This window comes from Nocardia sp. NPDC055053, assembly GCF_053608285.1.
In genome coordinates, this window is the sequence record NZ_JBSGVD010000002.1 from 112,372 (window position 1) to 226,857 (window position 114,486).

105 protein-coding genes (1 of these 105 only partly in view) are annotated in these 114,486 nt (G+C 68.7%); 53 read left to right on the forward strand and 52 right to left on the reverse strand.

Translation table 11 applies throughout. The features are described from left to right. From ACWF82_RS02465 to ACWF82_RS02495, 7 genes are all read right to left on the reverse strand, one after another. Positions 1-153 carry the 5' end (the start) of an MCE family protein gene (locus ACWF82_RS02465; protein WP_452497190.1) on the reverse strand. Its footprint begins 951 nt before the window's first position, so only the first 153 of its 1,104 coding nucleotides appear in the window; it begins with the start codon at positions 151-153; its stop codon lies off the left edge, out of view. Continuing rightward, positions 150-1,199, reverse strand: coding sequence for an MCE family protein (locus ACWF82_RS02470; protein WP_452497192.1), 1,050 nt, complete (start codon positions 1,197-1,199; stop codon positions 150-152). The genes ACWF82_RS02465 and ACWF82_RS02470 overlap by 4 nt, the downstream gene beginning before the upstream one ends. Before the next feature lie 7 nt (positions 1,200-1,206). Then, complete coding sequence (locus ACWF82_RS02475; protein ID WP_452497194.1) at positions 1,207-2,244, reverse strand: MlaD family protein; 1,038 nt, start codon at positions 2,242-2,244, stop codon at positions 1,207-1,209. Then, positions 2,241-3,518: an MlaD family protein gene (locus ACWF82_RS02480; protein WP_452497196.1), complete on the reverse strand. Its 1,278-nt coding sequence runs from the start codon at positions 3,516-3,518 to the stop codon at positions 2,241-2,243. Before ACWF82_RS02480 ends, ACWF82_RS02475 begins: the two co-directional genes overlap by 4 nt. A gap of 5 nt (positions 3,519-3,523) precedes the next feature. Further along, positions 3,524-4,378, reverse strand: coding sequence for an ABC transporter permease (locus ACWF82_RS02485; RefSeq protein ID WP_452497198.1), 855 nt, complete (start codon positions 4,376-4,378; stop codon positions 3,524-3,526). Then, a complete protein-coding gene (locus tag ACWF82_RS02490; RefSeq protein WP_452497200.1) occupies positions 4,378-5,241 on the reverse strand; it encodes an MlaE family ABC transporter permease in 864 nt (287 codons plus the stop codon). Before ACWF82_RS02490 ends, ACWF82_RS02485 begins: the two co-directional genes overlap by 1 nt. Positions 5,242-5,438: 197 nt before the next feature. Then, positions 5,439-6,017, reverse strand: coding sequence for a hypothetical protein (locus ACWF82_RS02495; RefSeq protein ID WP_452497202.1), 579 nt, complete (start codon positions 6,015-6,017; stop codon positions 5,439-5,441). Positions 6,018-6,301: 284 nt separating this feature from the next. Here ACWF82_RS02495 and ACWF82_RS02500 point away from each other — a divergent pair, with 284 nt between their 5' ends. From ACWF82_RS02500 to ACWF82_RS02520, 5 genes are all read left to right on the forward strand, one after another. Then, positions 6,302-7,858, forward strand: coding sequence for an AMP-binding protein (locus ACWF82_RS02500; protein WP_452497204.1), 1,557 nt, complete (start codon positions 6,302-6,304; stop codon positions 7,856-7,858). 39 nt (positions 7,859-7,897) lie between these two features. After that, complete coding sequence (locus ACWF82_RS02505) at positions 7,898-9,094, forward strand: amidohydrolase family protein (RefSeq protein ID WP_452497206.1); 1,197 nt, start codon at positions 7,898-7,900, stop codon at positions 9,092-9,094. Then, the gene (locus ACWF82_RS02510; RefSeq protein ID WP_452497208.1) at positions 9,091-10,518 is read left to right on the forward strand and encodes a FadD3 family acyl-CoA ligase; all 1,428 of its coding nucleotides are present in this window, start codon (positions 9,091-9,093) and stop codon (positions 10,516-10,518) included. Before ACWF82_RS02505 ends, ACWF82_RS02510 begins: the two co-directional genes overlap by 4 nt. 124 nt (positions 10,519-10,642) lie before the next feature. Further along, positions 10,643-11,899 carry an amidohydrolase family protein gene (locus ACWF82_RS02515; RefSeq protein WP_452497210.1) on the forward strand — a complete coding sequence of 419 codons (1,257 nt, stop codon included), beginning with the start codon at positions 10,643-10,645 and terminating at the stop codon, positions 11,897-11,899. An 8-nt stretch (positions 11,900-11,907) separates the two neighbouring features. Then, positions 11,908-12,210, forward strand: a complete 303-nt coding sequence (locus tag ACWF82_RS02520) for a hypothetical protein (protein WP_452497212.1) — start codon at positions 11,908-11,910, stop codon at positions 12,208-12,210. 54 nt (positions 12,211-12,264) lie between these two features. Here the strand turns inward: ACWF82_RS02520 and ACWF82_RS02525 are convergent, their stop codons facing one another. Genes ACWF82_RS02525 through ACWF82_RS02540 form a run of 4 tightly spaced genes read right to left on the reverse strand, consistent with a single transcriptional unit; the run spans position 12,265 to position 17,285 of the window. Further along, a complete protein-coding gene (locus ACWF82_RS02525) occupies positions 12,265-13,425 on the reverse strand; it encodes a thiolase C-terminal domain-containing protein (protein ID WP_452497214.1) in 1,161 nt (386 codons plus the stop codon). After that, a complete protein-coding gene (locus ACWF82_RS02530) occupies positions 13,422-14,594 on the reverse strand; it encodes an OB-fold domain-containing protein (RefSeq protein WP_452497216.1) in 1,173 nt (390 codons plus the stop codon). The genes ACWF82_RS02525 and ACWF82_RS02530 overlap by 4 nt, the downstream gene beginning before the upstream one ends. Positions 14,595-14,613: 19 nt before the next feature. Further along, on the reverse strand, positions 14,614-15,822 hold the full coding sequence (locus tag ACWF82_RS02535) for a CaiB/BaiF CoA transferase family protein (RefSeq protein WP_452497218.1): 1,209 nt from the start codon (positions 15,820-15,822) through the stop codon (positions 14,614-14,616). Then, positions 15,819-17,285 carry an aldehyde dehydrogenase family protein gene (locus ACWF82_RS02540; protein WP_452497220.1) on the reverse strand — a complete coding sequence of 489 codons (1,467 nt, stop codon included), beginning with the start codon at positions 17,283-17,285 and terminating at the stop codon, positions 15,819-15,821. Before ACWF82_RS02540 ends, ACWF82_RS02535 begins: the two co-directional genes overlap by 4 nt. Positions 17,286-17,493: 208 nt before the next feature. Between ACWF82_RS02540 and ACWF82_RS02545 the strand changes: the two genes are divergently transcribed. The 9 genes from ACWF82_RS02545 to ACWF82_RS02585 all read left to right on the forward strand — a co-directional run bounded on the left by ACWF82_RS02545 (position 17,494) and on the right by ACWF82_RS02585 (position 25,715). Next, positions 17,494-18,201: an SDR family NAD(P)-dependent oxidoreductase gene (locus ACWF82_RS02545; protein ID WP_452497222.1), complete on the forward strand. Its 708-nt coding sequence runs from the start codon at positions 17,494-17,496 to the stop codon at positions 18,199-18,201. 31 nt (positions 18,202-18,232) lie between these two features. Beyond that, on the forward strand, positions 18,233-19,093 hold the full coding sequence (locus ACWF82_RS02550; protein WP_452497224.1) for a mycofactocin-coupled SDR family oxidoreductase: 861 nt from the start codon (positions 18,233-18,235) through the stop codon (positions 19,091-19,093). A gap of 14 nt (positions 19,094-19,107) precedes the next feature. After that, positions 19,108-19,305, forward strand: a complete 198-nt coding sequence (locus tag ACWF82_RS02555) for a ferredoxin (RefSeq protein WP_379034294.1) — start codon at positions 19,108-19,110, stop codon at positions 19,303-19,305. Then, positions 19,302-20,648 carry a cytochrome P450 gene (locus tag ACWF82_RS02560; RefSeq protein WP_452497227.1) on the forward strand — a complete coding sequence of 449 codons (1,347 nt, stop codon included), beginning with the start codon at positions 19,302-19,304 and terminating at the stop codon, positions 20,646-20,648. Before ACWF82_RS02555 ends, ACWF82_RS02560 begins: the two co-directional genes overlap by 4 nt. A 40-nt stretch (positions 20,649-20,688) precedes the next feature. Next, positions 20,689-22,380: a thiolase C-terminal domain-containing protein gene (locus tag ACWF82_RS02565; protein ID WP_452497229.1), complete on the forward strand. Its 1,692-nt coding sequence runs from the start codon at positions 20,689-20,691 to the stop codon at positions 22,378-22,380. Between the two features lie 23 nt (positions 22,381-22,403). After that, positions 22,404-23,360 (forward strand): alpha/beta hydrolase, encoded by a 957-nt coding sequence (locus ACWF82_RS02570; protein ID WP_452497231.1) that lies wholly within the window; start codon positions 22,404-22,406, stop codon positions 23,358-23,360. Positions 23,361-23,365: 5 nt separating this feature from the next. After that, positions 23,366-23,899: a DoxX family protein gene (locus ACWF82_RS02575; protein WP_452497233.1), complete on the forward strand. Its 534-nt coding sequence runs from the start codon at positions 23,366-23,368 to the stop codon at positions 23,897-23,899. Continuing rightward, the gene (locus ACWF82_RS02580; RefSeq protein ID WP_452497235.1) at positions 23,899-24,744 is read left to right on the forward strand and encodes an NAD(P)-dependent oxidoreductase; all 846 of its coding nucleotides are present in this window, start codon (positions 23,899-23,901) and stop codon (positions 24,742-24,744) included. The genes ACWF82_RS02575 and ACWF82_RS02580 overlap by 1 nt, the downstream gene beginning before the upstream one ends. 161 nt (positions 24,745-24,905) lie before the next feature. Next, positions 24,906-25,715 carry an NAD(P)-dependent oxidoreductase gene (locus ACWF82_RS02585; RefSeq protein WP_452497237.1) on the forward strand — a complete coding sequence of 270 codons (810 nt, stop codon included), beginning with the start codon at positions 24,906-24,908 and terminating at the stop codon, positions 25,713-25,715. Between the two features lie 83 nt (positions 25,716-25,798). On the opposite strand, the gene ACWF82_RS02590 is transcribed toward ACWF82_RS02585, so the two are convergent. Both ACWF82_RS02590 and ACWF82_RS02595 read right to left on the reverse strand, forming a co-directional pair. Beyond that, positions 25,799-25,987 (reverse strand): ferredoxin, encoded by a 189-nt coding sequence (locus ACWF82_RS02590; protein WP_452497239.1) that lies wholly within the window; start codon positions 25,985-25,987, stop codon positions 25,799-25,801. Beyond that, the gene (locus ACWF82_RS02595) at positions 25,987-27,276 is read right to left on the reverse strand and encodes a cytochrome P450 (RefSeq protein ID WP_452497241.1); all 1,290 of its coding nucleotides are present in this window, start codon (positions 27,274-27,276) and stop codon (positions 25,987-25,989) included. The genes ACWF82_RS02590 and ACWF82_RS02595 overlap by 1 nt, the downstream gene beginning before the upstream one ends. Before the next feature lie 144 nt (positions 27,277-27,420). Between ACWF82_RS02595 and ACWF82_RS02600 the strand changes: the two genes are divergently transcribed. Next, positions 27,421-28,557, forward strand: coding sequence for an acyl-CoA dehydrogenase family protein (locus ACWF82_RS02600; protein WP_452497243.1), 1,137 nt, complete (start codon positions 27,421-27,423; stop codon positions 28,555-28,557). A gap of 31 nt (positions 28,558-28,588) precedes the next feature. After that, entirely contained in the window at positions 28,589-29,818 is a 1,230-nt protein-coding gene (locus ACWF82_RS02605) for an acyl-CoA dehydrogenase family protein (RefSeq protein ID WP_452497245.1), read from the forward strand. Between the two features lie 54 nt (positions 29,819-29,872). On the opposite strand, the gene ACWF82_RS02610 is transcribed toward ACWF82_RS02605, so the two are convergent. From ACWF82_RS02610 to ACWF82_RS02620, 3 genes are read right to left on the reverse strand one after another with little or no spacing between them, the layout of a single operon-like run. After that, the gene (locus tag ACWF82_RS02610) at positions 29,873-30,640 is read right to left on the reverse strand and encodes an enoyl-CoA hydratase/isomerase family protein (RefSeq protein ID WP_452497247.1); all 768 of its coding nucleotides are present in this window, start codon (positions 30,638-30,640) and stop codon (positions 29,873-29,875) included. Next, on the reverse strand, positions 30,640-31,911 hold the full coding sequence (locus tag ACWF82_RS02615; protein WP_452497249.1) for an acetyl-CoA hydrolase/transferase family protein: 1,272 nt from the start codon (positions 31,909-31,911) through the stop codon (positions 30,640-30,642). The genes ACWF82_RS02610 and ACWF82_RS02615 overlap by 1 nt, the downstream gene beginning before the upstream one ends. Continuing rightward, positions 31,908-33,131: a CaiB/BaiF CoA transferase family protein gene (locus ACWF82_RS02620; protein ID WP_452497251.1), complete on the reverse strand. Its 1,224-nt coding sequence runs from the start codon at positions 33,129-33,131 to the stop codon at positions 31,908-31,910. The genes ACWF82_RS02615 and ACWF82_RS02620 overlap by 4 nt, the downstream gene beginning before the upstream one ends. Positions 33,132-33,205: 74 nt before the next feature. Between ACWF82_RS02620 and ACWF82_RS02625 the strand changes: the two genes are divergently transcribed. From ACWF82_RS02625 to ACWF82_RS02645, 5 genes are all read left to right on the forward strand, one after another. After that, positions 33,206-34,726, forward strand: a complete 1,521-nt coding sequence (locus ACWF82_RS02625; RefSeq protein ID WP_452497253.1) for a class I adenylate-forming enzyme family protein — start codon at positions 33,206-33,208, stop codon at positions 34,724-34,726. Then, a complete protein-coding gene (locus ACWF82_RS02630) occupies positions 34,723-35,499 on the forward strand; it encodes an SDR family NAD(P)-dependent oxidoreductase (RefSeq protein WP_452497255.1) in 777 nt (258 codons plus the stop codon). The genes ACWF82_RS02625 and ACWF82_RS02630 overlap by 4 nt, the downstream gene beginning before the upstream one ends. 102 nt (positions 35,500-35,601) lie before the next feature. Next, on the forward strand, positions 35,602-36,585 hold the full coding sequence (gene acuI / locus ACWF82_RS02635; RefSeq protein ID WP_452497257.1) for an acrylyl-CoA reductase (NADPH): 984 nt from the start codon (positions 35,602-35,604) through the stop codon (positions 36,583-36,585). A gap of 12 nt (positions 36,586-36,597) precedes the next feature. After that, positions 36,598-37,791 (forward strand): FAS1-like dehydratase domain-containing protein, encoded by a 1,194-nt coding sequence (locus ACWF82_RS02640; protein WP_452497259.1) that lies wholly within the window; start codon positions 36,598-36,600, stop codon positions 37,789-37,791. 12 nt (positions 37,792-37,803) lie between these two features. Next, the gene (locus ACWF82_RS02645) at positions 37,804-39,495 is read left to right on the forward strand and encodes a class I adenylate-forming enzyme family protein (protein ID WP_452497261.1); all 1,692 of its coding nucleotides are present in this window, start codon (positions 37,804-37,806) and stop codon (positions 39,493-39,495) included. A gap of 48 nt (positions 39,496-39,543) precedes the next feature. On the opposite strand, the gene ACWF82_RS02650 is transcribed toward ACWF82_RS02645, so the two are convergent. The 6 genes from ACWF82_RS02650 to ACWF82_RS02675 form a co-directional block, all read right to left on the reverse strand. Further along, positions 39,544-40,542 carry an NAD(P)H-dependent flavin oxidoreductase gene (locus tag ACWF82_RS02650; protein WP_452497263.1) on the reverse strand — a complete coding sequence of 333 codons (999 nt, stop codon included), beginning with the start codon at positions 40,540-40,542 and terminating at the stop codon, positions 39,544-39,546. A 143-nt stretch (positions 40,543-40,685) separates the two neighbouring features. After that, positions 40,686-41,717, reverse strand: a complete 1,032-nt coding sequence (locus tag ACWF82_RS02655) for an acyl-CoA dehydrogenase family protein (protein ID WP_452497265.1) — start codon at positions 41,715-41,717, stop codon at positions 40,686-40,688. Further along, entirely contained in the window at positions 41,714-42,922 is a 1,209-nt protein-coding gene (locus ACWF82_RS02660) for an acyl-CoA dehydrogenase family protein (RefSeq protein ID WP_452497704.1), read from the reverse strand. Before ACWF82_RS02660 ends, ACWF82_RS02655 begins: the two co-directional genes overlap by 4 nt. A 155-nt stretch (positions 42,923-43,077) precedes the next feature. After that, the gene (locus ACWF82_RS02665) at positions 43,078-43,851 is read right to left on the reverse strand and encodes an enoyl-CoA hydratase/isomerase family protein (protein ID WP_452497267.1); all 774 of its coding nucleotides are present in this window, start codon (positions 43,849-43,851) and stop codon (positions 43,078-43,080) included. 4 nt (positions 43,852-43,855) lie between these two features. Further along, positions 43,856-44,956 carry an acyl-CoA dehydrogenase family protein gene (locus ACWF82_RS02670; protein ID WP_452497269.1) on the reverse strand — a complete coding sequence of 367 codons (1,101 nt, stop codon included), beginning with the start codon at positions 44,954-44,956 and terminating at the stop codon, positions 43,856-43,858. 29 nt (positions 44,957-44,985) lie between these two features. Next, the gene (locus ACWF82_RS02675; protein WP_452497271.1) at positions 44,986-46,155 is read right to left on the reverse strand and encodes an acyl-CoA dehydrogenase family protein; all 1,170 of its coding nucleotides are present in this window, start codon (positions 46,153-46,155) and stop codon (positions 44,986-44,988) included. Positions 46,156-46,279: 124 nt separating this feature from the next. On the opposite strand from ACWF82_RS02675, the gene ACWF82_RS02680 reads away from it, so the two are divergent. The 9 genes from ACWF82_RS02680 to ACWF82_RS02720 all read left to right on the forward strand — a co-directional run bounded on the left by ACWF82_RS02680 (position 46,280) and on the right by ACWF82_RS02720 (position 57,735). After that, on the forward strand, positions 46,280-47,086 hold the full coding sequence (locus ACWF82_RS02680; RefSeq protein WP_452497273.1) for a FadR/GntR family transcriptional regulator: 807 nt from the start codon (positions 46,280-46,282) through the stop codon (positions 47,084-47,086). A 311-nt stretch (positions 47,087-47,397) separates the two neighbouring features. Next, a complete protein-coding gene (locus ACWF82_RS02685; RefSeq protein ID WP_452497275.1) occupies positions 47,398-48,993 on the forward strand; it encodes an SMP-30/gluconolactonase/LRE family protein in 1,596 nt (531 codons plus the stop codon). Beyond that, positions 48,990-49,847 (forward strand): SDR family NAD(P)-dependent oxidoreductase, encoded by an 858-nt coding sequence (locus tag ACWF82_RS02690; RefSeq protein WP_452497277.1) that lies wholly within the window; start codon positions 48,990-48,992, stop codon positions 49,845-49,847. Before ACWF82_RS02685 ends, ACWF82_RS02690 begins: the two co-directional genes overlap by 4 nt. A 115-nt stretch (positions 49,848-49,962) precedes the next feature. Next, positions 49,963-50,427, forward strand: a complete 465-nt coding sequence (tnpA, locus tag ACWF82_RS02695; protein ID WP_452497279.1) for an IS200/IS605 family transposase — start codon at positions 49,963-49,965, stop codon at positions 50,425-50,427. A 51-nt stretch (positions 50,428-50,478) separates the two neighbouring features. Beyond that, entirely contained in the window at positions 50,479-51,840 is a 1,362-nt protein-coding gene (locus tag ACWF82_RS02700) for an aromatic ring-hydroxylating oxygenase subunit alpha (protein ID WP_452497281.1), read from the forward strand. 25 nt (positions 51,841-51,865) lie between these two features. Continuing rightward, on the forward strand, positions 51,866-53,689 hold the full coding sequence (locus ACWF82_RS02705; RefSeq protein ID WP_452497283.1) for a flavin-containing monooxygenase: 1,824 nt from the start codon (positions 51,866-51,868) through the stop codon (positions 53,687-53,689). After that, on the forward strand, positions 53,686-54,618 hold the full coding sequence (locus tag ACWF82_RS02710) for an SDR family NAD(P)-dependent oxidoreductase (RefSeq protein WP_452497285.1): 933 nt from the start codon (positions 53,686-53,688) through the stop codon (positions 54,616-54,618). Before ACWF82_RS02705 ends, ACWF82_RS02710 begins: the two co-directional genes overlap by 4 nt. Continuing rightward, a complete protein-coding gene (locus ACWF82_RS02715) occupies positions 54,599-56,305 on the forward strand; it encodes a thiamine pyrophosphate-binding protein (protein WP_452497287.1) in 1,707 nt (568 codons plus the stop codon). Before ACWF82_RS02710 ends, ACWF82_RS02715 begins: the two co-directional genes overlap by 20 nt. Before the next feature lie 2 nt (positions 56,306-56,307). Beyond that, positions 56,308-57,735: an aldehyde dehydrogenase family protein gene (locus ACWF82_RS02720; protein ID WP_452497289.1), complete on the forward strand. Its 1,428-nt coding sequence runs from the start codon at positions 56,308-56,310 to the stop codon at positions 57,733-57,735. Positions 57,736-57,786: 51 nt separating this feature from the next. On the opposite strand, the gene ACWF82_RS02725 is transcribed toward ACWF82_RS02720, so the two are convergent. The 11 genes from ACWF82_RS02725 to ACWF82_RS02775 are packed head-to-tail and all read right to left on the reverse strand — an operon-like array spanning position 57,787 to position 69,493. Beyond that, positions 57,787-58,938, reverse strand: a complete 1,152-nt coding sequence (locus ACWF82_RS02725) for an acyl-CoA dehydrogenase family protein (protein ID WP_452497291.1) — start codon at positions 58,936-58,938, stop codon at positions 57,787-57,789. Between the two features lie 15 nt (positions 58,939-58,953). Then, positions 58,954-60,096 (reverse strand): thiolase family protein, encoded by a 1,143-nt coding sequence (locus ACWF82_RS02730; RefSeq protein ID WP_452497293.1) that lies wholly within the window; start codon positions 60,094-60,096, stop codon positions 58,954-58,956. 2 nt (positions 60,097-60,098) lie between these two features. Continuing rightward, the gene (locus tag ACWF82_RS02735; protein ID WP_452497295.1) at positions 60,099-60,929 is read right to left on the reverse strand and encodes an enoyl-CoA hydratase/isomerase family protein; all 831 of its coding nucleotides are present in this window, start codon (positions 60,927-60,929) and stop codon (positions 60,099-60,101) included. Beyond that, positions 60,926-62,209, reverse strand: coding sequence for a CaiB/BaiF CoA transferase family protein (locus tag ACWF82_RS02740; RefSeq protein ID WP_452497297.1), 1,284 nt, complete (start codon positions 62,207-62,209; stop codon positions 60,926-60,928). The genes ACWF82_RS02735 and ACWF82_RS02740 overlap by 4 nt, the downstream gene beginning before the upstream one ends. Then, positions 62,209-62,973 (reverse strand): SDR family NAD(P)-dependent oxidoreductase, encoded by a 765-nt coding sequence (locus tag ACWF82_RS02745; RefSeq protein WP_452497299.1) that lies wholly within the window; start codon positions 62,971-62,973, stop codon positions 62,209-62,211. The genes ACWF82_RS02740 and ACWF82_RS02745 overlap by 1 nt, the downstream gene beginning before the upstream one ends. After that, the gene (locus ACWF82_RS02750) at positions 62,973-64,139 is read right to left on the reverse strand and encodes an acyl-CoA dehydrogenase family protein (protein WP_452497705.1); all 1,167 of its coding nucleotides are present in this window, start codon (positions 64,137-64,139) and stop codon (positions 62,973-62,975) included. Before ACWF82_RS02750 ends, ACWF82_RS02745 begins: the two co-directional genes overlap by 1 nt. Positions 64,140-64,168: 29 nt before the next feature. Further along, positions 64,169-64,528 carry a hypothetical protein gene (locus ACWF82_RS02755; protein WP_452497301.1) on the reverse strand — a complete coding sequence of 120 codons (360 nt, stop codon included), beginning with the start codon at positions 64,526-64,528 and terminating at the stop codon, positions 64,169-64,171. Further along, positions 64,525-65,286, reverse strand: a complete 762-nt coding sequence (locus ACWF82_RS02760) for an ABC transporter ATP-binding protein (RefSeq protein WP_452497303.1) — start codon at positions 65,284-65,286, stop codon at positions 64,525-64,527. Before ACWF82_RS02760 ends, ACWF82_RS02755 begins: the two co-directional genes overlap by 4 nt. After that, positions 65,283-65,996 carry an ABC transporter ATP-binding protein gene (locus ACWF82_RS02765; RefSeq protein WP_452497305.1) on the reverse strand — a complete coding sequence of 238 codons (714 nt, stop codon included), beginning with the start codon at positions 65,994-65,996 and terminating at the stop codon, positions 65,283-65,285. Before ACWF82_RS02765 ends, ACWF82_RS02760 begins: the two co-directional genes overlap by 4 nt. Then, a complete protein-coding gene (locus ACWF82_RS02770; protein ID WP_452497307.1) occupies positions 65,974-68,097 on the reverse strand; it encodes a branched-chain amino acid ABC transporter permease in 2,124 nt (707 codons plus the stop codon). The genes ACWF82_RS02765 and ACWF82_RS02770 overlap by 23 nt, the downstream gene beginning before the upstream one ends. Positions 68,098-68,113: 16 nt before the next feature. Beyond that, positions 68,114-69,493, reverse strand: a complete 1,380-nt coding sequence (locus ACWF82_RS02775) for an ABC transporter substrate-binding protein (RefSeq protein WP_452497309.1) — start codon at positions 69,491-69,493, stop codon at positions 68,114-68,116. Positions 69,494-69,727: 234 nt separating this feature from the next. On the opposite strand from ACWF82_RS02775, the gene ACWF82_RS02780 reads away from it, so the two are divergent. The 6 genes from ACWF82_RS02780 to ACWF82_RS02805 all read left to right on the forward strand — a co-directional run bounded on the left by ACWF82_RS02780 (position 69,728) and on the right by ACWF82_RS02805 (position 74,920). Next, a complete protein-coding gene (locus ACWF82_RS02780) occupies positions 69,728-70,993 on the forward strand; it encodes an aromatic ring-hydroxylating oxygenase subunit alpha (protein WP_452497311.1) in 1,266 nt (421 codons plus the stop codon). Continuing rightward, the gene (locus ACWF82_RS02785) at positions 70,980-71,327 is read left to right on the forward strand and encodes a hypothetical protein (RefSeq protein ID WP_452497313.1); all 348 of its coding nucleotides are present in this window, start codon (positions 70,980-70,982) and stop codon (positions 71,325-71,327) included. The genes ACWF82_RS02780 and ACWF82_RS02785 overlap by 14 nt, the downstream gene beginning before the upstream one ends. A 3-nt stretch (positions 71,328-71,330) precedes the next feature. Beyond that, positions 71,331-72,548: a metal-dependent hydrolase family protein gene (locus ACWF82_RS02790; RefSeq protein WP_452497315.1), complete on the forward strand. Its 1,218-nt coding sequence runs from the start codon at positions 71,331-71,333 to the stop codon at positions 72,546-72,548. Next, positions 72,535-72,951, forward strand: coding sequence for a nuclear transport factor 2 family protein (locus ACWF82_RS02795; protein WP_452497317.1), 417 nt, complete (start codon positions 72,535-72,537; stop codon positions 72,949-72,951). The genes ACWF82_RS02790 and ACWF82_RS02795 overlap by 14 nt, the downstream gene beginning before the upstream one ends. Continuing rightward, the gene (locus ACWF82_RS02800) at positions 72,948-74,072 is read left to right on the forward strand and encodes an acyl-CoA dehydrogenase family protein (RefSeq protein WP_452497319.1); all 1,125 of its coding nucleotides are present in this window, start codon (positions 72,948-72,950) and stop codon (positions 74,070-74,072) included. The genes ACWF82_RS02795 and ACWF82_RS02800 overlap by 4 nt, the downstream gene beginning before the upstream one ends. A gap of 68 nt (positions 74,073-74,140) precedes the next feature. After that, positions 74,141-74,920 carry an acyl-CoA dehydrogenase family protein gene (locus tag ACWF82_RS02805; RefSeq protein WP_452497707.1) on the forward strand — a complete coding sequence of 260 codons (780 nt, stop codon included), beginning with the start codon at positions 74,141-74,143 and terminating at the stop codon, positions 74,918-74,920. A 59-nt stretch (positions 74,921-74,979) separates the two neighbouring features. On the opposite strand, the gene ACWF82_RS02810 is transcribed toward ACWF82_RS02805, so the two are convergent. Continuing rightward, complete coding sequence (locus tag ACWF82_RS02810; protein ID WP_452497321.1) at positions 74,980-75,474, reverse strand: hypothetical protein; 495 nt, start codon at positions 75,472-75,474, stop codon at positions 74,980-74,982. Between the two features lie 14 nt (positions 75,475-75,488). Next, positions 75,489-76,274: an enoyl-CoA hydratase gene (locus ACWF82_RS02815; protein WP_452497323.1), complete on the reverse strand. Its 786-nt coding sequence runs from the start codon at positions 76,272-76,274 to the stop codon at positions 75,489-75,491. 171 nt (positions 76,275-76,445) lie between these two features. On the opposite strand from ACWF82_RS02815, the gene ACWF82_RS02820 reads away from it, so the two are divergent. After that, positions 76,446-77,099 carry a TetR/AcrR family transcriptional regulator gene (locus ACWF82_RS02820; protein ID WP_379034401.1) on the forward strand — a complete coding sequence of 218 codons (654 nt, stop codon included), beginning with the start codon at positions 76,446-76,448 and terminating at the stop codon, positions 77,097-77,099. A gap of 102 nt (positions 77,100-77,201) precedes the next feature. Here ACWF82_RS02820 and ACWF82_RS02825 read toward each other — a convergent pair whose 3' ends face one another. Continuing rightward, complete coding sequence (locus tag ACWF82_RS02825) at positions 77,202-78,347, reverse strand: thiolase family protein (protein ID WP_452497325.1); 1,146 nt, start codon at positions 78,345-78,347, stop codon at positions 77,202-77,204. 100 nt (positions 78,348-78,447) lie between these two features. Here ACWF82_RS02825 and ACWF82_RS02830 point away from each other — a divergent pair, with 100 nt between their 5' ends. After that, complete coding sequence (locus ACWF82_RS02830; RefSeq protein WP_452497327.1) at positions 78,448-79,212, forward strand: SDR family NAD(P)-dependent oxidoreductase; 765 nt, start codon at positions 78,448-78,450, stop codon at positions 79,210-79,212. Positions 79,213-79,266: 54 nt separating this feature from the next. Here ACWF82_RS02830 and ACWF82_RS02835 read toward each other — a convergent pair whose 3' ends face one another. The 4 genes from ACWF82_RS02835 to ACWF82_RS02850 are packed head-to-tail and all read right to left on the reverse strand — an operon-like array spanning position 79,267 to position 83,412. Beyond that, entirely contained in the window at positions 79,267-80,031 is a 765-nt protein-coding gene (locus ACWF82_RS02835; RefSeq protein WP_452497329.1) for an enoyl-CoA hydratase/isomerase family protein, read from the reverse strand. Position 80,032: 1 nt separating this feature from the next. Next, a complete protein-coding gene (locus tag ACWF82_RS02840; protein ID WP_452497331.1) occupies positions 80,033-81,121 on the reverse strand; it encodes an acyl-CoA dehydrogenase family protein in 1,089 nt (362 codons plus the stop codon). Next, the gene (locus tag ACWF82_RS02845; protein WP_452497333.1) at positions 81,108-82,004 is read right to left on the reverse strand and encodes an acyl-CoA dehydrogenase family protein; all 897 of its coding nucleotides are present in this window, start codon (positions 82,002-82,004) and stop codon (positions 81,108-81,110) included. The genes ACWF82_RS02840 and ACWF82_RS02845 overlap by 14 nt, the downstream gene beginning before the upstream one ends. After that, positions 81,982-83,412, reverse strand: coding sequence for a class I adenylate-forming enzyme family protein (locus tag ACWF82_RS02850; protein ID WP_452497335.1), 1,431 nt, complete (start codon positions 83,410-83,412; stop codon positions 81,982-81,984). The genes ACWF82_RS02845 and ACWF82_RS02850 overlap by 23 nt, the downstream gene beginning before the upstream one ends. Positions 83,413-83,468: 56 nt before the next feature. Here ACWF82_RS02850 and ACWF82_RS02855 point away from each other — a divergent pair, with 56 nt between their 5' ends. After that, complete coding sequence (locus tag ACWF82_RS02855; RefSeq protein WP_452497337.1) at positions 83,469-84,476, forward strand: 2Fe-2S iron-sulfur cluster-binding protein; 1,008 nt, start codon at positions 83,469-83,471, stop codon at positions 84,474-84,476. Between the two features lie 44 nt (positions 84,477-84,520). Here the strand turns inward: ACWF82_RS02855 and ACWF82_RS02860 are convergent, their stop codons facing one another. Then, entirely contained in the window at positions 84,521-85,480 is a 960-nt protein-coding gene (locus ACWF82_RS02860; protein WP_452497339.1) for an LLM class F420-dependent oxidoreductase, read from the reverse strand. Between the two features lie 77 nt (positions 85,481-85,557). Between ACWF82_RS02860 and ACWF82_RS02865 the strand changes: the two genes are divergently transcribed. Next, entirely contained in the window at positions 85,558-86,391 is an 834-nt protein-coding gene (locus ACWF82_RS02865; RefSeq protein ID WP_452497341.1) for an SDR family oxidoreductase, read from the forward strand. Positions 86,392-86,447: 56 nt separating this feature from the next. On the opposite strand, the gene ACWF82_RS02870 is transcribed toward ACWF82_RS02865, so the two are convergent. Further along, on the reverse strand, positions 86,448-87,905 hold the full coding sequence (locus ACWF82_RS02870; protein WP_452497343.1) for an aldehyde dehydrogenase family protein: 1,458 nt from the start codon (positions 87,903-87,905) through the stop codon (positions 86,448-86,450). Positions 87,906-88,170: 265 nt separating this feature from the next. Here ACWF82_RS02870 and ACWF82_RS02875 point away from each other — a divergent pair, with 265 nt between their 5' ends. Next, entirely contained in the window at positions 88,171-88,743 is a 573-nt protein-coding gene (locus tag ACWF82_RS02875; protein ID WP_452497345.1) for a hypothetical protein, read from the forward strand. 9 nt (positions 88,744-88,752) lie between these two features. On the opposite strand, the gene ACWF82_RS02880 is transcribed toward ACWF82_RS02875, so the two are convergent. Next, positions 88,753-91,218 (reverse strand): MMPL family transporter, encoded by a 2,466-nt coding sequence (locus tag ACWF82_RS02880; protein ID WP_452497347.1) that lies wholly within the window; start codon positions 91,216-91,218, stop codon positions 88,753-88,755. 71 nt (positions 91,219-91,289) lie between these two features. Here ACWF82_RS02880 and ACWF82_RS02885 point away from each other — a divergent pair, with 71 nt between their 5' ends. Next, positions 91,290-91,877, forward strand: a complete 588-nt coding sequence (locus ACWF82_RS02885; RefSeq protein ID WP_452497349.1) for a TetR/AcrR family transcriptional regulator — start codon at positions 91,290-91,292, stop codon at positions 91,875-91,877. Here the strand turns inward: ACWF82_RS02885 and ACWF82_RS02890 are convergent. Then, positions 91,863-92,525, reverse strand: coding sequence for a GntR family transcriptional regulator (locus ACWF82_RS02890; protein WP_452497351.1), 663 nt, complete (start codon positions 92,523-92,525; stop codon positions 91,863-91,865). The genes ACWF82_RS02885 and ACWF82_RS02890 overlap by 15 nt on opposite strands. Before the next feature lie 67 nt (positions 92,526-92,592). Between ACWF82_RS02890 and ACWF82_RS02895 the strand changes: the two genes are divergently transcribed. The 3 genes from ACWF82_RS02895 to ACWF82_RS02905 are packed head-to-tail and all read left to right on the forward strand — an operon-like array spanning position 92,593 to position 96,122. Then, a complete protein-coding gene (locus ACWF82_RS02895) occupies positions 92,593-93,960 on the forward strand; it encodes an LLM class flavin-dependent oxidoreductase (RefSeq protein ID WP_452497353.1) in 1,368 nt (455 codons plus the stop codon). 13 nt (positions 93,961-93,973) lie between these two features. Continuing rightward, positions 93,974-95,158: a CaiB/BaiF CoA transferase family protein gene (locus ACWF82_RS02900; protein WP_452497709.1), complete on the forward strand. Its 1,185-nt coding sequence runs from the start codon at positions 93,974-93,976 to the stop codon at positions 95,156-95,158. A 28-nt stretch (positions 95,159-95,186) separates the two neighbouring features. Then, complete coding sequence (locus tag ACWF82_RS02905; protein ID WP_452497355.1) at positions 95,187-96,122, forward strand: HpcH/HpaI aldolase/citrate lyase family protein; 936 nt, start codon at positions 95,187-95,189, stop codon at positions 96,120-96,122. 17 nt (positions 96,123-96,139) lie between these two features. On the opposite strand, the gene ACWF82_RS02910 is transcribed toward ACWF82_RS02905, so the two are convergent. After that, entirely contained in the window at positions 96,140-96,697 is a 558-nt protein-coding gene (locus ACWF82_RS02910; RefSeq protein ID WP_452497357.1) for a TetR/AcrR family transcriptional regulator, read from the reverse strand. Positions 96,698-96,954: 257 nt separating this feature from the next. Between ACWF82_RS02910 and ACWF82_RS02915 the strand changes: the two genes are divergently transcribed. Both ACWF82_RS02915 and ACWF82_RS02920 read left to right on the forward strand, forming a co-directional pair. Next, positions 96,955-98,250: a PucR family transcriptional regulator gene (locus tag ACWF82_RS02915; RefSeq protein ID WP_452497359.1), complete on the forward strand. Its 1,296-nt coding sequence runs from the start codon at positions 96,955-96,957 to the stop codon at positions 98,248-98,250. A gap of 124 nt (positions 98,251-98,374) precedes the next feature. Further along, the gene (locus ACWF82_RS02920; protein ID WP_452497361.1) at positions 98,375-98,698 is read left to right on the forward strand and encodes a hypothetical protein; all 324 of its coding nucleotides are present in this window, start codon (positions 98,375-98,377) and stop codon (positions 98,696-98,698) included. A gap of 5 nt (positions 98,699-98,703) precedes the next feature. Here the strand turns inward: ACWF82_RS02920 and ACWF82_RS02925 are convergent, their stop codons facing one another. After that, positions 98,704-99,474, reverse strand: a complete 771-nt coding sequence (locus tag ACWF82_RS02925; protein ID WP_452497363.1) for a Mut7-C RNAse domain-containing protein — start codon at positions 99,472-99,474, stop codon at positions 98,704-98,706. Between the two features lie 34 nt (positions 99,475-99,508). Next, positions 99,509-100,387 carry an NmrA family NAD(P)-binding protein gene (locus ACWF82_RS02930; RefSeq protein WP_452497365.1) on the reverse strand — a complete coding sequence of 293 codons (879 nt, stop codon included), beginning with the start codon at positions 100,385-100,387 and terminating at the stop codon, positions 99,509-99,511. A gap of 141 nt (positions 100,388-100,528) precedes the next feature. Between ACWF82_RS02930 and ACWF82_RS02935 the strand changes: the two genes are divergently transcribed. Together ACWF82_RS02935 and ACWF82_RS02940 are read left to right on the forward strand one after the other, a co-directional pair. Continuing rightward, positions 100,529-101,236: a TetR/AcrR family transcriptional regulator gene (locus ACWF82_RS02935; RefSeq protein ID WP_452497367.1), complete on the forward strand. Its 708-nt coding sequence runs from the start codon at positions 100,529-100,531 to the stop codon at positions 101,234-101,236. Positions 101,237-101,324: 88 nt separating this feature from the next. Beyond that, entirely contained in the window at positions 101,325-101,858 is a 534-nt protein-coding gene (locus ACWF82_RS02940) for an NUDIX hydrolase (protein ID WP_452497369.1), read from the forward strand. On the opposite strand, the gene ACWF82_RS02945 is transcribed toward ACWF82_RS02940, so the two are convergent. Beyond that, positions 101,845-102,927, reverse strand: a complete 1,083-nt coding sequence (locus ACWF82_RS02945; RefSeq protein ID WP_452497371.1) for a hypothetical protein — start codon at positions 102,925-102,927, stop codon at positions 101,845-101,847. The genes ACWF82_RS02940 and ACWF82_RS02945 overlap by 14 nt on opposite strands. A 512-nt stretch (positions 102,928-103,439) precedes the next feature. Between ACWF82_RS02945 and ACWF82_RS02950 the strand changes: the two genes are divergently transcribed. Together ACWF82_RS02950 and ACWF82_RS02955 are read left to right on the forward strand one after the other, a co-directional pair. Next, complete coding sequence (locus tag ACWF82_RS02950) at positions 103,440-103,655, forward strand: hypothetical protein (protein ID WP_452497373.1); 216 nt, start codon at positions 103,440-103,442, stop codon at positions 103,653-103,655. Between the two features lie 265 nt (positions 103,656-103,920). Further along, complete coding sequence (locus ACWF82_RS02955) at positions 103,921-104,310, forward strand: DNA-directed RNA polymerase subunit beta (protein ID WP_452497375.1); 390 nt, start codon at positions 103,921-103,923, stop codon at positions 104,308-104,310. Positions 104,311-104,660: 350 nt separating this feature from the next. Here ACWF82_RS02955 and ACWF82_RS02960 read toward each other — a convergent pair whose 3' ends face one another. Further along, positions 104,661-105,236: a hypothetical protein gene (locus ACWF82_RS02960; RefSeq protein ID WP_452497377.1), complete on the reverse strand. Its 576-nt coding sequence runs from the start codon at positions 105,234-105,236 to the stop codon at positions 104,661-104,663. A 102-nt stretch (positions 105,237-105,338) separates the two neighbouring features. Then, positions 105,339-105,749 (reverse strand): hypothetical protein, encoded by a 411-nt coding sequence (locus ACWF82_RS02965; RefSeq protein ID WP_452497379.1) that lies wholly within the window; start codon positions 105,747-105,749, stop codon positions 105,339-105,341. 641 nt (positions 105,750-106,390) lie between these two features. Between ACWF82_RS02965 and ACWF82_RS02970 the strand changes: the two genes are divergently transcribed. Beyond that, complete coding sequence (locus ACWF82_RS02970; protein WP_452497711.1) at positions 106,391-109,330, forward strand: dsDNA nuclease domain-containing protein; 2,940 nt, start codon at positions 106,391-106,393, stop codon at positions 109,328-109,330. A 1,820-nt stretch (positions 109,331-111,150) separates the two neighbouring features. Next, entirely contained in the window at positions 111,151-111,495 is a 345-nt protein-coding gene (locus ACWF82_RS02975) for a hypothetical protein (RefSeq protein ID WP_452497381.1), read from the forward strand. Positions 111,496-112,204: 709 nt separating this feature from the next. Here ACWF82_RS02975 and ACWF82_RS02980 read toward each other — a convergent pair. Next, a complete protein-coding gene (locus tag ACWF82_RS02980; protein ID WP_452497383.1) occupies positions 112,205-112,831 on the reverse strand; it encodes a hypothetical protein in 627 nt (208 codons plus the stop codon). 626 nt (positions 112,832-113,457) lie between these two features. Beyond that, the gene (locus tag ACWF82_RS02985) at positions 113,458-114,051 is read right to left on the reverse strand and encodes a tetratricopeptide repeat protein (protein ID WP_452497385.1); all 594 of its coding nucleotides are present in this window, start codon (positions 114,049-114,051) and stop codon (positions 113,458-113,460) included. Positions 114,052-114,486: the final 435 nt, after the last annotated feature.

Consider the following 114,486-nt stretch of genomic DNA (forward strand, 5'->3'; position numbering starts at 1 on the left):
GACGGCATTGCCCACATAGAGGCCGGCGGCGTTGTCGAACAGCGCGGTCACCGTGGTCCGGCGGTCGCCCTGGATCGGGCTGTCGGCGAATCCGGCCGCCGCGCCGATCAGCAGCACGACAGCGGCGCCGAGCAGTACACGTCCGGCTCTCATCGACAGTCCTCGAAGTAGGGGGGCAGATTGACCATCTGCGCGCGCCCGCCCAGCGCGCACATCCACGAATCGATGAGCGGTCCGGCCGGCGCGGTGAAGTCGACCTCGTTGCCGGTGCCGGAGGCATTGGCGAAGTTGCGGACCGGGATGGGCAGGATCTCGAGGGTGTTGCGCAGCAGCTCGTCGTTGCGGGCGAGGCTGCCGAGCAGGCCGTCGAGTCCGGCCAGCAGGCTGTCCACGGCGGGGCGGTCCTCGACCACCAGCGTGCGCACCTGATCGGCGAGGTCGCGGGTGGCGTTCATCAAGCCGGCCACCGCGTCGCGACGGGCCACGATCTCGGTGAGCAGGTCGCGGCCCTGGACCATCACCGCGGCCAGGTCGGCCTGCTGGCGGTTGATCACGGTGGTGAGGTCCGCGGTGCTGGTCAGCAGCGCGCTCATCTCCCCGCGCCGGTCACCGACGACGGCGGCCAGCGTGCGCAGGTTGGCCAGCATGGCGGGCAGGACCGACGGCACGCCGTCGAGCTGGGCGGCCAGCGCGGTCAGCGAGTCACCGATCCGGGCGGCGTCGATCTGGTCGAAGGTGACGGTCGCGTTGTCCAGGGCGGTCTGCAGATCGTAGGGAACCTCGGTGTGCGCCAAGGTGATCCGCCGATCCGGCAGCGTCCCCTCCCCCGCGGGCCGCAGTTCCACGTAGCGGGCGCCGAGCAGGGTGGTGAGCTTGACGGCCGCCCCGGTCGCCGCGCCCAGCGGCACCGCGGAATCGACGTCGAGCTCGACCACCACCCGGTCACCGGCCAGCCGGGTGCCGCCCACGGTGCCGACCGAGACGCCGGCGACGGTCACCGCGTCACCGCTGCTGATGCCCGCGGCCTGGGCGAACTCCGCCTCATAGCGGGTGGTGCCTGCGCCGAGCGCGTGCACACCGATCGCACCGGCGGTCGCCGCGACCAGCACCGCGACCGCGCACAGCCCGACCACCGCCTTGCGATGCTCCTCGATCGGCCGTCTTACCAGCCGGAACCATTGCCGGACAGTCTCTTTCATCGTCGCCTCACCTGCAGATCGGTGAATACTCGGGTTGCCCGCTCGGCGTGGCGAGACCGACCACCGTCGGTACCAGCGCCACGAGCGAGGGCAGCAGGGTGATGTTGAAATTGCACAGGTAGGTGCTCAGATACGAGCCCTCCTGACTGACCCGGGCCAGGCCCTTCATCAGCGCGGGCAGATTGAAGCCGAGGTAGGCGAAGTTCTCCTTGTTCGCCTCGAAATGCCGGGTGAAGCCGGGCTCGCGGTAGAGCATGGCGTTCAGATCCGGTTCCATCTCGTTGAGCAGCCCGGCCATCCGGCCGGTGACCAGTGATGCGGAATCCAGCGTGCCGAGCAGTTCGTCGCGGTGTTCGGCCAGGCCGCCGATGATCGCGCGCGACTGGCTGATCAGACCGCTCACCTCGCCGCTGCGCCGCGCCAGGTCGCCGACCACCCGGCTCAGGTTGGTGATCACCGCGCCGAGCACCTGGTCGGGCCCGGCCAGCGACTGCGCCAGCGACGACACCTGTTCGATCAGCAGCACCAGCGAGGTCTGATCGCCTTGCAGTGCGGTGATCAACGCGCCGGTGACGTTGTCGACCTGCGCGGGGTCGAGCCCGCCGAACAACGGCTCGAAACCGTTGAGCAGACCGGAGATGTCGAAGGACGGCTCGGTGTGTTCCAGCGGGATCTCCGCGCCGCCCGCCAGCGGCCTCGGATCGCCGAACTCGGCGAGGGCGAGACCGAGATAGCGCTGGCCGATGACGTTCTGGTAGGTGATCGAGGCCTTCGTGTCGCCGTAGAGCACCTGGTCCTCGGCCACCCGGAACCGCACCCGGGCCTGGACGCCCGACAATTCGATGCGGTCGACCCGCCCGACCCTGACACCGGCCATCCGCACGTCGTCACCGACGCGCAGGCCGCTGACATCGGCGAACATGGCCGAATATTGCTTCGTGTCGCCGTTGATGCCGCGGTCGAGGGTCACATAGGTCACCCAGATCAGCGCCATCGCGACCGTCACGAACAGGCTCACCCCGATGAGCGACTTGCGGTAACTCATCGCGGGACCCCCATCGGCAGCGGGCCGTCGGCCAGCAGCGGCGCCAGCAGCGCCTCGGCACCGTTGTGGGTGCCGCCCAGCGCCTGCTCGAGCAAAGCCTCGAGCTCCGGCGGGAGTTCACCGGCGAGCTCGGGCGCGGTCGGATAGGTCCGCGGGTCCATGACCTGGGGTACCTCCTCGATCGGCACCGAGGTGGGCGCGGTCGCGCAACTCGGGCCTGCCAGCTCCCCGTAGCGGGGGCAGTCGGCCCGGGTGTAGGGGGTGTGCGGGGTGAGGCGGAACTGGAATTTGCCACGGCCACGCGGACTGTCGGCGTTCCAGAACTCCGCGAACCACAGGTCCGAGAGCTTGCGGATGCTCAGCACGATCTGGGTGAACGACGGTGAGCCCGCCGCGAACACGTCGAGTACCGGACCCATCTCGTGCACGATTTCGGTGAGCTGGTCGGTGCGGCGGTCCAGGGTCGCGCCGACCGCGCCGAGGGTGGTCCCGCTCGCGGTGAGCAGGCCCGCCAGCTGGTCGTGCTGTTCGGCGAAGGTGCGCATCGGCAGCACGGCGTGGTGCAGCGCGTCGAGCAGTTCGGGTGCGGCGGCGGTCAGTCCGCGGACCGAATCGGCCAGCATGGTCAAGGTGGGCGGGCCGCCGTCGGGGGCGAGCAGCACGTCGAATTCCCTGGTGATGCGGTCGAGCCGGGCGCCCGCGCCGACCAGGTCGTCGCCGCGCCGGTCGGTGGCCTCGGCCACGGCGGCCAGCACGCCCACCGTGCCGGCGCCGCCGATCCGGGCGGTGGCGGCGATGATCTCGCGCAGCTTGGTCAGCGCGGTCTGCAGCTGCACCGTGGACAGGCCGGTGTCCTGGCGGATCTCGATGTGCGCGGTGAGCGCGGGGCCGGGACCGTTGTCGACCAGCTGGACCGAGGAGACGGCGAAGACGTTGCTCGGCACCACCCGTGCCGTCACGTTACGCGGAATGCCCTGGGCCGCAACCGGGTCGAGCAGCAGCCGGACCCGGTTGGTCGTTCCGCCGTTCGCCGGGGTCACCCCGTCGACGATGCCGACCAGCATCCCGCGGAATTTCACATCCGAGCGTGCGGGCAGGCCGTCGCCGAGCTGCTCGAGGACCGCGACCACCTCGACCTTCTCGTCGAAGCGCCCGGTCGACTTCATCAGCAGCACGCCGACCACCAGCGTGCTCGCCACGAGCACCGCGCATCCGCGCAGCAGCAGCATCCAGCCGGCCGGGCCGCGTCCGTCCTTCTCGAAGAGCACCGACACGCCGCTCACCCACCCAGCCGTGCGCTGGCGTCGATGCCCCAGATCGCCACCGTGAGCAGCAGATTGACGATGATCATCAACGAGATCGCCGCGCGCATCGCGCGGCCGGCGGCGATGCCGACCCCCTGCGGTCCGCCCGCGGCGTAATAGCCGTAGTAGCACTGCACGGTCGAGGTGATGATCACGAAGACGACGGCCTTCCCCAGGGAGTACACGATGTCGGGAACGTTGAGCACGAGCTGGAAATAGTGCTCGTAGGTACCCGCGGACAGCCCACCCGACATCCCGACGACGACCCGCACGGCCAGGTAGTTGGCGGCCAGGCAGACCAGATACAGCGGGACGATCGCCACCATCGACGCCAGCAGCCGGGTGCTCACCAGGTAGGGCACCGACCGGATGCCCATCGACTCCATCGCGTCGATCTCCTCGGCGATGCCCATCGCGCCCAGCTGGGCGGTGAACCGGCAGCCCGCCTGCGCCGCGAAGGCCAGCGAGGCCATGATCGGCGCCAGTTCCCTGGTCGATGCGGTGGAGGCGATCAGGCCGATGGTCGGTTCCATCCCGAGCAGGTGCAGGGCGTTGTAGCCCTCCAGCCCGACGATGGCCCCACCTGCGGCGCCGAGCACGATGATCACCCCGGCGGTCCCGCCACCCACCACGATCGAGCCGTTGCCCCAGGTGATGTCGGACAGGATGCGCAGGAACTCGGTGCGGTAGTGCCGCAGCATCACCGGGATGGAGAACAGCGCGCGCAGCAGGAAGGTCAACATGTGCCCGAGCCGCATGACCGCGATGCCCGCTCGCCGCGACAGCCGCGCGACGGCGCGGGTGCCCAGCGGGCGATACGGCGACGCCATCACAGGCCCTGCCGCGGGAACAGGACCATGAACAGCTGGGTGAACACGACGTTCACCAGCATCAGCAGCAGGATCGAGGAGACCACCGTCGAATTGACGGAGTTGGCGACACCGGCCGGACCGCCTTCGGTGTGCAGGCCCTTCTCGCAGGCCACCACCGCGACGATCATTCCGTAGACCACCGCCTTGACCAGCGTCAGCCACAGGTCGCCGACAGTGGCGAAGGAGGCGAAGGTGGCCACGAAGCTGCCCGGCGCGCCGTTCTGGGCGAAGACGTTGAACAGGTAGCCGGCCAGGAAGCCGACGAAGCACACCACACCGGTGAGCGAGACACCGACGAGCACCGCCGCCGCGACCCGAGGCACCACCAACCGCCGCACGACCGAGACGCCCATGACCTCCATCGCGTCGAGTTCGTCGCGGATCTTGCGGGAACCCAGGTCGGCGCAGATCGCCGAGCCCACCGCCGAGGCCATCAGCAGCGCGGCGACCATCGGCGCGCCCTGGCGGATCACCGCGAGCCCGCTGGCCGCCCCGGCCAGCGAGGTCGCGCCGACCTGGCCGGCGAGCAGACCGAACTGGATCGACAGCGTCACCCCGATCGGGAGTGAGACGAAGATGGTCGGCAGCACCGCCGCCGAGGACATGAACGCCGACTGGCGGACGAACTCACCGAAGGCGAAGCGCCCGGTGGCGATGTCGGTGCCGAGGTACTGCACGGCGCGCACACCGAGGATGAACTGCCCGCCGACGGTCGCCAGCGCGGCCACCGGGTGCCGCCGCAGATAGCCGCGCCACCAGGAAGAGATCTCCCGGGTCGCTGACCTCACCGGGGGGACCGCAGCTTCGCGGGGGATCGTCATAGATGATCTTTCGGGTAGCTCCCGGAAATGAACTTCTCCATAGTGAGCTACGTCTCGCGGTCACGTCAAGAGTCATACAACCGATTTGAGAGAATTGAATTCTCATAACCGTCCTCAGCGCACGTCGACGCGCCGCGAGCGCACGCCGAACGCGGACATGACTGTGCCGACGCCATCAGCACGGCGCCGGCGAGGGACTACCTCAGCGGGACGAGGTCGCGCATCTCCCCGCGGAACGACGGGGGCAGCAGCGTTCCGGAGCGGAAGGATTCCACCGGCGGCACTGTGGCACCGGACAATCCGGCCGCGGCCAGGGCACAGGACTTGAAGGCACGGGCGGCGACGCTCACCCGATGACAGGCCGCGCCGACCCGGGCTTCGAGCTCGTCGGGCAGGTCCTCACCCCAGATCGCGACCTCGGCCAGGCCGAGGTCGAGGCAGTCGAGCACGCCGGCGCGGACCTGAGGTTCGGTGCGGAACATGTCGACCGAGACTGCGACGGCGGTCGGCCACAGGTCGTGGCGCGGCGCCGAGAGAGATTGACGCAGATCCAGCACGGTGGCACCGAGAATCTGCAGCGGGCCGACATTCTCGGGGTCGGCGACCAGCGCGGTCACCTCCCAGCCCGCGGCAGCCCGGTCGAACAGCCAGCCGCCCGCGTGCCGGACGATGTCGGCGGCATCCGGCCCTACCACGGCCAGTCGATGCCGCAGCGGGTGCCGGTGCGCGTGCGCGCGCCACCGATTGACCGAATGAACGCCCTGACCAGCAGCCATATCTTCATCCCCGTTTTCGCGGTGGCACCGCACCCGCGGAACGTCGTTGCCGATCACACCGTAATTTGATTCTCCCGAGCGCGAGGAAGGTTCTCGACGAACGGCAATGTGTGATCTAAATCTCATTGACGCCAGGCCTCGATGCGCTGAGCCGAGATCTCCAGCGATGGCACGGTCGCCGAAGCGCCCTTGTTCGCACTTGCGTAAATATGCTTCTCTCTTATAGAGAATCATATGCTCGCCGTGCGGCATCCTGCCCGGCCCGCCGATGAAGGAGTCCGCCGATGCGCACGATCCCGCCCGACTTGGCCCGCCACTACCGCGAACAGGGCTGGTGGACCGATCAAACCCTCGGCGATCTGCTCGCCGACGGGCTCGGCGCCGCGCCAGGGACGCCGTTCCGGGTGCACTCGGCGATCCGGCCGTGGTCGGGCACCGTCGGCGAGGTCGAACACCTCGCCCGCAGGCTCGCGGCCGGACTGCACCGGCGCGGAGTCGGGCCGGGCGACATCGTCGCCTTCCAGCTGCCGAACTGGATGGAGGCCGCGGCCGTCTTCTGGGCCTCGGCGTTTCTCGGCGCGACCGTCGTCCCGGTGGTGCACTTCTACGGCAGGCGGGAACTGACCCACATCCTGGAGACGGTCCGGCCCGAGGTGTTCGTGACCACCGACCGGTTCGGCAGCACGGAGTTCGCGCCGGAGGTCTACCGCGCGGTGCCGATCACCGGCGTGGTCGGTCGCGACTTCGAGGACCTGCTCGACGACGCGCCACTGACCGGCGTACTGCCGGTGGCACCGGAGCGACCCGCGCTGATCGCGTTCACCTCCGGCACCACCCGCGCGCCGAAAGGTGTTGTGCACAGCCATCACTCGCTCGGGCACGAGACACGGCAGCTGGCCGGGATCTACCCGGCCGACCGCGGCGACCAGATCACCGCGGCGCCGGTCGGGCATTTCATCGGCATGGTCAACGCCTTCCTCATCCCGGTGCTGGACCGGGCGCCGATCAATCTGGTCGACGTGTGGGATCCGGCGCGGGTCCTCGCGCTGATGACCGGCGAGGGACTCGCCGTCGGCGGCGGGGTGCCGTACTACGTCACCAGCCTGCTCGACCACCCGGACTGGACCGACGCGCACCTGCCGTACCTGCGCTACGCCGGACTCGGCGGCGCCGCGGTGCCCGCCGCGCTGACCAGGCGCCTGGACGACACCGGCATCACCGTCTACCGCTCGTACGGCAGCACCGAGCACCCGTCGATCACCGGCTCGCGCCATACCGCGCCGACGGGCAAGCGGTTGTTCACCGACGGCGACGCCCTGCCTGGCGTGGAGATCCGCCTTGCCCCCGACGGCGAGATCCTCAGCCGCGGACCGGATCTGTGCCTGGGCTACACCGAACCCGACCTCACCGCCGCCGCGTTCGACGCCGACGGCTGGTACCACACCGGCGACATCGGCGTGCTCGACGAGGACGGCTATCTCACCATCACCGACCGCAAGTCGGACATGATCATCCGCGGCGGCGAGAACATCAGCGCGCTCGAGGTCGAAGAGGTCCTGCTCGCACTGCCCGGTGTCGCCGAGGCGGTCGCCGTCGCGGTGGCCGATCCCCGGCTCGGTGAGCGAACCGCCGCGGTCCTGCGGCTGCTGCCCGGGCACGCCGAGCCCACCCTCGACCAGTTGCGCGCGCACTTCGCCGCGGCCGGGATGGCCAAGCAGAAGTGGCCCGAACAGGTGCACGTCGTCGCCGATTTCCCGCGCACCGCCAGCGGCAAGGTGCAGAAGTTCGTGGTGCGCCGCGACCTGTCCGCGCAGCACGAGGACATTGCCCTTCAATCCTGAAGAGAATATGATTCTCACAAATCGGTAAGGAGGATCCACATGACGAAGATCGAGCTGCCCTATCAGCTCTTCGACGCGGACAACCATCTCTACGAGACCAAGGAAGCGCTCACCCGGCACCTGCCCAAGCAGTACGAGGGCGCCATCCAGTACGTCGAGATCAACGGCCGCACCAAGATCGCGGTGCTCGGCCAGATCAGCGAGTACATCCCGAACCCGACCTTCGACGTGGTCGCGCGGCCGGGCGCCATGGAGGAGTACTTCAAGAACGGCAATCCCGAGGGCAAGAGCCGCCGCGAGATCTTCGGCAAGTCGATGAAGGCGATCGACGCCTTCCGCAATCCCGAGGCGCGGCTGCAGGTCATGGACGATCTGCAACTGCAGCGCGCGCTGATGTTCCCGACGCTGGCCAGCCTGGTCGAGGAGCGCATGCGCCACCATCCCGAACTGATCCACGCGGTGATCGAGTCGCTGAACCGGTGGATGCTCGAGGACTGGGGCCAGGACGGCAGCTTCGTCCACTCCGGGCGCATCTTCACCGTGCCGGTGATCACCCTGCCGATCGTCGAGCGCGCCATCGCCGAACTCAACTGGGCCGTGGTCGAACACGGCGCCAAGGCCATCCTGGTGCGGCCGGCGCCGGTGCCCGGCTACAAGGGCATGCGCTCGTTCGCGATGCCGGAGTTCGATCCGTTCTGGAAGCGGGTCGCCGAACTCGACGTGCTCGTCACCATGCACTCCTCCGACAGCGGCTACTCCCGCTTCGACGCCGAGTGGGAGGGCAACAGCCTGGAGATGCTGCCGTTCCAGACCAACACCTTCGCGATGACCAATCAGTGGCGGCCGGTCACCGACGCGGTCGCCTCGTGGGTGTGTCACGGTGCGCTCAATCGCTTCCCCGACTTGAAGATCGCGGTCATCGAGAACGGTTCGGCCTGGCTCGAGCCGCTGCTGCAGCAGCTCTCCGACGTCTACAAGAAGGCGCCGGAGGGGTTCGGCTTCCGCGATCCGATCGAGGCCATCAAGCAGAGCCTCTACGTCAGCCCGTTCTGGGAGGAGGACCTGCAGCGGCTCTCCGATGTCATGGGCGTCGACCACGTGCTGTTCGGGTCGGACTGGCCGCATCCGGAGGGCCTGGCCGAGCCGGCGCGCTACATCCACGAGCTCAAGGACATGCCGCAGGCGAACCAGGCCAAGATCATGGGCGGCAATCTCGCACGGCTGCTGAAGGTATGAGCTGGGAAACCCTCCCGCAGCTGGTGACGAGCGCGGCCGACCGCTTCGGGGACGCCGAAGCGGTCGTCGACGGCGAATTGCGCCTGAGCTTCACCGAACTCGCGGCCCGGGTACGCCGGGCCGCGGGCGCACTCGCGGCCGCGGGCATCGGCAAGGGCGACCGGGTCGCGCTGTGGGCACCCAACTCCGTGGAGTGGATGATCGCGGCGTTCGGCGTCCTCACCGCGGGCGCTGTGCTGGTCCCGGTGAACACGCGGTTCAAGGCGGGTGAGGCGGCCGACGTCATCCGGCGCAGCGGGGCGAGGGCGGTCCTGGTGGAACAGGGCTTCCTCGGCACCGACTACACCGGTGTCACCGAGGTGCCGGTGTTCGACCTGAAGTCCGGGTTCCTGGAGTCGGGCGAGCCGTTCGACTGTGCCGTCGCGGCAACCGATGTCGCCGACATCATCTTCACCTCGGGGACCACCGGACGGCCCAAGGGCGTCACGATGAACCACCGGCAGACGCTGCGGCTCTACGCGGAGTGGTGCGATCTGGCCGACCTGCGCGAGGGCGACCGGTATCTGATCGTCAATCCGTTCTTCCACACCTTCGGCTACAAGGCGGGACTGGTGGCCTCGCTCATCCGCGGCGCGACCGTCCTGCCGGTGCCGGTCTTCGATGTCGAGACCGTGCTGGAACTGGTGGAACGCGAACGGGTCACGATGCTGCCCGGCCCGCCCACCCTGTATCACGCGCTGCTGGAAGCCAAGGGCACCCGCGATCTGTCCTCGCTGCGCGCGGCGGTGACCGGTGCCGCCGACATCCCGGTGGAGCTCATCCGCCGGATCGCCCAGGAACTGCCGTTCCGGTCCATCATGACCGGCTACGGCCTCACCGAAGCGGGCACGGCCACCGCATCCCGTTCCGGTGACACCTTCGAACAGATCGCGACCACGGTGGGGCGACCCTGCGCCGGGGTCGAGGTCAGGATCGCCGAGGACGGCGAGGTTCTGGTTCGCGGATATTCGGTCATGCTGGGCTATCTCGACGATCCCGACGCGACCGCCGCGGCCGTGGATCCGGACGGGTGGCTGCACACCGGCGATCTCGGTGAGCTCGACATCGACGGCCACCTCCGCATCGTCGGACGGAAGAAGGACATGTTCATCGTCGGCGGATTCAACGCCTATCCAGCGGAGATCGAAGGGTTCCTGCTGGAACATCCCGCGGTCACCCAGGCCGCGGTGGTCGGCGTCCCCGACGAGCGGCTCGGCCAGGTGGGCCGGGCGTACGTGGTGACCAAGGCCGAGGTCACCGAGGAGGAGATCATTGCCTGGAGCCGGGACCGGATGGCCGGCTACAAGGTGCCGCGGTCGGTGCGGTTCCTGAATACCTTGCCGCTCAACGCGACCGGGAAGGTGATGAAGGACCAGCTGTCATGACCGCAGTCCGCGGGACCCCCGCGCGGTATGATTTTCCCATTGCGAGAATTACATTCTCGATAGACGGGTCGCTTATTTTCGATCGGGCGATCCCGGCGCAGCACCTGACAGAGCGAGGAGTCCCGTGAAGACCGACGACCTGATACTCGTGAGCATCGACGACCACGTGGTCGAGCCACTCGACATGTTCGACCACCACGTCCCCCGCAAATGGGCCGATTACGCACCCCGGGTGGTCGCCGACGACAAGGGCATCGACCACTGGATCTACCGGGACCGGCCGACCGGCGTCGCCGGGCTCAATGCCGTGGTCACCTGGCCTGCCGAGGAGTGGGGCCGCGACCCGGCCGGGTACGCGGAGATGCGCCCCGCCGTCTACAACGTGCACGACCGGGTGCGCGATATGGACGCCAACGGCGTGCTCACCTCCATGTGCTTCCCCACCTTCACCGGTTTCAGCGCGGGACATCTGAGCCGCGGCGGCCAGGACGAGATCACCGTCGCGATGATCTCGGCCTACAACGACTGGCACCTCGAGGACTGGGCCGGCGCCTATCCCGGACGCTTCATCCCGATCGGCATCCTGCCCATGTGGGATCCGCAGCCGGCGGTCGCCGAGATCGAACGCCTCGCCGCCCGCGGCTGCCACTCGGTGACCATGCCCGAACTGCCGCACATCGACGGCCTGCCCAGCTATCACGACATCGACTACTGGGCGCCGGTGTTCCAGGCGCTGCAGGACAACGAGACGGTCATGAACCTGCACATCGGCCAGGGCTTCGGCGTGCTGCGCCTTGCCCCGGACGCGCCGATCGACAATCTCATGGTGCTGGCGCCGAGCATTTCGCTGATCGCGGCCCAGGATCTGCTGTGGGGACCGGCTTTCCGGCGGTTCCCGAGACTGAAGGTCGCGCTGTCGGAGGGTGGCGTCGGCTGGATCCCGTTCTTCCTCGACCGCTCGGACCGGCACTACACCAACCAGCGCTGGCTGCGCCGCGACTTCGGCGGCAAACTGCCCAGCGAGGTCTTCCGCGAGCACGTGCTCGCCTGCTACGTCACCGACCGGACCGCGCTGAAGTTCCGCCACGACATCGGCATCGACAACATCGCCTGGGAATGCGACTACCCGCACTCGGATTCGATCTGGCCCAACGCGCCGGAATTCGTGCTCGAGGAACTGCTGGCCGCGGGTGCCGACGACGACGACATCCACAAGATCACCTGGGAGAACGCCTGCAGGCACTTCAACTGGAATCCGTTCGGGCACATCCCGCGCGAGCGGGCCACCGTCGGCGCGCTGCGCGCCACCGCCACCGATGTGGACGTCTCCACCCGCTCGCGCGCCGACTACGCGGCCGCCTACACCCGCCTGCACGGCTGAGGACCGCCATGACCGCTCGACTGATGGTCTTCGCCACCCCGCACGACGGGATGGACGACGAATACAACCGCTGGTACACCGACGTACACATCCCGGAGATGCTCACCATCCCCGGCGTGGTGTCGTGCGAACGGCACCGGCTGGCCAGGGGCGGACCGGACGAGGCGCGCTATCTGTCGGTGTTCGTGCTCGACGGCGAACCCTCGACCGTGCTCGCCGAACTCGGCGCCCGCGCCGCGGACGGGCGGATGACCGTGTCGGCGGCGGCCGACTCCGCCCGCACCCGGCTCACGGTCTGGCACTCCCTCTGACACCACGAGAGCCCGGTCCCACTGCCGGGGACCGGGCTCTCGTGTGTCGTGCACTCAGCGGGCAGGGCCCTCGAGGATCGTCACCGCCGCGACCGCGGTCGGCCCACCCAGGTTGTGCGCCAACCCGATTCGCGCGCCCTCGACCTGGTTCACCGCGGTGCCGCGCAACTGCTCGAACAGCTCGACGCACTGGGCGATGCCGGTGGCGCCGGGCGGATGCCCCTTGGTCTTGAGGCCACCGCTGGGGTTGACCGGCATCGCCCCACCGACCGAGGTCGCGCCGGTCTCGACGAGCTTGTGCGCCTCGAACCGGTCGGCGAAGCCCAGATCCTCGTAGCTCATCAGCTCGATGCCGGTGAAGTAGTCGTGTACCTCGGCCACGTCGATGTCGGCGGGAGCGAGCCCCGCCATCGCGAAGGCACGGCGAGCCGCTCGCAGGGTGGCCGGGAACGTCGTCAGATCCGGCTTGTGCTGCACCATGATCGAGTCCAGGCCAAGCCCCACTCCACGCACCCACACCGGTGAATCGGTGTAGCGGTCGACGACGTCCTCGGCGACGAGCACCAGCGCCGCGGCGCCGTCGCTCTGCGGCGCGCAGTCGTACACCCCGAACGGGTCGGCCACGATCGGCGCCCGCAGCGCCTGCTCCATGGTGATCTCGAAAGGCAAGCGCACCTTGGGATTGCGCGCGCCGTGCCGGTGATTCTTCACCGCCACCATGGCCAGGTGCTCGCGGGTGGCCGGTGACTCGTGCAGGTAGCGGCTCACGTGCAGGGCGAAACCCGCGGGCGCGAACAGGCCGAGCTCGTAGTCCCAGGCGCGATTCCTGGTCATCGACTCCCACTCGCGGAGCATGTCCTTCTCCGCGGTCTCGCGCAGCTTGTCCGCGCCGATCACCAGCGCGACGTCCACCGCGCCGGAAGCGATGGCGTACAAGGCGTTACGCACCGCGTCGTTGCCGGTGGCGCACGAGTTCTCGACGTGGGTGACCGGCAGTTCGGGCAGGCCGAGCGCTTCGGCGAGGATCCCGGACGGGAACCCGTCGGTGGTCCGCAGCGCACCGAACCACGCGGCCTCGATGTCGTCGAGGTGCAGGCCCTTGTCGACGGAGGCGGCGCATTCGGCGAAGGCCATCGGCAGCAGATCGCTCAGTCCGAAGGCGAAGTGTTCGGCGAACGGGGTCATCCCCGCGCCGACGACGGCGACTCTTCTCATACCGATTCCTTTTCCGGCTCGAACGCGTATCCGTAGTCCGGGACGCCCGAACGTATCGCCACCCGGCGCAACACCATTCGGCCGCGCGCCCCGATCTCGGCGGTGCCCGCGTCGGCGCCGGTCACCTTCGCCAGCGCGCGCACCCCGATGTCGTCGAGTTCGACGACCACCAGCGTGTACGGGCTCTTCTGGCCGGGCACCGGCATGCGCACGGTGGTCGCGGCGTAGACGGTGCCGGTGCGCGGCAGCGGCACCAGGGTGTAGGTGGTGGCCAGGCTGCCGTCGGCGCCGAGCCGATAGCGCGGCGGGAAGTCCAGCTCGTCGGTGCCCTCGTGCCGGCCCGCCTCCCAGCGCACCTTGGCCTCGAAGGCGCGCTCGTAGGCGGCCAGCGAGAGCGGCAGGTCCGTCCCGGGTTCGACGATCCCGTCCAGCGGCGGCCGGGCGGGCGGCTCGAGCCGCCGCAGCGACAGCGGGCCCGGCACCACGGTGACCCCGGACAGGCTGGCCTGCTCCACCCCGACCAGCAGTCCGGCGGCGCCCCATTCCGCCATCGCGGCCAGCGCGAACAGCGCCGAGGACGCGCCGGTGGTCGGCAGCCGCGGCGGCGTCCCGCACAGCGCGGCCGCCTGCTTGTGCTCCACTCCCGCGACCGCGAACGGTGTATCGAGCCAGGCCGCCGACAGCGACGCCACCAGGCCGCGCTCGCGCAGCAACCGGGGATCGCCGTAGTCGTGGACACCGTCGGCATGGCGGGTCCGCACCGGCAGACTGCGCGCGACCCGGGCCGTGGTGCGCACCTGCACACCGTTACGGTCGGAGATCCACGCTGCGGCGGCACCAGCGGGCTCGAGATCGACACCGATCACCAGCGTGCGTGGCCGGGCCGAACTCAGCGCGTCCAGGGTGGCCGGAGCGCCACCGAGGCGCTCGGTCACCTCGAGCTCGGGATCGAGCCCGAGTCCGGCCAGCAGCACCGCGGTATTGCTGCTCTCCACCAGCGGCAGATCGCGGCTGACCAGCACCACCCGTTCCACCGGCTCGCCGCCGGCCAGGGCGGCCCTGCCCGCCTCCACCGCGAGGGTGACCGCGTCCTCGTCGTCCCCGGCGACTCGGTGATGCCGGTCCCCCCAGCAGGGCAGGTACGTCCCCATCGACGCAACATGCGGCATGTCGGCTCCTTCCGGACGACTAGGTGACCGCGCCCGCGGTCTTGAGCGTGATGATGCGGTCCCAGTCCAGCCCCAGTTCGAGCAGGATCTCCTCGGTCTGCGCGGCGAACTCCGGCCCCGGCCGCAGCCGCGGCGGCGCCACGTCGAACTGCACCGGGCTGGAGACCAGCTCGAGTTCGCCGGCGGGCAGCAGGTAGTCGTTCGCCCGGATCTGGGCATCGGCGAGCAGCTGGACCGAATCCTGTACCGGCGCCCAGGGTCCCGCCAGCGTGGCGAACCGCTCGGTCCACTCGGCGAGGGTGCGCGCGCCGATCACCTCGCGCAGGATCGCCACCGCCTCGGCGGTGTGCTCGGCGATCGCGGCGGCGTCGGCGAAGCGCGGGTCCTCGGCCAGCTCGGGCCGGTCGATGTGGCGGCACACGTCGGCCCAGAACTTGGCGGGCTGCAACATGACGAACGACAGGTAGCGGTCGTCGGAGGTGGCGTAGAGGCCCGAGAGCGGGTTGGTCGGCGCGCCGTGCACGCCCGGTCGCGGCGCGCGCATCGGCTGCCGCTGCGAGGCCGACAGCGCGATCGTGTGCCCGAGCGCCCACAGCCCGCTGCCGAGCAGCGACACGTCGACCACCGAGGTCTCGCCGGTGCGTTCGCGTTTCAGCAGAGCGGCGGCGATGCCGCCGGCCAGATTGGTGCCGGAGACGGTGTCACCGAAGGCCGGGCCGGGCGGCTGGATCAGCCCCTCGGTCCCCTCCGGCGTGATGGTCGCGGCGATGCCGGCACGGCACCAGAAGGCGGTCATGTCGTACCCGCCCCGGACCGACTCGGCACCGCGGGGACCGAGCGCGCTGCCCCTGGCGTAGACGATGCCGGGGTTGACCGCGCGGATGTCGTCGACGTCGATGCCGAATTTGGTCCGCGCGGACGGCAGGAAACTGGTGAGGAACACATCGGCGTTCTTCGCCAGCTCCAGGATCACCTCGCGGCCCTCCGGCACCGACATGTCGACGCCGATACTGCGCTTGCCCCGATTCGCGTGCTCCACATTGGGATTCGGATCGCCCTCGACGACGAAGGCGCCCACCCGGCGCAACCCGCGCTGCGGATCGCCGCCGCTGGCGTGCTCCACTTTCACCACGTCGGCGCCCCAGTCCGAGAGCACCGCCCCCGCCGACGGCACGAAACCGTACATCGCGACCTCGAGCACCTTGATGCCGGTCAACGGCCCGCTCATGCGAGGACTTCCGCGAGAGTCTTGTGCTCGAGGAACTCCTCGAGCCCGGCCACGCCCATCTCCCGCCCGATACCGGACTGTTTGTAGCCGCCGAACGGGGCGTCGGGGTGGAAGTAGTTGCCGCCGTTGATGCTGAAGGTGCCGGTGCGCACCCGCCGCGCCACCGCCTTGGCCCGTTCGGCGTCGGCGCTGAAGACCGCGCCGGACAGCCCGTAGATCGAGTTGTTGGCGATGCGGACCGCCTCGTCGTCGTCGGTGTACGGGATCAGCGCCAGCACCGGGCCGAACACCTCTTCCTGAGCGATCTCGCTGTCGGGGTCGACATTCGCCAGCAGCGTCGGGGCGTAGAAGAAGCCGGGATCCAGCTTCTTCCCGCCGGTCACCAGGGTGGCCCCCGCGGCGACCGCGCGCCTGACCATCGCGTGCACCTTGTCGCGCTGTCCGGCGCTGATCAGCGGTCCCATATAGGTCGTCGGTTCGTTCGGATCACCGTGGCGCACATGGGCGAAGTTGGCCGCGACCAGCTCGGCGACCCGGTCGTGATCGGCGGCGGGCACCAGCAGCCGGGTGGTGAGCGCGCAGCCCTGCCCGGCATGGGTGACGACGCTGAACGCCGCGAACACCGCCGCCTTGGTGTAGTCCGCGTCGTCGAGCAGGATCATCGCCGACTTGCCGCCCAGCTCGAGAAACACCTTCTTGAGGGTGGCGCTGGCGGCCGCCATGATCTCGCGCCCCACCGGCGTCGAGCCGGTGAAAGTGACCACGTCCACGTCCGGATGCGTGGTCATCCGCTTGCCCACCTCGATGTCGGAGGAGGCGAGGACATTCACCACGCCCGCGGGGATCTCGGTGTGCTCGGCGATGATCTCGCCCAGCGCCAGCGTGGCCAGCGGAGTGTCCGGCGCGCCCTTGAGCACCACCGTGCAGCCCGCGGCCAGCGCGGGTGCGAGCTTGGCGAGGGCGAGCTGATGCGGATAGTTGTAGGCGGCGATCGCGGCGACCACACCGGCGGCTTCCTTCTCGACCCACCGGTGATGCTGCTGGCCACGGATCTCGACATTGCCGAGGTCCTCGGTCCAGGCGTAGGTGTCGAGCAGTTCGGCGTAGTAGCGCACGATCTCGAACGGGGTCTCGAGCTGGTTGCCCGCTGTCAGCGCGCGCGTCGCGCCGACCTCGGCGATCGTCAGCGCGCGCAGCTCCTCGACATTGTCGCGCAACGCGCGGTAGAGCTGGCGCAGGCAGCGAGCGCGGAACCGGGGATTGGTCGCCCAGGTGGTCTCGTCGAAGGCGCGGCGCGCGGCGGCGACGGCGTCGTCCACGTCGGCCACCCCGGCTTCGGGGGCGTAGCCGTACACCTCACCGGTCGCGGGATCGAGCGAAGCGAGCGTCTGCCCGGTTTCGCGCAGCTGCCCATCGACGAGCAATCGACGTGTCACCGTGCCCGCCACTTCCTGCGTTGACATCCCGCCTCCTTGCTGGGACCGAGTCCCTATGGAAATCTCATTCTCTCAATCGAGAATGCTACATGCAACAAGCGGGACGGTAGCAGGGATCGGCGGGGCGAACCGTCCGATTCGCCGACATCGCACCCGGCTCCCCGAATTCGCCCGCCACCCTTGCTAATCCATTCTTGGCGAGAGTACGGTTCTCACATCCGGAAGGGAGATTCTTGTGAAAACAGCGGTGGTCACCGGCGGCGCGTCGGGCATCGGGCTCGGCATCGCCGAACGGTTGCGCGGCGACGGGTTCCACGTCGCCACCCTGGACCTGAATCCGGCAGTCGAGGACGACTTCGCCTTCCGCGCCGACGTCACCGATCCGGAACAGGTCGCGGCGGCACTCGACGCGGTCCGCGCGAAGTTCGGCCCCGTCGCGGTGCTGGTGAACTCGGCCGGGCTGGACGGTTTCAAGCGCTTCGGAAAGCTGTCGTTCGCGGAGTGGCAGCGGGTGATCGATGTGAACCTGCACGGCGTCTTCCACACCATCCAGGCCGTGCTGCCGGACATGATCGACGCCGGCTGGGGCCGCATCGTCAACATCTCCTCGTCGAGCACCCACTCGGGCCAGCCGTTCATGGCGCACTACGTCGCGGCCAAGTCGGCGGTCAACGGACTCACCAAAGCCCTTGCGCTGGAACTGGGTCCGTCGGGCATCACCGTCAACGCGGTGCCGCCGGGGTTCATCGACACCCCGATGCTGCGCAAGAACGAACAGGCACAGCGCCTCGGCGGCACGGTCGAGGACCACATCGGGCGCACGCCCGTCCGCCGGGTCGGTACACCGGCCGACATCGCCGCGGCGTGCGCCTTCCTGATCTCCGAGGAAGCGTCCTACATCACCGGGCAGATCTTCGGGGTCAACGGCGGTCGCAACACATGAGCATCGAACACCCCGAACGAGAGGAACTCCCATGGGACGCGTAGCAGGCAAAGTCGCCTTCGTCACCGGCGCGGCACGCGGTCAGGGCCGCAGTCACGCGGTCCGGCTGGCCGAAGAGGGCGCCGACATCATCGCCGTCGACATCTGTCGCGACATCGACAGCATCGGCTACGCGCTCTCGCGTCCCGAGGACCTCGAGGAGACCGCTCGCCTGGTGGAGAAGGCCGGGCGCCGGATCCTGACCAGGCAGGTCGACGTCCGTGACGCCGTCGCGCTGAAGACGGCCGTCGCCGACGGCATCGCCGAATTCGGCCACCTCGACATCGTGATCGCCCAGGCCGGCATCGCGGGCATGAAGGGCTCGCCGCAGTGGCAGGCCTGGTCCGATGTCATCGACACCAACCTGATCGGCGTCATCAACACCATCCAGGCCGCGCTGCCGCATCTGCAGGAAGGCGCCTCCATCATCGCGACCGGCTCGGTCGCGGCGCTGATGGACATCGCCAAGGTGGACCAGCCCGGCCGCGATCCGGGCGGGATCGCCTACGTCGTCGCCAAGCGCGGACTCTCGGAGTACGTGCACCATCTGGCCCTGCACATCGCGGCACAGCGCATCCGCGCCAACGTGATCCACCCGACCAACTGCGACACCCCGATGTTGCAGAGCGAGCCGATGTACCGCTCGTTCCGCCCCGATCTCGAGCACCCGACCCGCGCGGACGCCGAGCCGGCCTTCGGTGTCCAGCAGGCGATGCCGATCCCCTATGTCGAGACCCGCGACATCAGCGACGCCGTGCTGTTCCTTGCCTCGGACGAGTCGCGGTTCATCACCGGAACGCAGCTGCGCGTCGACGGCGGCGGCTACCTGAAGTGGTACGAGTACCACATCTGAGAGGAAGATTCATCGTGAAGGTCCAGGTCGATGCGCAGCGCTGCCAGGGGCACACGCTGTGCGCCATGATCGCCCCGCAGGCGTTCGAACTCAGTGATATCGACGGCCACTCCTCACCGGTCGACGAGCAGGTGCCCGCCGATCAGCAGGAGCAGGTGCGCGAAGCCGTGCACTCGTGCCCCGAGCGGGCGATCTCGCTGGCGGAACAGTGACCGACGACGACGCCCGCAAGCAACCCCGGTTCCACTTCGACCGGTACGCACCGCGATACCGCGACGAGTTCCAGGACATCACCGAGACGATGCAGCGCGAGTGCCCGCTCGCCTGGACCGACACCTACGACGGGCACTGGGTCGCGGCGGGCAACCGCGAGGTCTTCGAACTCGCACGCTGCCCGCACGTGTCCAACGACCACGATCCGCACGGCGTCCGCACGGGCTACCGCGGCATCTCCATCCCGCCCGCACCCCGGGCGCGGGGGATCCGCGGCGGCATCCTCGAGATGGACGAACCCGAGCACCGGGAACTGCGTTCGGCACTGAACCCGTACCTGTCCCCCGCCGCCGTGCGGCGCTGGGTGCCGTTCGTCGACGAGGTCGTGCGCGCCGCGCTCGATGAGCACATCGAGAGCGGCCGTATCGATTTCGTCGACGACCTGGCCAATGTGGTGCCCGCCGTGCTCACCCTCGGCATGCTCGGTGTGCCGCTGGCGAAGTGGACCATCTACAACGAACCGGTGCACGCGGCGGTCTACACCCCGCCGGATTCCCCGGACTATCCGCGCATCGCGGAGATGCACCGGACCATGGGCCTGGATCTGCTCACCAACCTGGCCGAGATCAGGGCGACGCCGCGACCCGGCCTGATCCACGCGGTCGCGACGGCGCGGGTCGACGGAGAACCGTTGCCGGACATGGAGATCCTCGGCATGCTCAGCCTGCTCATCGGCGGCGGGTTCGACACCACCACCGCGCTCACCGCGCACGCGCTGGAATGGCTCTCGGACAACCCCGGCGAGCGCGCGACGCTCAGCCGCGACCGCGAGGCGCTGCTCGACCCGGCCACCGAGGAATTCCTGCGCTACTACACCCCGGCACCGGGCGACGGGCGCACGCTCGCGGCCGACTGCGAAGTGGCGGGCGCCTCCTTCCGGGAAGGTGACCGGCTGTGGTTGTCGTGGGCGATGGCCAACCGCGACCCGGCCGTGTTCACCGACCCGGAGCAGGTCGTGCTCGACCGGAAGGGCAACCGGCACTACAGCTTCGGGCTCGGCATCCACCGGTGCATCGGCTCCAATGTGGCGCGCACGGTGTTCAAGCGGATGCTGGTCGCGGTCCTGGACCGGATGCCCGACTACCGGGCCGTCGCCGCGGAGACCGTGCACTACGACACCATCGCGGTGATCCAGGGCATGCGGCACCTGCCCGCCACCTTCACCCCGGGCGAGCGGCTCGGTCCCGGCCTGGCGGAGACGCTGGCGAAGCTGCAGACGGTCGTCGACGAACAGCGGCTCGCCGAGCCGATCACCCAGAATCGCGCAGGCGCGCAGATCTGATCACTGCTCGCGCGTGCTGCGCGCAGACAAGGAGACACTGGTGGCGGACAGCCCCGGGGGACACGGCACCGACAGGAGTCCGGACGCACCCGCGTCCGGACGGCCACTGCCTCAGCTCGGGCTCGACAACGAGTTCTTCTGGACCGCGGGCGCCGACGGTGTCCTGCGCGTTCAGGAGTGCCGTTCCTGCGCCGCCCTGCTGCACCCGCCGCAGCCGGTGTGCCGGTACTGCCGCGGTCACGAACTCGGAGTCCGTGAGCTGTCCGGCCGCGCGACGCTGATCGCGTTCACGGTGAACCACCGTTTCGCCGTCCCCGGCCTCGACCCGCCGTACGTGGTGGCCACCGTCGCGCCGGTCGAGGACACCCGCGTCCGGCTGACCACCAATATCGTGGCGGCCGAACCGGATTCGCTCGAACTCGGCATGCCGGTGGAGGTCACCTTCCAGCCCGACGGTGACGTGTGGCTGCCGCTGTTCCGCCCGGTCACCGGCGAACCGGCCGCGCTGCCGGTGGACGAGATCGCCCCCGGCGACTACGCCGCGCACATCCGGCCGATGGTGCGCGGCGACAAGTTCGAAGACCGGGTCGCGCTCACCGGCATCGGGATGTCGCAGATCGGCCGCAGGCTCATGGTGCCGCCGCTGGCGCTGACCGTGGCGGCCTGTGAACGCGCGGTCGCCGACGCCGGACTCACCTTCGACGATATCGACGGGCTGTCGTCCTATCCCGGTGGCGGCAACCTCGGCGGCTTCGGCGAGGGCGGGGTGACCGCACTGGAAGCCGCCCTCGGTATCCGGCCGACCTGGCACAACGGCGGTATCGAGACCTTCGGCCCCGGCGGTTCGGTGATCGCCGCGATGACCGCGGTGGCCGCCGGGCTGGCCCGGCACGTGCTGTGCTTCCGCACGGTGTGGGAGTCGACCTTCGCCGAGCACATGAAGTCGGGCCGGATCACCGCGAGCAGCGGCCGCACCACCAGCTGGCTGACCCCCTTCGGCGCCACCTCCGCCGCGCACACCCTCGCGCAGAAGGCGCAGCGGCACTTCCACGACTACGGCACCACCCGCGAGACGCTGGGCTGGATCGCGCTCAACCAGCGCGCCAATGCCGAACTCGACCCCACCGCGGTCTACCGCGACCCGATGACGATGGACGACTATCTCGCGGCCAGGCCTGTCACCAGCCCGTTCGGGCTCTACGACTGCGATGTGCCGTGCGACGGCGCGGTCGCGGTGGTCGTCTCCGCGGTCGACACCGTCGGTGATCTGGCGAGCACCCCGGTGTATGTCGAGGCGGTCGGCACCCAGATCGTCGAACGCATCGAATGGGATCAGAGCACCCTCACCCACGAACCACAGGTCCTCGGTCCGGCCGCGCACCTGTGGACGCGCACGGATCTGCGGCCCCGCGATGTCGACGTGGCCGAACTCTACGACGGTTTCACCTTCAATTGCCTGTCCTGGATCGAGGCGCTCGGGTTATGCGGAATCGGTGAAGCCGCGGACTTCCTCGACGGCGGCAAGAACATCGCCCGCGACGGGCTGATCCCGGTGAACACCCACGGCGGGCAGCTCTCCCACGGCCGCACCCACGGCATGGGCCTGCTCCACGAGGCGATCGCGCAGTTGCGTGGCGATGCCGGACCACGACAGGTGCCCGGCGCCCGGGTCGCGGTGGTGTCCAGCGGCGGGCTCACCCCCGGCGGTGCGATGCTGCTGCGCGCCGGGTGACGGTGCCAGGAAAGCGAGACCACGTGACCCTCACCCACTCCGAACTCAGTGCCGTCGGCGACGACGCGCCCGCGGCGGTCGTCACCGAGGTCGACGGCATCCCGGTGTCGGCGCTGTTCGCCGAGTCGCCCGCGCCACGCGCGGTGCTGCTCGCCCTGCACGGCGGATCGACGACCTCGGCCTACTTCGACTGCCCCGGTCATCCCGAACTGTCACTGCTGCGCGCCGCGCACCGGCTCGGCTACACCGTTCTGGCCCCTGACCGCCCCGGCTACGGCAGTTCCGCACCCTACGCCGACCGGCTGATTCCGGCAGCGGTCCGGGTGGACCTGATGTTCGAGGCCGTCGAAGCCTTCCTGCGCGACCGCCCACGCGGTGCCGGGGTGTTCCTCACCGCCCACTCGGCCGGCGCCGAACTGGCGATGCGCATGGCCGGCGATCCCCGGTTCACCGATCTGCTCGGGGTGGAGCTGGCGGGCACCGGCTACCGCTATCACCCCGAGGGCGCGGGCATCCTGCGCACCGTCGGTCCCGGCTCACCACGGCCGCCCGGCGTCGGCGATCTGATCTGGAATCCGCCGCGGCTCTATCCCGCCGATGCCCGCCGTGGCGCGACGATCGCGGTACCGGCCCCGCCTGCCGAGACCGAGGCCGTCGCCGACTGGGCGACCCAGGTCTTCCCCGCGCTGGCCGCCGGAATCCGCGTGCCGGTGCGGTTCTCGGCGGGTGACCACGAACGGGTCTGGTGCAACGATGTGGCCGCGCTGGCCGAGGTGGGCGCGCTGTTCACCGCCGCGCCGCGGGTCGTGCTCAACCGCCAGCCCAACACCGCGCACAACATCAGTGTGGGCAATACCGCCGCGGCCTACCACCTGGGCATGCTCGCCTTCGCCGAGGAATGCCTGGTCACCGCCGAAAACGGCGAGTTCACCGGTCCTACACCACAATTGGACGGCGGCACGGTGCCGCCGGAGAGGTGAATGCGATGGACTCGACCGATACCGCCCTGCTCCTGCTGCGATTCGTGGTGGGCGCCACCATGATCGCGCACGGGGTCAACCACTGGCTGGGCGGTGGCAAGATCGCCGGCACCGCGGGCTGGTTCACCGGGCTCGGCCTGCGCAACGGCGTGGTGCAGGCGTGGGCGAGCGTGGTCACCGAGATCGGCGCGGGCGTGCTGCTCGCGCTCGGGCTGGCCACGCCCCTGGGTGCGGGGGCGGTGGTCGGCGTGATGCTGGTGGCCGGGCTGCTCGCGCACCGCAAGAACGGTTTCTTCGTGTTCAAGGAGGGCTACGAGTACGTGCTCGTGCTCGCGGTGGCGGCGATCGCGCTCGGCCTCCTCGGGCCCGGCCGGGTCTCCCTCGATCATGCCTTCGACATCACCGTCACCGGCTGGGCGGGCGGACTGCTCGCACTCGGGCTCGGTGTCGGAGCGACCATCGGCCTGCTGGCGGCGTTCTACCGTCCGGCACCGGCCCCCGTCGCCGATCGGGAAGTCGACAGAGAGGAGGCGCGCTGATGCGCGTCGGGTTCATCGGATTGGGTAGCCAGGGTGGGCCGATGGCGCGGCGCATCATCGAGGCCGGCTACCCGACCACGCTGTGGGCGCGCCGATCCGCCGCACTCGAGCCCTATGCCGGCACCGCGGCGGATACCGCCGAATCCCCCGTCGCGCTGGGGGCGGCCGCCGATCTGGTGTGCGTGTGTGTGGTCGGTGACGCCGATGTCCGCGAGGTGGTCACCGGTGAGCACGGCGTGCTGACCGGGATGATCCCCGGCTCGGTGCTTGCCGTGCACTCCACCGTGCACCCCGACACCTGCCGCGAGATCGCGGATATCGCCGCGCGACAAGGTGTTTCGGTGATCGACGCACCGGTCAGCGGCGGTGGTCCCGCCGCCGTCGAGGGCAGATTGCTGGTGATGGTCGGCGGACCGGACGAAGCCGTGCGGACCGCTCGCCCGGTCTTCGCGACCTACGCGAACCCGATCGTGCACCTCGGCGACGTGGGCGCGGGACAGTTCGCCAAACTCCTCAACAACCTCCTGTTCACCGCGAATCTCGCGACCGCGCAGGGCACCCTGCGCCTCGGCGCCGACCTCGGCCTCGACACCGCCCGGCTCGGCGAGGTCATCACCCACGGCACCGCCGACAGCTTCGCGCTCGGCCGCGTCGTCGCTTCCGGCGGCTCCCTCGACGGCCTGGCCGTGCGGGCCGGCGATCTGCTGCGCAAGGATGTCGGGCTGCTCGCCGACCTCGCCGCCACCGCGGCCGCGACACCCGGGATCGAGCTCACCGCCGCCGACGCGGCCCTCACGGTGATGAACCGGGCGCGGCAAAGCACTGCCCCACTGACGAATTCGTAGGCATCGGCCTGGCCGACAACGGCTCGGCTGACACCTCGGACGCGCACCACGGCGCTTCCCGGCCCGGCCGTACTCCCTCGGCCACTTCGCCGGTCGGCCCGATCGCCGGCAGAGCGGTGCGCCGCCCCGTCAACCGATCGACGAAGAGAAGAGAGCACAGGATGCGCGTGGGTTTCGTGGGCGCGGGCCGGATGGGTCTGCCGATGGTCGACCGTCTGGTCGGCGCCGGGCACATCGTTCGAGCCCAGGCGCGCAATCCCGAGGCGCGGGCCGGGGTGGCCGCTGTCGGCGCCACGCCCGTCTCGTCCACCACCGGGACGGCGCGGGATGCCGAGGTGCTGATCGTCTGCGTTTTCAGCGACGACCAGGTCCGCGAGATCTGCCTGGACGGAACACTTCTCACCGACCTGCCCGCCGGCGCCCTCGTCGTCCTGCACACCACCGGCAGCCCGGACACCGCCACTGCCGTCGCGACCGCGGCGGCCGATCGGGGCATCGACGTGGTCGACGCCCCCGTCAGCGGCGGCCCACCCGACATCGCCGCGGGCACCCTGACCGTCTTCCTCGGCGGATCCGACACCGCCGCGCACCGGGCAACCGAGGTTCTCCGCGCCTACGCCGACCCGATCCTGCACGTCGGCGGCCCCGGCGACGGCCAGCGCGTGAAACTCGTCAACAACGTCCTCTTCGCGGCCCAGATCGGACTCGTCGCCGACGCCGTCCGCCTGGCCACCCACCTCGGTCTCGCCGAACCGGCTCTGCTGTCCGCCCTCCCCCACGCCAGCAGCACCGGTAACGCCCTCACCCGCATCGCCGCCCGCGGATCGGTCGACCGATTCCGCACCACCACAGGCGAATTCCTGCGCAAGGACATCGCCGTCGCCACCGAGGTCGCCACCTCCCTCGGCGCCGACCTCGGCCTCCTCGACGCCGCGATCCGCGCCGGTCTGACACCATCCGCGCCGGTCTGACGCCGCGCACGCCCGCCGTCCATGCCCCGGTAACCCCGGACGCAGCGAGGGGTTCCGCTGCACCGCAACGGAACCCCTCCACCTCACTCCACGACGATGGCCTGCTCCGGGCAGGCCGACACCGCTTCCTCCACCGCACCGACCAGATGCTCCGGCACCGCACCCGGTGCCGTCTCGGCATAGCCGTCCACGTTCAGCGTGAAGACCTCCGGGCACAGCCCCAGACAGGCGCCGTGGCCCCGGCAGCGGTCCGCGTCGACAGTTACCTTCATCAGGCCTCCTCGGTGTCGAATTCCAGGTGCAGGGAGGTGAGTCCACGCAGGATGAAGGTCGGCAGGTAGTGATACCGCCGCTCCTCCGCGGGTCCGTGCACCGTCTCGTCGATGCGCAGATCGGTGGTGCGATCCAGCAGGCGTTCGATGGCGATCCTGGCCTCCGCGCGGGCCAGCGGCGCACCGGGGCAGGTGTGCGCGCCACGCCCGAAAGCGATGTGCTGGCGGGCATTCGAACGCGCCGGATCGAAGGTGGTCGGATCGTCGAAGCGGCGCGGGTCGCGATTGGCCGCACCGTTGACCACCATCAGCACGGTCCCCACCGGCACCTCGGCCCCGCCCACCGTCGAGGTCGACTTGGCGAGCCGGAAATCGCCCTTCACCGGGCTCTCCATCCGCAGCGACTCCTCGATGAAGTTCTGGATGCGGCTCTTGTCCGCGCGCAGGTACTCCTGGATGTCGGGCCGTTCGGCGATCAGCTTCAGCGCCGAGCTCAGCAGCCGGACCGTGGTCTCCTGACCGGCCGAGAAGACATTGGCGGCCACCCGCACCACATCGAGGACCTCCGGCTGCGACCCGTCCGGGAACGTCGCGGTGGCCAGGCTGGTGAGCACGTCGTTGCGCGGGTCGCGGCGACGGTCCTCGATATAGGCCGAGAACTTGCTGTAGAGGAACTCGATCGGGTTGTGCGACATGCCTTCACCCTGCGTGGAGCCCACGCTGGCACCCTCGCGGTGCGGATCGCGCTGCAGGGTGTGCAGGAACTCGTCCTGGTCGTCCTTGGGCACACCGAGCAGATCGGCGATCACGTACAGCGTGAAGGGACCGGCGAATTCGCGCATGCAGTCGCCGCCGGTGACCAGGTAGTGGTCGAGCATGCGGTCGGCGATCGACCACATTGCTTCCTCGTTCTCCTTCAACCGCTTCGGCGTGATCAGCCGCATGAGCAGGGCGCGGTGATCGGTGTGCGTCGGTGGATCCAGCGTCGGCAGCTGATCGCTCATCGGCAGGCTGTCGCGATGCTCGGCGATCACCGCGTCGACATCGGTGTCCTCGTCCAGCGGGACCGGGAATCCGGGGAACGGACCGGTGACGGCGATGCACGAGGAGAACCGCCCGACATCGTTGTAGACCTCGAGTGCCTCGTCGTAGCCGGTCACCATCATCACGTTGTGATGGCGTTCGCGGGTCACCGGGCATTGCTCGCGCAGCGAATCGAAGTACGGGTAGGGATCTGCGACCAGCTCCTGTCCGAGAAAGAAGTCCAGATCCTGGAAGTTGTTCACCACGCGACGGGTCCCTTCGAGATTCCGGTCGACGCCACCTGGCGGATGTTTGGTGCCAGTCGACTTCCGTGATTGAGAATAAGCCTCTCACATGTGAGTATGAGATTTCCACACTGCTCGCTGCGCGTCAACCGGAGGACAGACCCCATGCCCAACGACCCCACCGCGGACCAGCGGTTTTTCCAGACGACCACCCGCGAATTCCTGGCAGGCACCGTGCCGATCGAGACCGTGCGCGCGCTCGCCGAGGCGGGCACCGGCTTCGATCGGGACTGGTGGCGACGCGGCGCCGAACTCGGCTGGACGGCGATGCTGGTGCCCGAAAGCCTCGGCGGCGGTTCGGTTTCCGGTCATCCGATGACCGAGCTGGCCCTGGTCGCCGAGGAACTCGGCCGCGCCGCCGCGCCCGGCCCGTTCGTCACCACCACCGCGGCGCTGGCCGGTCTGCGCGACACCACCGACCACCTCGCCGAGACGGTCGCCGCGATCGTGGCGGGCACGATCGTGGTGACCTGGGCGGTGTACGAGCCCGGTGCGGGTTTCGGCGTGCTCACCGGCGAGGTCGGCGGCACCCGCGCGGTGCCGACCGGTTCCGGTTACCGGCTGACCGGTGTCAAGGATCGGGTGGAGGCGGCCGATCAGGCCGACCTGTTCCTGGTCACCGCGGCCGGTCCCGACGGCCCGATCCAGCTGCTGGTGCCCGCCGAGACGCCGGGCGTGACCGTCAGCCCGACCTGGACCATCGATCTCACCCGGCGCACCGGCAGGGTCGTCTTCGACGATGTCGTTGTCGGCTCCGACGGGGTGACCCACACCGGTGACGCGGCGGCGGCCGCGGTGCGCGCGCAGGCGGGCGCCGCAGCGCTCGTCACCGCCGCGGAGTCCGCCGGTGCCGCCGACCACGCGCTCACCCGCACGCTGACCTGGCTGTTCGAGCGCTACACCTTCGGGCGGCCGCTGGCCTCGTACCAGGCGCTCAAACACCGCATGGCCGACAACAAGACCTGGCTGGAGGCCTGCCGCGCCACCGCCCTCGCCGCGGCCGCCGCCTGGGACGCCGAGGCGGCGGAGACCGACGAGTACATCAGCATCGCGAAATCGTATGTGGGCGCGAAGGCACCGGTGATCGCCCAGGACTGCGTGCAGCTGCACGGCGGGATCGGCGTCACCTGGGAGCACGATCTGCACCTGTTCCTGCGCCGGATCACCCTCGGTCGGGCGTTGTACGGCACACCCGAGGAGCACCGCCGCCACATCACCGATCTGCTCGACTCCGCGGCATGACCGCACCGTCCCCTCAGGAAGGCATCGTCGTATGACCACCGACATCGAGACCGTCGAGGATTTCCGGCTCAGGGCCAGGAACTGGCTGAAAGCGAACATGTCCCCGGCACCGCCGTCGACCGCACCCGCCGACACCGAGGAGGCCTGGCAGCACGCGCGCCGGCTACAACGCCTGCTGCACGACGGCGGTTTCGCCGGTATCTGTTTCCCCGCCGAATACGGCGGTCTCGGCCTGAGCCCCGCGCATCAGGAGGCCTTCACCGAGGAGTCGCTCCCCTACGAGATGCCGCTGCTGCTGAACGTGCCGACGCTGGCCATCTGCGCGGCCAGCCTGCTCGATCTCGGCACCGAGGCGCAGAAGCTTGCCCATCTGCCCGCGGTGCTGCGTGGCGACGAGATCATGGTGCAGTTCCTGTCCGAGCCGAGGGGCGGCTCGGATCTGGCGGGGCTCACCTCGCGCGCGGATCGCGACGGTGACCGGTGGATCCTCAACGGCTCCAAGATCTGGAGTTCGGGCGCCTACGCCGCCGACTACGGCCTGTGCCTGGCCCGCACCGACTGGTCGGTGCCCAAACATCAAGGGCTGACCCTATTCCTGGTCCCGGTGCACGCCGAGGGCGTCACGGTGCAGCGAATCAAGCAGGTCACCGGTTCCACCGAGTTCTGCCAGGAGTTCTTCGACGAGGTGGTGCTGCCCGCGGACGCGGTGGTCGGCAAGGTCGACGGCGGCTGGGAAGCGGCCTCCCGCTTGCTGTTCCACGAACGGGCGGCACTCGGCGGCACCTCGCCCTACACCAGCGGCGCCCGCCCGCACCTCGGTGGTGAAGCCGACCAGCTGCTGCGGTTGGCGAAGGCGACCGGCCAGTCGGCGGATACCAGGGTGCGCGAGGACATCGGTGAAGCGCGCGCCATGAACGTGGTCCGCGACCAGCTCATCGCCCATGTCACCCGCGCCATCACCACCGGCGCCCTGCCGCCGACCTCCGGCGCCATCCCCCGCCTGTTCTCCGCCGAGAACGCCTGGCTGCAAACCGATACCGCCCTGCGCATCGCGGGCTCCGACGGCGCCACCTACACCGCGGGCGCCGAGGCCGACACCGAAACCGCCGGCCTGGACTACCTGTTCCGCGCGGCCTGGAGCCTGGCCGGTGGCAGCACCGAGATGGCCCGCAATGTCATCAGCGAGCGGGTCCTCGGCATGCCGCGCGAGGACACCGCCGACCGCGACGTGCCCTTCGACCAGGTCCCGCACGGTCGATGAGGTGCGGGTGAGCGGCTCCGGTTCTCCTGCGACGAGCCGCTCACCCGTATCCAGTCAGCGGGCGGTCCAGCGGGGAGTTCGCTTCTCCGCGAAGGCAAGTGGGCCTTCTTGCGCATCGGCGCTCTCATAGCAGGGCACCGAAGCGTGCCTGGCTGCCTGGAGCGCGGCCGCGCGGCCCATCTCGGTGGCGAGCATGACAGTGTCGCGGGCCGCGCGCACCGACAGTGGTGCCGCCTGGGCGATCTCGCGGGCCAGCTCGAGTGCGGCGGGGAGCAGGTCGGCCGGTTCGGCGAGGCGGTTGACCAGGCCGATCTCGTAGGCGCGGCGGGCGTCGACCGGCTTGCCGGTCAGCAGGATCTCCATCATGATCCGCTGCGGGATCATGTGGATCAGCGGTGCGGCCCAGGGTGAGCTGCGGCCCACTTTCACCTCGGTGACGGCGAAGCTCGCCTCGGTCGAGGCGACGCACAGATCGCAGGCCTGGGCGATCATCCAGCCGCCGGCGAACGCGGCGCCGTTGACCGCGGCGATGGTCGGCTTGCTCAGTTCCACCGTGTCGTAGGGCACGGGGAACATGTCGCGCGGTGGGACCGTCATCCCGGTCGCCACCATCTCCTTGAGATCTCCACCGGCGCAGAAGGCCCGGCCCGCACCCGTGAGCACGGCGACCCGCAGCGCCGGGTCGGTCTCGAAACGTTCCCACGCCGCGAACAATCCGGCCCGTACGTCCCGGGCGAGACAGTTGCGGGTCTCGGGACGGTTCAGGGTGATGACGGCGATCCCGTCGGGCCTGGCCTCGAACAGCACTGCGTCCTCGGACATCAGAATCCTCTCCGCTGGATCTCGTGCGCCGCGCGGTCCAGCTCGTCGCGAAAGCCGGGGTGCGCCACCGCGATCAGCGCGCGGGCGCGTTCGGCCATGGTCCGCCCGGCCAGTTCGGCGGCGCCGTATTCGGTGACGATCACGTCGACGTCGCTGCGCGCGGTGGTGACCGGCCCCGACAGCGCCGCGCAGATCCGACTCACCGTCCCGCGCCGGGCGGTGGACTGCAGCGCGATCACCGATCGCCCACCCGGCGACCGCAGACCCGCACGCACGAAGTCCACCTGCCCGCCGGTGCCGCCGAAGTACGCGGTGCCGCTCTGTTCGGCGTTGACCTGCCCGGTGAGATCGACCTCGACGGCCGAGTTGACCGTGACCAGGCGGCTGAGCTGCCCGAGCACCGCCGGGTCGTGGGTATAGGCGGTGGTGCACATGCGGATCAGCGGATTGCGGTCGGCGAACCGGTAGAGCCGTTCCGTGCCGATCAGCGCACCGGTCACCGAGACTCCGCGATCGATCTCCTTGCGCGCGTTGGTCACCACGCCCGCGTCCACCAGATCGACCAGGGCGTCGCCGATCATCCCGGAGTGCACACCGAGATCGGTGCGGTCGCGCAACAGCCGCAGCACCGCGTCCGGCACCGCGCCGATCCCGACCTGCAGGACCGCGCCGTCGTCGACGAACTCCGCGACGTGCCGGGCGATCGCCTCGTCCACCGGCCCGATGGCGGCGGCGGTGACCTGCACCGGATCCCGGGACACCCGGATCGCGTAGTCGATCTCGGTCGCGTGGATCCGCTCTCCCACGGTCCGCGGCACCCGGTCGTTCACCTCCGCCACCACGACCCGCGCCGCCCGGATCGCGGACAGCACGTGATCACTGATGAGCCCCACACTGTGCGTGCCGTCCGTATCGGCAGGCGCGACCTGAACGAACGCAACATCACACCGCAACTCACCCGCCTCGATCATCGGACCGACCCGGCTGACGTGACACGGCACCACGCTCAGCAGATGCTCCGCGGCGAGCCCGCGCAGCGCCCCGATCGCGCCCATGCTCACCGGCTCGAACACCGCCGCGGCGGCCGGGGTGAGCAGGCCGGAGAAACTCGTCGCGACGAACAGCGACAGGTCCGCGATCCCGCTGCCTTGCGCGATGAGCATCTCGATCAGGGTGGTCGGCTCACCGCATGCCTGACCCGCGACGATCCGGTCACCCGAGCGCAGGATCCGGCGCAGGTCGAGTTCGGCGGCAGGCAGCACGGCGGTCATCGGGCCCACCCGCCCGGAACGGCCGAGCCGGAGCGCGTGCGCGACTCGGCGGCGGATATCGGCAGCGCTGTTCCCGGCACGGCGGAGCGGAGCTGGTCGAGGACCGCGTCGGTATCGGCGCCGAGCCTGGGTGCGGGACCGGCGACGCGGCCCGGGGTGCGGGAGAAGCGGGCTGGTGGGCCGGGGAAGCGGACGGGGCCGTCGGGGGTGTCCACGGTCTGGAAGAAGCCGACCGCGGCGAGGTGTTCGTCGTCGAAGAGGTCGTCGGGGGAGCGCACCGGCGCCGCCGGGATCTCCAGCGATCGAAGGATCGTCAACCACTCCGCGGTGGTGCGTTCGGCGAAGGTCTCGGCGAGATGGGCGTAGACCACATCGATCCGGGCCGCGCGCTGGGCGAGCGTGGCGAATTCCGGTCCGGCCCACGGTGGCCGGACAACGTCCACGAACGCGGTCCACTGTTTGTCGTTGTAGACCAGGGCCGCCAGGTAGCCGTCGGCGGTTCGGTAGGGCTTGCGGTCCGGCGTCACCGCGCGCGGGTAGGCGGCCGGGCCGAGCGGCGGGGAGAACAGGGCGCCGTTGGCGTGTTCGACCAGCATGAACGCCGCCATCGTCTCGAACATGGCGACCTCGACCTCCTGGCCCTCGCCGGTCCGCTCCCGATGCAGCAGCGCCATCGTGGTGGCGTACACCGCGGTCAGCCCGGCGACCTTGTCGGCGATGATGCTGCCCACGTATCCCGGTGCGCCGGTGAGCATTTCCTGCACGGAGGGCAGTCCGCAGGCGGCCTGGACGGTGTCGTCGTAGGCGGGCAGGCCGGAGTCGGGACCGCCGCGGCCGTAGCCGTAGCAGTTCGTGTAGACAATGCCCGGGTTCAGCGCGGCCACGTCCGCGTACCCGAAACCGAGCCGCTCGATCGCCGCCGCCCGCATGGAGTGGACGAAGACGTCGGCCCCGGCGACCAGTTCGCGCAGGGCCGCAGCACCGGCCTCGGTGCGCAGGTCGAGGACCACACTGCGCTTACCCCGGTTGACATTCACGAAGACCCCGCTCATCCCCGGCTCGGGACCCACCGAGATGTAGCGGGTGTCGTCGCCGCGCGGCGGCTCGATCTTGATCACCTCGGCGCCCATGTCGGCCATGATCTGCGTGCAGTACGGCCCCATCACCATCGCGGTCAGGTCGACGACCCGAATCCCTGCGAGCGGACCTGTGTGTTCCATCGCGTCCCCTTTCGACCACCACCCGATCGGGCTATCTGGTGAATCTTTGCAAGGATAGTGCTATCAAGGAAGTCGTGGACAGCTTCACCGGCAACATCCGTGCCCCGCGCCCCATCGCGACCGTGCTCGACGATCCGCTGCGGGAACATCCCGACGCGCCGGCGATCATCGCCGCTTCGGGGACGTGGAGTTACGCCGACCTCGACGAACAGGCCGCTCGCGCGGCGGGAGCGCTGTGGTCGCTCGGCGTCCGGCCCGGCGACCGGGTCGCCGCCTGCCTACCCAACGACCTCGCCGTCGTCGCCGCGTTCCACGGCGCGCAGCGCGTCGGAGCGATCTGGACCGGCATCGGAGAGGCGAATTCTCCTGCCGAGCAACAGTTCCTCCACGAGGTGTGCGATCCCGCCGTCGTGCTGGCCGGTCCACGCTGGGGCGGGAGTTCCCCGCACGTGGTGCACCCCGACCGGTGGATGGACCTGACCGCGCACGCCGACCCCGCGCCCACCCTCACCCACGACATCGACGCACCCGCAGGCATCGCCTTCACCAGCGGCACCTCCGGGCGCCCGAAGGCGGTGGTGCACAGTCAGCGCAATCTGCTGCTGCCGGGCGCGGTGGTGCGCGCGACGCGCGGCTGGGGCCCCGACCTGCGCCGCGGCGACAGCTTCCCGCTCACCATCTTGAACATGATGGTGCTGTCCACCCTGACCACGGCCCAGGCCGGTGGCTGCGCGGTGATCATGGACCGCCGCGATGTCGACGGGGTCGCCGAGTGGATCGCCGCGCATCGGGTGACGGTGTGGAACGGCGCCCCCGCCCAGCTCTACGACCTGGCCCGCAAGCCCGGCGCGAATCTCGCTTCGCTGCGGGAGGTCTGGAGCGGCGGCAGCGACACCCCCGACACGGTCCGCACCGCGTTCGCCGCGACCCACCACGGCCTGCTCCCGCGCACCACCTACGGCCTCACCGAGGCACCGACGGTCGTCGCCATCGATCCACCGGGGACCGACTGGACGCCGGGCAGCAGCGGCCGCGTCCTCCCCCACCTCGATGTCGCCGCCTACGACGACGAGAACCGGCGACTGCCACCGGGTTCCCTCGGCGAACTCCGCCTGGCCGCCGCCACCGACGGCCCCTGGGCCGGACTCTGGCGCCCCACCCTCGGCTACTGGTCCGACGGTGCGGTGCACCCGCCGGAACCGGGACCGTTCGCCACCGGCGACATCGGCACCGTCGACGCCGAGGGCCGCCTGTCGGTGCTCGACCGCAAGAAGATGGTCATCATCCGCGGCGGCGCGAACGTCTACCCGCTCGAGGTCGAACGGGTACTGGCCACCCACCCGCACGTCACCAAGGTGGCGGTGTGTCCGGTACCGGACGAACGCCTCGGCCAGAAGGTCGCCGCCGTGGTCGAAAGTGACAGCGGCGCTGTCGATTTCGACGACCTGGCCCGCCTGTGCCGACGCGAGCTCGCCGGCTACAAGGTCCCCGAGATCTGGGCCATGGTGGCGGCACTACCGGTGAACGCCATGGGCAAGGTGGAGCGCACCGGGCTCACCGCACTCGCCGTCACCGCCCAGCAGGAGAACCGATGAGCGACCAGCACGACAAGGCACTGGAACTGTTCGACCTCACCGGCCGCGTCGCGGTGGTCACCGGCGCGTCCTCGGGACTCGGCGCCGCCGTGGCCGAGACCCTCGCCGGACTGGGCGCCCTGGTCGCGGTGGTGGCCCGGCGCGCCGACCGGCTCACCGAACTGGCCGACCGGGTCGACGGGCTCGCCGTCGTCAGCGATCTGGCCGACCCCGCGCAAGTCGCCACTGTGGCGCCGCGGGTCGCCGACCAGCTCGGCGCGCCGACGATCCTGGTGAACGCGGCCGGTAACCGCTTTACGACAGCACGTGCCGAGGACGAATCGCTCGATGCGGTACAGCGCACCATCGGCCTCAACCTCGTCGCACCGTTCCTGCTGGCACAGGCGCTGTTTCCGTACATGCGCGACGCGGGCGGCGGCTCGGTGGTCAATGTCTCCTCGATCAGCGGCCGCGTCGGCGTCCCCGGCATTCCGCAGGCCTCCTACGCCGCGAGCAAGGCCGGATTGTCCGGGCTCACCACCGAACTCGCGGTGCAGTGGGCCCGGCACTCGATCCGGGTGAACACCGTCGCGCCCGGCTTCTTCCGCAGCGAGATCACCGACAGCCTCTACGACAGCGAGCGCGGCGCCGAGTACCTGCGCCGCAACACCCCGCTGCCCCGGGAGGGCACCGCCCAGGACTTGGTCGGCGCGATCACCTGGCTGGCCGGCGACGCCGCCAGCTACGTCACGGGGCAGACGATCGTGGTCGACGGCGGCTGGACCGCCCGCTGACCACAGCGCCCGTTCCGGGCGATTGACACCGAACACTCCCGATGAAAACATATCCATACCTACGCGAGAATTGCATTCTCGCAGGAGAGAGGGGAAATCCCCATGTTCTCGGCCATCCTTATCGAGAAGAGCGGAACACCGCCCGAGGTCAGCGCGACCACGGTGTCCGAGGACGCGCTGCCCGCGGGTGACGTCACCGTCGACATCGCGTATTCCACGCTGAATTACAAAGACGCCCTGGCCATTACCGGCACCTCACCGGTGGTCCGTTCGTTCCCGATGGTGCCGGGCATCGACCTGGCCGGGGTTGTCGCCGAGAGCGGTCATCCCGACTGGACGCCCGGTGACAAGGTCGTACTCAACGGCTGGGGCGTCGGCGAGACGCACTGGGGTGGCCTTGCCCAGCGCGCCCGCGTCCGTGGCGACTGGCTGATCGCCCAGCCGGAGGCCTTCTCCGCCCGTCAGGCGATGGCGATCGGCACCGCCGGCTATACCGCGAGTCTCTGTGTGGAGGCACTGGCCGGTCACGGGCTGCGGCCGGAAGACGGCGAGATCCTGGTGACGGGTGCGACCGGCGGCGTCGGCAGTGTCGCGATCGCCCTGCTGGCCGCCGCCGGATACACCGTGGCCGCCGCGACCGGAAAGCCCGCCGAGGCCGGGTATCTGAAGGATCTGGGTGCGAGCACCGTCGTCGACCGGGCCGAACTCGCCGAGCGCGGCAAGCCGCTGCAGAAGGAACGCTGGGCCGGTGTGGTCGACGCCGCGGGCAGCCACACGCTGGTGAACGCGAGCGCGCAGGTCCGCTACGGCGGCGCCGTCGCCGCGTGCGGGCTGGCCCAGGGCATGGATCTGCCGGGCACCGTTGCCCCGTTCATCCTGCGCGGGGTCACCCTCTACGGCATCGACAGCGTCATGGCGCCGATACCGCGCCGGATCCAGGCCTGGGAGCGGCTGGCCCGCGACCTCGATCCGGCCACCCTGGACGCCATCGCCACCGAGGTCCCGCTGAGCGAGGCGATCGCCGCCGCGAGCCGGTTCATCGATGGCACCGTGCGTGGCCGTCTCGTCGTCGACGTCAACCGCTGAACAGGAGTATCCGTGTCCGCGAACAAGCGCACCGCCGCCGTCGAACTCGACCTCAGCGATGTCGACCACCGGGTCGGCAAACCGATCGGCGGCGGGCAGCTGTGGGATCCGTGCAGCACCTCCGACATCCGCCGCTGGGTGATGGCGATGGACTATCCCAATCCGCTGCACTGGGATCAGGAATTCGCCAGGGAATCCCGCTACGGCGGGCTGATCGCACCCCAATCCATCGCGGTCGCACTGGATTACGGGCACGGCGCGGCGCCAGCGTGCGTCGGCCGCATCCCAGGCAGTCATCTGATCTTCGGCGGCGAGGAGTGGTGGTTCTACGGTGCGCCGGTGCGTCCCGGCGACACCCTGTTCCAGGAGCGCCGTTTCCACGACTACACAGTCGCGGAGACGAAATTCGCGGGGCCGACCATGTTCTCGCGCGGAGACACCACCCATCGCAATCAGCACGGTGTGCTCGTCGCCCGCGAACGATCGACCGCCATCCGCTATCTCGCCGAGGAGGCGACCAAGCGCGGGATGTACGACAACCAGGCCGGCGAGATCAAGCGCTGGACGGCCGCCGAACTGGCCGAGGTCGACGCGCTGCGCACCGAATGGCTGCATTCCAACCGGCTCGGCGTCTCCCCGCATTTCGACGAGGTGAAAGTCGGCGACAAATTGCCGCGGCGGGTGATCGGCCCGCATTCCATCGCGAGTTTCACCACCGAATACCGCGCCTTCCTCTTCAATATCTGGGGCACGTTCCAGTGGGTCGCGCCCGAGGGCATCGACGATCCGTGGGTCTATCAGGATCCCGGCTGGACCGAAGGTTTCGGATTCGACGAAGAGGGCGCCAAGATCGACCCGCGGCTGCGCGACGGTCTCTATGTCGGTCCATCGCGCGGCCATATCGATGCCGACAAGGCCGGCGAGGTCGGCATGGCGCGCGCCTATGGTTACGGCGCGACGATGGGCGCCTGGTGCACCGACTACCTGGCGTACTGGGCGGGCAACGACGGCATGGTGCGCCACACCAAGGCCGATTTCCGGCTGCCCGCGTTCGAGGGTGACGTCACCTATTTCGATGCCGAGATCATCGGCAAAGAAGCCCACTCGGCCTGGGGTGTCCCGCTGGTCCAGGTGGAGCTGAAACTCACCGACCAGAACTTCGGCACGCTCGTGAAATGCGTGGCCGAGGTCGAACTGCCGTTCTGAGAAAGGTCGACGATGACCGAGGAAGTATCGGACCCGGCCGTCGCGGCCGGGCCACCACTGACCGAGGAACCCGGACTTGGCCCGCTCACCCTGCCCGGATTCCTGCGCGAGGTGACCCGGCGCTACGGCGACCGGGAAGCGCTCGTCTTCCACGACGGCGCCGATGTCATCCGCTGGACCTACGACGAACTGTGGGAACAGTCCGTCGCGGTGGCGCGCGCCCTGCGGGCCGCCGGGGTCGGCAAGGACAGCCGGGTCGGCGTGCTCATGACGAACCGACCGGAATGGCTGGCGGCCGTCTTCGGCACCGCCATGGCCGGTGGGGTGGCGGTCGCGCTGAGCACGTTCTCCACGCCGGCGGAACTGGAGCACCTGCTGGGATTGTCCGGGGTTTCGGTGCTGCTGTTCGAACGTGCCGTCGCCGGGAAGGATTTCGCGGCGATGCTCACCGAATTGGCACCGGAGATCGGCACGGCGGCTCCCGGGGCGGTGCGGTCGGCCGCCTACCCGTTCCTGCGCCACCTCGCCGTGGTGGGCACACCGGTGGACGGCGGCGCGATCGAGACCTGGGACGCGTTCGTGGCGGGCGCGGAGTCCGAACCGGCCGCACTCGTCGAGGCCACCGCGGCGACGGTGTCGCCGAGTGATACCGCGGTGCTGTTCTTCTCTTCCGGAACCACGAGCAAGCCCAAGGGAATTCGCAGCGCGCATCGCGGTGTCACCATCCAGATGTGGCGGTTCCGGCGGATGTTCGGTTTCGGCCCCGACGACCATGTCCGCTGCTGGACCGCCAACGGCTTCTTCTGGTCCGGCAATTTCGGGCAGGCGCTGGGTTCGACCCTGGCCGCGGGCGGGTCGCTGGTGCTCCAGTCGACCTTCGACGGCGCGGCGGCGCTGGAACTGATGCAGGCCGAACGGGTGAACTTCCCGGTCGCCTGGCCGCACCAGTGGGCCCAGCTCGAAGGCGCACCCAACTGGTCGACGGTGGATCTGAGCACCCTGCGGTTCGTCGACATCGGCTATCCGGCCGCCCGTCATCCCACGGTGACCACCACCTGGACCGAGCCGGGACACGCCTACGGCAATACCGAGACCTTCACCATCACAACCTGTTTCCCCGCCGACACGCCGGCGGACACGATCGCGGGTAGCAGTGGCGAACCGCTGCCCGGCAATACGATCAAGATCGTCGACCCGCTCTCCGGCGCCGTGCTGACCCGTGGTGACCGCGGCGAGATCTGCGTCAAGGGGCCCACCCTGATGCTCGGTTACGTCGGCATCCCGCTCGACGAAACCCTCGACGCCGACGGCTATTTCCACACCGGCGACGGCGGCTACCTCGACGAGGCCGGCCGGCTGTACTGGGAGGGCAGGCTCACCGACATCATCAAGACCGGCGGCGCGAATGTCTCCCCGCTCGAAGTCGACGAGGAGCTCAACCGCTACCCGGGCGTGAAAGTCGGTCGCACCGTGGGTGTTCCGCACGACACCCTCGGCGAGGTCGTGGTGGCCTGCGTCGTCCCACACACGGATGCCACGCTCGACGGCGAGGCGATCCGGACCTTCCTGCGGGAACGGCTCGCCAGCTACAAGGTGCCCCGGCATGTCCTGCTCTACACCGAGAACGATTTCGCCCTCACCGGCAGCGCCAAGATCAAGTCCGCCGAGCTGCGCGAGCTGGCGGCGGCCCGGCTCGCGACCTGACGCACGGGTACCGGCGGCGGTCCCGATACCGCCGCCGGACCGTCCCCGCTAGCGCGCAGGCGCCATCGCGCCACCGAGGTGGCCGACGGTGGCGGCGAGGTCACCGCAGGCCTGCTCGTACTGCCCGCGCAGAGTGGCCACGAGGTCCGCGGTGGTGCCTGCTTCGGTGATGGCGCCGACGCCCTGGCCCGCGCCCCAGACATCACGCCAGGCCTTGGCATCGCTACCGGAGGAGCCGAAGTTCATCTGCGAGGGGTCCGACTCGGGCAGGTTGTCCGGGTCCAGGCCCGCGGCGACGATGCTGCCGCGCAGGTAGTTGCCGTGGACGCCGGTGAACAGGTTGCTGTAGACGATGTCGGAGGCGGTGGAGTCGACGATCATCTGCCGGTAGTCCGGCACGACATTCGCCTCGCTAGTGGACAGGAACGCGGAGCCGACGTAGGCCAGGTCGGCGCCCGCGGCCTGGGCGGCCAGGATCGACCGGCCGTGTGCGATCGAACCCGACAGCAGCAGCGGGCCGTCGAACCAGGTGCGGATCTCCTGGATCAGCGCGAACGGCGACTGGGTCCCGGCGTGCCCGCCCGCGCCCGCGGCGACCGCGATCAGCCCGTCGGCACCCTTCTCGATCGCCTTGTGCGCGAACTGATTGTTGACCACGTCGTGCAGCACGAGCCCGCCGTAGGAATGCACGGCGTCGTTGATCTCGGTCCGCGCGCCCAGCGAACTGATCACGATCGGCACCTTGTGCTCGACGATGACCGCCATGTCCTGCTCGAGCCGGTCGTTGGAGCGATGCACGATCTGATTCACCGCGAACGGCGCCACCACCGCCTCCGGATTCGCGGCCGCGTACGCCGCGTTCTCCTCGACGATGCGATCGAGCCAGTCACCGAGCAGCGAGGCGGGCCGCGCGTTCAGCGCCGGAAACGATCCGACGATCCCGGCCTGGCACTGCGCGAGGACGAGCTCGGGGCCCGAGGCGATGAACATCGGCGAGGCGACCACGGGCAGGGACAGGCGGCTGGAGAGCCACTGGGGCAGTGCCATTGAATCCTCCGAAAACGGGACAGGCCGGCGGACCGGTTGTTCGTCAGTACCCGCACGGTACGATCGAACCCATTCCCTATGCAACCAGTTGCATAGGGATAGTGGCCTGAATCACCACGACACCGGCGTGCCTGCCGAACAGGTCATCGATACCGGGCGGCCAGCTTCTTCCGGTGTGCCGACGGCGCCCCGAACAGCGCGCGGTTCAAGGTCACCCGTTTGAGGTGGACGTGGATGCCGCTGTCCCAGGTGTAGCCGAATCCTCCGTGTAGTTGCAGGGCGGCACCCACGACCCGTACCGCGGCGGTGGTCGCGTACGACTTCGCTCGTGCCGCGGCGATCGCGCTGTCGGCCGAACTCTCGGCGATCGCCTGGACGGCCGCGTCGACGAGGTGCCTGGCGACGGTGACCTGCACCAGCATGTCCGCGCAGGCGTGCTTGACCGCCTGGAACGAGCCGACAGGGCGCCCGAATTGTTCGCGCACCCGCACATAGTCGACGGTGGTCGCCAGCATGGCTTCGGCCGAGCCCAGCGAGTCGCAGGCCACCGCGACGGCGGCTCGGGCGCGGAGGGTGTCCGAGTCCGGGAACCGCCATACGGTGTCGGTGGCCACCCGGTCGGCGGTCACCGTGGCGGCTGAGCGAGTGGCGTCGACCAGTGGTGTCGGGGTGATGGTCAATCCGGTGGTGCCGGGTGTGACCGCGACGAGCTCATCGCTCGCCGGGATCGGGACGAGCAGTAGGTCGGCGGCCGCTGCGTCCAGGACGAAAGCCGCTGATCCGGTCAGGGTGGGTCCGCCTGGTCCAGGTTCCAGGACGAAGTCCTGGTCCCTCTCGCCTGCGTCGAGGACCAGTACCGGCATTGTGCGCCCGGCCACCGTTTCGCGGAAGATGTTGTCGCGCAGATTGTTCGCAGCGACCGCAGCCAACGCGGGGACCGACAGAGCCAGCACCGTGGGCAGCGCGGTGACGGCGGCGACCCGGCCCACCTCGCCGAGCAATACCGCTACCTCGGTGAAACCGGCGCCCGCACCGTCGAATTCGGGCGGTGCGGCGAGTCCCGGCCAGCCCGCCTCGGAGACGGTGGTCCACGGCACCGGCTGGCCCGCCGATTTCGCGAGCAGGTCGCGGGCGAGGGCGCGCAGGTCGTCGTGGAACTCGGCGAAGTCGGTCATCGCTTGTCTCCCGCCGGTTCGCGGGGCAGCCCGAGGCCGCGTTCGGCGATGATGGTGCGCTGGATCTCGCTGGTGCCGCCGGGGATGGTCCACTCCCAGGAGCCGAGGAAGTCCAGCACCCAGGCGCCGGATTCCCAGCCGCCCGACCTCGGTGTGCGCAGCACCGTGTGCGCGTCGACTCCACCCAGTTCGGCGCCGAAATCGGTCATCCGCTGGAGGAGTTCGCTGTAATAGAGCTTGACGACCGAGGCGTCGGCCTGGCCGACCGTCCCCGCTTCGTGCCGTTCGACCAGGTCGCGGCACAGCGCGCGCAGGCCGGTGATCTCGATCTCCAGTTCGGCGAGGCGATCGGCCACCACCGGGTCGTCCAGCGCCCGGCCGCCGGGACCGGGACGCGCGGCATCGGCCAGCAGCATCCGGAACCCCGCGTTGCCGAGCCGCTCGGCCAGTTCGAGCATGGTCAGGCCGCGTTCGGCACCGAGGGTGCGCTGGGCGACCTGCCACCCGGTGTGCTCCGCGCCGATCAGCGCGATCGCGGGCACTCGCACGTGATCGAGGAAGATCTCGCAGAAGTGGGATTCCCCGGTGGCCTGCCGGATGGGCCGCACCTCGATGCCTGGGCTGCGCATATCGAGCAGGAAGTACGAAATCCCCTGGCGCGCGGGAGCGGACGGATCGGACCGGGCCAGCAGCAGGCACCGGTCCGCGTACTGCGCACCGCTGGCCCACACCTTCTGGCCGGTGATCACCCAGTCGTCGCCGTCACGGGTCGCGGAGGTCCGCAGCGCGGCCAGGTCCGAGCCCGCGTCGGGTTCGGAGAAGCCCTGCACCCAGATCTCCCCGTCGAGAATGGCGGGCAGATGCCGCGCGCGTTGCTCGGGGGTCCCCGCCGCGAGCAGGGTGGCGGCCGCGTGATGAATGGCGACGAACGCCAGCACGAGCCGCGGCGCGTCGTGCGCGGCCAGCTCTTGGTACAGCACGATCTGATGCCCGACCGGCATCCCACCCCCGTACTCCGCGGGCCAGTGCGGCACCGCGAACCCGGCGGTCCGCAGCCGCTGGAACCAATCCTGCTGAAACCGGACGAATTCCGCGTCGGACGCACCGAGCTGGGTCCGCCGCCAATCCTCGGGGATCTGTGTGCGGCACCAGTGGCGGACATGCGCACGGAACGCGGAGAGGTCAGCGGGCCATCGCTCCCCCACGCCCAACACGCCGGTCGGCTCGGTCGAGCGCACTCCCGCCGAATCCGCAGGACTTGCCGAATCGGCCTCGGGAACATCTGCCGATGTCCGTGTGCACAGATCCGACCCATCTGCTGTCACTGCCTGCGGGCCCATATCCGCCGCATCCGCTGGTGTCATCGGGCGCGCTGACGCAGGGCGAGCAGGCGATCACGGTGCTCGGGGGTTTGCATGGAGACGATCTCGGCGGCGAAACCGGCCTGCATCGGACCTGCCAGCGCCTGACTGAGATACATGTTCACGACGCGCTTGGTGCCGCGCACCGCTTCGGGGGGCTGGGCCGCGATGCGGTGCGCGAGGGCCAGCGCCTCGGGCAGCAGCTCGTCCGGGGCGACCACGCGGCTGGCCAAGCCGACGTCGACGGCGGTGGCGGCGTCGATGCGGTCGCCGGTGTAGAGGTACTCGCGGGTGCGCAGGATCGGGGTGAGCAGCGGCCAGAAGGCAGCGCCGCCGTCACCGGCGACCAGGCCGACCGCGACGTGTGGATCGGCCAGGTAGGCGCGTTCCGACAGCAGCACCACATCGCTGAGCACGGCGATGCTCGCGCCGAGGCCGACGGCGGCGCCGTTGACCGCGGCGATCACCGGCAGCGGGAAGCGCAGCATCTCCTCGATGATCTGCGCGCCTTCGCGGATGCTCTCGTCGCGGGCGACCGGGTCGTCGAGGAAGGAGGTGATCCAGTCCAGGTCACCACCCGCGCTGAAAGTCCTTCCGGCGCCGGTGAGTACGACCGCCCTGGCCTCGGTGTCGGCGGCCAGGTGCCGCCAGACCTCGGCCAGCGCGCGGTGCAGGTCGGCGTTCACGGCATTGAGCGCGTCGGGCCGGTCGATCAGCACGATGCGCACCGGGCCGTCGGCGGTCACGGTGAGTCCGGGTGGCAGCGGGTTCACGGTGTCACGCTCCTCGCGGGTCGGAAAAGGGACCGGCCAGCCCGCCGGCCCCGATCCGGCGGGTGAGCAGGTCCTCGGTGCCGGTGATCCCCAGCGGCAGCCGTCGCAGCGGCAGACTGTGCCGCGACAACCACGACAGCGTCGTCTCGTCGCAGAACCCGACCGCGCCGTGCACCTGATGCGCGACCCGGAAGACGATCTCGGCGGCTTCCAGCGCCGCCAGCCGCAAGGCGAGCGCATCGGCGACGGCGCCGGGCTGCCCGGTCTGGACACTCCACAGCGCGTACCGGGCCAGCATCTCCACCCCCTTGCGCTCCACTTCGCCGTCGGTCAGCTGGAACTGCACCGACTGGAAATCCGCCAGCCGCCGCCCGAACTGCTCCCGCACCAGCACGTGGTCCCCGGCCAGTTCCATCGCGCGATCCAGCATCCCGAGCAGAGTCCAACAGGGCAGCACCAACGCCAACGCCAGATCTCCCGCACCGCGAGTATCCAAGGGCCGCAACGCGATCGGCGTCACAAACGCCGTCTCCCGCGCAGTCCTCCCGCCCGCCGCGGCAACGAACCCCGCCACCGTTCCCACACCGGACAGTCCGACGACCACCCCCTCCGATCCCCCACCGAGCCGCACTGAGAACTCCCCACCAGACCCGCCGCCGAGCTGGAAGGCGAACTCCCCACCGGCCCGGAAGCCAGGCCGTGCGGCCGCCGCACCAGCGCGGACCCACCGTCGGCCTGCGGGATCGACCGCCACGACCCGCAGGTCGAGGCCGTCGATCGCGGCGGCGGGCTCCGGCCCGGCCGCCACGACGAGGGCGTCGGCGTCCAGGTCGTCCGGGCGGGACAGGCGCTCCGCCACCGGATACGGAACGGCCCAATAGCCTGCACTGCGGCACAGGGCGGCGGCTGCTTCCAGTTCGATCGGGTCGCGCCGGGGACTCAGGTCCCACGCGCCCAGCCGCTCGAAAACCGGCGCGATCCTCGTGTGCCGGATCGCCGGGTCGGCCTCGGCCAGCTGGACCAGATCGTCACCGCCCGCGGCGCGCAGGGCACGCAGGGCCTGACGGCCGAATTCGGCGGCCTCGCCGGATAATTCGAGATGCATATCGCCCCCTGGTGGTAGCGCGGCCGCGCTCACGCGGCCGCACCGGATCGTCGCGTTCCGGACAGCAGCGAGCGGGCCAGCAGGATCTGCTGCATCTCGACGCTGCCCGAGGCCACCGTCGCGGCGTTCGCGTAGCGCCAGTGGTCATCGACGGCGCGGCGGAACGTCCGGCGGGAGCCTTCCTCGTCGGGCACGTGGGCGGCCAGCTCGGTCAGCAGCGCGGCGCTCTCTTGGTCCAGCCGGGTGACCGCGATGCGGTAGGCGGCGGCGTCACCGGGTGCCACGCGACCCGTGTTCTGCATGGCGACAACCTGATACGCCAGCAGCCGGGCCCGCCGCGCCCTCGTGGACGCACGCGCCCACCGGCCGCGCAGGGCCGGCGGCAGGGTGTCCCAGCGTTCGCCGAGTGCGGCGGGTGCGAGCCGCAGCAGCCGTTCGCAGCGGGCGTAGCGAGCGATGCCGACCCGTTCGAAGGCCAGCACCTCCTGCACTACGGCCCAGCCCTCGTCCACGGTGCCGAGCACATCGGCGGGGCCGACAGGCACATCGTCGAAGAAGACCTCGTTGAGATGATGCGGCCCGAGCATGGAGCGAATCGGGCGGACTTCGATGCCGGGTGCGGTCATGGGCAGCAGGAACACCGTGAGCCCCTGCTGTTTACGGCTACCGGTGGAGGTGCGGGCGAGCAGGAAGCACCACTGCGCCATGGTGGCGTAGGAAGTCCAGATCTTCTGCCCGGAGATCCGCCAGCCGTCACCGTCGGGGCGGGCCGTGGTGCGCAGCGAAGCCAGATCCGATCCGGCGTCGGGCTCGGAGAAGCCCTGGCACCAGATCACCTCGCCGGCCGCGATGGGCGGCAGATGCAGGCGCTGCTGCTCGGTGGTGCCGTGCCGCATCAGCGTTGGCCCGACCCAGTTGACGCCCATGTACTGCGCGCCGCGCGGTTCGTGGTGCGCCCACATCTCCTCGCGCACGACCGTCTGCTCCCACACCGAGGCGCCCCGGCCACCGAAACGCTCCGGCCATGCCGCACAGAGCAATCCACGTTCGGCGAGCACGCCACAGAATCGCTGGGCTGTGGCCAGATCGGCGGGGTCGTCGGTGAACGCGCCGAGAAAATCGTCCGGAACCTCCGCGGCGATCAACCGCCGGAGCTCGCTGCGCAGACCCGCTGCGGCTTCGCCCATGGTGAAGTCCATACGACGCACAGTACGTCAATCCTCATAAGGATAGCAATATTTGTGGGGTCAGCGACGCCACGACTAGACTGCCGCCCATGGCGGAGACGAGGACCCGGGACGCAGTGCGCGACAGGCGAGCCGCGTGACCGGCCCACGCCGGGGCCGGGTGCCACAGCGCCGGATCGCCGAGACCGTCGCCGCCGAACTGCGCGCCCGCATCCTCACCGGTGACGCGGACTACCGGCTGCCCACCCAGGACCAGCTGGTCCAGGACTTCGGCGTCAGCTACCCGTCGATCCGCGAGGCGCTGCGCATCCTGGAGACCGAGGGCCTGGTCACCGTCCGCCGCGGCAATGTCGGCGGCGCCGAGGTGCACCGGCCCGACGAGTCCTCGGCCGCTTATCATCTCGGCCTCGCCCTACAGGGCGCCCGGGTGACACTCGGCGATCTGGCCGCCGGCCTGCGCATGCTCGAACCGCTGTGCGCGGCCGCCTGCGCCGGCCGGGCCGACCGGGCGACCATGGTGGTACCCGCCCTGCTGGAGAACGTCGAGAAGTCCGCCGAGCTGCTCGACGACGGCGCCGAATTCACCCATACCGCCAGGGAATTCCACGATCTGATCGTGGCCAACACGCCCAATCTCACCGTGCGCTACATGGTGAGTTCGCTGGTCACGCTGTGGTCGGCGCAGGAGCAGGCATGGGCGGTGGAGCTCACCGAGGAGGGCGAGTACCCCTCTCGCGAGCAGGCCGATGCCGCCGTGCGCACGCACCGGCGGATCGCGGCCGAGATCGAGGCGGGCCGCGCCGCCGAGGCCGAGCGGCTCTACCGCAGCCATCTCTCGGCCACCCAGAGCCTGGTGCTCGAGCGCTACGACGCCGACATGGTCAGCGCGTCGCCCCAGGGTGCCCGGCCGACGACACGGATGCGCCCGAGCACTCGAATCTGAGCTCGAACATCCACCGCACCAGCGGATTCACGGATATCGGCCCGTGGCAACGCCGTCTTGGATAATCTGATTCTCACATTCTTGCATATCTAGTTCCCTTACCTCTTCGACGAGTCCGCCCGGCCTTGATCGCCGTCCTCGACGGCACCGCATCACCCTTCGGAGCGCCTCGTCATACAGCTGTGCCCGTGCCCGTGGATACGCGCTGAGCAGGGGTTTCTCTCGGAAAATCCAGTATTGCAATCATTGTGAGGATTGACGTACCGTGACCCGCAACACCCACTGATCCGACCGTAGGGGAGGGCCCCGCAGTGACCCGAGGGGCGCGCTACCGCAGCGAGACACCATTCACCGTCGCCGAAGGCTGGAGCCTGCGCCGGCTCACGCCACCGAGCCGCCTGTTCGGCGCCAACGGCCTGCGCACCGGCGCGGACGACCGCATCTACATCGCGCAGGTGGCAGGCAGCCAGATCAGCGCGCTCGATGTCGGCACCGGCGAGCTCGAGACCGTCAGCGCCAAGGGCGGCGACATCGTCGCCCCCGACGACCTCGCCTTCGACACCGAGGGCAACCTCATCGCCACCGAGTACATGGACGCCCGCGTCAGCGTGCGCGGCCCCGACGGCACCGCACGCGTCCTGCGTGCCGACCTGCCCGGCGCGAACGGCATCACCTTCCACCACGGCAGACTGTTCGTCAACGAGTGCCGGGTAGGCGGGCGCCTGATGGAACTGCCGCTCGACGGCAGCGCCCCGCGCGTGCTGCAGGACAACCTGCCGATGCCCAATGCCATGGAGTTCGGCCCCGACGGGCTTCTCTACTACCCGGTCATGGGCACCAACGACATCTGGCGCATCGATCCCGACGGCGGCGAACCCGAACGGGTCGCCGGCGATCTCGGCGTGCCCGACTCGGTCAAGTTCGATGCCGAGGGTTTCCTCGTCTCGACCCAGGTCGGCACCGGCGAGGTCCTGCGGATCGACCCGCGCACGGGCGAGCGGCGGACACTGGCCGCGCTCGCGCCCGGTCTGGACAACTGCACCTTCGTCGGCGACCGGCTGTTCGTGTCGAGCTTCACCGGCGAGATCACCGAGATCCTCGCCGGCGGCGCGACGAAAGCCGTTCTGGACGGCGGCCTCATGTGGCCGCTGGATCTGACCGTGGCTCCCGACGGCACCCTTTACGTCGCCGACGGCACCTACCTCTACGAGTTCGGCGATGCCGGGCTGACCCAGGTCGCCTCCCTGTTCAGCCTCAACACTCCCGGCTACGTCCGCGGCGTCACCGCCGTCGGTCCCGGCGAGCTGCTGGTGACCACCTCCTCGGGCGAGATCGCCTCCTACCGGCCGGGTCCCGAACCCGTCACCGAGGTACTGGCCGAGGGCTACGACCAGCTCTACGGCATCGCCGCCACCGCGGACCGCACCGTCGTCGCCGCCGAATTCGGTGCGGGACGGGTACTTTCGCTGCGGCACGGCTCGGTCGAGGTGCTGGCGAGCGGCCTGGACCGCCCGCTCGGTGTTGCCGTCGGCCCCGACGACACCGTGCTGGTCTCCGAGTCCGGCAGCGGACGGATCGTCTCGATCGGCGGCGGCGGGGTGGACACCGTCGTCGACGGTCTGGACACACCGCACGGAATCCTGCTGCGCGGCAACCGATTGCTCATCGTCGACGTCGGGCTCAAGGCGCTGATCGAGTTCGATCTCGCGACCAAGGTCCGCAGCGTGCTCGCGGCGAACCTGCCGGTGGGTGTGCCGGAGGGCGTGGTCGCCAAGCCGCTGCTCGGCACTCCGCCGTTCTCCGGTCCGATGGGCCCGTTCGCCGGCATCACCGCCGGGCCCGACGGCACCGTCTACCTCTCCGCCGACGCCGAGGGCAGCGTGCTCGCCCTCCAGGTGCGGGCATGAGCGCGGCGGGCGGCCTCGACGGCCTGGGGCTGGGCGGGCGGATCGTGATCGTCTCGGGCGCGGGCGGCGGTGGGATCGGCACGGCGGTCACCCGCCTGGTCGCCACCGCCGGGGCGACCGTGGTGGCGGTGAGCCGGTCGAAGGACAATCTCGACACCCACATCAATCCCCTGGCCGCCGAGGGACTTTCGGTGGTCCCGGTCGCCGCCGACGCAGGCACCGACGAGGGGATCACGAAGGTCCTGGATCGGGTCGCCGACCTGCCCGGCAGCCTGCACGGGCTGGTCAATGTGGCCGGTGGCGCCGACCCCGCCACCTGGATGCCCGCCACCCGCGTCACCAGAGAGGACTGGCGCGCGCTGTTCGCCCAGAACCTGGAGACGATGTTCTTCATGAGCCAGGGCGTGGCCAAGGCACTGCGCGAACAGGGCAGCGCGGGGTCGATCGTCTCGGTCTCCTCGATCAGCGGGATGAACACCGCGCCCTTCCACATCGCCTACGGCACCGCCAAAGCCGCGCTGGTGGCGGCCACCCGGACGCTGGCCGTCGAGCTGGCCCAGGACGGCATCCGGGTCAACGCGGTCGCGCCCGGCGTCACCGAGACCCCGGCCTCCCGGGCCTACGTCGGCGCCGATCCCGAGCGTGATCGGCGTGCCATCACCATGGGCAGGCGTGGGCAGCCCGGGGAACAGGCCGGGCCGATCCTGTTCCTGCTCTCCGACCTGTCGACCTATCTCACCGGTCAGACGCTGCTCGTCGACGGCGGCCTGAATCTGCGCTGGACCCATCTGGGCGGCGACCACACCTCACTGTTCCTCGAGAACGAGGACTTCCGCGCCGCCATCACCCGCTGACGAACCACGGTGCGCGTGCGCGCATCAGGAGGATGTCTTAACCCTTCCCCACGGCTGAAGCCGGGGGATTTCCAACTCGGACTGCACCATTGACCGCCCCGGAGGGAGGCCCACAATGTCTTACGTCGTCAGCACTGGCGCGGTCGAGTTCTACCGCGGCCGCCAGAACTACGGTGGCGGCATTCCGGTCACGATCTGCGGTGTGCCCGCAGGTGTCGCAACTGAAGATCCTCACCTGCAAGGCAACCCGAAATACCGGCGGCGAGTCATCGGCGGACGCATCGAAGACCGTCTCGAGCAACTCATCCGGGAAGTCTGCACCGAACGAGACGCACACATCATCGAGCTGGAAACCATGCCCGACCAAGTGCACCTGCTCGTCTCGTGCGATCCGCAGTTCGGGATTCACCGCCTGGTCAAACAGATCAAGAGCCGCTCCTCCCGCGTCCTGCGTGCCGAGTTCCCCGCCCTCAAGTCCCGCTTGCCCACCCTGTGGACCAACTCGTACTTCGTCGCCACTGTCGGCGGAGCAACCCTGGAGGTAGTGAAACGCTATGTCGAGAACCAGAAGAACGCTTAGCTCCGATTCCTCCCCACGGCTGAAGCCGGGGGTTTCCTCGGAGCTCTCGAGATGACCGAAACCGCCGAGAACACCACCGATCCGCTGTCGACCCCGATGACCATCGGCGTCGAGGCCTACATCTCCCCCGAGTACGCCAAGGCCGAGGGCGACCGGCTGTGGGCCAAGGTCTGGCAGCAGGTCTGCCGCGTGGAGGAGATTCCCCGCGTCGGCGACTACCTGACCTACGAGATCGGCGCCGACTCCATCATCGTCGTCCGCACCACGCCCGAGACCCTGCGCGCCTACCACAATGTGTGCGCCCACCGCGGCCGCCGCCTGGTCGACACTCCCCCCGGAGCGCACGACGGGCGCGGCCAGGCCCGCCAGTTCACCTGCAACTTCCACGGCTGGCGCTACGACCTCGACGGCCGCAACACCTTCGTCGCCGAACGCGAGGACTGGCCGTGCGGTCTCACCGACCGCAACGACGGACTGCAGAACGTGCGGATCGACACCTGGGGTGGCTGGGTCTGGATCAATATGGACCCCGGCTGCGAATCGCTGCGCGACTACCTCGAACCCGCCGCGAGCCTGCTCGAGCACTTCGAACTGGAGAAGATGCGCTACCGGTGGCGCAAATGGCTGACCTTCGACTGCAATTGGAAGGTCGCCTTCGAGGCGTTCATGGAGACCTACCACGTCCCCTACACCCACCCGGAGTTCTCGAACTTCGGTTCCTTCCTCGGCTGGGCCCGCGCGCAGGGCAAGCACAGCAACATCGGCTACGACGCGCCGAAGGGCATGGAGGAGAACCAGGCCAAGCTGCGCGTCGGCGGCGGCACCGACGCCCGGGTCTCCACCGCCCAGCTGCAGAACTTCACCTGGGAGAACGCCAACACCAACACCACCCGCACCCTGGTCGACGTGGCCAACCGGCTGGTCGACGAACTGCCCGAGGGCACGCCCTCGGACCAGGTGCTGCGCTACTGGCTGGAAACCGCAAGGGCCGAGGACCAGGCACGCGGCGTCGACTGGCCCAAGGTCGAACCCGACATCGTCGCCAAGAGCGGCACCGCCTGGCAGATCTTCCCGAACTTCCAGATCGGGCACGCGGTCAACAACATGCTCTGCTACCGGTTCCGCCCCTACGGCACCGATCCGGACAGGTGCATCTTCGAGGCCGCGGTCTTCGAGCTGTTCCCGGAAGGCGAAGAGCCGCAGACCGAATGGGAGTACACCCCGGTCGGCGACCCCGGCTGGCGCACGGTGCTGCCGCAGGACTTCGACAACATGGCCGCGGTCCAGCAGGGCATGAAGTCGCGCGGGTTCTCCGGCCCCAAGCCCAACCCCTATCGCGAACGCAGCGTGGTCAACCTGCACCACAACCTCGCCCGGTACATGGACACCGGCGCGCCCCGCGATCTCGCCTGAACCGCCCTCCAGCAAGGAAATCCGCATGAGCGACTGCGCACCCACGCAGACCCCCGACATCGATGTCGAGGAACTCCGGGCCACCTACCTCGCCGAACGCGACAAGCGCGTGCGCACCGAGGGCCAGGGTCAGTACCTGGTGACCGACGACGGCTTCACCGACTTCTACGAGGGCGACCCGTACACGACGGTGGAGCCACGGGAACCGATCACCGACGACATCGGCATCGCGATCCTCGGCGGCGGCTGGGCCGGCCTGCTCGCCGCCGCCCGGCTCGAGGAGGCCGGGGTCACCGACTTCCGGATCATCGAGCTGGCAGGCGATTTCGGCGGCGCCTGGTACTGGAACCGGTATCCCGGCATCCAGTGCGACACCGACAGCTACGCCTACCTGCCGCTGCTCGAGGAAACCGGCTACATGCCGACCGAGAAGTACGCGCGCGGCGACGAGTGTTTCCAGCACGCGCAGCGGATCGGCAAGCACTACAACCTCTACGGCCGCTCGATCTTCAGCACACTGGTGAAGTCGCTGCGCTGGGACGACGAGCTCGACCGCTGGCGCATCGGCACCAACCGCGGCGACGACCTGCGCGCACGCTTCGTGATCATGGCGCAGGGCCCGTTCAACAAGCCCAAACTGCCTGGTATCCCGGGCATCTCGGAGTTCACCGGCCACACCTTCCACAGCGCGCGCTGGGATTACGCGTACACCGGCGGCAGTATGCGGGGCGGGCTGGACAGACTCGCGGACAAGAAGGTAGCCGTGATCGGCACCGGCGCCAGCGGCATCCAGATCGTGCCGCACCTCGCCGAGACCGCCGAGCACCTCTACGTCTTCCAGCGCACCCCGTCCTATGTCTACGAGCGCGGCGACGTGCCGACCGATCCGCGGTGGGCGGCCTCGGTGCGGCCGGGCTGGACCCGCGAGCGCAAGCGCAACTTCCACACCGCCGCGTTCGAGGCGTTCGCCCCCGGCCAGGCCGATCTGATCTGCGACGGCTGGACCGAGGTCAGCCGCAACCTCGAGGCGCGTCTCAGTGCCACCGGTGGCTGGGCGACGCTGACGCCGGAGAAGTTCCTGGAGCTGCGTGAGCTCGAGGACTACAAGGCGATGGAGCGGGTGCGCAGGCGCGTCGACGAGATCGTCACCGATCCGGCCACCGCGGCCGCGCTCAAGCCGTACTACCGGTTCCTGTGCAAGCGGCCGTGTTTCAACGACCAGTACCTGCCTACCTTCAACCGCGCCAACGTCACCCTCGTCGACGTGGCGAAAACCAAAGGCGTGGAACGGATCACGGCCAGGGGCATCGTCGCCGACGGCGTCGAGCACGAGGTGGACTGCATCATCTTCGCCAGCGGCTTCGAGATCACCACCGATCTGGACCGCCGCTTCGGTATCGCGCCGTTCGCCGGCCGCGACGGGCGCTCGCTCTACGAGCACTGGGGCGAGGGGTACCAGACCCTGCACGGCCTCACCACCCGCGGCTTCCCGAATCTGTTCTTCACCGGGTTCCTGCAGGGCGGGGTCACCGCGAGCACCACCGACATGTTCGACCAGCAGGCCGAGCACATCGCCTACATCCTGAAGCAGGCCGTCGACACCGGAGTCACCACGGTCGAACCGACCGCCGACGCGGTGCGCGAGTGGGTGACCACGGTGCGCGAGACCGCTGTCGACAACAGCACCTTCCAGCGGGAATGCACGCCCGGCTACTACAACAACGAGGGCGAGAAGCACATCCGCTCGCATCTCGGCGAACCGTACTGGCCGGGCTTCTACGCCTTCGGCGACCTCCTGCGGGCCTGGCGTGACAGCGGCGACCTGCCCGGCCTGGAGCTGAGCCGATGACATTGCGATTCGACGATCGCGTCGCCGTCATCACCGGCGCGGGCCGCGGGCTCGGCCGCGCCTACGCGCTGCTGCTGGCCGAGCGGGGCGCCAAGGTCGTGGTCAACGATCTGGGCAGCAGTGTCCGCGGCGACACCGTCGAGGACGATCCCGCCGCCGAGGTGGTGGCCGAGATCCGCGCGGCGGGTGGGGAAGCCGTCGCGTGCGGCGAGTCGGTCGCCACACCGGAGGGCGGGCGCGCGATCGTCGACGCCGCGCTGTCGGCCTTCGGCCGGCTCGACATCCTGGTGCACAACGCGGGCAATGTCCGCTACGGCTCGCTGCGCGAGCTGAGCTACGAGGATTTCGAGTCGGTGCTCGACGTGCACCTGCGCGGGGCGTTCCACGTGGTGCGCCCGGCCTTTCCGGTCATGGCCGAGGCCGGGTACGGCCGCGTCGTGCTCACCTCCTCGATCGGCGGGCTCTACGGCAACAAGGGCGTCGCCAATTACGCGGTCGCCAAGGCGGGCGTGCTCGGGCTGTCCAATGTCGTCGCGCTCGAGGGCGCGGATTCGGGCATCACCAGCAATGTCATCGTGCCCGCCGCGGTGACCCGGCTGGCGGACGGCCTCGACACCTCCGCCTATCCGCCGATGGGACCCGAACTCACCGCCCCGGCGGTCGGGTGGCTCGCCCACGAATCCTGCTCGATCACCGGCGAGATGCTGGTGGCCGTCGCCGGACGGGTGGGCCGGGCCTATATCGCCGAAACCCCGGGGGTCCATCGGCCCTCGTGGACGATCGAGCAGGTCGGCGAGCAGATCGACGCGATCCGTGACACCACGGATTCGTGGATCCTGCCGCCGGTTCCGGCCGGTCACACAGATCACCTCAGGAAGAGTTTCGCGCTAGTGACGGAGGCACACCGGCATGTCGGTCAAAGTCTATGAACGGATCCTTCAGCTCTTCGAAGCCGAAGGTATCGCCACGATTTTCGGTATCCCCGATCCGAACTTCGTGCACATGTTCCATCTCGCGGAGGAACGCGGCTGGAACGTCATCGCACCGCATCACGAGGAATCGGCCGGTTTCATGGCCGAGGCGGTTTCCCGGATGACCGGCACAGCCGCGGTGTGCATCGGCACCCTCGGGCCCGGTGTCGCCAATCTCGCGGGCGCGATGATGTGCGCGAAGGTGGAGAACTCGCCGGTGATCTTCCTCGGCGGTCAGCGCGCCAGGATCACCGAGCAGCGGGTGCGGCGCGGGCGCATCCAGTTCGTCAAACAGGCGGCGCTGTTCGAGAACTCGGTGAAATACAGCGCCAGTATCGAATACGCCGACCAGACCGACGAGATCATCCGCGAGGGCCTGCGCAAGGCGCTCACCGGAACTCCCGGCCCGGTCTATATCGAATACCCCTCGCACGTCATCCTGGAAGAACTGGATGTGCCCGCTCCCCTGCCGCCGTCGGCGTATCGCCTGGTCGGTCAGACGGCGGGCGCGGACAAGATCGCCGAGGCGGCCGCGCTGCTGCGGGCGGCGAAGCAGCCGATCCTGCTGGTTGGTCACGGTGCGCACACCGCGCGCGCCGGTGCGTCGGTGCGGGAGCTGGCCGAGCTGCTGGCCGTGCCGGTGATCCAGACCTCCGGTGGCACCTCGTATATCGAGGGCCTGGAGGACCGCACCTTCCCCTACGGCTTCTCGCCGTCGGCGGTCGAGGCCGTGGTGCAGTCGGATCTGTGCCTGGCGATCGGCACCGAGCTGGGTGAGCCGGTGCACTACGGACGCGGCAGGCACTGGGTGGCGAACGAGGCGAACCGGAAGTGGATTCTGATCGAACAGGATCCGACCGCGATCGGGGTCAACCGGCCGATCGACGTGCCACTGGTCGGCGACCTGCGCGCGGTCGTACCGCAGCTGGTCGAGGCCTTGCGCGATACCCCGCGCGCCGCGACCCCGGAGCTGGCGGGCTGGATCGAGCAGGACGCCGCCCGCCTGGCCGAACTCGCCGAGACCGCGCCGTCCGGGCGTACTCCGGTGCATCCGGCGCGGCTGATCGTGGAGGCCACCAAGGCCTTTCCCGCCGACGGCATCATGGTGCGCGACGGCGGCGCCACCACGATCTTCGGCTGGACCTACTCCCAGGCCAAACCGCACGACGTGATCTGGAACCAGAACTTCGGTCACCTCGGCACCGGCCTCCCCTACGCCGTCGGCGCCTCGGTCGCCGAGGGCCGCAAGCGCCCGGTGATGCTGATCTCCGGCGACTCGTCGTTCCAGTTCCAGATCGCCGAACTGGAAACCGCTGTGCGACTGAATCTTCCACTGGTATCGGTGGTCGCGGTGGACTACGCGTGGGGTCTCGAGGTCGGCGTGTACAAGCGCACCTTCGGGCAGGGCTCGCTGGAGACCGGCGTGCACTGGGGTACCGGGACCCGGCTGGACAAGGTGGCCGAGGGCTTCGGCTGCTACGGCGAATACGTCGAGCGCGAGGAGGACATCGCGCCGGCGATCAAACGGGCCTACGCCAGCGGCAGACCGGGCGTGATCCACGTGGCCGTCGACCCGAAGGCGAACTCCGAGGAGATGCCCTCCTACGACGAGTTCCGCACCTGGTACGCGGAAGGAACCCAGTAGTCATGCCCGCTGTTTCCACGTTCTATGTCGGCGGCAAATGGATCGAACCGGCAGGCACCGCGACCTTCGAGGTCATCGATCCGGCCACCGAGGAGGTCTACGGCACCGTCGCCGCGGGCACCGCGGCCGATGTCGACCGGGCGGTGGCCGCCGCGCGCAGCGCGTTCGCGAGCTGGTCGGCGAGTTCGGTCGACGAGCGTCTGGCCGTGCTCACCGCGATCGGCGCCGAGTTCGCGCGCCGCCGCGGTGACATCGCGGCCGCGCTGACCGCCGAGATGGGCGCCCCGGCCGCGCTGGCCAACGGGTTCCAGCTGAATCTCGTTGCCGGACATCTCGATACGGCGATCGAGGTGCTGCGCGACTATCCGTTCACCGAGCAGCGCGGCGCCACGCTGATCGCCCGCGAGCCGATCGGCGTCGCGGGACTGATCACGCCGTGGAACTGGCCGTTGAGCCTGATCGCGGTCAAGGTGTTCCCGGCGTTGGCGGCCGGCTGCACCGTCGTGCTCAAGCCCTCGGAGCAGTCGCCGTTCAGCGCGCAGATCTTCGCCGAGGTGCTCGATGCCGCCGGGGTGCCCGCCGGGGTTTTCAACCTGGTTCACGGCGACGGGCCAGGGGTCGGCGCGCCGCTGGCCGCGCACCCGGATGTCGATGTCATCTCCTTCACCGGTTCCACCCGGGCCGGGATCGAGGTGGCTCGCGCCGCGGCTCCCAGCGTCAAGCGGGTCACCCAGGAGCTCGGCGGCAAGAGCCCCAATATCGTGCTCGACGACGAGCAGTTCGCGGCGAACGTCGCGGCGGGCATCGGTCCGCTGATGATGAATTCCGGCCAGACCTGTAGCGCGCTGACCCGGATGCTCGTGCCGCGTGCCCGGATGGGCGAGGCGATCGCGGCGGCGAAGGCGGCCGCCGAGCAGCTGACCGTCGGCGATCCGGCCACCGAGGTCACTCTCGGCCCGGTGGTGTCGAAGGCGCAGTTCGACAAGGTCCAGGGGCTCATCCAGCGCGGGATCGACGAGGGCGCGACCCTGGTCGTCGGCGGCACCGGGCGCCCGGCCGGGCTGACGAAGGGCTACTACGTCAAGCCGACGGTGTTCGCGAACGTCACCAACGACATGACGATCGCGCGCGAGGAGATCTTCGGCCCGGTACTGACGATCCTGGCCTACGACAGCATCGATCACGCGGTGGAGATCGCCAACGACACCGAGTACGGTCTGGCCGGCAATGTCGCCGGCGCCGACCTCGACCAGGCACGAGCGGTCGCCCACCGCATCCGCGCCGGCTACGTCTCGATCAACGACGGATTCGATTTCCACTGCCCCTTCGGCGGATTCCGCAAGAGCGGCAACGGCCGCGAATGGGGTGCCTTCGGTTTCGACGACTACCTCGAGATCAAGGGCATCCTCGGGTACGCACCAACCGTCTGAGCGGACGCGAAAAGCGCCGGAATCGCAGGATTCCGGCGCTTTCCCGGTGAGTCAGGACAGGCCGAGGTCTCTGGCGACGATCATTTTCATCACCTCGCTGGTCCCGGCGTAGATCCGGGCCACGCGCGCGTCGGTGTAGAGGCGGGCGATCGGGTATTCCGTCATGTAGCCGTAGCCGCCGAACAGTTGCAGGCAGCGGTCGACGGTGCGGGCCTGTACCTCGGTGCAGAACAGTTTCACCCGGGCGGCGTCGGCGCCGGAGAGCACGCCGTCGACCAGGTCCGTCACGGCGCGGTCGATCATGGTCTGCGCGGCCTCGACTTCGGTGGACAGGGCCGCCAGCTCGAACTTGGTGTTCTGGAACGAGGCGACCGGCGTACCGAAAGCTCGACGCTCCCTGGTGTATTCGACGGTGGCGCCGATCGCCGCGCGAGCCTGGGCTACCGAGCCGACCGCGACGGTGAGCCGTTCCTGGGGCAGGTTGTGGCCGAGATAGCCGAAGGCGGCGCCCTCCTCCCCCAGCCGGTTGGCCACCGGCACCCGCACATCGGTGAACGACAGCTCCATGGTGTCCTGCACCTTGCAGCCCATCTTCTCCAGTTCCCTGCCGCGTTCGAAGCCGAGCATCCCGTCCTCGACGACCAGCAGGGTGAGCCCGGCCCTGCGGTTGTCGGGATCGGTGGCGGTGCGGGCCACGACGATCACCAGGTCGGCGAGCAGCCCGCCGGTGATGAAGGTCTTGGCGCCGTTGAGGATGTAGTGGTCGCCGTCGCGGACCGCGCCGGTGCGCATGCCCGCCAGGTCGGAGCCGGTGCCGGGCTCGGTCATGGCGATGGCGGTGAGCAGCGATCCGTCGGCCAGGCCGGGGAACCAGCGCTGGCGTTGCGCGGCATCGGCGTATTCGAGGAAGTACGGCAGGATGACGTCGAGCTGGGTGCGGACGGTCCCGAGCGTCACCAGGGCGCGGGCGGCCTCCTCCTGCAGGACCACGTTGTAGCGGTAATCGCGCAGGCCGGCGCCGCCGTACTTTTCGGGCAGCGCGATACCGAGCAGGCCGAGTTCGCCCATCTCGGTGAAGATCTCGCGGGGCATCCGCCCGGCGCGTTCCCAGTCCGCGTAGTTCGGTGCGATGCGCTTCTCGACGAAACCTCGCACCAGTTCGCGGAACGCCTCGTGATCGGGGGTGAACAATTCGCGACGCATGTGCTCTCCCCGGTCTCAGACGAGCTCGACGACGGTGGCGTTGGCGGTGCCGCCGCCCTCGCACATGGTTTGCAACCCGTAGCGGATCCCGTTGTCGCGCATGTGATGCAGCATGCGGGTCAGCAGGACCGCGCCGGAGCCGCCGAGCGGATGACCGAGCGCGATCGCCCCACCGAGCGGGTTGAGCCGGGCAGGGTCGGCGCCGGTCTCGGCCAGCCAGGCCAGCGGCACCGGGGCGAAGGCCTCGTTCACCTCGTACACCCCTATCTCGGACAGGGCGAGTCCGGCGCGGCGCAGCACCTTCTCGGTGGCGGGGATCGGGCCGGTGAGCATGAGCACCGGGTCCGCACCGGCCACCGCGCCAGCCCGATAGCGGGCCAGCGGGGAGAGCCCCAGGTCGCGAGCCTTCTCCGGGGTGGTAAGCACCATGGCGGCGGCGCCGTCGGAGATCTGGGAGGAGTTGCCCGCGTGGATGACGCCGTCGTCGCGGAAGGCCGGTTTCAGCTTCGCCAGCTTCTCCACGCTGCTCCCCCGGCGGATGCCCTCGTCGACCTCGACCACACCGTCGTCGGTGGTCACGGGCACGATCTGCGCGGTGAAGGCCCCCGCGTCCTGGGCCGCGGCGGCGCGTTCGTGCGACAGCACGGAGAACTCGTCGAGGCGCGTCCGGTCCAGGCCCCACTTCTCGGCGATGAGTTCGGCCGAGACGCCCTGGTTGAAGGAGAAGCCGTCATAGCGGGCCAGCGCCCGCGGACCGTACGGCGCGCCACCGGCTTTCGCGGCACCGAGCGGCACCCGGCTCATCACCTCGACGCCACCGGCGACAACGACATCGGCCATACCGGACATGACGGCTTGCGCGGCGAAGTCGACGGCCTGCTGGCTGGACCCGCAGGCGCGATTCACGGTCGTGCCGGGCACGCTCTCCGGCCAGCCGGCGGCCAGCACCGCGTACCGGCCGATATTGCTGGACTGGTCGCCCACTTGGGAAACACAGCCCCACACCACGTCGTCGACGACGGCCGGATCGAGGCCTGTGCGTGCGGCCAGCGCGGTGAGTACCTGGGCGGACAGGTCGGCCGGGTGCACCCCGGCCAGACCGCCGTTACGTTTGCCGACCGCGGTGCGGACCGCGCCGGCGATGACTACCTCGGGCATAGCTATCTCCCGTTCTCGGAGCTCGTGGGACGGATCGGTGGACGATGGACCGTCCACCGACCGGTGAAACGTGGCTCGCGCCGTTCGGCGAACGCGGCGAAGGCTTCCGGCGCGTCGGCGGTGGCGAAATTCAGTCCCTGCGCGCGGGATTCGGCGGCGAGCGCCTGGCGCAGGGTGGTGTCGGCGCCTTCGTGCAGCAGCGCCTTGGTCTGGGCCAGCGCCACCGGCGGACCCGCGGCCAGCCGGGCGGCGAGATCGTCGGTGAACGCGTCGATCTCGTCCACGGACCTGATCCAGGTGACCAACCCCTGCGCGTGCGCTTCGGTGGCATCGATGGTCTCGGCCAGCAGCGTCAGCCGCTTGGCCTGCTGCATCCCCACCAGCCGGGGCAGCAACCACGAGCCACCGAGGTCGAGGGTGAGCCCGCGGGCCGTGAACACCTGCGCGAAGGTTGATTCCGGCGTCGCGACCACCAGATCGCAGCCGAGCGCCAGATTCCACCCGGCGCCGATCGCGGGTCCGGTGACCTTGGCGACCGTCGGCAGCGGCAGTTCGTGCAGCAACGTCGCCACGTCGGCGAGCGGACGCATGCGATAGATCGGATGCGCGTTGTCGGGCACCGAGATATCGGCACCCGAGCAGAAGGCGCTGCCCGCCCCGGCGAGGACCAGCGCCCGCACGCTGCGATCGGTCGCGACTGCACGCAGTGCGTCGGCCAGGGCGGCGAAGAGCTCGGCGTCGATGGCATTGCGCCGGTGTGGACGGTTGAGAGTCAGCGTGCGAACGCCGTCCCGATCGGTCGTCAGGAGCACCGGGCTGTCGGCGCCGGTCATGACGCGGCCTCGGAGTGGACCGCGCCGCCGATCACCCCGGCGTCGCGCAACTGGTCCAGTTCCGGTGCTGTACAGCCCAATTCGGCCAGGATGCGGGCGGTGTCGGCGCCGAGGGCGGGCACCGCGCCCATGGGTGCTTCGTAGTCGGCGATCAACGCCGGGGGCAGCAGGGACGGGATGGGTCCGGCGGGGGTGTCGATGTCACGCCAGCGGTCGCGCTGTGCGAGTTGAGGGTGGGCGACGACTTCGCTAGGGCGGTTGTAGCGGGCGTTGCCGATGCCCGCGGTGTCGGCGATGCGCTGGATGTCCGCCAGGTCGTGGCGCGAGCACCAGGCGGTGATCGCCGCATCGAGTTCGGCGCGGTGCGCGGTACGGCCGGGGTTGGTACGGAAACGGTTGTCGGCGGCGAGATCCGGGCGTTGCAGGATCGTAGTCGCCAGGCGCTGCCATTCGCGGTCGTTGGTGGTGCCGAGGACGACGGTGTGGCCGTCGGCGGTCGGATAGGCGCCGTAGGGGGCGACCGCGGGTGAGCTCATGCCGAGGGGTTCCTGGTCCACACCGGCGTGGCGGGCGTAGGTGAGGTGATAGCCCATCATTTCGGCCATGGTGTCGAACAGGCTGATACCGATGGCGGCGCCCGCGCGAGTCGATGGCGCGACGCTGTGCTCACCCGGATGAACCGGGCCCGGTCCGACCACGGCATCACGGCGGTACAGCGCCATCATGATCGAGAGCGCGGCATAGAGCCCGGTGGTCACATCCGCCACGGGTGGACCGGGTTTGGCGGGTTGCCCAGCTGTCCCGGTCACCGCGCAGACCCCGGCCTCGGCCTGGACGAGCAGGTCGTAGGCGCGTTTGTGCGACAGCGGTCCGTTCCGGCCGAACCCGTCGATCTCGACCGCGACGAGCGAGGGATAGCGGGCGGCGAGCTCGTCCGGTGACAACCCCAGCCTGGCGGTGGCTCCCGGCGCGAGGTTGGACACCAGCACATCGGCGCCGTTCAGCAGGCGATGCAGAATATCCAGCCCGGCAACGGATTTCAGATCCAGAGCGACCGATTCCTTGCCCCGGTTCACCCAGACGAAGTGGGCGGCCTGCCCGAGCACCACATCGTCGTAGTGCCGGGCGAAATCGCCGCCCACCGGGTTCTCGATCTTGATGACGCGCGCACCGAAGTCGGCCAGCACCCGGGTGCACATGGGCGCCGAGACAGCCTGTTCCATTGCGATCACAGTGATCCCGGCCAGCGGCGCGGCCGCGGGTGGGTCGACCGGCGCCATCAGATCACCGTGCCGCCGTCCACCGGCAGCACCTGCCCGGTGACGAAGGAGGCGGCGTCGGAGGCAAGGAACACGAACGCGCCCGCCACCTCGTCCGGTTCGGCCCAGCGGCGCAACAGGATCCGGTCCAGCATCTGCGGCGCGAATCGGTCGTCGGTGCGGATGGCGTGCGTCATCGTGGTCGCGGCCAGCGGTGCCACCGCGTTCACCAGGATCTGCTTGCGCGCCAGCTCTTTCGCCATCGACTTGGTGATGCCGATGACCGCGGCCTTGGCCGCCGAGTAGTTCACCTGACCGAGCGTGCCGACGATGCCCGCCGCGGAGGTGACGTTGATGATCCGCCCGGTACCGTCGGTGGGCAGGTATTCCAGTGCCGCCTGGACACACTGGATGGCCCCGAGTGCGTGGATGTCGAACAGGCGCCGCACCGATTCCCCGGTGGTCTTGTTCAGCATCGCCGGTGCGGTCACCCCGGCGTTGTTGACCAGGATGTGCAACGCGCCGCCGGCCAGGGCGGCCGCTCGCTCGGCAGCTTCGGCCGCCGCGTCGGCGTCGGTGACATCGAAGGCGAAACTCGCCGCGGTGCCGCCGTTTCCGGTGATCTTCTCCGCGACGGCGGCCGCGGCCGCACCGTCCAGATCGGTCACCAGCACCGCGGCGCCTGCCGTGGCGAGCGCCTGGGCTACCGCGGCACCGATGCCGCCCGCCGCCCCGGTCACCAGCGCCGCGCGGCCGGTGAGATCGAACAGTGTGCGCGGTGCCATCAGTAGCTCCTCGGCAGTCCCAGGGCGTGTGTGCCCAGAAAGTTCAAGATCATTTCCTGGCTGACCGGCGCGATGCGCATCACCCGCGACTCCCGGAAGTACCGCGAGACGTGGTACTCCTCGGCGTACCCCATCCCGCCGTGGGTCTGCAGGGCGCGATCGGCGGCGGTGAAACCGGCGTCGGCGCACAGGTATTTCGCCGTATTCGCTTCGCGCCCACACGATTTGCCGTTGTCGTAGCGCCAGGTCGCCTTGCGCAGAACCAGCTCGGCGGCGTCGAGCCGGGCCAGCGAGTCGGCCAGCGGGAACTGGATACCTTGGTTCATGCCGATCGGCCGGTCGAAGACGACGCGTTCCTTGGCGTAGCGCACCGCGCGGTCCAGCGCGACCCGGCCGAGGCCGAGCGCCTCGGCCGCGATCAGCATGCGTTCGGGGTTGAGACCGTCGAGAAGGTAGCGGAAGCCCTGCCCCTCCTCGCCGACCCGGTCCTCGACCGGCACCCGCAGATCGTCGATGAACAGCTCGTTCGAGCTCACCGCGTTGCGGCCCATCTTGGCGATCGGGCGGATGTCGACGTTGGCACGGTCCAGATCCGTCAGGAACAGGGTCATGCCGTCGGTCTTCTTCTCGACCTCGTCGTAGGGCGTGGTCCGGGTCAGCAGCAGGATCTTCTCCGACTCGAGTGCCTTGGAGATCCACACCTTGCGCCCGTTGACCACGTAGTGGTCGCCGTCGCGGCGGGCCGAGGTGGTGATGCGCGGAGTGTCCAGTCCCGCACCGGGTTCGGTGACGCCGAAGCAGACGTGCAGCTCACCGGCGGCGATGCGCGGCAGAGTGCGCTGCTTGAGTGCCTCGGAGCCGTGCACCACCACCGGTTGCATGCCGAAGATGGACATGTGGATCGAGCTCGCGGCGTTCATCCCGCCGCCGGAGCGCGACACCTCCTCGGCCAGCAGGGTGGCCTCGGTGATGCCGAGTCCGTGCCCGCCGTACTCCTCGGGGATGGTGATGCCGAGCCACCCGCCGCCGGCGATCGCCCGGTAGAACTCGGTGGGGAACAGGTGGTCCCGGTCGTGTTCCAGCCAGTACTGGTCGTCGAACTTGCGGCACAGCTCCGCGACCGAGGAGCGGATGAGCTCCTGGTCCTCGGACAGGTCGAAATGCATGCCATCGGGCATTGTTCGGTCTCCTCGCCTCAGTCGGCCGGTCCGGACGGCATCGGCTCCCGGATCGCCCGTTCGGCCAGTCCGTCCAGCTCGAAGGCCTGCCGGGCCAGCCAGAACCGCAGGAAGTTGGTCAGCGAGTAGCGCAGGAACACCGCACCACCGCTGACGGCGGCGGCCACCCCGCCCAGAGCCAGCACGATGGCGTCGCGCTGGGTCAGTGGATCGGTGGTGCCGTGCGACATCAGGTAGGCCAGTACGACGAGCACCGGCCCGGCCACCAGGAGGACGGCGCCGGTGCGCAGCCACAGCCCGGAGCGGCCGGCCGACGGATCGGGAATCTCGAGTTCTCGCAGGTCTCGGGCGAAACGGTCCGCGCGGGATTCGGTCATGATGGGTCACTTCCTAGATAGAGGGCAGCCAATTCGTTGCGGAGACCGCTGTCCGGAGGTCCGCGGCGCACGACGCGTCCGCGCACCAGCACGGCCGCGTGGTCGGCGATGTCGAGGACGGCGGCGGCGAATTGCTCGACGACGAGCACCGCCACGCCCTGGCGGGCGATCTCGGCGACCTGTGCGTAGAGCCGTTCGACCACGAGCGGGGCCAGGCCCATGGACAGTTCGTCGAGCAGCAGCACCGCCGGGTCGGTGGCCAGTCCCCGGGCAAGGGCCAGCATCTGCTGCTCGCCGCCGGACATGGTGCCCGCCACCTGGCCCGCCCTGGTGTGCAGGATCGGGAACCGGTCGAAGGCGATCTCCTCGATCTGCGCGCGGGTGCGACCGGTGCGGGTCATCATCCAGAGGTTCTCGCGCACAGTGAGATTCGGGAACACCCCGCGCCCTTCGGGGATCAGGCAGACACCCGCGCCCGCCAGATCGCGGGCCGCCGCCCCGGTGACGTCGCGCCCACCCAGCTCCAGGCTGCCCGCCGTCGGCGGATGGGTGCCCGCCACCACGTTCAGTGCCGTCGTCTTGCCCGCGCCGTTGGGTCCGAGCAGTGCGACGACCTCACCGGCCGCGACCTCGAGGTCGACACCGTGCAGCACGGTGATCGCACCATAGGCGGCGCGCACACCCCGCAGCGCAACCAGGGGCGCCGGGCCGGTGGTCCCGGTCGAGGCCGCTGTGGCGGCCGGATGCACGGTGGTCACAGGTCCCCCAGGTAGGCAGCGAGGACGGCCTCGTCCGAGCGGATGGTCGCGGGTGGACCGGAGGCGATCATCCTGCCGAGGTCGAGCACATAGACCTCGTCGCAGACGTTCATCACCAGGCCCATGTCGTGTTCGACCAGCAGCACCGCGGTGCCCTCGTCGGCGAGCGCGCGCAGCAGCTCGCCGAAGCGCTCGGTCTCGGCGTGGTCCTGACCGGCGGCGGGTTCGTCGAGCAGGATCACGCTGGGCCGGGCCGCGACCGCGCGGCCGACCTCGACCAGACGGCCGGTGCCGGTGGGCAATTCGTCGGCGCAGGCGTCGGCGACCGCGGCAAGGCCGAACCGGTCGATGATGTCGTCGGCGATCTGCGCGGCCCGGCGCCGGTCCTGCCCGAGTTCGGCGGCGACAAGGAGGTTGTCGCGCACGCTGAGCCTGCCGAACAGTTCGAGCCGCTGGAATGTGCGCGCCATCCCGTGCCGGGCGCGGCGGGCCGGCCCGGCCCGGGTGACATCGCGACCGGCGAGGCTCACCCGTCCGCGCACCGGGGTGCGCAGGCCGCAGATCACGTCGAACAGCGTGCTCTTGCCCGCGCCGTTGGGGCCGATCAGGCCGGTGATCGCGCCGGCTTCGGCGCGCAGCGTTGCGGTGTCCAGTGCCCGGTTGCCGCCGAACACGACGGTGACATCGTCAACTTCCAGTAGCGACGGCACGGTCGAGCACCTCCTTGTCCTCGGATGTCCAGGGGCGCCGGATGCCCCACCATTCGACCGGCACCACCGACGGATCGGCCGGGGGCCGGTTGCGCGCCGAACTCCAGATCCGCGCCGCCACCGCCGCGACGACGACACCGGCGGTGAAGGCCCAGCCGTCGATCGCCGCGAGCAGCCGCAGGCCCCACAGCCCGAGCACGACTAGCACCAGCAGCGGCGCCACCACCCGGTCGCGCAGCATCGGGAACCACTCCCGGCGCAGCGGCGCGATGGCACCCTCCTTCAGCACGCCGCCGCCGAAGAGGATGCCGCCCAGCGAGGGCAGCACCTGCGAGAGATTCAGCAGACCGGGCCACAGCACCGGAATCACGTTCAGCGGACCGGCGAACACCAGACCGGTGAACATGCCAGCCCCGATCGCGCCGAGCCCGGCGATGGTGACGATCAGGAAGATCGGCAGCCCCGCCACCAGGTTGAACTGGTCCGGCGCCACGGCCCGCATCTGCATCCCGTACAGCGCGCCACCCAGTCCGGCGATGGCCGCCGACAGCGCGAACACCGTCACCCGCGCCAGCAGCAGGCTGCCGCCGAGGGTCGCGTAGGCGGCCTCGCTGTCCCGCAGCGCGATCAGGCGGCGGCCGAATCGGCTGCGCCGCAACAGCGCGACACCGAGGCATGCCACCGCGAGGCAGACCGCGGCGAACACGGTGATCCCGGCGGTCGTCTCCACCTTCAGCCCGAACAGGTCCGGTCCGGCGATCGACACCGACCCCTGATCGAACAGCGCGATCCGCACCCCGAGGATCTCGAAGGCGGGCAGCGTGAAGATCCACCGGTCGAGCACGACGGCGAAGGCCGCGGTGGCCAGCGCCATATAGACACCCGAAAGCCGCAGTGCCGGAACGGCGATCACCGCGCCGACCAGTCCCGCGACACCCATGGCCGCCAACAGCGCCCACCACTGACCGTCCGGCCCCAGATGCCCGTAGGCCACCGCGCCGATACCGGCCAGCCCGAGCTGGCACAGCGAGATCTGTCCAGCGAACCCGAGCAGCGGCACGTACGACAGCGCGATGACACCCCAGGCGAACATGGCGCCGTAGGTGATCAGATCCGGCTCACTCAGCATGGTGGCCAGCATCAGGCCGAGGGTGACGATCACCGCCGCGAAGACCGCCGAGCCACCGAGGGTGGGCAGCGGCACCGCGCCGACGCGCCGGTCGCGACCGCGCAACCGGCCGTGCGGGAACAACAGCAACGCGACGAACAACAGCAGCGCGGGCGCCGCGAGCCGCAGCCCCGGCAGGTACTCGTTCCGCGGCAGATACCCGGTCAGGTAGCTCTCCAGCAGACCGACCACCACCGCGCCGGCGAACACCATCGGCAGATTGCGCAACCGCCCGAAAATGGCGGCGGTGTAGGCACTCACGATGAGCAGCGACAGCTGTGCCGCGTCCAGGGTGACCATCGGCGCGATCAGGATGCCGCCGATCGCGGCCAGTTCGATGCCGAGGATCCAGGCGATCCGGTTGGCCCGCTGCGGGTCGGCGCCGGTGAGCCCGACCAGGGCGCGGTCGTCGACGGTAGCCCGCATCTCCACCCCGGTCCGGGTGCGGTACAACAGGATCCGCAGCGCTATCGCCACCGCGATCGCGACCGCGATGGTCAGCGCCTGGTGCCAGGTCAGCGTCACCACGCCCAGGTCGATCGACGGCTGGTCCGCGAAGAACCGCGGCAGCGACCGCGATTCGCTCGGATTCCAGATCCAGCGCGCCAGCACGATCAACCCGCTGAGCAGCGCGATGGTCATCACCAATTTCTCGGCGTCGCCCAGCCCCTGGGTCGGGGCCAGGGTCCGGCCGAAGAACAACCCGAAGGCCGGGGCGAAGACCAGCAGCACCGCGGCCAGCGCGAGCGGAACCGGCCAGCCCCAGCCGACCGACAGCTGCCAGTAGACGAAGGCCGAGACCATTCCCGCCGCACCGTGCGCGAAGTTGAACACCCCGGTGGTGGTGTAGGTGAGTACCAGGCCGCTACCGATCACGGCGTAGATCGCGGCGGTACTCAGGCCGACGATGCCGAAGGCGAGGAATTGCTCCATCAGCGGGCGCGCTCCGTCACTTCAGATCCGCGAGGCTCTTGCCGACCGAGGCCAGGGTCGTCGGCTGACCGAAGTCGGCCTTGTACCGGTACGGGGTGAAGCCACAGCGGTAGAGCCCCTCGGTGTTCGGCGAGAACTGCGCGGACTTCCACCCGTCCGGACCGGCCTGCTGCACATTGAAGCAGCGGGTCTGCTCGGCCAGCGGCTTGGACAGATCGACCGGAGCCTGCAGCCCGCCCGCGGTCCAGGCCGTCTCCTTCGCCGCGGTCCGGTAGACGCAGGCGCGGGTCAGGTCGTCACCGCACGCGGTGGCCGATTTCGCGAACAACAGCCAGGACTGGAAGGCGCGCAGCACCTGGAAGGTGATGGCGCTGCCTGGGGCGTACCGCTCGAAGAGATCCTTCACCTGCTGCACCGCGGGCACCCGGTCGGCCGCGATCAGTGGCGCGGTGCCGCTCATGTCGAGCACGTTGTTCTGCTGTCCGAGTGAGCTTTTCGCCGAGTCGAGGAACACTTTGTTGTAGGCGTTGGCGTTGGCGTCGATCCAGTCCAGCTTGTAGTTCATGCTGGTCAGCACGTCCTGCAGCTTCGCAAGGTAGCGGAAGTCACCGTAGAAGATGAGGCCCTTGACCCCGGCGGCCTTGATGGCCTGGGCGTAGGGCGTCCAGTCCGAGACGCCCGAGATCGGGTACAGGTCGCTGTAGGCGATCTTCGCGCCGGCGGCCCCGAACGACTCGGTGAGCTTGTCGCCCATGACCTTGGTGATCGGCGAGTCGCCGTTGATCATGCCGATGGCGTTCTTGGAGCCGGGGAACGCCTCGTTGATGAGCCAATCCTGGAATCCGGTATAGGGATTGACGTTCTCCGACATCGACGAGCCAGCGCCGAGTTGCAGGTCCGAGCCGGTGTTGGCGGTCTGGGAGACCTGCGCGGGGAACTCCGGCAGCAGGCAGTCGAGCCGGTCCTTGACGCCGAGACCGTCGAGCGCGGCGCTGCCACCGACCAGGACGAAGTCCTCCCGGCAGGCCTCGAGCATGCGCTGGCGGACCTCCATGAGCTTGGTGTCGCGCAGGTTGGTGACGATCTTGCGGCCGTTGATCCCTCCCGCCGCGTTGCACCAGGAGGTGAAGACCTTCGCCGCGTCGACGAAGTCGGGATTCTTGGTGAAGCCGATGTCGGAGAAGACACCGACCTCGATTTCGGTCGCCGTCACGCCCTGCGCCTGCGTACTACCGGGCGTGCCCGGCTTGCAGACATCGCTGAGCGTGCCGAAGTCGCCGGACGCGGCGGGAACCGAACCGCCCGCACCCTCCTCGCTCGATCCGCCCTCCCGGCCGCACCCTGCCACCAGGAGAGCGACCGCCATCAGGGCGATGACTGTTCGCTGTGGTTTCACCGTGAATCCTCCTCCGTGAGCAGCGGCGGCATGGCGCCCGCTGCAACGGAAACTATCTTCTCAGAATTGGATAATCAATATCGAGTTTCCGGAGAGTATGAATCTTCCAGGTCGACCGGCGCGGCAGCCCAGCACCCGGCGACGGGCGGCCGAAGCCGCGTTTGACAGTGCTCGACCTGCATGGAAATCTAGTAGTCAGTTTTGGAGAATCACATTCTCGCGAGAGGGAGTCCCTTGGCACACTTCACCAAACCGGCGGCAGGGAGCTGGACACAGAACTATCCCGAGCTGGGCACCGCCCCGGTGGACTACACGGATTCGATCGACCCCGCCTTCTACGAGGACGAGCGCCAGGCGATCTTCCGCAAGAGCTGGCTCAATGTCGGCCGGGTGAACAAGCTGCCCAAGGTCGGCAGCTACTTCACCAAAGAGCTTGCCTGCGTCGGCACTTCGCTGATCATCGTCAAGGACAAGGAGGGCGTGGTCCGCGCCTTCCACAACATCTGCCGGCACCGCGGCAACAAGCTGGTATGGGACGACTACCCCAACGAGGAGACCGCCGGTACCTGCAGGCAGTTCACCTGCAAGTACCACGCCTGGCGCTACGGTCTCGACGGCGATCTGACCTTCGTCCAGCAGGAGGGTGAGTTCTTCGACCTGGACAAGGACAAGTTCGGGCTCAAGCCGGTGCGCTGCGAGATCTGGGAAGGCTTCGTCTTCGTCAACCTGGACGAAGCGGCGGCGCCCCTGACCGAGTACCTGGGCCCGATGATGAAGGGCCTCGAAGGCTATCCGTTCGCGGAGATGAGCGAGGTCTACAGCTACAAGGCCGAGATCGGCTCGAACTGGAAGCTGTTCATCGACGCCTTCGCCGAGTTCTACCACGCGCCGGTGCTGCACCAGAAGCAGGCGGTCAAGGACGAAGCGGACAAACTCATCGGCACCGGCTTCGAGGCGCTGCACTACGAGATCGACGCCCCGCACTCGATGGTGTCCTCCTGGGGCGGTATGGCGCCGCCGAAAGACCCGATGATGGTCAAGCCCCTCGAGCGCGAACTGCGCAGCGGTCTGTTCGGGCCGTGGGACCGCCCCGGCATCGAGGGTCTCGATCCGCTGCCACCCGGCCTCAACCCGGCCGGCCACAAAGCCTGGGGCGTGGACGAATTCGAGATCTTCCCGAACTTCTCCCTGCTGTTCTGGGCGCCGGGCTGGTTCCTGACCTACCACTACTGGCCGACCGCGGTGGACCGCCACATCTTCGAGGCGAACCTGTACTTCGTGCCGGCGAAGAACGCGCGCGAGCGCCTCGCCCAGGAGCTGGCCGCGGTCACCTTCAAGGAGTACGCGCTGCAGGACGCGAACACTCTCGAGGCCACCCAGACCATGATCGCCACCCGCGAGGTCACCGACTTCCCGCTCAACGATCAGGAGATCCTGCTCCGCCACCTGCACAGCACCGCCCAGAAGATCGTCAAGGAGTACCGCGATGGCAAGCACTGATCCGACCAAGGCGCTGCCCGCCGAGTTCGCCGACCTGGAGCGCTTCGGCGACTGGATCCTGGCGACCGAACCCGAGCGCTACGCCAAGCGGATGGCCTCGACGATGGAACAGATGCAGGAGCTCTACGACGCGGTGTTCCCGCGGCTGCAGCCCGCGCTGGACTTCATCGACGGCAAGTACGAGTGGAACGATCTGCCGGAGGAGGGCCGCCACCTGTTCCATCTGCTGCAGTCGCTGGTGATGGTGTCGTTCCCGATCGAGGTCTGGAAGCAGGCGCGGGTGCCCGATTCGGGTGCGGCCTACCTGGATGTCGTGCGCGAACCGGTGGTGTAGCCGATGACGACGCGCACGCTACGAGCGGCCGGTCTCCTCGATGTCGACACCGGCGAGATCGTCCGGCCTGGCATCCTGCGAGTCGAGGACGACCGGATCACCGGTGTCGGCGGTGACGTCGAGGGCGAGGTCGTCGAGCTCGGCGACGTCGTCCTGCTGCCCGGGCTGATGGACATGGAAGTCAATCTGCTGATGGGCGGGCGCGGGGAGACCGGGCTCGCCTCCAGCGTGAAAGACGATCCGGCCCTGCGGGTGTTGCGTGCGGTGGGCAATGCCCGCCGCACGCTGCGGGCGGGGTTCACCACCGTCCGCAACCTCGGCCTCTTCGTCAAGACCGGCGGCTATCTGCTCGATGTCGCGCTGGGCAAGGCGATCGACGCGGGCTGGATCGAGGGTCCACGCATCGTGCCCGCGGGCCATGCGATCACCCCGACCGGCGGGCACCTCGACCCGACCATGTTCGCGGCCTTCGCCCCGGACGTCCTGCACTTGACGATCGAGGAGGGCATCGCCAACGGTGTCGACGAGGTGCGCAAGGCGGTGCGCTACCAGATCAAGCACGGCGCGCAGCTGATCAAGATCTGTGTCTCCGGTGGTGTCATGTCGCTTACCGGAGCACCTGGGGCACAGCACTATTCGGACGAGGAACTGCGCGCGATCGTCGACGAGGCCCATCGTCGCGGGCTGCGGGTGGCCGCGCACACGCACGGGGCCGACGCGGTCAAGCACGCGGTGGCCGCCGGGATCGACTGCATCGAGCACGGCTTCCTCATCGACGACGAGGCCATCGCGCTGATGGTCGAGCACGGCACCTGGCTGGTGCCGACGACCCGGCTGGCCGATGCCATGGATGTCTCGAAGGCCGATCCGGCGTTGCAGGCCAAAGCCGCCGAGATGTTCCCCAAGGCCCGCACCTCGGTGCTGGCCGCATACAAGGCCGGTGTCCGGATCGCGGTGGGCACCGACGCGCCCGCGATTCCACACGGCCGCAACGCCGACGAGCTCGTCGCCCTGGTCGAACGCGGCCTGGCACCGATCGACGTGCTGCGCGCGGCCACCGTGCGGGCCGCGGAACTGATCGGCGTCTCAGACCGCGGCAGGCTGGCCCCCGGGCTGCTGGCCGATGTCATCGCCGTCCCCGGCGATCCCCTCGCGGACATCACCTGTACCAGGGACGTGCGATTCGTGATGAAAGGCGGAAGAATTCATGTCCAGAAGTGACGACCTGCTCGAGATCCAGCAGGTGCTCGCCCGCTACGCGGTGACCATCACCCAGGGCGATATCGACCGGCTGCTCGCGGTGTTCACCCCCGACGGCACCTACAGCGCCTTCGGCGACACCTACACCCTCGACCTGTTCCCCGACCTCGTCGCCGCCGCGCCGAAAGGGCTGTTCCTCACCGGGATTCCGGTGCTGGAGATCGACGGTGACAGCGCGACCGGTACGCAACCACTGTGCTTCGTCGACCACAGCACCCACGACATGCGCATCGGCTACTACACCGACACACTGGTGCGCACCGACGACGGCTGGCGGCTGCGCACCCGGCGGATGACGTTCATCCGCCGCAACGGCGACCACGATTCCGGGATCCCGCACGCGTTCGAGCGTTCCCGGCCATGACGATCGACACCGGCCCGGAAGTGCCTGTCCTGCACGAGCTCTCCGAGTTCCGGAACCGTCTGCGCGCGTGGCTCGACGCCAACGACCTGACGCCGGCACCCGGCGAATCCCTGGACGGGCACGTCGCCCAGCTGTCGCGGGTGCGGCGGGCGCTGTTCGACGCGGACTGGATGCGGTACGGCTGGCCCGACCGGATCGGTGGTCTCGGCGGGCCCGCCGCGCTGCGCGCCGTCCTGGGTGAGGAGGTCGCGACCCGCGACCTGGCCGAGCCGGGCATCTGGTCGATGATCGAGGTCCTGGCGCCGACGATGATCTCCTACGCGCCGCCCGCGCTGGCCGCGCAGATGGTGCCGCTGCTGCTCTCCGGCCGCGAGCAGTGGTGCCAGGGGTTCTCCGAGCCCGGCTCCGGCAGCGATCTCGCCTCACTCAGCACCGCGGCGACACCGCGCGGCCGGGACTGGGTGATCTCCGGCCAGAAGGTGTGGACCAGTCTCGCGCAGTACGCGGCCCGCTGCGTCCTGCTCACCCGGACCGGACCGGGCCACGACGGGATCACCGCGTTCTTCGTCGACATGGACACACCGGGAATCACGGTGCGCCCCTTGCGGACCATGCACGGCGTGGACGAGTTCGCCGAGGTGTTCTTCGACGAGGTGGTGGTTCCCGGCGACCGGATGCTCGGCGCGCCCGGTGACGGCTGGCGGATCGCGATGGATCTGCTGCCCCACGAACGATCCACCTGTTTCTGGCACCGGATCGCCTACCTGTTCACCCGCCTCGACCGGGTCCTCGCGCAGGTCGGCGACCACGACGACGACGCACTCGGCGCCGCCTACCTCGCCCTGCACACCGCGCGCTGCCGCTCGCTCGGCACCCAGCGCCGCCTCGCCGAGGGTGCCCGGCTCGGCCCGGAGACCTCGATCGACAAGGTGCTGCTCGCCGGCGCCGAACAGCAACTCTTCGACCTCGCGCGCGATCTGCTGCCGGGTGCGGTCGAGCTCGACGACGGACCATGGCGCACCGAGTTCCTCTACTCCCGCGCGGCGACGATCTACGGCGGCACCGCCGAGATCCAGCGCAACATCATCGCCCGCAGGCTCCTCGATCTCGGGAAGGAATGACCGTGCCCGAACACCAAGGACTCGATCCGGCCGAGCGCGCCCTGCTCACCGGATCGCTCCGCCGCGCGATGTCCGGCCACACCGGCCACGCGCTGGACACCGCGCTGGCCGAGCTCGGCTGGCCCGAGATCCTCACGGCGGCACCCGAACTCACCGGCCCGGTGCTGTTCCGGCTGCTCGGTGAGACCGGCGCGCACGCGCCACTGGTACTCGACGTGCTGACGCACGCCGGGGCGGACACCGCGGTCCTGCCCTTCGCGGGCGGGCGCTGGGTACGGTGGGCGCGAAACGATCCGGCTTCTATTGTGCCACAGGGTGATTCGGTCGACGGTGAGCTTCCGCTCTACCGCGCCGCAGCAGGTGTCCCGCCGGCCGCGCACCCACTCGCCGAGGGCAGGCGCGTCCTGGGCTGGTGGTTGCTCGGCACCGGGCACGCCATGCTGACGCTGGCCCGCGCGCACGCACTGGAGCGGGCCCAGTTCGGCCGCCCACTCGCCGCGTTCCAGGCGGTGCGGCATCGCCTCGCCGAGACCCTGGTTGCGCTCGACGGCGCCGAGGCGGCACTGACCGTCGCCGACGAGGCCGCCCTCGACCCCGCCCGCGCCGAGCACAACGCGCCGGCCGCCCTGCTGGCCAAAGCCGCTGCCGGACAAGCGGCCCGCACCGCCGCCCGGCACTGCCAGCAGGTGCTGGGCGGCATCGGTTTCACCGCCGAACACGCGCTGCACCGGCATGTCCGCCGGTCCCTGGTCCTGGACGGCTTGCTCGGCAGCGCGCGTGAACTCACCCGCGAGGCGGGCACGGCGATCCGGCTGTCGGGCACGGCCACCCGGCTCGCCGATCTCTGACCCGCGCCGCGACACGACGATCGCCCGGTACCGCTGCGGTACCGGGCGATCGCGTGTGCTCAGCAGGCTGTCGAGGTCCCGCCCTGGATGGCCAGCAACGCGCAGAACGTGGTCGCGGCGACCTTCCAGGTGCCGCCCTCCTTCACCGCCTGCCCGGTCTGATCCGGCAGCACCGGGTTGCCGCCCATCAGCAGCGTGTAGCCGACGTCGGCGGTGCCTGCGCCGGTGACCTTCACCGTGGACACGGTGACCGAGGTTCCCGAGGACTGCGGATTCTGGGCCTGGGCCTGCAGGATCGCCAGGAAGGCGTCACCGCTCTGGACCAGCGCGGCCCGCTCGGTCGCCGGCTTCGAGCCGTCGAAGAAGGTCGTGTAGGTCTGGGTGATGGCCTGCGTGGTGGCGGCGTCGGCGGTCGCCGGGGCCGCGCTGCTGGTCGCGGCGGCGGACGTGGACGGTGCCGTGTCGGCCTCGTCATCGGAGCCACAGCCGGTGAGTGTGGTGGCGAGTACGAGACCGCAACAGACCGCGGTGGTGCGGAGCAGGGATGTGCGCATGAAACTTCCTTGTCTCACTTGATGTTCGCTTTCATTTCGGCCATGTCGATCAGGATCGGATAGCCGTTGACGCTCAACGCGTTGCCGTGTCCCGTCTGGTGGACGTCGAAGACCGACTGGATGGCGGCATAGAAGCCCTGCACATCCAAGGTCTGGTTGACCGCCCGCTTGGCCTGCCGCAGACCGAACGCGGGCATGCTCGCGATCCGGGCGGCCAGCTGCCGGGTGTGCTCGTCGAGTTCGGCACGCGGGACGACCGCGTTCACCATGCCGGCCTGGTGGGCCTCCTCGGCCGTCACCGGGCGCCCGGTGAACAGGATCTCCTTGGCCTTGCGCGCACCGAGTTCCCAGGTGTGGCCGTGGTATTCGACGCCACCGATGCCCATCAGCACCACCGGATCGGAGAACAAGGCATCCTCGGCGGCGACGATCAGATCGCACGGCCAGCACAGCAGCAGCCCGCCCGCGATACACCGGCCCTGCACCGCCGCGATGGACGGCTTGGGCACATTGCGCCACCGCAGCGAATACTCCAGGTAGCGGCGCGATTCCAGCTCGTAGATCCGGTCCAGGGTGATCGTGCTCGGATCGGGCCATGATCTGTCTTTCAGGTCGTGCCCGGCCGAGAAGTGCTTGCCCTCGGCCCTGAGCACGATGACCGCGACGTCGGCCGATCCGGCGGCGCGCATCCACGCGGCATCCAGCTCGTCGAGCAGCTCACCGTTCTGGGCATTCGCGGCGTCCGGCCGGTCGAGGGTGATCGTCGCGATGCGATCGGCGACTTCGTAGCGGATGTACAAATCGATGCTCCTTGCCGGGCGGGATGCGATCTGATGAGAATAACATTCTCATCACCGGAAGTAACAGTCTCTCAAATGTTGCGACATCCCGCACATGGCTACACAGTTAAACGAGGTTCTCCGGTACAGTGCATTCATGTTCTCTTCGCATGACCGGGGATCGAGGTGCCCGTGACCAGCCCGAGCGAGAAGCCGGCCTGGAAACAGCGCGCGGTCGAACGATCGCTACGCACGGCGACGCTGCGCGCCGAGGAGCGGGTACAGCGGTTCCTCGATGCCGCGCAGGCCATCATCACGGAAAAGGGCAGTACCGACTTCACCGTGCAGGAGGTCGTCGACCGTTCCCGCCAGTCGCTGCGCAGCTTCTACCTGCAGTTCGACGGCAAGCACGAGCTGCTGCTCGCCCTGTTCGAGGACGCGCTCTCGCGCACCTCCGAGCAGCTGCGCGCGGCCGCGGACGGCCAGACCGATCCGATGGACAAGCTCCAGGTCACCGTCGAATTGCTGTTCGAGCTGTGTCGGCCCGATCCCGCGGCCCAGCGCCCGCTGTTCACCGATTTCGCGCCGCAACTGCTGGTGTCGCATCCCGGGCACGTCAAGGTCGCGCACGCACCGGTGCTGGCGCTGTTCACCGAGCTGATGGACCTGGCCAAGGAAGCGGGCGAGATCACCGCCGACATGAACACCCGCCGTGCCGCGGCCATGGTGATGCAGACCGTCATGTTCACCGCGCAGTCCACCGGCGCGGTCGACGAGGAGACCCAGCATCCGATCACGGCCACCGAGGTCTGGAACTTCTGCGCGCACGGGTTCGCGCGCGCCTGAGTCTCCGGCTCCCCCGCGGCCGCGTTGCCCGGCGCCGGTCGAACAACCACGAGAACCGGCAGGTCACCACCGACCTGCCGGTTCTCCTTCTCTCGGCGCCACTCAGGCGGCGGGCACCTCGATCACCGTCGCCGATCCCATTCCACCACCGGCGCACAGCGCGGCGATGCCGAATCCGCCACCGCGACGGCGCAATTCGTGGACCATGGTGACGATCATCCTGGCTCCGGTCGCCGCCACCGGATGGCCTAGCGAGCAGCCGCTGCCGCTGTAGTTCACGATCTCGGGGTTCAGGTCCAGCGCCCGGATCGCCGCGAGCGGCACCGAGGTGAACGCCTCGTTGATCTCGATCAGCCGTACCGACCCGAGCGAGATCCCGGCCCGCCGCGCTGCCTTCGTCATCGCCTCGATCGGCGCCAGCCCGGTGTCCGCCGGGTCCACACCGACCGACGCCCAGCCCCGGATGTAGCCGAGCGCGGGCAGTCCGAGCCGGTCGGAGGCGATCGCCAGCGCCGCGGCGCCGTCGTTGGCACCGGAGGCGTTACCCGCGGTGATCGAGAAGCCGTCGATTTCGGGGTGCAGCACCTTCAGCGAGGCCAGCCGCTCCAGGCTGGTGTCGCGGCGCGGGTGCTCATCGGCGTCGAAGAGCCCGTGCGGGGTCTCGACGGCGAGGATCTCGTCCTTGAACAGGCCTTCGTCGATGGCCGTGATCGCGTTGCGATGGGAGCGGAATGCCCACCGGTCCAGGTCGTCCCGGGTGAGCCCGGCGCGCACCGCGGTATTCCAGCCGACGGTGATCGACATGTCGAGGGCCGGGGCGTCCGGGCGGTCCGGGTGACTCGGCGAGACCCACGGGTCGATCCACTCGTCCGCGCCGACCTTGAACCGCGCGCGCGGTGCGGTCGAATCACTGTTCACGCCACCGGCGATCACCAGCTCGTCCATCCCCGACCTGATGCTCGCGGCCGCCGACTGCACGGCGGCCATCCCCGCGGCACAGTGCCGGTTCTGGGCCAGGCCCGGCACCGCGGTCAGGCCTGCGGTGACCGCGGCATGGCGCGCGAGAACACCGCCGCCGTAGCGGCCCTCGCCGAGGATCACATCATCGATCCGGTCGGTGTCGAGTTCCCCGGCGACCGCGCCGACCACGTGGTGCGCGAGGTCGAAGGCGGTGGTGTCGCGCAATGTGCCTTTCCGGGCGGTGCCGATCGGCGTCCGAAGGGCGGAAACGATGACGGCTTCGGGCATGAGGGCCTCCTCGGTGGATTGCCCGCAATGGGCTGACGTGTCCTGCTGAGAATAGTATTCTCCCCCATTGAGATTGATATTTACAAGAAGGGATAGCGCTATGCAGATCAGTGGAAGTTCCGCGATCGTGGTGGGAGGTACCGGCGGCCTCGGCGAGGCGACCGTGCGACGGCTGCATGCCGCGGGCGCGAAGGTGGTCGTCGCCGACGTCGCCGACGACAAGGGCAAACAGCTGGTCGAGGAGCTCGGCATCCGCTACGTGCATACCGATGCGACCCAGGAGGATTCGGTGCGGGCGGCGGTCGCCGAGGCGCAATCGCTCGGCCCACTGCGGATCTCGGTCGACACCCACGGCGGCCCGGCGACGGGCGGCAGGTTGATCGGCAAAGACGGCTCGCCACTGGAACTGGCCGGCTTTCGCACCACCATCGAGTTCTATCTGACCGCCGTGTTCAACGTGCTGCGCCTGTCCGCCGAGGCGATGGCGACCACCGAACCGCTGGCGGAGGGCGCGCGCGGCGTGATCGTGAACACCTCCTCCATCGCCGCGTTCGAAGGCCAGATCGGGCAGCTGCCCTACGCCGCAGCCAAAGGCGGTGTCGCCGCGATGACCCTGGTCGCCGCCCGCGACCTCTCCCCCCTCGGCATCCGGGTGGTCACCATCGCTCCGGGCACCGTCAACACCCCCGCCTACGGCAAGGCGGCCGACCAGCTCGAGGGGTACTGGGGTCCGCAGGTGCCGTTCCCCAAGCGGATGGGACGCTCCGACGAATACGCCAAGCTGGCCACCGCGATCGTCGAGAACGACTATCTCAACGGCGAAGTCATCCGCCTCGACGGTGCGCTGCGTTTTCCGCCGCGCTAGCGGCACACGGCAGCGAAGGGACCCGGAACGGTTCCGGGTCCCAGGGCGCGTTCGCTATTTCCCGGCGGTGAGACGGGTGATCACCGTGCGAAAGGCCTCGGTCTGGAACGAGAGGTCCTCCGCGGTGGTCGCGAAGTCGAGCGTGGCCAGCACAGCCCGCTCCAGATGCAGATTCAGCAGCCGTTTGGTGCTCTCCGCGGCCTGCTGGGGCAGTTCGGCGACCCGCTTGGCGCAGGCCATCGCCTCGGCCAGCGGATCGGCAACCACATGGTTCACCAGGCCCATCTCGCGCGCCCGCTCGGCGGTGATCTTGGCGCCGGTCAGGGCATACTCCTTGGCCAGCAGCAGACTGGTGTGCAGCGGCCAGGTGAGCGGACCGCCGTCGGCGGCCACCAGACCGACCTGCACATGCGGGTCTTTGAGGTAGGCGTCCTCGGCTATGTAGGCGATATCGCTCAATGCCACCAGGCTGCAGCCGAGCCCGACGGCGGGACCGTTCACCGCGGCGATCACCGGCACCCGGCACCGGACCATGCCGAGCACGATCTCGCGGCCGTGCGCGATGGTCTTCGCGCGCAGCTCGGCATCGCGGGCGAGTTCGGCCAGATACGCGAAGTCACCACCGGCGGAGAACGCCGAGCCGGCCCCGGTGAGCACCGCGGCCCTGGCCGAGCGGTCGGCGGCGAGCCGGGGCCACAGCGCGGCCAGGCCGGAGTGCAGCGCGTCGTCGACGGCGTTGAGGGCATCGGGCCGGTTGAGCGTGATGATCCGCAGCGGGCCGTCGGCCTCGACATGGATCTCGGGGGGCAGGTCGTACATGTCAGGCTCCTAGCTCGAGGATTCGGGTGGCGATGATGTTCTTCTGGATCTGCGAGGTTCCGCCCATCACGCTCTGGGCGCGGCTGTAGAGGTAGCTGCCGAGCATGTCGTCGTCGGCGGTGCCCGCCACCGCGAGCGCCGCGTGGCCGACGGCTTGCTCCACCCAGGTCATCAGCAGCTTGTCGAGTGAGCCGTCCGGGCCGTGCACGAGCCCGTCCAGCTGCTCGGACAACCGGCGCCGCACGTGCAGCCGCAGCATCTCCGATTCGACCGCCGCCCACTCGAGTTCGCCGGGAATACGGCCGTCGACCCGGGACTCGAGCTGCCGCACCGTCTTCGCGTAGCGGGCCGCGAAACCCAGTGTGGCGGGCTCACGTTCGTGCCCGACCACCGTCATCGCCAGCTTCCAGCCGTCGCCGGGCGCGCCGACCATCCGGTCGGCCGGGACGCGGGCACCGTCGAACCGGACCTGCCCGAACTCACGGGTGACCCCGCTGATCATCCGCAGTGGCCGCTGCTCGACCCCCGGCTGGTGCATCGACACGATGAATCCCGAAATGCCTTTGTGTCGTGGGGCGTCCGGGTCGGTGCGGGCCAGCAGCAGGCACCAATCGGCGACATCGGAGTAGCTGGTCCAGATCTTGTGGCCGTGCAGCACGTAGTCGTCGCCGTCGCGGGTGGCCGTCGTGCGCAGGGAGGCCAGATCCGAACCCGCGTCCGGCTCGCTGAAGCCCTGACACCACCGCTGCGAGCCGTCGATCATGCCGGGCAGGAAGCGTTGTTGCAGTGCGGGACTCGCGTGCCTGCCCAGCCCGTGGACCAGATAGCCGAGGCTGGGGCGGGCAGGCGCACCCGCCCTGGTCAGCTCTTCGTCCAGGATGACGTCGTAGACCGGTGCCAGCGCGTGGCCACCGAACTCCGTCGGCCAGGACAGGCCGAAGAAGCCGGCGCCGTAGAGCGCCCGATGCCAGTCCCCCGCGCGGGCCCAGTACTCGTCGCCGGAGGAGGGGAAGGACGCGGCCGCACCGGCCAGCCACTTCCGCAACCGGGCACGGAAGGCGGCTTCGTCCGGCGAATCACGATAGTCCACGGTCGATGTCCTCCAGACGTGTAGCGAACAGTTCGGTCGAGGTCAGCACCCGGCGTAAGTAGACGTGCGCCAGGCATTCCCAGGTGTTGCCGATGCCGCCGTGCACCTGAATCGAGGTCTCGCACACGGTGCGGGCGGCTCGGGCGGTGTAGACCTTGGCGATCCGCGCCGCGCGCAATGCCTCGGCGGGCGCCAGCTCGTCCACCGACCAGGCGGCGTAACGCAGCACGCTGATCGAACCTTCGATCAGCGCCAGGCTTTCGGCGAGCAGATGCGCCACCGCCTGATAGGTGCCGATGGGGTGGCCGTACTGCGCGCGAACTTTCGCGTAGTCGACCGCGAGCCGGTGTGTGCCGCGTGCCGCGCCGAGCAGATCCGCGGTGGTCGTGGTGACGGCCAGTGCCCGCCACTGGACCAGTTGTTCCGGCGACAGCTCACCGAGCAGTTCTCGCGCACTGCCGGTGTCCGCGGCCGTCCGGGTGAGGTCGGCGCCGGGTAACCGGGCACCGACCTCGGCGGCGTAGAGCTGCCGGTCGTCGAGCAGCAGCACCCGGTCGCTGCCCGCGGCATCGACAGCGCGTCCGTCGACGCCGATCGTCCACCGCCCCTCGGCGGCCCCGCGCAGGTCGTCGGCCAGGACCGGTCCTAGGAACGCGACGTCGACGAGTCCTCGCGCGAATTCCTCGGCGACCAAGGCGACTTCGACACCGGAGGCGCCATCGGAGCGCAAGGTGCGCCACCCCGCGGCATCGACGGCCTTCTCGAGTCGCGCACGCCGGTTCGCGTCGTCGAGATCGGCGACCGAGCCCGGCCCGAGGTCGTCGGCCAGCCGGGCCGCGGCATCGCGCAGCTGCCGCTGCTCACTGGTCAGTCGGACGTCCATGACGCTCCTCGAGGACTCGGCGGAGCACCTTGCCCGAGGGCAGGCGCGGGATCTCGGGTACGAAAACGACACGCCGGGGCCGCTTGTAGGAGGCCAGGTGGTCACCGACCAGCGTGATCAGCTCGTCGGCGGCGACGGTGTCGAGCACGGCGACCGCGGCCACCACCGCTTCACCGTCGTTCGGGTCGGGCGTACCGAATACCGCGCAGTCGCCGACCAGGGGGTGGGCATGCAGCACCGCCTCGATCTCGGCGGGTGCGACCTGGAAGCCGCGGACCTTGATCATCTCCTTGGCCCGGTCGGTGATCCGGATCCAGCCGTCGGCGTCGACATGGCCGACGTCGCCGGTGCGGTACCACGGACCGTCGAAGGCGTCCGCGGTCGCCTCGGCGGGCAGGTAGCCCGCCATCGCCGAGGCCGAGCGGCACTGGATCTCGCCGGTGTCGCCCGCTCCCACCGGTTTTCCGGTATCGAGGTCGACCACCCGGATCTCGACGCCCGGCGCGGCCTTGCCGACCGAGTCGAGGCGCGCACCGTCGAGGGGGTTGCACGCGATGACCGGCAGTTCGCTGGCACCGTAGGCGGGCAGCCACGGCACCCTGGTACGCACGGTCACCGTTTCGGCGACACTCGCCGTCACCGGGGTGGCGCCCCACATGATATAGCGCAGCGAACTCAGGTCGTAGCGTTCGAGCTCGGGATGCGCGGCGAGGGCGATCGCGATCGGCGCGACGGCCATCTCGATCGTGATGCCGTCGTCCTGGATACAGGTCAGCATGGTGTCGAGGTCGAAGCGCCGGTGCAGCCGCATCCACGCACCGGCCCGCAGCGCGGTGACGATGTTGAGCAGGCCGAGGATGTGTGAGGGCGGGGTGGCGATCTGGATCCGGTCGGCTCCGGTCAGCCCGAGCACCTCGGTCCACTGCCGCACCGCCACGGCCAGTGAACCGTGCGTGTGCCGCACCGCTTTCGGCATTCCGGTGGTGCCGGAACTGAACACCAGGACCGCGTCCGCGGCCGGATCAGGCTCGGCCGCACCATCTTCCGCGACGGCGATGGGGTCGTCCAGGTGCCGCATCGGGAGCAGTCCACCGAGCACAGGACTGTCACCGAGGGCGGCGACCGGCGCGGTGAGCGCCAGAGCGTGCCCGACCTCGTCCCGTTTCCAGGCCGGGCTGATCAGGACGACGCAGGCGCCGATCCGCCACACGGCCAGCACCGCGACGACGAACTCGGGCCGGTTCGACGACATGAGCGCCACCCGGTCCCCCGCCCGGACGCCCTGGGCGGCGAGCTCCCCGCCGAGCCCGGCCGCGAGGGCGCCGAGCTCGTCCGCGGTGTAGGCCCTCTCCTCGAATACGAGTGCGCTCGGCACGGTATCGGCCATCTTGGAAGGTTCCCGTCTCATGAGAGAGAATACTATTCTCATTTCGATAGAATCTTCATACCAGGAGGACGCGGTCCATGGCGACACTCTCTTCATATCTGCGAGCGACCGTGACCCGGGTGGTGGCCGAGAGCCCGGACGCACGCACCTTCGTGCTCGCCCCGCACAACGGCCCGCTGAGTTACCGGGCGGGGCAGTTCTGCACGTTCCGGGTCACCGTGGACGGCACCGAACTGTTCCGCTCGTACTCGATGTCCAGTGCGCCGGAGACCGATACCGAGCTGATGACCACGGTCAAACGCGTGCCCGGCGGCGCGGTGTCGAACTGGCTGCTGGACACCATCACCGAGGGCGACGAGGTGGAGCTGTCCAGGGCCGCCGGCCGGTTCTGCCTGCGCGACACCGAGGTCGCGCTGCTCGGCTTCAGCGGCGGCAGCGGCATCACCCCGATCCTGTCGCTCACCAAGGCGGCGCTGGCGAGCACCACCCGCCGGGTCCGGCTGCTGTGCGCGGACCGCGACCGGGCATCGATGCTGTTCGAGAAGCCACTCGCCGAGCTGGTCGCCCGCTACCCGGACCGGCTCGAGGTGGTCCGCCACCTCGACAGCGAACGCGGCTTCCTCGACGCCGCGACCGTGCGCGCCTTCGTCGGCGCCGACGCGCCCGGAGACCACTACCTCTGCGGACCGGAGGCGTTCATGGACCTGGTGGAGCGAGCGCTCCCCGGGCCGGGCGTGGTGTTCAGCGAGCGCTTCGGCACGCCCATCTCGGCGATCCCCGCACCGGAAATCTCTGCGGCAGAACCAGATTCAGGTGGCACCGTCACGGTGATCCTGAACGGGAAGAAGCGATCGGTGCCCCGCAAAGACGGGGAGACGCTGCTGGAGAGCGCGCGTCGCGGTGGCCTCACGCCACCGTTCTCCTGCGAGCAGGGCAACTGCGCGACCTGCATCGCCAAGGTGACCGCGGGCCGGGCGACCATGCGCCAGAACAACGCGCTGACCGACGACGAGGTCGCCGACGGTTACGTCCTGACCTGCCAGGCGATACCGGACTCCACCGATCTGACCGTCGACTACGAGTGAGTTCCGGTGGCGCCCAGGCGATAGCACCGGGCGCCACCGGGGCATCATCCGCGCAGCTGCTCGGCCAGCTCGGCGATCATCGCCCTGGTGCGCCGCTTGGAGGCGACCAGCGCGTCGCGGTCGTCGCCGATCGGCAACAGCCGCACCGAGATATCGGTGGCGCCCGCCTCGGCATAGCGACGCAGACCCGCCGCGATGGCGTCCTCGTCACCGGCCAGGCACAGGTCACCGATGGTGCGCGCGTCGCCCTGTTCGAGCAGCCGCTGATAGTTGGGCGAGACCTCGGCCTCGCCGAGAATCCGGTTCGCGCGCTCCCGCGCCTCGTCCACCTGCCCCGGCGCGCACAGGCACACCGGTAGTCCGGCGACCACCCGCGGCGCCGGCCTGCCCGCATCGGCGGCGGCCTTGGTGATCCGCGGCACCACGTGCTCGGCGATCGCGCGTTCGTCGGCCATCCAGAGGACGGTGCCGTCGGCCCGCTCCCCCGCGATCCGCAGCATCACCGGCCCCAGCGCGGCGACCAGCACCGGAACCGGGGCGACCGGGCCGAGATCGAGCGGATTGTGCACGGTGAAGGTACCGTTCTCGACGTCCACCGACCCGCTGCCGGTGAGTCCGGCCGACAGCACCTCGAGATAGTCGCGGGTGTAGGCCGCGGGCTTGTCGTACGGCAGGCCGAGCATGTCACGCACGATCCAGTGGTGCGAGGGCCCGACGCCGAGGGCGAGTCTGCCGCCCGCCGCCGCGTGCGCCGACAGCGCCTGGCGGGCCAGCGCGACCGGATGCTGGGCCTGGAGCGGGACCACCGCCGTGCCCAGTTCGATCCGCGAGGTGGCCAGTCCCATGGCCGCGACAGTGATGAGCGCGTCGAAGTCGGTGGGTATCTGGGGAATCCAGGCGGTGTCAAGGCCCGCCGACTCCGCCCAGGCGATATCACGCAGCATGCGCTCGAGCTTGCGCCCGGAGTCGCCTTTCTCCGGGCCGATCATCACGCCGATACGCACGGTTCCTCCAAATGAGCCAGTAGTGAATATGCTACTTCCGTAGAATGAGAACACCAATACCATATTTGGAGAACGCGATGACTGACCAGGATCGCCCGCTGCTCGACCGCACCGTCCTCATCTCCGGCGCCAGCCGGGGCATCGGCGCGGCGATCGCCGTGGCCGCCGCCGAACAGGGCGCGAATGTCGTGCTGCTGGCCAAGACCGACGCACCGCATCCCCGCCTGCCCGGCACCGTGCACACCGCCGCGGCCGAGGTCGAGGCCGCCGGCGGCCGGGCTGCCGCCGTCGTCGGCGATGTCCGCCGCGAAGCGGATGTCGCCCGCGCCGTGGCCACCGCGGTCGAGCGGTTCGGGCGCATCGATGTGTGCGTGAACAACGCGGGCGCCATCGCCACCGAGCCCACCGAGGCACTCACGATCAAGCGCTTCGATCTCCTGCACGACATCAATGTGCGCGGCATGTTCCTGCTCACCACGGCCTGCCTGCCGTATCTGCGCGAGTCGGCCAACCCGCATGTCCTGAGCATCTCGCCGCCGGTCAACCTCGCCCCGCACTGGCTCGGCGCGCACCCGGTCTACACCCAGTCCAAGTACGCCATGACTCTGCTCAGCCAGGGGTGGGCGGCCGAATTCGGCGAGGCCGGAATCGGTTTCAACTGCCTGTGGCCGCAGACGTTCATCGCCACCTCGGCCGTCGCGGCACTGGAGGACGGCGCCGAGCAGCTCGGCTCGGCCCGTAGCCCCCGGATCATGGCCGACGCCGCCGTGGCGATCGCCACCCAGCCGGCGCGGCTCGTCACCGGCCGGTGCTTCCTCGACGCGGAGGCGGTCGCGCGGTTCGCCGGGATCGACGACCTGTCCCGCTACGGCGGTGGCGAGCACCCGACGCCCGACCTGTTCGTGGATTGACCCTCCAGACGCGAGAAGCGGCGGCGGGATCCCCGCCGCCACTTCTCACCACCGGTTCAGAGCTGCGCCCAGACCGACTTCGTCTTCATGTACGACTCGACGCCTTCGCGCCCGAACTCGTGACCCCAGCCGGACTGCTTGTAGCCGCCGAAGGGGACGCCGTGGTCGAACACCAGCTGGCAGTTCAGCGACACGGTGCCCGCCTGCAGCCGCTTGGCGAGCCGGTGTGCCCGGCTGAGATTCGTGGTCCACGCGGTGGCGGCCAAGCCGTAGGAGGTGTCGTTGGCCAGCGCGACCGCTTCGTCCTCGTCGTCGAACGGGAGCACCGTCACCACGGGACCGAAGATCTCCTCGCGGTAGAGCCGGCTCGTCGCGGGATCCACATTGGTGAGCACGGTGGGATGGACGAAATAGCCACTGCGGTCCAGCCGGTGCCCGCCGGCGACCACCTCGACACCGTCGGCCTTGCCCTCGTCGATATAGCCCATGACGCGGGTCAGCTGCTTGGCGCTGATCAGCGGGCCGATCATGCTGCCCTCTTCCCTGGGGCCGCCCAGCCTGAGGTTGTTCGCCACGGTGGCGATGCCCTCCACGACGCGCTCGTACACCCCACGCTGCACGAAGATCCGGGAACCGCAGACACAGCCCTGGCCCGAGTGCACGAAGATACCCATCGCGGCCATCATCACCGCCATGTCCAGGTCGGCGTCGTCGAAGATCAGCACCGGCGACTTGCCACCCAGCTCGAGCATCACCTTCTTGAGGTTGCCCACCGAGGCCGCCACGATCTGCTTGCCGACTTCGGTGGAACCGGTGAAGGCCACCTTCTCGACATCGGGGTGGGCGGTGATCGCCGCACCGGCGGTGTGCCCGTAGCCGGTCAGCAGGTTCACCACACCGTCGGGAACACCAGCCTCGGCGATGAGCCGATCCAGCAGCAGCGCCGAAAGCGGCGTCTCCTCAGCGGGTTTCACCACACTGCTGCAACCGGCGGCCAGTGCGGGCGCCAGCTTCGCGCAGGCGTTGAACACCGGCCCGTTCCACGGGAATATCAGGCCGACCACACCGTAGGGCTCCTTGAGGGTGTAGGCGTGCATGTCGGCGTAGGCGCCGGAGACGCCGCCGGTCATCTGCACCTCGTAGGCCGAGCCGTTGAGTTTGGTACACCAGCCCGCGTAGTAGCGGAAGAACTCGGCACAGGTGGGAACGATCATGTTCGCTTGCGCGAGCGGCATTCCCGTATTGAGGGAATCGAGCTCGGCGAGCTCCTGCGCGTGCTCGTCCATGAGGTCGGCGATCCGCCACATGATCTTGGCCCGTTCACGCCCGGGCAGGCCCTGCCAGACGCCGGACTCGAAGGAGGTCTTCGCGCGGGCCACCGCCTCGTCCACCGCTTCGGGCCCACAGTCGGTGAACTCGGTGATCTGCTCCTCGGTCACCGGGTCGATGATCGGGATGACCTCGCCTTTTCCGGGTCGCTCACGTATTTCGTCCAGAACCGATCGCAGCGTCATCGCGGATCCCCTTCGGCGTCACGGCCAGACATGGCCACATCTCTCGAAGTCAGGCTTAACACCGGAGCGAGACCGCGGTCAAGAGTTTCATTCTAATTTTCGGAAATCTAATTCTCTGCACAGCGGCGACCCGCTCCACCCCGCCCTTACCAGGTCGACCGTCCAGATTTGTCCGTTCGTACAGCTTCCCGATTTTCCCTGTCAGGGCCGGTGGACTTGTAGTACGACTGCTGAAAGCGCTTCGATCTCTCGGAATGGATTGCTCGTGGATGGTGCTCAGGGGGCAGGACCGATCGTCGACTGGTGGGCGTACGCGCACCGGCACCCGCTGCGGTGCCGGCTGGCGGTACTGGCGACCGATGCCAGGGAAGTGGTCGCCCATGCCGGTGGCTGGCTGTTCGACCGGTCGATGGCAGGCTGGGACGTGAATGCCGTTCTCACCGATGTCACCGATCTGCGGCCGCTGCAGATCCTCGGCGCGAGTGTGCTCGAACTCGAAGGGCCGCTCGCTGTTCCGGTACACCACACCTGGCCCGACGCGCTCGCGGTCGCCCCTGGCCTGCTGCGGTCCGACAGCCGGGTTCGCGACGGCGTCCGGAACTGTCTGGAGCACGATCTGATCGAGATCGTGCTGTGGGGTCCGCTGCCCGCGGAATTCGAGAGCCAGGTCGAGGTGATGGGTCATCGCCTCAGCAGCGCCGCACGGGCTTTCAAGGAACGCGCGCTGGCCGCGACCGACACCGAGACGGGTACGGTGCCGGTGATCGAGGCCTTTCACAGCAATGCGGCGTCGCTCGCGACCGCGCGGGGTGCCGTGAACGTCCCCTCAGCGCGCTGACCGCCTGTCTCATCCGGCCCCTGCGGTCCGGCGCCGTTCCAGCGCCGCGCCTTCCACGTCCACATTCGGGATCATCCGATCCAGCCGCGCCGGCAGCTTCCAGGCGGGCTCGCCGAGCAGATGCAGCAGGGCGGGCATGAGCAGCATCCGGATGGCGAAGGCGTCGAACAGGATTCCGACGGCGAGCCCGAACCCGATCGAGCGGATGATGCCGGACTCGGCGAAGACGAAGCTGCCGAACACCAGCGCCATGATCAGCGCCGCCGCCGACACCACGGCCCGGCCCGCCCGCAGACCCTCCATGACCGCGACCCGCGCCGGCGCACCATGCACCCGCGCCTCGCGCATCCCCGAGGCGAGGAACAGCTGATAGTCCATGGCGAGCCCGAACAGGAAGCCAACCAGGATGATCGGCAGGAAGTTCAGCACCGGACCGGGTGTGTCGAGCCCGATGATCGCCGACCCCCACCCCCACTGGAACACCGCGACCAGCGCACCGTAGGTGGCGGCCAGCGACAGCACGAATCCCGCCGTCGCCACCAGCGGCACCAGTAGCGACCGGAACACCATGATCATGATCAGCAGCGAGAGCCCGATGATGACAGCCAGATAGCGCGGCAGCACCTGCGCCAGCCGCTCCGAGATGTCGATATCGATGGCCGCCTGCCCGGCGACACCCAGCGCGATCACCCCGTCGACCGTCTCCTGTGCGCGCAGCTCCCGGACGACATGCGCGGTCGAATCACTGTTCGGGCCGCCTTCCGGCATCACCTGGAACGCGGCAAGGCCACCGGTTTTCGCGACGGCGACCGCCGCGACCCCGACCACTCCGTCCACCGCGCCGATTGCGGTCGCGACCCGCCGCTGCGCGGCCAGCTCACCCGCGTCGTCGAGATCGGCGGGCAGCTGGGCGGCCACCAGCAGCGGACTGTTCGCGCCCGCACCGAATTCCGCCTCGGTGATGACATAGGCGCGCTGGGCGTGGGACCCGGCGGGCTCGGTGGAACCGTCGGGCAGACCGACGCGCATGGCCGACAGCGGCGCGGCGACCAGTAGCAGCACCACCGCGACGCCGGCGACCGTCCCCACCGCGCGCCGATTCCGCATCGGCTCGATCGGCGCCTCCGTCTTCTCCCGGGGTGGGCCACCGCGCCCGGCCAACCGATGCCCGGCCAGACCGAGCAGGGCGGGTGTCAAGGTGATGGCGAGCAGCACCGCGACGGCGACCGCGAACGCGCCGACCGACCCCATCAAGCCGAGGAACGGAATCCCGACGACATTGAGCGCCAGCAGCGCGATGACCACTGTCGCACCAGCGAAAACGACGGCGTTGCCCGAAGTTCCGTTGGCCAGCCCGATCGACTCGACCAGATCGGTGCCGCCGAGCACCTGGCGCCGATGCCGGTTGACCACGAACAGCGAATAGTCGATACCGACCGCAAGCCCGAGCATGATGGCGAGGATGGGCGTGGTCATCATCATCTGCACGACCCCGGAGAACGACAGCGCGACGAGCAGCGCCACCGCGACCCCGGCCGTGGCGCTGACCAGCGGGATCGCCGCGCCGATCAGCGTGCGCAGCACCACGCCGAGCACGATGGCGGCGAACCCGATCCCCACCAGTTCGGCGATCCCGAAGACCGCGGGCATACCCTGCGCGATCTCCCCCGAGATGCCGACCTCGACACCCTCGATCGGATGCTGCTCGACGTAGTCGATGACACCCCGTTTCGAGCTGTCGGCCAGCTCCAGCCGGGGCTCGGTGAAGGTCACGGTCACCACGGCGGTGGCGCCGTCGGCGGCGACGGCGCGCAGCGGTGCGGCCAGTGCGAGCAGCGCGGTGCCGTCCGCGAGCATCGCCGCCTGGCGGTCCAGACCGGCGCGGTTCGCGGCCAGCCGCGCCAATCCGGCGTCGATGTCGGTCTCCTCGGCGGAGAGCGCGCGCAACCGATCCCGCAGCGATCCCGTCCCGTCGCCGGTCGCGGCGACACGGGCCTCCAGCCCGGCACGCTCGGACCGCACCCGGCTCAGCGCGGCGTCGAGCTGAGCCTGTTCGGCCTCCGATCGCGCCCGGCCCGCCGAGATGAACTGCGCCCCACCCGTCACCTGAGCCTGGCCCGCCGCGCGCTCCTGCTCGACCCGGAACGGGTCGAATACCCGGGCGACGTCGGTCAATTCGGCCATGCCGTCGGCCACCTCGGTGATCGCGGCGCGCTGCTGTTCGGTCAGCGGCGTCGCGTCCACCGCGCGGTACACGACACTGCCCGAGGCCCCGGCGTACTCCGGCAGCGCGCTCTCGAGCTCGGCGACGACCTTCGACGACGGCAGGCCGGGAATTTCGAACGACGTTGCCAGCCCGGCGAATCCGATCGAGTACCCGGCACCACCGACCACCAGGATCGCCAGCCAGCCGCCGATCACGATCCACGGCCTGCGCGCGGACCGGATGCCGAGCCGATACAGAAGTTCCGCCATGACTGTCCTCACCTCGGCTGCGCTTCAACTATACGAGACGGTCCGTATAGGTAATCGAGTACCATGGAACCATGACGCAGGGACGCCGCGGAGCGGTGCGCAGCGAGGTCGCCCGGCTCTCGATTCTCCGAGCCACCGCCGCCCAATTCGCGCTACGCGGCTGGGAACAACTGGCCATCGAGGCCATCGCCGCCGAGGCGGGCGTCAGCAAGCAGACCATCTACCGGTGGTGGCCATCCAAGGCGGGACTGGTCGCCGACTGCCTGCTGGAGGGTCTGCTGCTGCCCGCGTCGTCCGCCCCGGCCGACACCGGCGATGTGCGCGCCGATCTCACCGCCTGGCTCACCGCGTTGTTCGACGTCGCCGGCGAGCCGCGGACCGCGGTGCTGTTCCGCTCGCTCATCGCGGCCGCGGCCGAGGACGAGCAGGTCGGCCGCCAGGTGCGCGACGCGCTCGGCGCGACCTCGGCCCTGCAGTCCCGCCTCGAGTCGGCGCGCGTGCGCGGCGAACTCGCTACCGACGCGCCGCTGCGGCAGATCGCCGACGCGCTCGTCGGCGCGATCATCCTGCATGTGATCACCCGCGCGACAACCGAACCCGAGCTACCCGCACAGCTGGTCCATGCCGTCACCGGGGGCCATCTGTCACACCGAGGATGACTTCGGCCCGGCGTTGCGTTCCAGCCATTCGGTGAGCGAGCGGCCCGCGTCCAGCACATGCCGTTCGCCGATCGCCCTGGCCCGCACCGCATCACGCTCGCCGAGCGCGTCGATGAGCTGATCGTGGTCGTCGAGCGAGTGCTGTTCGTGTTCGGGGAACAGCCGCAGGAAGTTCGACGGCACCACCCGCACAGCCTGTTTGATCTGGGTCAGCAGCCGCGGTGAGTGCGCGGCCCGGTGCACTTCCTGGTGGAATCGCCAGTTGGCTTCGCCGATGGAGTCCTCACCCGAGCACGCGGCGACGTCGGCGGCGAGTGCGCGCAGCTGGTCCAGTTCCGGGGTGCTCGCGCGCTGCGCGGCCCAGGCCGCGGCCTGCCCGGTGAGAACGCCGAGAATGGTGAAACTGTCCATGATGTCGGCCGGGCTGATCCCGATCACGGTGATCCCACTGCGCGGCGCGACCCGGACCAAGCCCTCGTAGGACAGCTCGAGCAGGGCCTCGCGCACCGGCGTGCGGCTGGTCGCGAACTCGTCGGTGATGGCGTCCAGGTCGATGCGCGTGCCGGCGGGCAAGGCCCCGGTGAGGATGCGATCGCGCAGCTCACGAGCTGCCCGTTCGCGCACGGTCCCTGCGATGTCGGTTGCCATTCGCGAAGCTTAACAGGCCAGAGGTACCAGGTTTGAAATCTGATATGTCAGATGTTACATTCCAATTATGGCGATGAGGCACGGCGACCGGATGACGTTGGTCGCGTTCATGCAGGCGGGCAACACCTCGGTCTACTCGGGTTCCTGGCGGCACCCGGCCACCGAGCACGGCTATCTCGACGCGTCGTACTACGCGAAGGTCGGGCGGCAACTGGAGGAGGGCTGCTTCGACCTGATGTTCTTCGACGACCGGCTGGCCATGCCCGGCATCTACGGTGGTTCCGTCGAGGAGGCGGTGCGCACCGGCGCCCGGCCGGTGAAGCTGGACCTGGGGGTGGTGCTCGGCGTCCTGGCGCAGAGCACCACCCACATCGGCCTCGGCGCAACCTATTCCACGACCTACTACGCGCCTTTCCACGTCGCCCGCACCTTCGCGACCCTCGATCACCTCTCCGCGGGCCGGGCCGCGTGGAACGTGGTGACCTCGGTCAACGACAGCGAGGCGCAGAACTTCGGCATGGACGCCCATCTCGGGCACGACGAGCGCTACGACCGCGCCGACGAATTCCTCGAGGTGGTCGGCGGGCTGTGGGACACCTGGGACGACGGCGCGATCGTGCACGACCGCGCGGCAGGCTACTTCGCCGATCCAGCCAAGGTGCGCGAACTGCGGCATACCGGCCGCTTCTTCGCCGCGCGCGGACCGCTGACCGTGCCGCGCACACCGCAGGGCAGGCCGGTGATCATCCAGGCCGGCTCGTCCGGCCGTGGCCGCGAATTCGCCTCGCGCTGGGCGGAATTGATCTTCACCGGCGATCCCGGCCTCGAGGTGGCCCGCAACCACTACGCCGACCAGAAGGCCCGGATCGCCGACGCGGGCCGCGATCCGGCCTCGGTGCGCATCTGTCCGATGGCCTACGCGGTGGTCGGCGAGTCCGAGCAGCACGCCAAGGAGCGCGAGGCGATGCTGCTCGAGGATCTGGTGCATCCGATGGCGTCGCTGACACTGCTCTCGGAGCTGATGAACTACGACTTCTCCCAGCACGATCTCGACGACCCGGTCACCGACGAGCTCATCGCCTCGGTCTCGGGTATTCGCGGTCTGGTGCAGAACCTGCGCACCCATATCGGCGGCACCGTCACCGTGCGGGACCTGGCCGGGCATCGCGCGACCCTGCTGCAGGGTCCACGCTTCGTCGGTACCGGCGACCAGGTCGCCGATCAGATGGCCGAGTGGTTCCAGGGCGACGCCTGCGACGGTTTCGTGCTGGCGGCCACGCACATGCCCGGCTCGTTCGAGGATGTCGTCCGGATGGTGGTGCCACGGCTGCAGCAGCGTGGCCTGTTCCGCACCGCCTACGAGGGCTCGACCCTGCGCGAGCACCTCGGCCTGTCCCGCCCCGCTCCCGTCCGGCCGACGAGCACCGTGGTGTGAGATGAGCCAAGCCATGCTCGACGGCGTGCGGGTGCTCGACCTCGCCACGCTCGCGGCGGCGCCGCTGGCCGCCACCTACCTCGGCGAATTCGGTGCCGAGGTGATCAAGATCGAGCAGCCCACCGGCGGTGACCCGATCCGGACCTGGGGCGCGCAACGCAACGATGTCGGCCTGATGTGGAAGTCGGTGTCGCGCAACAAGCGTTCGATCACGCTGGACCTGCGCGTGAGCGAGGGACAGGAGCTGTTGCGCAGGCTGGTCGCGACCGCCGATGTGGTGGTCACCAACACCCGGCCGCAGACCCTGCGCAGGTGGGGCCTGGATTACGCGAGCCTGCGCGCGGTCAACGAGCGCATGATCATGTTGCACATCACCGGCTTCGGGCTGACCGGCCCCAAGAGCGAGCGCCCCGGATTCGGCACCCTGGGCGAGGCGATGAGCGGCTTCGCCCACATCACCGGCGAGGCGCAGGGCCCGCCGACCCTACCCCCGTTCATGCTGGCCGACGGTGTCGCGTCCCTCAATGCCGCCTATGCCGTGCTCATGGCGCTGTATCACCGCGACGTGCACGGCGGGCCGGGGCAGTTGATCGATATCAACCTGGTCGATCCGCTCACCCGTCTGCTCGAGCAGACGCTGCTCAGCTACGACCAGCTCGGCACCGTGGCCCACCGTGCCGGCAACCGGTGGGACATCTCCGCGCCCCGCAACACCTATCGCACGGCGGACGGCAAGTGGCTGGCGATGTCGGGCAGTTCCCCCGCGTTGGCACTGCGGGTGTTCCGCGCGATCGGCCGCGCCGACCTGGTCGACGACGTCGACTTCGGTGATCCACAGCGGCGCCTCGCCCGCGCGGGTGAGGTGGACGACGTTGTCGCGGAATGGGTTTCGCGCCAGACCCTCGACGAGGCGATGAAGGTCTTCGACGCCGAACAGGTGGCCGCGGCACCGGTCTACGACATCACCGATCTCGTCCAGGACGAGCAGCTACGCCACCGCGAGGTGTTCGTCCCCGTCGCCGACGACGAGCTCGGCACCATGACCGTGCAGGCGCCGGTGCCGCGCTTCTCCGCGGCGCAGGGCCGGGTCTCGCACCTCGGGCCCCGGCTCGGCGAGCACAACGCCGCGGTCTACGGCGAGCTGCTCGGCCTCGACGCCGAAACCATCGCCGATCTGCACAGCCGCGGCGTGCTGTGAGTTCCCCACCACGACAAAGGATTCCACGATGACCCTGCTGATCCGGCGCTCCGAGCTCGCGCTGCCCGCCTGCAACGACCACATGTTCGCCAAGGCCCTTGCCTGCGGCGCGGACCTGGTGTTCCTCGACCTCGAGGACGCGACCCCGGAAGCGCTCAAGGAGCAGTCGCGGGAGAAGGCGATCTCGGCGCTGACCGAACTGGATTGGGGCCGTACGGTTCCCGCGATCCGGATCAACGCCCTCGATACCCGCTGGTGCCACGACGACATCATCGAGGTGGTCAGCCGCGCCGGCGCGCACCTGCACACCATCGTGGTGCCCAAGGCGCGCACCGCTCGCGACGTGTGGTGGGTCGACGTGCTGCTGACCCAGCTCGAGGACAAACTCGGGCTGGAGCACAAGATCCGCCTCGAGGTGCTGATCGAAGAGGTCGAGGGACTCGCCAATGCCGAGGCGATCGCCGTCGCCAGCCCCCGGGTGGACACCCTGATCTTCGGCGTCGGCGACTTCTCGCTGTCCCAGGGCGCGCGGGTGGACACCAATTTCGAACCGCTCGGCGACTACCCCGGCGACTTCTGGCACTACGCCCGCAACAAGGTGCTGGTCGCGGCCCGCATCGCGGGCATCGACGCCATCGACGCGCCGTTCCCCGACTACGGCAATCTCGCCGGCTACGAGCGCGACGCCCAGCGCGCCTCGCTGCTCGGTTACACCGGCAAGTGGGCGATCCACCCGAGCCAGGTGCCGATCGCCAATGCCGTCTACTCCCCCACCGCGGCGGAAATCGCACTGGCGGAACGGAATATCGCCGCCTATCGCGAAGCCGAGGCGGCCGGGCGTGGCGCCGTCGGCGTCGACGGTGTGCTCGTCGACGCCGCGCACATCAAGATGGCCGCGGCCACCCTCGCTCGCGCCGCCGCGATCGATCCCCCTCAGCGTGCCGACGCCACCCTGCCGGTCTGAGGATTGGGGTGCCGGTGTCAGTCACACAGTGCGCGCAGCAACAGCACGCGGCATTTCTCCGCCACCGACACCCGTTCCTGTTCCGGCGTCTTGTTCAGTAGCCCCGCCAGCATGCCGACGGACAGGAAGATGTCCTCGGCGGTGACGCCACGGCGGATACTGCCCCGGCGGCTGTCGTCGGCGAGCTTCTCGTCGAGCAGGGTGTAGAGACGGCCGATGATGTCGGCCAGGCGCGGGTCGCTGCTGTCGGCGAACCGGAACAGTTCGAAAAGCACCGCGACGTCGACGATCTGGTCGAAGATCTCGGCCAGCAGCTCGTCGAGCGTCGAGTCGACATGGGCGACCATCGCCTCCAGCTGTCCGAGGTTCTCGTCGAAAACCGCCAGGATGATCGCCTCCCTGGTGGGAAAGTGGCGGTAGAGGCTGCCCTGTCCCACCCCGGCTGCGCGCGCGATCTGGTTCAGGGGCGCGTCGAGGCCGTGCTCGACGAAGGCGGCTTTCGCCGCGGCGAGCAGGGCGACGCGATTCTCGGCGGCTGCTGCTGGTCCCCGGTTGGCACGGCGTGGCGAACTCATCCGCCAACGCTACCCACCGGGTGATCCGGTCCGGCGGCGAACGCCTGTGCGTCGCGCGAGGCCAGGCGGCGTGCGCTCGAATTCACCGATCTCCCATGATCTTTCACAACACCGACGGCTGACGCCGCCGAACACCCGAAACATCCGGACAGTGCAGTCCGGTTGCGTTAGGGTGCTGTCATGCCGGCATCCACTCACCTCGACAGCACACCAAGGCCCACCGGGCAGGCGCCTCGGTTCGACCATCGCGCCGCGCAGTGAGGACGGCACGTCCTGGCACGGATCGCCGTGCTGAACCGGCGGCCACCGTCGCGGACACCGCACCGGCCCTCGAGTGGCTGACCGCGTTCGCCCGGCGGATGCGCAGCGAGTCCGCGAGCGAACTGGTGCTGTCCGCTGTCGATTCCGCGATCCTGGAGACCTTCCCCCACTATCTCGCCGATGCCGAACTCCACCGGGAAGTCCGCGTCGCGGCCAGGGCACACTGGCTGAGCTTTCTGGCCGTGCTCGGTCGCACGCACTTCGCGGCGCACCCGCCTGCCGAAGCCGTCGACGGTGCCCGCGCCGCCGCGCGCCGTGGCTACGGCGTCGACATGCTGCTCAAGACCTATCGCGCCGCCCAGCGCGGCCTGTGGCGCTATATCACCCGGGTGCTGCACCAGCAGATTCCCGATGCCGAGCTGCGCGGGATCGTTCTGGTCACCTTCTGGGAGCGCAGTACGTTGTGGCTCGACACCTGCCTCGACGACATCGTCGCCGCGTACCTGGACGAGCACGAGTATCACGCGCGCAGCGCCGACGCTCATCGCGCGCAGACCGTTGCGGCCATTCTGCGCGGGGAGCCCGCGCCGACGGCTGATTCACCCGACCACCTCGGTCATCCGATGGACGACCATCAGACGGCGCTGATTCTCTGGACCGACCGCGAGGTGCCGGCCCGGCAGGCCGGCCAGGTACTGCGCGAGCACGCGAACCGGATCGCCGAAGCGCTCGGCGCCCCACCACCGCTGCTGGTCGACAACGGCGCGCACGGCCTGTCGGCCTGGGTCGGCACGCGGCACTTCCCGGCCGTCGCCGACGTGCCGGCGCCCGCGATCGCCCACATCCACGTCGCCGTCGGCACCCCAGCGCGCGGCGTGGACGGCTTCCGCCGCAGCTATCTGGAAGCCCGTGCCGCGCAACGGATCGCGACCAGTGCCCGCATCGCCGACCCGGTCACCGCCTACCAGGACGTCGACCTGGTCTGCCTGCTCACCGGCGACGGCAATCTCGACTCCGTCCGCGTCCTCATCGAACGCGAGCTCGGACCACTGGCCGACCGCAGCGAGCCCAGCGCCCGGCTCCGCGACACCGTGCGCGAATTCCTCTGTACCGGAGGCGGTATCAGCGCCACCGCGGCGCTGCTCGGTGTCCACGCCAACACCATCCGCTACCGGCTCCAACAGGCGGAACGCCGCCTCGGCCACCCGATCGACAGCCGCCGCGTCCACATCGAACTGGCCCTGCGCTGCCTGCTGATCTACGGCGACGAACTCCTCCCGTCACCGTCCTAGCCCACGCCGAACGCCGCACCGTCAGCTGCGGCGCTGTCACGTCGAGCAGGGTAGGCGCGGCCGCTCGAGCGGAGATTGATTGCGCACCCGAAGAAAGAGCGCGCAATCGTGGAGACTGGGAAGCATGTCGCGGCTCGAGCTTTTCGCACGACCTCGGTGGCGGAAGACCTGGAACGTGTGTTTCCCGGTCGCCGCCCGGGTCGACGGTCGGTGGTGGGTCTTGCGGCTCAACAGCTTTCCCGATCATGCGCTGTGGACGCTATTCGTCGACGGCGTGCCGTATTTCGACATCGATGACGTGCCGACGACATGGGGACAACCGCTGGAACAGTCCGTTCCGGTACTGGAAACCAGCCTTATCGAGGAAGTCCTGGCCCCGGTTCGGGATTTCGTGGCGTACGGCAGTGAAGTCGGTCAACCGTGCGACAACCCGTTCTGTTGCGGGTAGTGACGCTACTGGTCAATGCCCTTGTGGACCCTCGTCGCGTTGCGAATTCGGGTGACCGTGTTGTCGAGCCGGCGCTGATGTGAGCCCGCCCAGTAGATGCGTCCGCACTCCGAGCACCGGCGAAAGCTGTCGTAGTAGCGGCGGGTCAGCGGCTCGAGGCGATCGATGATGTCGCCCTTCGCCACGTCGGTGACGAGGCCGCCGCAGCGCAGGCAGCGGGTGAACGGGGCAAGACGATCGGCCAGGTCGAGCCTGCGGATCAGCTCGACGATCTGCTCGAACGGTCGGTCCGCGTGCACGAAGACGCCGTGCGTGACATTGCGCCGCGCGAGGAGTCCGCGGTCGCGGGTGAGCAGGATGCGGTGTTCGGCGGCGGCTGTCTCGGCCAGCGCGGCGTCGGCGGCGGCCCAGTCGCAGCGGGTGTCGAGTCCCATCAGGCGCATCAGCCGGGCGAGGCCGCCGAGATTGACGTCGACGATGAACCGCGGATCGCGCAGCGGGCGGGCCCGCACCCTGGTCAGCGGCCCGACATCCAGAGTTTCGAACATCGGGTACGCGGCGATCCGATCGCCCGGTCGCGGGTGGTGGCCGAAGTCGACGGACTCACCGTTCACCAGAATCAGATCGACCTCGGTATGCGGGATGCCCGCGGCCTCGACGATGTCTTTGACGGTCTGATGCGGACGGACCGGTCGCCGCTGCGCCGCATACCGAGTGGCCGGGCGGAAGAAGTCGTTCAGCTCGGCGTAGGCGCGCAGTTCCACGCTGGTGTCCACACCACCATTGTCGTCGCCGGGCCGCTTACCTGGTTCAGGCCAAAACGGCAGGCTTCAGTACCTGGTGACACCACTGGCGGAAGCTGGTCGGGGCGGGCGAGGTCAGGGATTTCTGCTCGGCGTCGTAGATCCCGGCATTCTGGGCGTTGGCCATGTCTGCCAGACCCCGCGCCCAGGCGTCACTCATCCCGTAACCCGTCATCGTCGTCTTATATGCCTGTTCGTCGACCTGCTGGAACCGCACCGGGCGCTCCAGCACCTCGGACAGGACTCGCGCCATGTCGTTGGGGGACAGCGTGTCCGGGCTCATCACGGGGACGGTGCCTTGTCCGCTCCAGGAGTCGTCGAGCAGCAGGTCGGCGGCGGCCGCGGCGATGTCGCGGGTGGCGACGGTCGCCAGCGGGCGGTCCGCGGAGTTCGCCAGGAAGAACACGCCCCGCGTGGCGATCGCCTCGACCTGGTTGAGGAGGTTCTCCATGAAGAACGGCATGGCCAGGGCCCGGTAGCTCACTCCGGTGCCTTCGATCATCTCGTCCATCGCGAACGCGGGCGACAGCAGCCCGGCGTGCTTTCCGTAGGCGCGGCCCAGGCTGGTGACACCGACGACACGCGTGACGCCCCTGGCCTTGATGGCCTCGGCGGCCGGGCGGGTGAAGTCGAGGTAGTGGTCGTGGATGTCCTCGGCGCGGGGGTTAGGGGGAACCAGCCACAACAGGCTGTCTGCGCCCGCGAGTGCCTCGGCGAGGATCTCGGGATCGCGGTGGGATCCCTGCACGACCTCGATGCGCTCACGGATCCGCGGATTCAGCCGAGCGGGGTCGCGGGCGATGACCCGGACCGGTTGACCGTCGCGGACGAGTCTGTCCAGGACCTGGTTGCCGATCTGGCCGGTGGGAGCGGTGATGACGAGCATGGAAAGTCTCCAGTCGGTGGGTCGGTGCGGCGTGGCTTGCCGGATTCTCAGGTATCCGGCACAACTGTTTCCGTCGATAACATAGTCCTGTTATCGGCGATAGTTCAAGTCGATAACATGACACTGTTATCATCGATAACCATGGAGACCGATCGCCCCGTCGCCGCCGAGAGGAACCGCGAACGGATCATTGCCGCCGCGACCCAGCTCCTCGCGGAAGGGGGACGCGAGGCGGTGTCGACCCGCGCGGTGAGCGCCGCGGCCGGTGTCCAGGCCCCGGCCATCTACCGGCTCTTCGCCGACAAGCAAGGCCTGCTCGACGCGGTGGCCGCCCACGGCTTCGCGGCCCACCTGAGCAAGAAGACCAGTCTCGAGCCCACCGACGACCCGGTCGAGGACCTGCGCACCGGCTGGAATCTGAACATGGAATTCGGCCTGGCCAACCCCGCTCTCTACACCCTCATGTATGCCGAGCCCCGCCCCGGCGGCACCTCGCCCGCGGCGCTGACCGCACTGGCAGTTCTCGGCGCCCACATCCACCGGATCGCCGAAGCAGGCCGACTGCGCATCGACGAGGCGCGAGCCACCCAACTGGTCCACGCCGTCGGCGGCGGCACCACCCTCACCCTCATCGCCACTCCCCCGGACCACCGCGACCTCACCGTGTCCCACCTGGCGAGAGAAGCCGTCATCGCCACGATCACCACCGATGTGCCGGTCACGCCGGCACCCGGCCCCGCCGGCGCCGCCGTCACCCTGCACGCCCTCCTCCCACAGACCACCGCCCTCACCACCGGCGAGCGTGGCCTGCTCACCGAGCTGCTCGACCGCATCGCCGAAGCCGGATAGAACGGTTCGGCGGTTGCTGCCGGGTGGGCGGTACGCAACCCCAGAGGACAATTCCGTTCTGCCATCGCACTCCACTACCGTCAGCGGGATGAGCGATACCCAGTGGACAATCCTCGGTGAACGGGTACTCGACGAGAACCGGCACATCCGGTTGTCGACCGCCGATATCCGCCTGCCGGATGGGGTGGAGTTCACCCAGTACGTCGCCAGAATGCCACGGTGCGCGATGACCTTGGTGCTCAATGACTCCCGCGAGGTGCTGCTGATGTACCGGCACCGGTGGATCATCGACCAGTGGGTTTGGGAGCTGCCTGGCGGGTATGTCGACCACGCCGAAGACGTGGCCTCGGCGGCGGCCCGCGAAGTCGAGGAAGAAACCGGGTGGCGTCCGCGCACCATGCAACACCTGGTGACCTACCAACCCGCGATCGGCACTCTCGACCAGCCGCAGGAGGTGTATCTCGCTCGCGGTGCCGACCTCACTGACACCCGCCCGGACATCAATGAGGCCGAGGCGATTCGGTGGGTTCCGCTCGATGAGGCTGTGCAGATGATCGACCATGGCGAAATCATCGGCGCGGCAACTGTAGTCGGTGTGTACCGAGCGCTCACACTGACTTAGCCACCGCCACCCGTTGACGGAAGTCCGCGACTTCTGGCATTTCCTCGTACGAGACGAGGCGTGCCCGCACATCACGCAGGTAGGCATGCGTTCGGCGGGACTCCACAGCACCGGACAATTCGAGCGCCTGTGAACCCACCCGGACCGCTTCGCGCGGGTCTTCCACCGCGAGGCTCGACGCGAGCAAGCACAAGTTGAACACGCGGCCACGCTGGTACCCATCGCTCATATCCAGCGACGCCCGCGCCAGTCTCGCTGCACGATCGTGCTGGCCGAGATCCTGGAAGCATTGACCGGCTTTGGCCGACATGTACGCCGAGTCAAGGTAGGTCAGCCAGTTGGGGCGGTTCGCCTCGCCCCGGTCGAACGCGCGCTCCGCCTCGTTGAGCGATGCACCGCAGGACCGCTCGTCGGACCGTGCGGCATGCCCGTGCGCTTCGACCATATGGCAACCGGCCTCCAATGTCGCCAGGCCCGCAGAGCGCGCCGCGATCCGCGCCGCCCGGGCGAGATCGATCGCGTCACCGGGGCGGCCGACGTAGGTTGCCTGATGACTCATCGCGGCAAGAATCTCCGCGCTCAGCGCAGCATCTCCTGCTGCACGTGCCATCCGCAGCGACTGGATCAAATACCTTTGCGCGAGGCCATGTTCTTCCAGGTCGTAGGCGGCCCAGCCCGCCAGCTTCGTCAGCTCGGCCGCTACAGCGAACAGCCGTCGACCGATCTGTTCGGTGTAGCTGCCACGCAGAAGCGGAGTCACCGAGGTGTGCAGGTAGTGCACAACCGTGGAGCGCACCTTGCCACCACCGACCTGATTGTCGAGATCGCCGAACGCCGTGGTCATCGTTCGCACAGCGTCGATATCAGCACCCCCGACGCGGCGCAGACCGCTCGATGAGACCGGGTGTTCAGTGCCCGGCAGGGTCAGCCACCGCATGCTTGCGGCCGGGTAGACCGCGACGGCGTAGGCAGTGCCCTCCAGGAACCGGCGACGCTCCACATCACTCCTCCACAACGCGGTCGCCGAGGCGGTCGCCTCCACGAGGCTCAACGAGAATTCCAACCCCACGTCAGGCGACTCTGCACCGGACATACCGCAATCGGCTGGAACCACACGACGACCACACAATTCGGTGAGGACGTCTGCAATCAGATGTGGCCCCGGCTGCGTCGGCTGTTCACCGGTCAGCCATCGACCGACCGATGTGTGGTCGTAGCGGAGCTCGATGCCAATTGATCTGCCACGCTCAGCAATTCGACGCGCAAATCCTTTCCGACTTACCCGGATCTCGGCGAGTAGTTCCGCTAGCTGATGGTTTGGCTGCTTGGGGTGTCGACCCATATTCGCAGTGTGGCACGGCTACCGAGACAGTGACGACCATCGGCCAATTCCGCACACCCCCGGCGCACACACCTGCCCGTTGCGCGCGCCTTTCATGCTGTCACCGAACGAGATGTGCTGGAACAGCCCAATGTCATCATCACGCCCCCGATGCGGCCCAGACGATGACGACCGACGACCGGGTTCGCGAAGCCGCCGCCGACCGACCCCCAGATCGCCGAGCAGACAGAGGTGACCCGATGACCAGCACCCTCGAAACCGATGTTCTCGCCCTCCTCGAACCGGGCGGGATGCTGACCGCCGACACGATCGCCCACAACCTCAACACCCCGAGGTGGCGAGTGTCGCGCGTCCTGCACACGTTGCGCCGAAACGGCGACGCCTTCCAGAATCGGCGGGCGCAGTGGCAGATTTCGGCCGGGCAGTGTCGCCCGCAACGTCAGGCGGCCCGATGAGCAACATCACCCCTCCGGCCCCCGCGCCCCGGCCGCCGCTGGCCGACCTGGTAGCCACCCTGGAAGCGATGCGCGAAGCCGGATGGGTCACGACCGCGCCTGAACCGACGCCGCTCGAGGCGACCAGTCGGACCAGGCCGCACGTCCCGGCAGCTCAGTTGCCCGGGGGCCAGCGATGACGCAGCCCAGCCCACCTGACCACACATTCGCCGAAACACCTCGCTCGCGGTGCGAGTTCTACCGGCGCGTGTGTTGCCTGCCCACAGTGATCGACCCCATTACCGGGCGGATCACGATGCGGGCCGGGTTGGTCGGCGCGGTGATGATGCCGACCGATCTGGCTCACCGAGTCAAAACCAGCCTCGATGTTCGCGGGGTCGCACCGCTGCCGATCATCGGCCACCCACGCGCCGCCATGTGGACCTTTTTGGTCAGAGCCGATATCCGGCCGATCGGTGACCCGGAACAGGTCGCCCGACTATGGAAAGCGCGTGTCGTGGTGATCCGTGAGGGCGATATCGCGTTGCCGTCCCCGGCCCCGGACCCGCTGATGGTCCGTACGTGGGAATCCCCGGCCATCAGCGCGTTTCGGCCCTCCGGCGCGGTCGTCATCGAATGCGCCCTGGGATGCCTGCCCGGGGGGCGTAGGCGATGAGCCACGGCGGTCATTCACCCTGCCCCGACGAACCCGCCATCCATCTCACGATCCAGTTATCCAGTATGCGAATGGATTTCGTCGCTGTAGCCCTTGCGATCAGGCCCCTTCGGCGGGGCAGCAGGATCGCCGAGCGCCTTACGCTTGCAACAAGTTCGGGCCTCTCATTGATAGGAGAGTCGGCGTCTTCGCTCCTGCGAGGCGTTCTTATCGGCAGCCAGGAATGGACTCACGCATTCTCACCCATCATGTGATCGAATCGGACTGCCACCCCCGCGGGCTTTCCGTCCGATCGGGATCGGCACACGACGGGCAACTGCCGCTGTTGCGCCTCAGGCGTAGGCATCGCCTCACAACCGAGCCAGTGCGCGCTCCGGTGCATACAGCGCACGATGCCATTTGACGACAGAGCAATCTGCGGATGCGACCGACCCCAGACCAAGCTGGCCCCGCGTCGCCACGGCTTCTCGCATCAGCAAGTTGCTGTCGCCGAGGGGCGGGGCGCCGCATTGCGGGCAGCGGACCGCCAGGATCTCACCATCGAGGGACGGGATCTGCTTCGGCGTAAGGGCGTCGACGAGTTCTGTTGCCACCCGAGCGCGTTCGAGGAGGTGCTTGACCAGCCTGCATGCTGAGTCGGTCGTGGACAAGACGAGCAGATTGAAACTGCGAGCTGGTGTGACGGGGAAGACGCCAGCGGCGAAGGCGACCTCGTCAACGCAGGAATGGCAGTGATCGCGGATGCCATAGAGTCGCAACCAAATCCGATGGTGTGCGTTGCTTGGCGGTTTGTCGATCCGGACCGCCGGCGGCGGTACATCGATCTGGTGGTAGTTGTGCCCGGAACGGCGGCCCATGTCTTCGCATCGCCCACACAACACTGCCCACTCGCCGGGACTGCCTACCAACAACCCCTTCTCATCCACTACCTGGACCGAACACAGTGCGCACGCCGCGCCCCAACGAGCCCGTCTACCCGTTCCTGACATGTCATCCCCTCGGATTTGTTGGTCTGATCAGCAGGGCTGTCAGCGTGCGTCCAGGATCTCGCCGAGTGCGAGGCGGGCAGCTTCGAGGAAAGCGCGATGAGAGGCCATGAAGTTCGTACCGGCGGTGTCGACCTTGCGGCGTAATTCAGTGACATCGCCTGTAGTTGCATGCGCTTGTACGAATTCTTCCACTGCACAGACCAAGTCCCCGAGTTCCTTGAGGAGTGCGTGTGCGGCCTGGGCGACGCTGTGAGGCCCTTCCAAAATGACCTTGTAGTGCGCCTTTTCGGCGCCCTTGAACAGTTCGCGAATCTCAACCAATCGCGCTCCGTCGACGGCAACTGGTTCTGGCTCGCGTAGATCCCGGAAGTATCGCTGGTTGGCCCGATCTGCGCTGCCCAGAGCCTCGAGAAGATCGAGGTATGCGGTTGGCGTCGCTCGCGACGCCATCGCAGATGCTCGGACCGCAACTCGCGTAGTTGCCCTTCTGCGTGCGTCTGTTGCTCCCGGGCGTGCTGGCGTTCCAACGCTGCTTGACGTCGTCCGTCTGACCTCGCTGCTATGGCCGCCGTCAGCGTGGCTCCGATTGCCGTGCCGAAGATGCCTACGGCTGCGATAAGAACACTGATCACTGGATACCCTCCCCGGCTCTCCATGAACTGTATGCGTGATTCGGGCAGTCAACCAGGGGTATCGCGACGGTTTGTACGACAGTAGTGATTTCGAAAGCTGTTAGTAGACAGTCAGTTCCGGGATGACCAGCTTCGCCTTCTGCGGTGCCGGCGGCGAGAGCGCGGATCATGGTTGATCGGCAAGGCAGTGGCGGAACCGCCACCACCCGTCCGCGGACCCGGGACACGGAGTCCGGCGCAACGGATACCCCCAGATTGACGCTCCCTTGTCCGGGCGTCGATCTACGTTGGAACAAGGCAGCCATGAAGATGTGTCGGCCGGATGCCTTGAAAGCAGCGGACACGCTGCCCGATGACGCCCGGTTTCACCGTGTCGAGGCATCTCGAAGATGCTCATGGACGCCACATCGACGACAGTGGCGTGCCGCGCCAATGCGCAGTTACGCTGGCTGCGTGGTCATGTGGCGTGGCATCACACTCGGACTCGCCGAACTAGCCACCGAGGACAGGGGAGGTCGGGTGGACGTCGGGCAGGATCCTCGCCACATTCCAGCGCCGGACAACACGGGCACCGAGACGGAGAAGCGGTTTGCGTTTCAGGCGCACGTGGCCGTGCGGTATGCCATAGAAATGTTGGGTGGCTACCCCGTCGACAATGTGACGTGCGAACACATCGAAGACGTCGTGGTGGCCCGCACCGTGGGCACACCCCATGGCGACGACACGACTTTGTGGGATTTTCAGCAGGTCAAATCGCGTGTGCGCGACAAGCCCTGGACGCTGCTGCAGATCGGTGACTCCAAGGCCCTGCGCAGCCTCCTTCGAACCGATCGCGTTCTCCGACAGGCTATTTCGAAAGGATCGGCTCTTAACTATCGTCTGACTGTGGCGATCGAAGGGAAACTCGCTGCCGGGGAACCTTCGTTTCGTGACATCGCACGCAGTGGCGGCAAGCGAGAATCCAGGATTCGCGCGGGGCTCGAATCGAAACTTGAGGATCTCGACGCCGATCCGGGCGAGCTGAGCGACTTTCTTTCCCGTGTCCACGTCGACGAGCTCCCGCTGCGTGGTGAGCTCGAGCGAGACAATCGAGATGCGCTGGCGGGACTGTCAGAGCATCTGACCGTCGCCGAGATACGACACCTTCAACAGACCTTGTTCGACTTGGTGCGCTCGGCCATGTTGGAGCAGCTGTGCCCGCAGTGGCAACTATTCGTCACCCAGCCGGACCCTGCCGAGGAGATCCTTCGAAAACGACTGACCCAGCAGACACTTGCCACCATAGCCCTTCGGTTGCAGCGTCCCGAGCTCTTGGACTTTCTCCAGGCAAGCCGGCGCGCGGACGATCAGCATCCCTATGGCCTGCCGGAGGCGAGCCGTCCTACTAGACTGTCGGACGTTCGGGTCCCACAAAGGATCTCGATCGCCGCGAGCAGTGACACGCTTCCCGACACCTGCCTCGGGCAGGACGCGCTGTGCATGCTGACCGCTGGACCGGGTGGGGGTAAGACCAGCCTCCTGCGCACGATTCAGGCACGCTCGGCAGCGCAGTGGCTGGTAGGAATCGAAACGCAGCCGCTGGCTCTCACCGTCAACGCCGCGGCGCTGACTCCGCCTCGGCCCCTCGGCGCCGCTCTCGCCGCGGCGGCGAACGAATCCCTGTCGCTGCTCGGTGTCGAACGCACACTCGGTGAGGAGTTTTTCCGAACAGCGCCACGACCCGGCACCACATGGCTCGTCCTCGTCGACGGAATAGACGAGATCACCGATCCCGAACTCCGCAGGGAAGTCCTCGAATGGATCGCGCACTGCGCTGATCGCCCACGCGCCGTTCACTCCTTCGTCGTGGCCGGACGACCGATATCCGATGCCGAGCGCAAGCTCCTGGGCATCGTTCCCGAATATCGACTCGATCAGTTCTCCGCCGACGATCTTCGCAGCGCTGTCCAGAGATGGTTTCGCCAACTCGAAATCCCTCGGCCCGACACCTCGACAGACGCATTCATTGCAGCGCTGAGCTCTGTTGGGATGTCCAGGCTGGCGCGAACACCATTGATGACCGCCCTTCTGTGCCAAGTCTATTCGATGAATCCGGGCGGTGTGATACCCGACAGCAGAAATGCACTCTACTCGAGCTTCGCGGATCTCCTGCACGAGCGAATGCATAGTCGAGGACGATCCGGATTTCGCACGCAGAGCAAGTATCTGACGCAGCGATTCGGCCCGGCAGTGGCCAATCATGCCGAATCGCTTCTGAGCGAACTGCTCGATCTCATCGGACAAATGGCCGCTGCAGACGAATCTCGACCGGTCGATCCACTGATATACATCCGCCCCGCGAAGCCCGAATACCTCCCTGACCACAGTATCGAGGCATGGACCACGCTGATTTCGCACAGCCCGGCAGGCGAACGACCACCCGACATCACACGCAAGCTGTGGACGGACTTCATTGTGTCTGCACTGACCAGATGCGGCCTCCTCGTCCGCGAAGGCGACCGGCTCGAGTTCGCACACAAGACTGTGCAGGAATACTGCGCTGCACGGTGGGCTATGCGTACCCCACAGGCCTACGAGCAGGAACTGGACAGGACCCTCCACCCATGGATTCGCAACAGGGGATCCAATCCCTGGGGCGCGCCACTGGAAACGGTGTCGTACATCAGCTTCCTGATAGAAGCCGACCGATCGGTACTACGCGACATCGCCCAGCGGAAGCTGTCCGACAGAGTCACGCGAGAAAATCTGCATTGCTGTCTGCTCGTTGCAATGATCAACCGCTTCGGATCCCTCGAACCCGAAAGTTGGCAACCTGTCATCGAACAAGCGATCCGCTCGATGACTGCAGTCGTCGAGGTCGACGAAGATCCGACAACGCGGGTCTGGGCAGCAACGATACTCGCCGAGCTCGACGAGGACCCCGGACTTGCCGCGCTGGAATCACTCGGGAAAGAACCAACCCTGGATCACAGATTCAACGAAGATCCGCACACACCGGATTTCAGTGTTCGGCTACAGGCTGCCAGAACGCTGATGGAGTTCGATACTCGCCGCGGCGCGGACGCCTTGATGCAACTCGTGCTCGACGACGAGGACCTCGACGAGTTGGTGCGGGTAAGAGCTGCGGAAATCCTGTTCGAAAACTCCGACGAACGGGCCGAAGCAGCACTGAGCATGCTCGCCGACGATAGCCCCTGGTACTACTCTCGATTCGCGGCTATCAAGCTGTACTCGAAAGTCGATCGCCACATGGCCGCAGAGTATTTGAACAGATTGATCGAAGACTGGCGCTACGAGGACCCCGAATCGTGTCAGGACGACGCCTACCTCCTCGCCCAGTGGGGCGACCCCCGCCAACTGCACTTGGTGAAGGATCTAGACGGCGAGGACGACATCTGACTGTGGATTTTCGGCGGGCGTCCAGGCAGCGAACTCCAGAGTTCGGCATGACTGCGACGAAACTCTTTGAACTGCAATGCCATTCGTGCGGATCAGTGCGCGACCCTCCGGCGCACGCGCGCAGACTATAGGCACGAAGTGTCCTTAGCTCGGCTGTATAGGCGCATACCAAGGAGTGAACGCACGCATCTGCCACTGATTGCACGAGCTGCTCCGGAACCTTGAGAGCGCAGAGGGCGGCCCCACACGCTGAGGTGAGATGCTCGTTACACATTCCTAAGATGGTCGGTCGAGCAGAAGACTTCCGATCGGCTCAGCATTGCTGGCATGTCACCGAACGCCTCACGGTTGCAATGAGTTCGAGACTTCGGGGTCTAGCCGACGCCAGACATAGTCTTGATACAAGAGGTCGGCGTGCTGGCGTTGAGTGGCCGAGCAGGGTCCCCCCTCTAGTCGAGGAATTGCTGCACGATTTCGAGTCGGTGCAGCAGATCGCGGTCCGCAAGGTCGCAGGTATCGGGTTTGACTGTCGCACTTCCCGTTCCAACACCGATCGGGAGAGTGATTGTACCGAGCCCAGCTGGGTTGAGGAGTCGCGGGGGCCCGATATCGGTCAGTGGCTGGCCGTGTCGGTACCACATGCGATGCTCAAAGCCTCTGCGACGAATGGAGGCAACCGAGTGCGGGTGGTCAGTAGTGTGGAGGCTGAGGTCGAGATGCGAGAGGCCGGCTTCATACCATTGGATCCATACCCAGGTCGTACTGCTGCACCATGGCGCAGCCGATGCGAGCGGTGCAGTGCCGTGGTCCATCCTCGGTTGTCCAATGTACGCCGGGGCGGAGGCTGCCGTCTATGCAACTACAAGGCGATGGCGCAAGCGCGCCGAATACCGGCATCACGGGCAAACGCGACAATGGTTGCGGCTGGGTTCGAACCTCTAGTGCCGTATCCCGGCGCTCAGGACCCGTGGGATTCGGTCTGCCTGGTCTGCGGTAACAGCGTCTCGCCCCGACTAGCTGATGTCCGAAAGGGAAGCGGTTGCAAGCACTGCGGGGGAGTTGCCAAGCTTGACGACAGTGCCGCGGTGGAGCTGATGCGCAGCGCAGGTCTTGAGCCGCTTGAGCCATATCGCAGTGCCCACCAGCGGTGGCGTTGCCGTTGCTTACGTTGTGGTCATGAAGTCACTCCGACTCGCAGTGGAGTTGGCCGCGGTCGCGGTTGCTTGTACTGCTCGGGCAATGCCCCGATCGACCCGAGTGTCGCTGCTGAGGGTATGCGGGCGGCAGGGTTCGAACCCCTTGAGACGTATCGCGGAACGAACACCAAATGGCAATGCCTCTGCCTGACATGCGGGAATATTGTCATGCTTACACGAAAGTCCGTACTGCGGGGTCGTGGATGTCGCTTCTGTGCAGGTAAATTGAAGATCGCCGACAAAGTGGCCGCGGCTAGAATGCACGAAGCGAATCTGGAGCCGCTTGAGCCATACCCTGGTAGCGACAAGAAGTGGCGCTGTCGATGCACTGTGTGTGGCAACGAAGTCATCGCCCGGAGGCATCAGATCTTACGCGGCCGTGGCGGCTGCATCCATTGCTCCGGCAAGGCTAAGCTCGCCCACGAGGTTGCGGTGGAGATGATGCGCCACGCCGGGCTGGAACCCGTTGAGCCGTATCCGAATCGGTACACACCTTGGCGATGCGTTTGCCTTTCGTGCGGCCGAGACGTTGCTCCGAGACTCGACGGTATTCTCAACGGACAAGGTGGCTGCCGATACTGCAATCGAATAGGGTTCGACTTCACCGCTGCTGCGATTCTGTACGTGGTCACACATGACAGCTGGGCCGCCCACAAGATCGGAGTCTCTGGACTGAAGGTGAGCCGTGATCGCCTAGCTCATCACCAAAAGTACGGATGGAATGTCCTGGCGACGCTGCATTTCAGTGAAGGTGCGACAGCCTACGCGGTCGAACAATCTGTTCTCAAACGACTTCGAAACGAATACGGACTGCAACCGTACCTTTCGTCGGCGGAGATGCCCCAGGGGGGCGCAACGGAGACCGTAGACGCCGCCGAGATCTCCCTGGTCGAGCTCTGGAAGATAGTTGAGGACGAGGCTGGCAAAATGCGGCGCCCGGAACAGGTTGTGCCAAGACCTGATAATTGACGACGAGTCATAGTCGATGGCGCCCATCAGCATAGTCCGAATCGCCGCATACCCGCGTGGCGAGTTCGTTGGTGATCCCGGTGACCTGATCCCGGCTTGGGCGAGGGGGCGTTGAGAGGAACGCAAGCATGGGTCGTCGAGGTCTTCGATGTGCCTATCCAGGACCGAACCTTCGAAGACGAGGATGTAAAGGAGAACACCGCAAGGTAGCGATGTCAATATCGCATGTCGGCAATCGGTGCACCGGTATCCGATTGGCATGTCAACGAGGCCATCGACACTCGAGCAGCCTGCTTGTCTGTGCGCGTTCGCACATGTTGTCGGAGGTTGTAGAAGTCGCGGGAGAGTTTCTGATCGGTGATGCTGACTCGCCGATCACCCACCCGTTGTCGAATCGCCATCGTCTTGCCCTCTACCGCGACAGTGGTCGCCCATCGTGAAATCCTCCATGGCGTTCCGGGGAGACCACTTGATCGACGTGACCCCAAGTTCCACCGAACGGCCATTCCGATCGAATCGGTAATGCTGTTGCCCTGGCGATTAGGTCGCTCCGGTCAACATCAGCTCCTGCAATATGGAGTGGGGAGGCGGCACGACTCGCTGGGGTGAGGGGTTGGTTACACACTCCTTGAATGCCGATTCTGCCGGTGACCCATGGCGGGTGGCCGTGAGTGGGTGCCAACAGAGGTGTTCTAGTTATGCGCAGCGGTCACTGGAAGGAAGAGTTCTCCCATTCGGACATAGCACGGCGTAGTGCGAGGATGTCGCCCTTACTGACCGGTTCTCCGCATTTTTGATCCCCGAAGACTTGCGATATCAGCCTCTTAACGGTGACAGAGGAGTATCCACGTCGCCGCAGACCGGGGAAACGAAGGTGGGCAAAGTCGTCTCGCCCACCAACCTTCACATACAGCAGACGACGGGCATACATCCAGTCCATGACAAAGACCACGGGGATGATTTGGAGGGCAAAGATCGCGCCGACCCCGGCCGCTGTACCCAGGAACACTGCAGGGGATCTCGGTGCCCGCCCACCTTCGTGAACGATGACGGCCGCGGCACACAGCGCGACGGAGACAACGGACAAAGGCCATCCGATCCACACGATCAGTCGGCGCTTTCCGGTGTAGCGGATGGCGCTATAGGCCGCTACCCAGGTGATCTTTTCGATCATATCCGCCCGCAACGCTTTTGGGCAGCGATCCCCTGCTGCGGCGACGAGCTTGGCGAGCAGTTCGGCGCGCGACGCGCATCGACGTCGATGGGTAGCCGGTGCGGCCATCAGCAGGGTGTAGATCGCGCCCATGGCTCCCGGAATGGCCCAACTCCAACTCATCGTCGGAGGGTACAGACGGTGGCCGTGCCGGTTTCGATGAACACTGAAGGCATATTCCATGCTGCGGCAGCGCTTCGCGGGCTACAGCTCAGGCGATAGGGAGTGCAGAGGTGACACCACTTATTGGGGTACTACACGCGCGTGGAGCGTGGCAATCTCAAGGGTGTCTCCGACAGTGTGCTGACGCTCTCGCCCATGCGCTGAGGCTCGACGACAGCGAATGTCCCTGTACGACCTCGCTTGTGCCGCCGAGCCGGCCGGGAATCGGGCCCGGCAACAGGCACCCCGGTCCGCGGTGCGGCCGAGTGTGGCGCGGATCGTCGACGGAATCCCGGGGCTGCCCGCTTTCGTGATGAATAACCGCCTCGACACGATGGCCGCCATGTACGAACGCACCAGAAGAGATTCGCCCTCGGGCAGAGGACTGTGCCATGCGCCCGATTGTGCACTACGGCAGCCGAACCACGCGCAACCAACATCGCGATGTCAAGGCCGATACAAAACCTTAGATCCGAGGCGACACCGGAGTCTCGGCTCATAGGAAGTGAACCGGGGCCGAGACGGCACCACGCTCGCTGACCTCAATTTGCCTTCGTTGCCGAACACGTGTGCGGCACCGACGGTGTTCAGCGGGAGTTGCGGAGCACCACATCGAGATTGTGCCGCAGGTCGACCACGGTCGGATCGTCGGATCCATAGGCAACCAGGGCCGTGCGGTAGGCCTGGTCCAGGAGGAGTGCGGCCCGCTGCCTATCGCCAGACTTGAACAGGCCGGACCCGACCGCTTGGGCGGTGGCCAGCGTTTCGGGGTGATCGCTCCCGAGCGCCTCCTTCTTGGCCTCGAGAACCGTCAGGAGCAGAGGGAGCCCCTCGGCCCACTCGTGCATGAGTAGCAGTGCAGAGCCCAGGTTGTGCGCGGCGCCCAGCGTGAGGGGATGGTTCGGGCCGAGGGCGCGAGTGGCGCGGTGGTGGGCGTCGCGATGCCGCGCGGCGGCATCGGGAAAGTTCCGCTGCTGGTAGCAGGCGGATCCGAGGGCGTCGATCACGGTGATCGTGAAGGGGTGCTCCGGTCCGATCTCGGCTTCGCAGTCGGCAAGCAGTTCGGTCAGTGCGGACTCGGCCGATCCGTTGCGGCCGGCGTCGAGCAACTGCAGCGCATCCCGCAGGCCCCGTTCGAGTTGCGCGGGAACGTGATTCGGTCGACGCCGTGTGAATCTCAATGCGGCCTCCATCGCCCGGCGTCTTCTTCAGGGTAACCCGCCGCCGCCCCCGCATTCGGCAATTCGAATCGCGACCTCGAAAAGCGATGTCGTTGCGCTGCACCCACTTCGACGCGTTCCGCACACCCACCGACCGTGCCGATTACGTGCAGCGCAAGTCGCCGTCGCCGAATCCGCGGACACGCTGCGCGAGCGGCCGCGCCGAGCTTGCGCCGAACCGGCGGTAGCGCTGGAGCGGATCGACGCCTCGGCTGAACGCGCTTATCAACGTCCGGCTCGACCGTGCCCGCGCCGCCGAAGACGGCGAACCACAGCAGGCTCACCACTGGGCACCAGCCTTTCCCCACTGTCCGACGTCCGCAACCGCATCCGCGGCAGCGTCGGCCGCAAACGCCGAGAAGCGTGTCAGATCGCTTGACGCCTCAGTGGTAGTCC

What these genes read in the sequence shown, in the direction of transcription:
- ACWF82_RS02605 (WP_452497245.1), top strand. Translation starts at nt 28,589, where the DNA reads ATGACCACCGACATCGAGACCGTCGAGGATTTCCGGCTCAGGGCCAGG.
- ACWF82_RS02590 (WP_452497239.1), bottom strand. Translation starts at nt 25,987, where the DNA reads ATGAAGGTAACTGTCGACGCGGACCGCTGCCGGGGCCACGGCGCCTGT.
- ACWF82_RS02740 (WP_452497297.1), bottom strand. Translation starts at nt 62,209, where the DNA reads ATGGCGCCGGTCGACCCACCCGCGGCCGCGCCGCTGGCCGGGATCACT.
- ACWF82_RS02485 (WP_452497198.1), bottom strand. Translation starts at nt 4,378, where the DNA reads ATGGCGTCGCCGTATCGCCCGCTGGGCACCCGCGCCGTCGCGCGGCTG.
- ACWF82_RS02505 (WP_452497206.1), top strand. Translation starts at nt 7,898, where the DNA reads ATGACGAAGATCGAGCTGCCCTATCAGCTCTTCGACGCGGACAACCAT.
- ACWF82_RS02525 (WP_452497214.1), bottom strand. Translation starts at nt 13,425, where the DNA reads ATGAGAAGAGTCGCCGTCGTCGGCGCGGGGATGACCCCGTTCGCCGAA.
- ACWF82_RS02930 (WP_452497365.1), bottom strand. Translation starts at nt 100,387, where the DNA reads ATGCTCGTCATCACCGCTCCCACCGGCCAGATCGGCAACCAGGTCCTG.
- ACWF82_RS02885 (WP_452497349.1), top strand. Translation starts at nt 91,290, where the DNA reads ATGACGCAGGGACGCCGCGGAGCGGTGCGCAGCGAGGTCGCCCGGCTC.
- ACWF82_RS02615 (WP_452497249.1), bottom strand. Translation starts at nt 31,911, where the DNA reads ATGACCGCCGTGCTGCCTGCCGCCGAACTCGACCTGCGCCGGATCCTG.
- ACWF82_RS02830 (WP_452497327.1), top strand. Translation starts at nt 78,448, where the DNA reads ATGCAGATCAGTGGAAGTTCCGCGATCGTGGTGGGAGGTACCGGCGGC.
- ACWF82_RS02490 (WP_452497200.1), bottom strand. Translation starts at nt 5,241, where the DNA reads ATGACGATCCCCCGCGAAGCTGCGGTCCCCCCGGTGAGGTCAGCGACC.
- ACWF82_RS02790 (WP_452497315.1), top strand. Translation starts at nt 71,331, where the DNA reads ATGACGACGCGCACGCTACGAGCGGCCGGTCTCCTCGATGTCGACACC.
- ACWF82_RS02675 (WP_452497271.1), bottom strand. Translation starts at nt 46,155, where the DNA reads ATGGACTTCACCATGGGCGAAGCCGCAGCGGGTCTGCGCAGCGAGCTC.
- ACWF82_RS02890 (WP_452497351.1), bottom strand. Translation starts at nt 92,525, where the DNA reads ATGGCAACCGACATCGCAGGGACCGTGCGCGAACGGGCAGCTCGTGAG.
- ACWF82_RS02470 (WP_452497192.1), bottom strand. Translation starts at nt 1,199, where the DNA reads ATGAAAGAGACTGTCCGGCAATGGTTCCGGCTGGTAAGACGGCCGATC.
- ACWF82_RS02670 (WP_452497269.1), bottom strand. Translation starts at nt 44,956, where the DNA reads ATGCATCTCGAATTATCCGGCGAGGCCGCCGAATTCGGCCGTCAGGCC.
- ACWF82_RS02535 (WP_452497218.1), bottom strand. Translation starts at nt 15,822, where the DNA reads ATGAGCGGGCCGTTGACCGGCATCAAGGTGCTCGAGGTCGCGATGTAC.
- ACWF82_RS02895 (WP_452497353.1), top strand. Translation starts at nt 92,593, where the DNA reads ATGGCGATGAGGCACGGCGACCGGATGACGTTGGTCGCGTTCATGCAG.
- ACWF82_RS02705 (WP_452497283.1), top strand. Translation starts at nt 51,866, where the DNA reads ATGAGCGACTGCGCACCCACGCAGACCCCCGACATCGATGTCGAGGAA.
- ACWF82_RS02585 (WP_452497237.1), top strand. Translation starts at nt 24,906, where the DNA reads ATGCGCGTGGGTTTCGTGGGCGCGGGCCGGATGGGTCTGCCGATGGTC.
- ACWF82_RS02940 (WP_452497369.1), top strand. Translation starts at nt 101,325, where the DNA reads ATGAGCGATACCCAGTGGACAATCCTCGGTGAACGGGTACTCGACGAG.
- ACWF82_RS02700 (WP_452497281.1), top strand. Translation starts at nt 50,479, where the DNA reads ATGACCGAAACCGCCGAGAACACCACCGATCCGCTGTCGACCCCGATG.
- ACWF82_RS02905 (WP_452497355.1), top strand. Translation starts at nt 95,187, where the DNA reads ATGACCCTGCTGATCCGGCGCTCCGAGCTCGCGCTGCCCGCCTGCAAC.
- ACWF82_RS02500 (WP_452497204.1), top strand. Translation starts at nt 6,302, where the DNA reads ATGCGCACGATCCCGCCCGACTTGGCCCGCCACTACCGCGAACAGGGC.
- ACWF82_RS02720 (WP_452497289.1), top strand. Translation starts at nt 56,308, where the DNA reads ATGCCCGCTGTTTCCACGTTCTATGTCGGCGGCAAATGGATCGAACCG.
- ACWF82_RS02575 (WP_452497233.1), top strand. Translation starts at nt 23,366, where the DNA reads ATGGACTCGACCGATACCGCCCTGCTCCTGCTGCGATTCGTGGTGGGC.
- ACWF82_RS02655 (WP_452497265.1), bottom strand. Translation starts at nt 41,717, where the DNA reads ATGACCGACTTCGCCGAGTTCCACGACGACCTGCGCGCCCTCGCCCGC.
- ACWF82_RS02805 (WP_452497707.1), top strand. Translation starts at nt 74,141, where the DNA reads ATGTCCGGCCACACCGGCCACGCGCTGGACACCGCGCTGGCCGAGCTC.
- ACWF82_RS02785 (WP_452497313.1), top strand. Translation starts at nt 70,980, where the DNA reads ATGGCAAGCACTGATCCGACCAAGGCGCTGCCCGCCGAGTTCGCCGAC.
- ACWF82_RS02630 (WP_452497255.1), top strand. Translation starts at nt 34,723, where the DNA reads ATGAGCGACCAGCACGACAAGGCACTGGAACTGTTCGACCTCACCGGC.
- ACWF82_RS02510 (WP_452497208.1), top strand. Translation starts at nt 9,091, where the DNA reads ATGAGCTGGGAAACCCTCCCGCAGCTGGTGACGAGCGCGGCCGACCGC.
- ACWF82_RS02920 (WP_452497361.1), top strand. Translation starts at nt 98,375, where the DNA reads ATGTCGCGGCTCGAGCTTTTCGCACGACCTCGGTGGCGGAAGACCTGG.
- ACWF82_RS02520 (WP_452497212.1), top strand. Translation starts at nt 11,908, where the DNA reads ATGACCGCTCGACTGATGGTCTTCGCCACCCCGCACGACGGGATGGAC.
- ACWF82_RS02600 (WP_452497243.1), top strand. Translation starts at nt 27,421, where the DNA reads ATGCCCAACGACCCCACCGCGGACCAGCGGTTTTTCCAGACGACCACC.
- ACWF82_RS02475 (WP_452497194.1), bottom strand. Translation starts at nt 2,244, where the DNA reads ATGAGTTACCGCAAGTCGCTCATCGGGGTGAGCCTGTTCGTGACGGTC.
- ACWF82_RS02580 (WP_452497235.1), top strand. Translation starts at nt 23,899, where the DNA reads ATGCGCGTCGGGTTCATCGGATTGGGTAGCCAGGGTGGGCCGATGGCG.
- ACWF82_RS02870 (WP_452497343.1), bottom strand. Translation starts at nt 87,905, where the DNA reads ATGACGCTGCGATCGGTTCTGGACGAAATACGTGAGCGACCCGGAAAA.
- ACWF82_RS02650 (WP_452497263.1), bottom strand. Translation starts at nt 40,542, where the DNA reads ATGGCACTGCCCCAGTGGCTCTCCAGCCGCCTGTCCCTGCCCGTGGTC.
- ACWF82_RS02900 (WP_452497709.1), top strand. Translation starts at nt 93,974, where the DNA reads ATGCTCGACGGCGTGCGGGTGCTCGACCTCGCCACGCTCGCGGCGGCG.
- ACWF82_RS02965 (WP_452497379.1), bottom strand. Translation starts at nt 105,749, where the DNA reads ATGGCGTCGCGAGCGACGCCAACCGCATACCTCGATCTTCTCGAGGCT.
- ACWF82_RS02735 (WP_452497295.1), bottom strand. Translation starts at nt 60,929, where the DNA reads ATGACCGGCGCCGACAGCCCGGTGCTCCTGACGACCGATCGGGACGGC.
- ACWF82_RS02910 (WP_452497357.1), bottom strand. Translation starts at nt 96,697, where the DNA reads ATGAGTTCGCCACGCCGTGCCAACCGGGGACCAGCAGCAGCCGCCGAG.
- ACWF82_RS02550 (WP_452497224.1), top strand. Translation starts at nt 18,233, where the DNA reads ATGGGACGCGTAGCAGGCAAAGTCGCCTTCGTCACCGGCGCGGCACGC.
- ACWF82_RS02540 (WP_452497220.1), bottom strand. Translation starts at nt 17,285, where the DNA reads ATGTCAACGCAGGAAGTGGCGGGCACGGTGACACGTCGATTGCTCGTC.
- ACWF82_RS02850 (WP_452497335.1), bottom strand. Translation starts at nt 83,412, where the DNA reads ATGAGACGGGAACCTTCCAAGATGGCCGATACCGTGCCGAGCGCACTC.
- ACWF82_RS02845 (WP_452497333.1), bottom strand. Translation starts at nt 82,004, where the DNA reads ATGGACGTCCGACTGACCAGTGAGCAGCGGCAGCTGCGCGATGCCGCG.
- ACWF82_RS02755 (WP_452497301.1), bottom strand. Translation starts at nt 64,528, where the DNA reads ATGACCGAATCCCGCGCGGACCGTTTCGCCCGAGACCTGCGAGAACTC.
- ACWF82_RS02980 (WP_452497383.1), bottom strand. Translation starts at nt 112,831, where the DNA reads ATGAGTTGGAGTTGGGCCATTCCGGGAGCCATGGGCGCGATCTACACC.
- ACWF82_RS02855 (WP_452497337.1), top strand. Translation starts at nt 83,469, where the DNA reads ATGGCGACACTCTCTTCATATCTGCGAGCGACCGTGACCCGGGTGGTG.
- ACWF82_RS02770 (WP_452497307.1), bottom strand. Translation starts at nt 68,097, where the DNA reads ATGGAGCAATTCCTCGCCTTCGGCATCGTCGGCCTGAGTACCGCCGCG.
- ACWF82_RS02645 (WP_452497261.1), top strand. Translation starts at nt 37,804, where the DNA reads ATGACCGAGGAAGTATCGGACCCGGCCGTCGCGGCCGGGCCACCACTG.
- ACWF82_RS02880 (WP_452497347.1), bottom strand. Translation starts at nt 91,218, where the DNA reads ATGGCGGAACTTCTGTATCGGCTCGGCATCCGGTCCGCGCGCAGGCCG.
- ACWF82_RS02495 (WP_452497202.1), bottom strand. Translation starts at nt 6,017, where the DNA reads ATGGCTGCTGGTCAGGGCGTTCATTCGGTCAATCGGTGGCGCGCGCAC.
- ACWF82_RS02800 (WP_452497319.1), top strand. Translation starts at nt 72,948, where the DNA reads ATGACGATCGACACCGGCCCGGAAGTGCCTGTCCTGCACGAGCTCTCC.
- ACWF82_RS02750 (WP_452497705.1), bottom strand. Translation starts at nt 64,139, where the DNA reads ATGCATTTCGACCTGTCCGAGGACCAGGAGCTCATCCGCTCCTCGGTC.
- acuI (WP_452497257.1), top strand. Translation starts at nt 35,602, where the DNA reads ATGTTCTCGGCCATCCTTATCGAGAAGAGCGGAACACCGCCCGAGGTC.
- ACWF82_RS02530 (WP_452497216.1), bottom strand. Translation starts at nt 14,594, where the DNA reads ATGCCGCATGTTGCGTCGATGGGGACGTACCTGCCCTGCTGGGGGGAC.
- ACWF82_RS02835 (WP_452497329.1), bottom strand. Translation starts at nt 80,031, where the DNA reads ATGTACGACCTGCCCCCCGAGATCCATGTCGAGGCCGACGGCCCGCTG.
- ACWF82_RS02810 (WP_452497321.1), bottom strand. Translation starts at nt 75,474, where the DNA reads ATGCGCACATCCCTGCTCCGCACCACCGCGGTCTGTTGCGGTCTCGTA.
- tnpA (WP_452497279.1), top strand. Translation starts at nt 49,963, where the DNA reads ATGTCTTACGTCGTCAGCACTGGCGCGGTCGAGTTCTACCGCGGCCGC.
- ACWF82_RS02710 (WP_452497285.1), top strand. Translation starts at nt 53,686, where the DNA reads ATGACATTGCGATTCGACGATCGCGTCGCCGTCATCACCGGCGCGGGC.
- ACWF82_RS02725 (WP_452497291.1), bottom strand. Translation starts at nt 58,938, where the DNA reads ATGCGTCGCGAATTGTTCACCCCCGATCACGAGGCGTTCCGCGAACTG.
- ACWF82_RS02935 (WP_452497367.1), top strand. Translation starts at nt 100,529, where the DNA reads ATGGAGACCGATCGCCCCGTCGCCGCCGAGAGGAACCGCGAACGGATC.
- ACWF82_RS02795 (WP_452497317.1), top strand. Translation starts at nt 72,535, where the DNA reads ATGTCCAGAAGTGACGACCTGCTCGAGATCCAGCAGGTGCTCGCCCGC.
- ACWF82_RS02730 (WP_452497293.1), bottom strand. Translation starts at nt 60,096, where the DNA reads ATGCCCGAGGTAGTCATCGCCGGCGCGGTCCGCACCGCGGTCGGCAAA.
- ACWF82_RS02865 (WP_452497341.1), top strand. Translation starts at nt 85,558, where the DNA reads ATGACTGACCAGGATCGCCCGCTGCTCGACCGCACCGTCCTCATCTCC.
- ACWF82_RS02610 (WP_452497247.1), bottom strand. Translation starts at nt 30,640, where the DNA reads ATGTCCGAGGACGCAGTGCTGTTCGAGGCCAGGCCCGACGGGATCGCC.
- ACWF82_RS02620 (WP_452497251.1), bottom strand. Translation starts at nt 33,131, where the DNA reads ATGGAACACACAGGTCCGCTCGCAGGGATTCGGGTCGTCGACCTGACC.
- ACWF82_RS02715 (WP_452497287.1), top strand. Translation starts at nt 54,599, where the DNA reads ATGTCGGTCAAAGTCTATGAACGGATCCTTCAGCTCTTCGAAGCCGAA.
- ACWF82_RS02745 (WP_452497299.1), bottom strand. Translation starts at nt 62,973, where the DNA reads ATGGCACCGCGCACACTGTTCGATCTCACCGGCCGCGCGGCGCTGGTG.
- ACWF82_RS02950 (WP_452497373.1), top strand. Translation starts at nt 103,440, where the DNA reads ATGACCAGCACCCTCGAAACCGATGTTCTCGCCCTCCTCGAACCGGGC.
- ACWF82_RS02825 (WP_452497325.1), bottom strand. Translation starts at nt 78,347, where the DNA reads ATGCCCGAAGCCGTCATCGTTTCCGCCCTTCGGACGCCGATCGGCACC.
- ACWF82_RS02970 (WP_452497711.1), top strand. Translation starts at nt 106,391, where the DNA reads ATGTGGCGTGGCATCACACTCGGACTCGCCGAACTAGCCACCGAGGAC.
- ACWF82_RS02690 (WP_452497277.1), top strand. Translation starts at nt 48,990, where the DNA reads ATGAGCGCGGCGGGCGGCCTCGACGGCCTGGGGCTGGGCGGGCGGATC.